Source organism: Paenibacillus sp. P3E (assembly GCF_001909045.1).
GTDB classification, from domain to species: Bacteria; Bacillota; Bacilli; order Paenibacillales; family Paenibacillaceae; genus Paenibacillus_AQ; species Paenibacillus_AQ helianthi.
This window is the reverse complement of sequence record NZ_LVWH01000115.1, coordinates 1-96,044: the sequence shown is the minus strand read 5'-3', so window position 1 is coordinate 96,044 and position 96,044 is coordinate 1. Positions and strand designations below refer to the sequence as shown.

Below are 96,044 nucleotides of genomic sequence, written 5' to 3'. Positions count from 1 at the left end.
GGCAAGGGCAAGGGCAAGGGCAAGGGCAAGAGCAAGGCAGGAGTAGGAGTAGGGGATGGAAGAAGGAGTAGGAATAGGAAGGGTAGTAGGAAGGGGGCCATCGGAATCCCGGCGAAGTGAAGTGGAATTAGTAAACTTAAATGGGCTAAAAAGCTATCTGTAGAAGGAATAGTTGGAAAAAGGAAACTTAATTCAAGCAAAATGCGCTTTAAGGGTGCGAATCGGTCGGATTAACTCTACTTTTTCCAACTGATGCTTGCGGAGATAGGGGATGGGAAGATTTAAGTTCACTTTTTCCAATTGAGTGTGTACAGCGTGTTCGGCTTTGGTCATGATCCAATATCTGTCCTTGGTTCTATTCATTTGCCGCCGAATGGGCCGGAATTATGGAAACGCTTCAAATTCGGGATTGCCAAACCAAGACTTCTCAACTATACTTAAGTAGAAAATTAGGTTAAGCGCTTACCCTTCCCCCGATGATTGTTGTTTTCAAAATAAGCAGAGATTGTCTCGAATACTTTTTCATTTCATTTTATTTAATTCATTTAAATCGATTCATTTAATTCGATTTCACCAATTTCACTTAATCTCATGAGTCTCATGAATCTCACTCAGTCTCACTCAGCCTCAATCAATCTCAATCAATCTCAATCAATCTCAATTAATCTCATTCAATCTCATTCAGTCTCATTCAATTTCACTCAAACCATCTCAGACTATTCTTCCTAAGTGTTCTTTCCACTGAAAGCTTTTTCAAGGAGGCGCCACTATGAACGGTTTACAGTTCGATCCCGCCCGGCCGCTGGATTTAATCGCCGTCGGCCGGCTATGTATTGACCTTAATGCCAATGAAACCGGAAGACCTATGGAAGAGACGCTGACATTCACCAAATATGTCGGCGGCTCCCCCGCCAATATTGTAATTGGCACGGCGCGGCTGGGCATGCGCACCGGCTTCATCGGCAAGATTGCCGATGATCAGATGGGCCGGTTTATCCGCACCTATCTGCAGAACAACGGTATTGACGACAGTCAGGTGACGGTTGACCGGACCGGTGCGGTGACCGGGCTTGCTTTTACAGAAATCAAGAGCCCGCAAGAATGCAGCATTCTCATGTACCGGGACCATGTAGCAGATTTGCTGCTGACTACGGAGGAGATTTCGGAAGAGTACATCCAGAAGTCCAAAGCGCTGCTGATCTCAGGTACCGCACTGGCACAAAGCCCCTCCCGCGAGGCTGTATTTCTGGCGCTGGAATTTGCCCGTAAGCATAATGTCACTACATTTTTTGATCTGGATTACCGCCCTTACACATGGAAATCTGCCGCAGAAACGGCTGTCTATTATAACCTGGCTGCAGAGAAATGCGACTGCATCATCGGTACCCGTGAGGAATTCGACAGTATGGAGAACCTCTACAACGAGAAAGGCGCAGACGATGAAGCAACGGCCAGCCGCTGGTTCTCGCACCGGGCGAAGCTGGTGGTCATCAAACACGGCGGGAGCGGCTCTATCTCCTACACGGCAGACGGGAAAAAGCACCGGAGCGGTATTTTTCCCGCCAAGGTATTGAAGACTTTTGGAGCCGGAGATTCTTATGCCTCGGCCTTCATCCACAGTCTGATGCGGGGAGACACTGTCAGCGAGGCCATGCGCCGGGGCAGTGCTTCCGCCTCCATCGTCATCTCCCGCCACAGCTGCTCGGACGCCATGCCAACCCTGGACGAATTGGAAGCGTTCTTAAGCACTAATGAAGAAGTGGGTTTAGGCTTGGATTAAGAAGGCTGTAGAAGCGGAGAACACCAATTTAGAGCATCATCTCGAAGCAAACCTACTAGATAAGCTGAACTTAAGAATGATGGAAAGCTGATTGAATTGACTCTTGCTCTTGTGGTCCAAGGATTCCTCCAATACAGCATGCAAGATTCTTAAGTTCATTCCATATAGCAGGAACAGATTACTAGAGTCGAAGGAGTGGAGCAGGATGGAACAGCAAACCGCGAAAGTGCTGAATAATTATATTGACGGGCAATGGGTAGAGGCGGATACGAAGCAGACGGAGACGGTGTATAATCCGGCTTCAGGTGAAGAATTAGCGAGGGTTCCGCTGTCCGGGAGGGCAGACCTGGACCGGGCTGTGGCTGCGGCGAAGACGGCTTTTGAAGGATGGTCCAAGACACCGGTGCCGCGCAGAGCGCGAATATTGTTCAAATACCAGCAGCTTTTAGTAGACCATTGGGATGAACTGGCGAAGACAATCACACTGGAGAATGGAAAAAGCTTCAAAGAAGCGTACGGCGAGGTGCAGCGCGGCATCGAGTGTGTGGAGTTCGCCACCGGTGTGCCGACACTAATGATGGGCCGGCAGCTGCCGGATATTGCAACAGGAATCGAGTCCGGGATGTATCGCTATCCCATCGGTGTGGTTGGCGGCATTACGCCTTTTAATTTCCCAATGATGGTGCCCTGCTGGATGTTCCCGCTCGCTATTGCCTGTGGCAATACCTTTGTACTGAAGCCTTCTGAACGCACACCGCTGCTGGCAGCGCGTCTTGCAGAGCTGCTGGAGGAAGCTGGTCTGCCAAAGGGCGTATTCAACCTGGTTAACGGTGCGCATGATGTCGTGAACGGACTGCTGGAGCATCCCGATGTCAAAGCAATCTCCTTTGTGGGCTCGCAGCCGGTGGCGGAATATGTATTCAAGAAAGGCACTGCGCATTTAAAACGGGTACAGGCGCTAGCAGGTGCAAAGAACCATTCCATCGTACTGGCGGATGCGAATCTTGAGGCTTCGGCTAACCAGATTGTTAATGCAGCCTTCGGCTCTGCCGGAGAACGCTGTATGGCTTGCTCCGTGGTAACGGTGCAGGAAGAGGTGGCGGATGAGCTGATCTCCATCCTGCTGCGAGAATGTGACCTGATGAAGATAGGCAATGGAATGGATGACGGCACGTTTCTTGGGCCGGTTATCCGCCAAGGGCATAAGGAGAGGACCGTCTCTTATATTGAACAAGGCGTGGCTGAGGGTGCAAAGCTGCTCAGGGACGGCCGGGAGGACGCCGCTGTGCAGGAGAAGGGTTATTTTATCGGACCCACGGTGTTTGACGGGGTGACCCGGGACATGAAAATCTGGCAGGAGGAAATCTTCGCGCCTGTATTGTCGGTGATTCGTGTCAAGGATGTGATGGAGGCGGTTGAGATCGCTAACGCGTCACGATTTGCCAACGGAGCCTGTATTTTTACGAATGACGGCGGGAAAGTGCGCTATTTCCGGGAACATATCGAGTCAGGCATGCTTGGTGTCAATGTCGGGGTACCGGCACCGATGGCTTTCTTCCCCTTCTCCGGGTGGAAGGATTCCTTCTATGGTGACCTTCATGCGAACGGAAGCGACGGGGTTGAATTCTATACACGCAAAAAAGTCGTCACTGCCCGCTGGCAGTAAAGGGTACGAGAGGAGGGGATACATGTGGAACGAATCAGATTAACGACAGCGCAGGCACTGGTGAAATTTCTGGACCAGCAATATGTGGATTTTGGCAGCGGGCCGGAGCGCTTCATACATGGGATATTCACCGTCTTCGGTCATGGCAATGTATTAGGCCTGGGGCAAGCGCTGCAGGAAGCACCGGGTGGGTTGACCGTCTACCAGGGGAGAAACGAGCAGGGGATGGTTCATGCGGCAACCGCATTCGCCAAGCAGAGCCGCAGACGGCGGATTATGGCTTGTACCGCTTCCGTGGGACCTGGCTCAGCTAATATGCTGACGGCTGCAGCCACTGCGACGGCTAATCAGATTCCCGTCCTGCTGCTGCCTGGCGATACATTTGCTAGTCGGCAACCCGATCCGGTGCTGCAGCAGATGGAACATACTCATAATCTGTCGATCACGGTCAACGATGCCTTCAAGGCCGTGAGCAAATATTGGGACCGGATCTGCCGGCCGGAGCAGCTGATGACGGCACTGCTGAATGCAATGCGTGTGCTGACGGATCAGGCTGATACCGGAGCAGTTACGATTGCGCTTCCGCAGGATGTGCAGGCCGAGGCTTGGGACTACCCGCTTGATTTCTTCCGCAAGCGCATTCACCGGATCATTCCCCGCCTTCCTCATCCGGAGGAGGTCGCGGCGGCGGCAGATCTGATTGCCGGCAAACAAAGACCTCTCCTGGTCTGCGGGGGCGGGGTACGATATGCGGACGCCGGACCGGAATTGCGTGATTTTGCAGAAAAATTCGCGATCCCGTTCGGTGAAACACAGGCCGGTAAAAGTGCTGTAGAAAGCGGCTGCGCATACAATCTGGGCGGTATAGGCGTTACCGGCAACGGCGGTGCCAATGCCCTGGCTGCAACAGCTGATCTGGTGATCGGCGTAGGAACCCGTTTTACAGATTTCACCACAGGTTCAAAAAGCTTATTCACACATCCCGGGGTGGAGTTTCTGACGCTTAACGCTTCCCCTTATCATGCTGCCAAGCTGGATGCACTCGCTGTGGTCTGTGATGCAGCCGAAGGTCTGACTGCATTGTCTGCAGCCTTGGAGGAGCGCGGCTACCGTTCCGCTTATACGGATGAAATCGTGTCTACCAAGGAGTCGTGGGAAGCAGAAAGAAAACGTCTGGCAGGCATAGAGTATACCGGGAATGAGGATGAAAACAGTCTGGAAAGCCTCTTCGTACCTGAGATTGCCGGACATCTGGATGAGCTGCTCCCGGAGTATGCAGCGAAGCTGAAGACTTCACTGACGCAAACACGGGTGCTTGCGATCATCAATGAGAGTATTCCCAAAGATGCTATCGTCATTGGAGCCGCAGGCAGTCTGCCGGGCGATATGCAGCGCATGTGGAATGCTGCTGTCCCGGATACTTATCATATGGAGTATGGATTCTCTTGTATGGGGTATGAAATCTCCGGTGCGCTCGGTGTGAAACTGGCGGAACCGGGCCGGGAGGTATACGCACTGGTAGGTGACGGCAGCTATCAAATGCTGCATTCGGAGCTGGTGACAAGTCTTCAGGAAAATAAGAAGATCAACATTATTCTGCTCGACAACGCTGGCTTCGGATGCATTAACAATCTGCAGATGGAACAAGGCCTGGACAGTATGGGCACTGAATTCCGCCACCGTGGCCCGGATGGCCGCTTAAGCGGCGAATTGATGCATATTGACTATGCAGCCAGTGCAGCAGGCTATGGGGTCAAGACCTTCCGTGCGGCAACGGCAGAGCAGCTGCGAAGCGCCTTGGAGGAAGCCGGGAAGCAGGATCGGTCCACGCTGATCGACATCAAGGTGCTGCCAAAGACCATGACCCATGGCTACGGCGCCTGGTGGCATGTCGGAGTACCGGAAGTGTCCGGCAGCGAAGCGGTGCAGGCGGCCTACGAGCAGAAGCGCGGACAATTGGATCAAGCACGCAGCTACTGATAGAGTCTGAGCCCGGAATTCCTGATATCACTTGAATAATGAACGAACCATGCGGCGGGCTTGAGAACCCGTCCTACTACGGATAACGGAAGGGATAGACGCGATGATGTTCAAAGAACATGCGGTGAAGCTGGGGATTGCCCCCATTGCCTGGACCAATGACGATATGCCTGAGCTCGGGCGGGACAATACCTTTGAGCAGTGCATCAGTGAAATGGCACTGGCGGGGTTTCAGGGAAGCGAGGTGGGCAACAAATATCCGCGCGACCCGGAGCGGCTTCATCAGGCGCTTGCGCTCCGCGGACTTCAGATTGCCAGTGCCTGGTTCAGCGCATATCTGACAGTACGTCCATATGAGGAGACTGCGGCGGCCTTTTGTGCGCACCGTGACTTTTTGCATGAGATGGGGGCCAAGGTGATCGTTGTTTCAGAACAAGGGCGGAGCATACAGGGGCAAATGGGTACGCCATTGTTCGCCGATAAGCCTGTGTTTACGGAAACGGAGTGGTCTGCACTTGCGGAGGGGCTGGGCCGCCTGGGCCGTCTGGCGGCAGAGAAGGATATGACGCTTGTGTATCACCACCATATGGGGACCGGAGTCCAGACCGCGGCCGAAATTACGCAGCTGATGGAGCTCACGGAGCCGAATGAGGTGTCTCTGCTGTTCGATACCGGACATCTGGCCTTTGCCGGCGAGAATCCGCTAGAGGTACTGCGTGTTCATATACCCCGGATCAAGCATGTACACTTGAAGGATATCCGGCCGGAGGTTGTCGATCGTGTCAAGCGGGAGCAGCTCAGCTTTCTGCAGGCGGTAAAAGCGGGAGCATTCACCGTGCCTGGTGATGGCTGCATCGCGTTTGCAGAGATTTTCACTGAATTGGACCGTAATGAGTATACGGGATGGTTCGTGGTGGAGGCGGAGCAGGACCCGGCGCTTGCTAATCCTTTGGAATATGCGATGAAGGCCCGCCGGTATATCAGAGAAATCAGCGGTTTATAAATCACTAATGGTGACGATTCGCCGCTTGGCAGGTGCTTAACAATGCCTGGGTGGATAGGAATGCGGGGTTGCACGGGTGTGTGCATCCCGCCTTTTTGATTTGTTGTTTAGCCAAGAATACGGCGGCGGGTTCTGGACACAGGAATGCGGTTTCTATAGGCCATTCCTGTATTTTCCATTACGTTTCTGGTTGGCCGGGTATACCCGGCATGTGCTATAATGGCAGAACTTCATACGAAGTCCCGTTCGTGAATGCGCTTCCAATATTTACTACCGTGCGTATATTGGGGACCGAACCGCGGCCTATATTCATACGTTTGTTAGAGGGGGTTGTCCATTGTTCCGTACTTGGTATCGCCGGTTGCTGCTGTCGTACTTTCCTATTTTTTTGCTTACTGTGACGATCCTGATTTTCGCCTCTTTTGTGTTTATTAACGATATTTCACGGACGGAGACTCAGAAAGCGGACCGTATCGCCGCCAAATATCTAGTGGATAATGTAGAGCGGACCATCAAGGAAGTCGAGCTGGCGGTGCTGGAATCCGCTGAACGAAGCGATGCCTATAAGCGTTATTTCAACAGTGAAGGCCAGAGGGATACCGGGGCAATCTATGCGGTGGCACAGAACCTGCGCATTCTGACAGACGACTCGTCCTACATTCAGTCCATTTATGTATATGACAAGAAAAATGAAAGCGTTATTACAGAAACTGGATTAAAGAATCTGAACGGATTCATAGACGAAGATTGGATTCGCCACATTACCTCCGGCACGGTGAAGGAGGGGTGGCAGCCCGTCAGAGAATACAAGGATGAGTTCATTCAGCGCACGCCTGTACGTGTGCTTACCATAGATAAAGGAATGCCGCTGCCCTTCGGCTCAGAGGGTGTGCTTGTAATCAATATCAAAATGAGCGGAATTGAACAGATTGTGGACAGTATGGTTAACGAGCAATTGTCTTTCCTTACGATCTATGGAAGCGATGGACAGACATTGTACCAGGCCCATTCGGACAGCGAAGGTGCCGAGAAGGGCAAGCTGCTGAACACAGTTTATCTGGAGAAGCTTGGCTGGAAGTTCGCCAGCGGGATCAAGGCCGGCAACCTGTTCAGCTGGGTTTCTGTGATCTCCTATCTCTGGGTGGCGATTGCGTTCGGAACCGTGGTATGCGCGGTTCTATACCTGATCTATGTTACCCGGCGCAACTATAAGCCGATTCAGGTGATTATGAACCGGATTGAAGGCCATCAAATCCGGACGATGGATCAATCCGCCTCCAGGCCGGATGAAATGATGCTCATTGATGGAGTGCTGGAAGATCTGATCAACCATATGACGGATTATGATAAAAAAAGCAGGGAGAATCTGCTGCTGCAGCGCAGCAAGCTATTCACCGATCTGCTGCACAGTGAACGGCTGGACAATGCCGTCCAGCGGATGGAGGAGCTGTCGCCGCTCTCCGGAGCCGATCCTTCGTCCCGCTTCACGGTTGTGCTCAGTGAAATTAACAGCTACGAGAAGGTATTTCAGGATCGATACACCAGGGGCGATCAGAATACGCTTAAGTTTGCCCTGATGAATGTCTTTCAGGAATTGGCGCGGGGGGCGGATCTGCAGGGCTGGGCGGAGTGGATCAGCACCGACCGGGCGGCGATTCTCTTCCTGGCCACCGGCAATGATGAAGAGATGACGGAGAAAATCCGTCTATTTGCCGGGCAATGCCGTTCCTGGGTTGAGCAGAATTTGCGTATTTCTCTCAGCTTCGGCATTGGTCCGGCGGTATCCGGTCCGGGTTCAATTCGGGACTCTTATGTTGCAGCGGAGAATGTCATGCAGCACAAGCTTCTGATGCACGAAGATATCGTTCTGGCGGAAGGCGGGGACTCACGCCAGCCGCTGCTGGAAACGTATAAGTATCTACAGATGATTGCGGAGTTCGTTAAGCAGTTCCGGATGTCGAGCGGCCAGTGGCGGCAGCGGCTGGAGGGGATTTTTGAAGCGTTTGAACAGGACTTTCTGCAGGATGCCGATATTCGTTCTCTAATCCAGGCCATGCTGCAGATGCTGAACCGGGAAGTAGCCGTAATGTCAGAGCAGCTGCAGGATGAGCTGTCGGCGGAGAATGCGGCGGAGCAGTTGAAGCTGCTGGAAAAGGCGGAATCCATTCATGAGGTGAAGGACATTCTGTTCGAGTACCTGACCGATGTATTCCGTACCTATGTTTCGGTAAGCGAAACCAAAAGTTACAAGGCAATGGTAAATGAGATGAAGAAGTATATTGAAGAGAACTTTGCCAATCCGGATCTTTCCCTGAAGCATTTAAGCGACCGGTTTCAGATATCCGGCAAATATGGCAGTTATCTTTTTAAGATGGAGTTTAATATGAAGTTTGTTGATTTCCTTACGCAGCTGAGGATGGAGGAAGCCGAAAAGCTGCTGCTGGAGACGGAAGGTTCATTGCAGGATATAGCGCTTAAGGTGGGTTATGCGAATGCCATCACTTTCGGGAGGGTATTCAAACGGGTGACCGGAATTACGCCGGGCGATTACCGCTCTTTGAAGCGCGGGCACAAAGCCTCCACAACATGAAATATAAATCATATCTTTGCACCGGATGAAAGGTGAACGGCCCGGACCGGAATATTGCTCGCCAGCCTCCGCCGGGAGGACGCAAGCAGTGTTCCGGTCTTTATTTCAGAAACCTTGAAAGCGCTTTATTTTACGAAAACAGTGGTTTGGATAAACAGGAAGGCCGAATTTATGGCAAGGTGCATTTCCGAAACAGGTTTATTGTCAAATGATCGGATGCTATGAAATACTGTGGGCATCCCAAACGACAAGCGGCAGGGCAGAGCACAGGATGATGCGATGTGGATACGCTTACAGGGGATATTTAGGATTAAGGCTTGGGGGAACATAAAGTCACCATTACGGCCTGTACAGGCGAAGGAGATGGAAAGATGACAGTGAACACAAACCAAGGATTTTGGAAGAAGGCAACGGGGATCACATTGACTGCGGTAATGGGGGTTTCCCTGTTGGCGGGATGTTCGTCCGATTCCAAAGAGAATGCAGCAAACGGAGGGAAGGCGACGGAGGGAAGCAGCGCTAAGCGCGTTACCTTAAAGGTGGAAGTGTTTGACCGCGGCAACAGCCCGGCGCCTCAAACCATTACCAACAACTTTTTATCCAAGCTGGTGCAGAAAAATTTCGGTGATCCGAACAACATTGATGTTCAGTATGTACCTATTCAGCGCTCTGAGGAAGTAACGAAGCTGAACGTGCTGATGGCGAGTGACAGTGATGTACCTGACATCGTGTTCACGTATGATTCAAGCGTATTTTACCGCTATGCGGGACAGGGTGGTCTGACCGATGTCGGCAAACTTCTCGATGAATATGGTCCAAACCTGAAGAAGTTTATCGGTGACGAAACGCTGGCATTCGGTCAGCTGGATGGCAAACAGTTCTCCATTCCGGGTAAACGTGCTATCACGGGCCGTTACAGCTCTTACATCCGTCAGGATTGGCTGGATAAACTGAGTTTGCCTGTTCCAAAGACGACGGATGAGCTGTATACAACTTTGAAAGCGTTTAAAGAGAAGGACCCGGGCAAGCTCGGCAGCAAAAACATCCCGATGGGTATGGCACTTGCGCCGGCTCAGTTCGAAACACTGATCTACTCCTTCATTAAGCCGATCAGCGGCGATCTGACTTACAGCCAGCGGTACGAGCTGCCGCTCCATGAGGGCTTCAAGGATGCAATGCAGTTTATGAACAAGCTCTATAACGAAGGACTGATCAGCAAGGACTTCGGTCTGGATAAAGATAAAACGCAATTGGCCAAGGACATCCAGAATGGCAATACCGGCTATTGGTCAGAAGATGTGGATGCCCAGTTCTACAAAGACGGCACCATGGATAATCTCTACAAAAACGTGCCGGGAAGCAAGGTTACTCCGGTAGACGTGTATACCAACGCCAAAGTTGATAACAAGTACATTAAATCCCGCTATGCCTCTAACGGTATGTACATCATGATTCCAAAGAGCAGCAAGCGCGCCGTAGAAGCAATTAAATACCTGGATTGGATGTCCACAGGCAACAACCTGATTGATATTTACAATGGGGTTGAAGGTGAGAACTATGATATGGTGGACGGAATTCCGGTGGTCAAGGAAAATGTCTCTCAAGAATTTGCCGATCGCCTGTTCAATGGCGGCGACATGGCCATCATCTCTAACGGTAAGAACCTCGGCGATCAGGCAACCAACGAAAAAGCATGGGTGATGGGCTTCCCGAAAAACAATCAGGAAATGCTGAAGCAGTCGATCGCTATCGCCAACACGGACACCGTAGGCCCAATTGTCTTCGGCAAGCCGATTGAAGGGGAAGCGCAATATGGCACCACACTTACAGATAAGCTCGATGTGATCATTGTAAAAACAACGATGGCTAAACCGGATCAATTTGAAGCGGTGTACGAGCAGGAAATGAAAGACTTCATGTCTTTGGGCGGAACCAAACTGAAAGAAGAACTAGAGCAGGCGGTTAAGGAACTTCCGGCTAAATAAACAAATATAAAAAGTGAAAGCTGGGGGGAAGTGAAGGCCGCTTCACCCCGGTTTTTCTCCATAGGAGGAAACCCCATTGAGCAAAGCGTCATATTTAAGACGGTATTGGCAACTGTACGCGCTGCTTGCACTGCCGATTGCCTATTTTGTGATCTTTCGCTACGGTCCGATGTATGGTGTGCAGATTGCGTTCAAAGATTTCAACCTGTTTCAGGGAATCGGGGGCAGTGCATGGATAGGATTTGACGCCTTCCGCGAGGTTTTTGGCATGAGGGAGTTCTATACTACCCTGCGAAATACGTTTATGCTGAATTTTCTTGATTTGATTGTCTCTTTCCCGGCCCCGATCATACTCGCGATTATGCTGTATGAGATCCGGTCGGTATGGTTCAAAAAAATATCACAGACCCTTTTGTACATCCCCCACTTTATTTCCTGGGTGATCATCGGGGGAATCGTATACCAATTGTTCGGCAACCAGTCCGGTATGGTGAACGAAGTTCTGGTAGGTCTGGGACTGGACCCCGTACCGTTTCTGACGGAAAAAAATCCGTGGCTGATCACCTATCTCTTCACAGGTGTCTGGCAAAGCGCCGGTTGGGGAACCATCCTGTATCTGGCAGCCCTAACGGGTGTCAACAGGGAGCTGTTTGAAGCTGCTGAAGTAGATGGGGCGACAAGACTCAAGAAAATCCGTTACATTACGCTTCCAAGCATCAAACCAACCATCATCACATTGCTGATTCTCAACCTCGGAAAAATGGTCAGCATCGGATTTGACCGTCCTTACGTAATCGGTAATACAACGGTCCGCGAATACTCCGATGTGCTTAGCACCTTTGTATACCGGATTGGTCTGGAATCCGGGCAATATACGCAGGCTACCGTCATCGGGCTGTTCCAGGCCGTGGTGGGGCTGGTGTTCATTCTGGGTTCTAACTATATTTCGAAAAAAACGACCGGTGACGGCATTATATGACAAGGAAGGAAGGAGGCGGAGTGCTATGAGTGAACGTACCTCAAACCGTATTTTTGATATCGTTAATATTACATTGGTTACGTTGTTCGTTTTGTTCTGTCTGGCTCCGTTTTTACACATCATTGCGGTATCCCTAAGTTCCAACCGGGCGATTACCTCCGGCGAAGTGACCCTTTTCCCTATTGAAGTGAACTGGGATGCATACATTCAGGTGTTTTCGAATGATTCCATGATCCACTCTTTGATCTTCACCATTATTCTGACGGTAGCCACAACTGTGCTATGCATGCTCTTCACCGTCGCAGCAGCCTATCCGTTGACCAAAAAGAATCTGAAGGGCCGTAAAGTCTTCATGTATCTTATCGTCGTTACGATGTTTTTCAGCGGCGGAATTATTCCCGAATATTTGCTGATCCGCGATTTAAAAATGATCGATTCGGTCTGGGCGCTTATTCTTCCCGGTCTGGTCAGCCCTTTTAATCTTATTATTCTGATTTCCTTTTTCAATAACATTCCTCCCAGTCTGGAGGAGTCGGCCGAAATTGATGGCAGCTCCCATTTTCACACACTGATGCGTATTGTGCTGCCGCTATCCATGCCTGTCATGGCTACGCTCGCTCTCTTCTATGCAGTGGGACGGTGGAACGGCTTCCAGGATTCCCTGATGTATATCAACAGCCCGGAACTGTATCCGCTTCAGCTGAAGCTGTTCCAGATGGTACAGAACAATATGGTCTCTGAGCTGACACAGCTGGAAGGTTCGAACAGGACTGCACTGACACCGGAGAGCCTCAAGGCGGCCACCGTCATTTTCGCCACAGTCCCTATCTTAGTTGTTTACCCGTGGCTGCAGAAATATTTTGTTAGCGGTGTTATGCTGGGTGCTGTCAAAGGCTGAACCGTTAACGGTCAAGAAAGGAGAACACTGTTATGGAGGATAAAGGAGTCTTTTCCTTCTCAACATGCTGGAACATTAAACGCCATACCATAGGCAGTGAAATGGTCCGGGAAATCCGTGAGCTTGGCTTTCGCCGCGTAGAGCTGAATTATAATGTGACCCAGGAAATGCTCACTACCATCGAGCCAATGATCGAACGGGGAGAGATCGGCATCTCCAGTGTCCACAACACCTTCCCTCACGTTCCGGACCCTGATTATGGTACGGATTCCGTACTGCTCGGCTTTGGGGAGGAGGATAAACGGCTGCGTGCGATCGAGCTGCTGGTCCGTTCAGCCGAATACACCCAGCGCTATGGGGGCGAAGCGGTTGTTGTGCATCCCGGCGAAGTGCCCTTTCCGAATGATATCAGCAAAGAGCTGGAGCAGATCTATAACGGACAGGGCAGAGATTCAGAGGCTTACCGCAGCAAATGGGCGGAGCTGATGGAGCGGCGAGAGGCTTATAGCGCCGGTTATGTGCAGAAGATTATCGAAAGTCTGGATGAGGTATGCAACCGGGCGTTGTCGAAGGGACTGAGTGTCCGGTTTGGCATTGAGACCCGCTCCAGACCTCAGCAGATTCCGACGCTCGCGGAAGCCAAGACGATTATAAAGGCGCTAAAAGGAGCACCTGTAGGCATCTGGTATGATACCGGTCATGCCATAATGATGGATCGCTTGGGATTGTACGATAGTGTGCGGGAAATGGAAGGCCTGATGGAGGATATTGTGGGTGTCCATATTCATGAAACCCTTGGTCTTTCCGATCATTGGTGCCCCTATGTGAACAGCAAGGATATGGAGTTCTACGATGCCTATTTGCCGATGATCGAGCGGGCACAGGTCAAGGTGTATGAGCTGAAGGCAGCCTGCCGGCCGGAAGAGATCGATGAAAGCCATTCGCTGCTTGCAGGTAAGCTTGCGGCCAGAGGTCAGGCCTGATGCTGAGCGATGCCGACCGGTTACTCGCTGCCAGATATGCCCCGTGCTTATTGTTCGATCCGTGCGAACCGTTCTTTCCTGTTCGCATCGGTATAACGGTACTGCGGCAGGAGGGGAACTCTCCTTCCTTCCGGCGGCGTCTGATTGTTAATCACCCCGATGTGGAGGCTGTTGTAGAATACGCCATTTATTACGATTATGATATTCAGCATCTGTATGATCTGGAGCATGTGTGGGTGTACATCGGCAGGGACGGAGAGGTGGCGGATGTTGAAGCCAGCTTTCATGGTAAATACCTGAAAGGGCTGCTGCACGGACGGACTAATCTGAGCGGAACGCGGGCTGCTCTGTATGTCCAGCCCGGCAAACATGCGCTCTCTCCGCTTCCTGAGCTATTTGAGCTGCTGCCGGGATTTGTGTCCTGCACGCAGGAGGAGGCGGGCGCAGACGGCCTGATCTATGGCGACTTCTATAGCGGAGTTCTGGCGACGGACGAAGACATTGACAGCCGGGTCCGCCGTTACCTGCAAACCTTCCGGTTCACTCCCTCTCTGACTTACCAGAGCTGGGACTATGCAGACCGGGAGGACCTGTTCGTTTCCTGGAGTCAGTTATTTGCCGAGATTCCTGAGCGTATTGGGAGAGAGCTGGAACGGATATAGGAACCTGGCATTACCCAGGCATGAAGCAGAATGTGTATTGGAGGGAATTACAATGTATAAGCAACTGGTGGAGAGTAATGACAGAGCGGTGAAGGAAGGGTTATCCCGGCAGATGCTGGATCCGCAGAGCCGCTATTACGGCGGGACGATAGATCCGGGCACGGGTATTGCCTGGGTCAATCACACGACTGGCACGCCGACGGACATGTGTTACTGGGGAGCGGCTCTGGTCAATCCCGATTCTGCGTACTATCTGGATGAAGCGCTGCTGGCGCGGCTGCTGCTGGCCACGGAGTTCGTGCTGCGCTTTCAGCATGAGGACGGCTCTATATCTCCGGGCTGGACGAATTTTCATTCTCCGCCGGATACGGCTTTTGTCATTGTCGGTTACGCTCAGCTGTACCAATTGCTGGCCCGCAAGGAATGGTTGCCGCTGCAGCCGGTGCTGGACAATATGCGGCTGTTTCTTGAACGGACCGTGCCTGTCATGATTACGGGCGGATGCCATACACCGAATCACCGCTGGGTACTCTGTGCAGCACTTGGATATCTGCATGAGCTGTTTGGACTCGAAGAGGCTGTTCAGCGGGCGGATCATTGGCTGGCGGAAGGGATGGACATTACGCCGGACGGGGAATGGACGGAGAGAAGCAATGGGATTTACAGCGCAGTCAGCGACATCATGCTGATTCATGCCGCCCGTCTGCTGAATCGCCCGAAGCTGCTGGACCCGGTTCGTCAGAATCTGCGCATGATGGTATATCTGGTCCATCCTTCGGGCGAGGTCGTTACCGATTATTCCGGCCGGCAGGACCTGGGGAGTGTTCACGATCTGTCTCCCTATTATTTACCTTATGCGATTCTGGCCCGCTCCGATAAGGATGAGTTATTTGCGGGCATGGCTGAATGGGCTGGACGTTCGCTTGCAGATCCGGGTGTCTGCTCGGTTAACGCGCTCGTGCGGATGCTGCTGGAGCCTGAGCTACAGCAGCCGCTTCAGGCAGCGGCGCCCCTTCCTGTGAAATATGAGGAAATGCTGAACGGCGATTTCCTTCGCCATAGTTATTTGGAGCAGATGGATGATGCCGGCCATGGGGGACGAATCTACCACAGCCGGCTGCATACTGATTTCGGTGCACCCGTTGCCCGCTACAGGGATGGCAGTACCAGTGTGACGCTGATTACGGAGACGCCGTCTTTCTTTGCGCTGCGCCATGGTGCCGTAAGGCTGCTTGCCGTTCAGGTGGCATCGTACTTTTATCCGGGATATGTGCCGATGCAGGAAATGACCAAGCTGCCCGAAGGATACCGCCTGGCGGGAGAACAGAAGAAAGGCTATTACGGCCCCATCGAGGAGGCACTGCTTCCGCCAACATCCCGAACGCCGGTCAGTCCTTGGTATTTGCTCCCGCATCAGAGCCGACCGCTTACGCATGAACAGACATTCCGGGTACAGGCGGAGGTGCAGCGGACTGACGAGGGCTGGACTATCCGGCTGCACTGCGATGAGCCGGCGGAGGTCATGACACAGGTGTCTTTCATTTTCGGGAGCGAAGGAAGCTTCACCTCTGGAGATCTGCAGGCTGCAGATGAGGACTGCTATCTCTGGAGCGGCGGGAATCTCCGTTATGCCTGCGGGGAGGACTGGATTGAATTGACGGGGGGCGGGAGAGAACATCTGGCGACCGGGGTACGGGAGGCCAAGTTGCAGAATAACTGCAAGGCGGTGCTGGTTAACGCAGTGACCCCGTTCGATAAGACATTCTCGATTACATTATCTCCTTCCCTGCACGGGGAGTAATGCCGGTCACATAGGCAGACCGCCTTGACTTATGCAGCTCATATGTTAGAATAGCGAGGCCCTAATTCTAATATAAAGAAGTGAACTTATGCTAGAGCCCAAGGTGAATGTGAAGCAGGGCCGCCTGTTTCTCGACAAGTATTTTTCTGGAGAATCCATTGACTACCGTCAAATCATATCGTTATTTCTTCCTATATTGGTAGACCAGGCCTTTGTGGTAGGGCTGAACGTCGTGAACACAGCGATGATCAGCTCTTCCGGTGTGGCGGCGATCAGTGCGGTGAATATGATAGATTCGCTGAATATTTTTCTGATCAGTGTATTCATCGCGGTATCCACTGGCGGAACCGTTGTTGTTGCGCAATATAAAGGCAGCGGGAACGACCTAATGGTCTCCAAAGCTGCCGCCGGAGCGGTCTCCTCTGTTTCGCTGATGGCATTTGCCATCGGCTTATTTGGCATTGCGTTCCATGGACCTCTGCTGCATCTGCTGTTCGGTGCGGCTTCGCCGGAGGTCATGTCGAACGCCCGTACGTATCTGATTGGCAGCAGCCTGTCCTATCTGGGGATTGCTGTGATGGAAGCGGTGTGCGGCGCGCTGCGCGGCATCGGGAGGACCCGTGTGTCCCTCGTACTCTCGCTGATTATGAACTTTTCTTACGTGCTGTTGAACTTCGTGTTCATTAACGGGCTGCATATGGGTGTGTTCGGCATGACCATCGCGATTAATACCTCCCGGTATCTGGCTGCGGTCTGCTCGCTGATCTATCTGTTCCGGCTCGACAGCAGCCTCCGGGTGAAGATCCGGGACTTATTGGTTCTCAACTGGACCATGCTCCGGAGAATTATGTTCATCGGCCTGCCGTTTGCGGCGGAGCAGATGTTCTTCAATGGCGGTAAGATTCTGACGCAGATTTTTATTGTCAGTCTTGGCACCTATGCCATTGCGACCAATGCAATCACTTCCTCGATCGCCGGGGTCATGCAGATTCCAGCCAATGCATTGTCGCTGACGTTGATCACTGTCGTTGGACAATGCATGGGAAGCCGGAATACCCGGGATGCGCGTAAATTCGTCAAGTCGTTTCTGTGGCTGTCCTCAGCCTCTTTTGCCTTGATGGCGCTGCTGATCTTCCCGTTATTCCACCCGCTGGTGTCGCTGTTCCATCCGCCGCAGGAGATTGTCCGGGATATCTTTATTGTTTTTCTGATGAATTCGATTGCCCAGATCCCGCTGTGGTCGATCAGCTTCATTACCCCTTCCGCGCTCCGGGCGGCTGGCGATTCCAAGTTCACATCCATCGTGTCCATGCTGTCCATGTGGCTGTTCCGCGTAGTGCTCGGCTATATCCTCGGCATCGTGCTGCATATGGGGATTATCGGGGTTTGGCTGGCCATGAACTGCGAGTGGGGCATACGCGGCTTCATTTTCCTCCGGCGTTTTCTCGGGGATAAGTGGGTTCAGCATAAGGTGATTTAACCCCTAAGGTATATACGATAAAAAAAGAACCCATTGTCCACGATAAGTGGAGATGGGTTCTTTAAGTCCGTTGAAAGTACCAATAAACGATTCAACGGTATTTGAAAATGTTTATTTAGCGATATTAAACCAACCTGGCATGGCTTGAAATACATTCCAAAGTTTTTCCGGAATATTAAGCTGGTCGAGTTTCGAAACGTTCAATTCAGAATCCACCTCGGCTTCACGTCCATTTGCGACCTTCTCAACCCAATTAGGATCCATAATTAACGCATGTCCAATGGCGACTAGCGGCAAGCCTAATTCCATAGCATTAAGGGCATCATCTGGTGTTATTATGGAACCGGCAGCCATCACAGGTATCTTCCCGTTTGCTCTTTCAAGAATGAATTCAAGCCGTGTTTTTTCATTATCCTGTTTTATTTTCTATTTCAGTGTAATTGGTTGCTGTTACGGTAAGTAAAGGGTTTATTTTTATATGGTTACATAAAGGGTTTTTATGTTATCGTTATCTTTGTGATAGATATTTAGTTACAGTAACTGTAACTGGAGGTGGGACGAGTAGATGCTGTATTCAATGACATATGTAGTGGAGAATGTAGATGTATCTGCAAAGACACTTAGATTTTATGAAGAGCAAGGGATATTACCAAACATATCTCGTGACGAAAAAGGCCGTAGAGTGTATACCCAACAACAAATAGACTGGATTTCTTTTATTCGTTGTCTCAAAGAGACAGGAATGCCTCTTTCGAAAATAAAGGATTACAAGGAGCTTTATGAACTGGGGAATAACACCTTTTTGCAAAGAGAAGAAATGTTAATGCAGCATAAATTGGAAGTGCAGAAGAAAATTGATGAAAGTTTTAAACACTTGGAGGAAATAAATTATAAAATTGCCATGTATGAACTTCAGAAAGAAGAGGTTATGAACAATCCCAACTATGACTTTAAATGTCACGGTTACTTAAGCTCCCAGGACAAGATCGTCCAATAAAACAGCAAATATAACGGATATAAGAGGTGCGATGAATGAGATTTAATGAATTTTTTGTCGGGCAAGTCTTCAGAACCAAGTCCATCAGAATGACTAAAGAGAGTATTACGAGATTTGCAGCGGAGTTTGACCCTCAATATATGCATTTGGATGAAGAGAAGGCGAAGCAAGGAAGATTTAATGGAATTATTGCTTCAGGTATACAAACCATGGCGGTCTCATTCAAACTTTGGGTGGAAACGGGGAGTTATGGTGATGATGTTATTGCTGGAACCGCTATGAACAATCTTAAATTTACTAAGCCGGTGTATCCGGAGGATGAGTTGTATACCCTTGTTGAAGTGACCGAAGTGAAAGAGAAGAAGAATGACACGGGGAGCGTTACTGTATCGCTGTCCACGTTCAACCACAACGATGAGAAGGTTTTTGAGGGTGATTTAACCGTGCTGATTAAGCAGTAACCTACACCCCAACAAAAGATATCCCTGACTCCTGCAACGGATAAGGGATATCCTCTAGCCTGAATATCTTTACAGAAGAATCCTATTGGAGTGTCTTGGTCATTATCAGATCGATTTGTTCTTCATCACCCATATAGAAAGAGTGGGCTCCGGTTTGAACAAACCCTATTTTTTGATAAAAGGTAATGGCGCGCTCATTTTTTTCCCATACCCCGAGCCAAATCTTCTCTTTATTCTGTTCTTTTGCTATGGCTATAGCTGTATTCATCAGATAGCTGCCAAGTCCCTGCTTATGGAATTTTTTGCGGATATAAATCCTCTCAATCTCAAGCGAAAGATTATCCATGATTTCAGATTGAGCCTCATTAGTGTTGACCTTTAAATACCCGGCAAGCTCCCCGTTAGAATGAATAAAATAGAATTCCGAAGAGATAGTTAATAACTCCTTCTCTAATTGCACTGCGTTAAACGCTTTTTCCAAGTAGGCCTTCATATGCTCAGGTGAATTTTGATCCTCAAATGTCTCCTTAAATGTTTCAACACTAAGATCTTGAAGCAATCCCAGATCTTCTAATGTGCACTTTTTTATAGTTATAGTCATTTTAGGTGCCTCCTTTTAAGCAATCAATAAGTTCTCTGGTTCCCCTTTTTTACAAACTCCCAGTCTTTTTCTACATTTTTTCTGACTCTTTGCAGCAGGTCGAAAACCGTTTCCACTTCACTTTCAGAGAATCCGGATAGTGCGACCTTATTGGAATAATCGTTTTCCCTTTTAATAAAAGGGTACACAGTCATCCCTTTCTCTGTAGGAAATAGTTTTTTAATTTTTTGATTAACGGGATCATCATTCTTCTTAATAAATCCGTTAATCTCCAGTTTCTTTATGGCACGAGCCGCTGTTGTCCGGTCTACCTTTATCATTTCCGCTAGCTTCTCTTGAATCATTCCCGGATTTTCACATATTCGTACGAGATATAAGTACTGCCCTTTTGTAAGGTCATACTTTTTGAATTCTATATTACTTACAGAATCCAATGCCCTGGCAATCATTCCAACCTCACGTAAAATTTCTTTCATAATTGCCACTCCGCTACTCATGTATTTTTCAAACGATGTAAAAAATAATACATTATTATTGTTGTATTTACAACAAAAAAAGAGACTGCCCCTTCTTGAAAGGCAGTCTCTTTTTGATATCCCGTTTATTGTACCGGTGTCCCGGCAGTCTCTTTGGCAAAAAAGTTCGGCAAGTATGCCTTGTTCGCTTCCAGCATTTCGTCCAGCATGGCAATGGCCACCTCTACGGAAGGCACAAGCGGATGATGTGCGAGCGCCTGAATCGCCAGGCTGCGGTCCCCGGTGACAGCGGCATCAATGGCCAGCTGCTCGTAGGTTTTGACGGCATGGATCAGTCCCTTGGCCATCGGAGGGATCTTGGTCAGCGGCAGCGGCAGGGGGCCGGTCTTGGTTACCACGCAGTTGACCTCAATGCTCGCATCCTCCGGCAGGAAGTCCAGGACGCCGCGGTTCGCCACATTCAGTGTCTGGATGTCGTTCGTGCCATTGTGCAGGGAACGCATCAGATTGACCGCAGCCTCGGAATAAAAGGCTCCGCCGCGCTGCTCCAGCTGCTTCGGCTTCTCGCTCAGCTCCGGATTGGCGTAGATGGCGAACAGTTCCTCTTCTACGTGTTTGACAACCTCGGCGCGGTTGCCGCCTTGCTTGAAGGATTCCTGCTGTTCTGCGAGCATGGCATCGGTCATATAGAAATATTTCAGATAGTAAGAGGGCAGTGCATGCAAAGATTGCAGGAACTCGGGATTCCACTCCCTCGCTGGAACATTCTTCGCGCTGTAGCCAGCGGTGTCGGCCAGCATGTCATCCAGCTTGTCTTCGCCTTCAACATCAATGCGGGTAATCCAGTGCAGATGATTCAGGCCGACGAACTCGGCATAGATCCGGTCAGGGGCGGCATTGTATTTGGCCGATACCTGCTTGATCAAGCCGATGGGTGCATTACACAGCCCCACACTCTTGACGTTCGAATACCGCAGCACTGCTTCGGTAACCATTCCGGCCGGATTGGTGAAATTCAGCAGCCAGGCGTTCGGCGCCAGCTCCTCGATATCCCGGCAGATGTCCAGGATGACCGGGATGGTACGCAGTGCCTTCAGCATTCCGCCCGGGCCCGTCGTTTCTTGGCCGATTACTCCATACTTCAGCGGGATGGACTCGTCACGGGCGCGGGCATCCAGCATGCCGACACGAATCTGTGTACTGACGAAATCGGCGCCTTCAATCGCTTTGCGGCGGTCGGTGGTGAGGTGGACCTCGATGGGAAGCCCGGATTTCTCTACCATCCGTTTGGCCAGACTGCCGACGATATTCAGCTTGTGCAGGCCGGGGTCAATGTCCACAAGCCATAGCTCGCGGACCGGAAGTTCCTTGTAATGAAGAATGAAGCCTTCGACGAGTTCCGGGGTATAGGAAGACCCTCCGCCGATGACGGCGATCTTAAGGCCTTGGTTAGTTGCCAAGATTAATCACTCCTGTCTGGTTGTGATGGGGATTGCTTCGAACTCTTGAAATACACGCATTTTCTCATAAATATCGTTGTTTACAGGAATACCGTCTTCTTCGAGTGCTGACCATACAGCACCGACGACAGGTTCTGTGGTTAAGGTGACCACGGAAGCGTTCGGAGCTGCGCTGTGCACCGCATGCTCAATCGGGCCAGTGATCCAGCCCCGGTCACCCCGGGTAAGGAGGCTTCCGGCGAGCACTACGTCAAAGGCCTCGTTCTCCATGCCCAGCCTGTGAATCACGGCCGCAGCCGCTTTGCCCAGCTCCACGCCCTGGCGGTGCAGGATCGCAAGCGCTGCGTCATCGCCTTCGGCCGCAGCCGGGAACAGCAGGCGGGCGGCGTCCAGGGGCACAGACTTTCCATGATCGAGGAAGTCATCGAACATCTCTCCGACATGCGTATAGCCGAGCAGCTGAAGCAGCGGCTCTGTGAGAAGTGTAGGTGCTTCCCTCCCGTCCCAGGCCCGGAGTACGGTGCGGAATACTTCGATATTCAGCGCTCCGCCGCCGCCGAAATCGCCGTACATATAATCAAAGCCGCCGCATTGATAGTGCCGGCCCTCACGGCTGTGCCCGGCGGCATTCGTGCCGGTTCCACAGATGAGAGCAACGCCATAAGGGCGTTTCGTACCGGCACGCAGGCCGATCATCGGGTCGCCGCTGATCGTATAATTCGTAAATCCGATGCTGCGGATCATCGGATGGAGGATGTCGTAATCCGTCTTGCGGTCAGCACCGGCCAGACCCAGATAAGCATGCTTAACCTCGCCAAGCCGGAGTCCTGCTTCCGCAAGCGCCGCGAAGGCTGCCTCATGGATACTGGCCGCGGCCTGACGGGCTCCCATCTGATGGTTCCCATTGCCGCTCCTGCCCTTCCCAAGCACATTGCCATGCTCATCGCAGAGCAGAGCGTAGGTTTTGCTTCCTCCGCCATCGATGCCCAAATAGTAAGCCAATGGTCGTCACTCCTAAAGTTTTGTAGCCACGCATCCTTGATATATACTCCGCAAAACTCGCCTCGAAAGCATAGTCTAAGTTTTGTGAGCTTTCACATCCTGAGTTACTTCGTCATCCTATACTTAACTGCCGGACAGTACGGCTCTACTTGGATAAAGTAGATTCACGTACAATTAATTCCGGATCAATCCTTACGTTGGCCCCGCGTTTCATCGTTCCATTCATGCGTTTCAGCAGCATGTCGGCTGCGGCTATCCCGATCTTGTCTGCCGGCTGGCGCAGGGTTGTCAGATGCGGGCGAAGCTGGGAAGCAATGTAGTGGTCGTCATAGCCGACAACAGCTACCTCTTGCGGCACGCGCACCCCGGCTTCCATCAGGGCATTGATCACGCCAAGGGCGATATTATCATCTCCCGTAAATACGGCGGTGGGCAGCTTGCCCTCGGACAGCCAGCGTTTTGCAGTATCGTAGCCTTTGGTAATTTCAAAATCGCCGTGAACAATCTCAAAGGGTTCCAGCCCTTGTTCCTTCAGTGCCTTCAGGAAGCCGGCGCGCCGTTCCTTGGTACTACGGAACATCTCATGCCCGCAGAGATGGGCGATAGAGGTATGTCCCAGCTCCAGCAGGTGGCGGGCGGCGGCATAGCCGCCTTTTACGTTATCAATAGTAATCGAATAGCTGTCATTCTCCGGCTGCTGATTATCAATCAGCACATAGGGGATGCCGCGCCGCTTCAGCTCCACAATATAGTTGTCCTCCTCCATCGGCGAGAGCAGAATCAAGCCGTCCACCCGGTCCTCCTGGATCAGATAGTGGTTCTCGTCCGAGGCGATACCCGTAGAGATGGAGATGGCCAGAAAATAGCCGTGCAGCGCCAGCACCTCATTCAGCTCTTTGACCACCGCATCGAAGAAGGAATCCTGCAGGGTCGTTACAATCAGACCGATGATGCCGGTCTTGCCGCTGGCCAGGCTGCGGGCCGCCGCATTGGGGCGGTAATCCAGCTCTTTGATCGCGTCCAGCACTTTTTGGCGGTTCTTCTCGCGCACCGAGCCTGCCCCGTTAATGACCCGGGAGACCGTTACCACGGATAACCCGGATTTTTTGGCTACATCAAAAATACTCACTTTCATCTCAAACGCTCCTTGCGGCGGATTTTCCGAATCTATTCCCTGCCTACAGTATACAGGGCTTGCCGCATATCCGCTAAAGGCAGGAATTTATCTCTTAATAATCTCAGTCACTTTCTTCTGAATCACCGGCATAACCTCCTCGAGTGTCTGATGTCCGGTCTCGACCGGCTGCATCTCGTTGATGAACATGTCGTTGATCTGCGAGTAGTTGGTGATCAGATGGTTGTAGGATTCGAAGCCGTATTTGACTGCACCCTCGTAGACCTTCTTCACATCCGCCGGATCAATGCCGTCAAAATGCTTATAATATTCTTCCGCAGCTTCCGTATTGACCGGAGGATTGCCGCCGCTCAGCTCGATGGATTTCTCCTGGACTTCGGTGGTCATCAGATACTTGATCCATTCAAAAGCTTCCTTCGGATGCTTGGAGCCCTTCAGAATCAGCAGCGGATCGACGAACAGCGTGCTGCGCACCTTCTCGTTGCCTCCCCAAGGGACGGCGGCTACGCCGATTTTGAATGGAAAATCATTCGCTCCCGCCAGGTTCCAGGAGCCGCCGATGGACATGCCGATTTTACCTGCAACGAAGGGGTCACCGTTCTGCCCGGCCACGCTTTTGCTCCACTCGGAGGTGGGAGAGACTTTGTCCTTGAATATCAGATCGAACAGCTTTTGGTAAGCGGCAATCACCTTGGGGGAGTCAAAATGGGTCTCGGATGGCACGCCGCCGTTCGTCCAGGTATCTTCAGAATAGGGTTCAGCTCCGAAATACAGCGGCCGCATATCGCGCTCGGACCAGGTGAAGTCCACGCCGTACTGCGTTTTGGCAATGTCGTCAGAGACGACGGTCATTTGCTTGGCCTTTTCAACCATTTTGTCAAAGGTCCAGCTTTTGTCCTCATAGTCACTTGGAGGGTAGGAGAGCTTCGCGGCATCGAACATATCTTTGTTGTACAGCATCAGGGTGACATACATGTTGACCGGGATGCCGTAGGTGCGGTCCTTGACGGTGTAGATTTTCATGAGATTGTCAGGAATGTGATAATCCTCCGGCTTGAATCCCACTTCCTTAATCAGATCGGTCAGATCCAGCAGCATGCCCTTGTTGTAATATTCCGCAAAACCGCCATAACCGTAATGGCTTGTGACATCAGGCGATTTGCCCCCGGCGATCAGGGTCTGCAGCTTGCTGTCGAACTGCTCGTAAGGCGCTTTTTCCACCTTGACCCGGATATTCGGATGCTCCTTCTCAAAATCGGGAATCAGCTTCTCGATAAACGTGCGGTCCTCGGAATCAATGGTGTAGTGGGTGATGGTTACTTGTTCTTCTGTGGTGCCGCCACTTGCTGCGCCATTATTTCCTGCAGCCACATCGCCCGCCGATTTGCCTCCGCTGCAGCCGGATAAGGCCGCCATTACAGTTAGTCCTGCTGCAAGCAGCAGCGAGGATGTTTTTCGGTTACGTGAGTTCATCCGTTAATCCCTCCATCATTTCAAGTCGTATTGGACCGCCGGATAGGGCGGGGATTACTTGATGCCGGTCAGAACAATGCCTTCCACGAACTGCTTCTGGGCGACCGCGAACAAGGTCACAATGGGAAGCATCGCCAGTACGGAAGCGACCATCAAGAGGTGCCACGGCGGGATGCGGAAGCGCGACGAGGTGAGTGAGGCCATGCCGACCGGCAGGGTGAATTTCTCCGATGAGCTTAAGTAGAGCACAGGTGTAAGCAGGTCGTTCCAGCTGTAGATAAAAGCAAAGATTGCAACGGTTGCCAGTGCCGGAGCGGACAGCGGCAGGGCAATCGTCCACCACATCCGCAGCTCACCGCAGCCGTCGATCCGGCCGGCATCGAACAATTCCTCGGGCAGCGTGGAGAAGAATTGCCGCAGCAGGAAGATGTTGTAGGCCGAACCGAAGAATGCGGGTACGATCAGCGGCAGGAAGGTATCAATCCAGTTCATATGGGAGAACAGCACGAACTGCGGGATCATAATCGCCGGATAGGGCAGCATCATGGTGCTGAGCAGCAGGATGAACAGGAATTGGTTGCCTCTGCCCCTGAACCGGGCGAACCCGTAGGCGACCAGCGCCGAAGAGATCAGGGTGCCGATGACAGTCAGCACAGCGATGGTCAGACTGTTCTTGTACAGGGTACCGAAATGCAGCGTGTCGAAAATCTCACGGTAGTTGCTCCACGCCCAGCTCTCCGGCAGAAAGGTCGGCGGGAACTTCAGCATCTCCCGCTTCGATTTCAGTGAGGTGGAGACCATGAAGAACAGCGGCAGCAGCATAAGAAAGGTGGTAATCAGCAAAGTGATGAAGCTGGCTGCCTTCACGGGATCGACCCTCCGGCGGTGCGCAGAAGCGGGTACACGGTGGTTGGCTGTTTTGACGATGCTCATCGGCGTCCGCCTCCTTCATAGTGCACATAACGGTTCGACAGCTTCATAATGATAGCGGTGAACACCATAACAACGATCAGCAGCACCCACGCCAGCGCGGAGGAGTAGCCGGCACGGTATTCCTTGAAGGCGCTGGTGTACAGATTGTAGACATAGAACCAGGTAGAGTAGTTAGGACCGCCCTGTGTCATGACGAAGGCCTGGGTGAACACCTGGAATGAATCAATCAGACCCATGATGAGCTGGAACAGCAGTACCGGTGAGATCATCGGCAGGGTGATATTCAGGAAAATCCTGAAACGCCCGGCCCCATCCAGGTTGGCGGCTTCGATCAGGCTGGCAGGGACGCCCTGCAGCCCGGCGAGGAAGAGGATCATGCCTGAACCGGCGGTCCATAAGGACATGATAATTAGTGCATACAGCGCCGTGTCGGGACTCATCAGCCAGGCCGGGCCATGGATGCCGAACCAGGAGAGCATGTAGTTGAAAAGGCCGATCTGCGGGTTAAAGATCCAGTACCACAGGAGTGACATCGCCACCCCGGACACCATGCTGGGAAAATACATCGCGGTGCGGAAGAATCCGCGCAGCGGGATCGTCTGGTGCAGCAGGAGGGCGAAGCCAAGACCGAGCAGCAGCTGTATTGGCACACTGATGAAGGTGTACCTCAGGGTGACCGTGACCGATTTCCAGAACAGCTCGTTGTGAAACATCTCTGTGTAGTTGGCAAGTCCGATGAATCTCGGCGGGTGGATGATGTCATAATCCGTGAAGCTGTAATACAGCGACGAAAGAATAGGGTACAAAGCAAACACCAGAAAACCGATTAACCACGGGGAAATGAACATATACATGTAGAAGGTCTGCCGCCGGCTTTCACTCTTAATCACTAACACACCAGCCTTTCTTGTTTGAAAGTTTAAGCGCTTTAACTTTTATAATAAATAAACGTTGTAATATGGAGTTAATAAAGGAAATATAATTTATAAAGTTTAATCGCTTAAACTTTATAAATAACCTGATGAGATTATCATAGAGGATGGGCTGGAAATAATCAACCCCCAATTCATCAGATAAAGCGCTACCAGTGAAGAAAGATAACGCTAAATAGAATTTTCGGTTGGATTTTCGGTTTGATCTGCTGGGGTTATGAGTATTTGTGTGAGGTAATATGACATTTAGAAAAGGGCGATGCGGGTATCTAGAGGGGAGATTTGGCTTGCGGAAAACAAAAGCCCCTCCGCCGATTGGCGGAAAGGGGCCGGGCTCGAGAATATCCTTTACATCACTTTATCATCTATTATTGGTTATGACCCCGGTTAGTTACTAACACTAGCAATTTCTTTGAATTCGTCAGCATTGTTAAGCGGACAGGATATTTCGTTGCAGCGAAGAATCTTGTGGCCTTCCAATTCAAAGATAGCAATTAATTCAACTTGTCCGCTATTTCCATTTTTCTTTGTAACATCTACTGTATAGCGTAATGTCATTGTTTGTAGCTCCTCATCAAACAATGTATCATAGAAAGGCGAAACTTTAATTTTTTCTACCATTTCTTTTAGTGTAGCGATATGTTTCGTGAACTCCTCTTTGTTCGTTTTTACCCCATCCGTCACCTGATAATATTCTTCGCTAAAATAGACAGGGATCTTTTCTAAATTCAAACCAACCACAATATCGTTGTACATATCTGTTAAAAATTGAAGCGCTTCTGTTTTATTCATTTCAAATCACTCCTAGGTTATATGAGTTTTGACCAACCATCAAGAAACCGAATGACAACATCGAGTTCTTCCTCAGAGAAGGTGCGAAATAAGTCATAATATTTCCCCTCAATGATTTTATGAAGCTTATCATGCTCGACTGCTAGTTCTCTTCCCGGGTGTGTGATGTCATAATAAACTTCTTTGTTATTTTCAGCCTTTTTAGTGGATAGAAGTAGATCATTTTCAATGAGCGCATTCACAGCTTTTGTCACGGCAGGCTTAGACACGTTTAGCTCGGTGGACAGTAGTGTATTATTCCATCCATTTGGGTTCTCATTTACTAGAGAAAGAATATGGAGTTGAGTAATTGTCCATTTCCGGGTTGAGGGTTGTACTTCTTTCGTCTTATCGTTTTCAGTAGTTCTTCGTGTAATATTTCTTTCCTTCTTCAGAATAAAACCTTGGATTGCGTTAAAAGCTTCTTGATATTTTTTAGATGTGATAGGAGCACCTCCCTGTTTTTGTTAACCAGTTAATAATAATAGTTTACCGGTTAACAATTTTTTGTCAAGTTTTTATCCCTCCGCAATTTACACAATTAGCTTGAGCCCTCAGATTCCAGCATCTGGTTTGATCGCTGAATCAATTCTGGAAATCTTGTTCAAAAGTATTTACCATTCACCAAAAGCTATGGAATGTCCCTAAAAGTTTAAATAATTCACTATACGCACGCCTGGGAAAGGGCTTACAATTCACGGAGAACACGTGTCATTACCTAATTCCGGGGAGGAGGAGGATGTAGCCGCAGGAGGTATTTTGAAGTGCCTTGTTATTTTAACAGCAGTAGAAAAAAGGAGATGAGCTGTAGAAATGAACAAGAAACACATTGGAATGAAGCGTATTCTGGCAGGTTTCTTTGGCCTAATCCTTATTATTGGAATGATTCCTGCAATGTCCGCTACTGTAAGCGCTACCACTTCCGGAACGGCAAGTGAACTGACCGTCAACGGTACACCACCTGCGGGTCCCTATACAAGTGTTCCGGTTGGTGCGGCGTGGAATGACACTGCCGGAAATTCTATTCAGGCCCACGGCGGAGGCTTCGTGCAGCAGGGCGGCTGGTATTATTGGGTCGGAGAGAATAAATCCAGCAATTCCCACAATACTACAGGCATTAATCTGTACAGATCGAAGGATCTTCTTAACTGGGAATTTGTGTCTACGATCCTGTCCAATACGACAAACCCTGGATATACCACAGCTACAACACCCGGGCTCATTAGCCCCCAGACCCAGCAGTTCAATATGGAGCGTCCGAAGCTGATTTATGATCAGGCCAGCGGGAAGTTCGTTCTGTTCGCCCACTGGGAAAACGGGACCAGCTATGGGAATTCCCATATTCTGATTGCTTCCGCAGGTTCAGTGGACGGACATTACACCGTACTTCATAATTTCCGTCCGGGTGTGGGCTATGTAGGGGACCCTAATGAAAAAGACGAGTCCTATACGGGAACGGACGGCAAATGGGGTTATGGCTCCCGCGACTTCACCGTCTACCAGGATCCCGGCACCGGCGAAGCTTACCTGATCAGCACTCAGGATTGGCAGAACATGCGCGTGTACAAGCTTACGGAGAACAGCACGAATGTTGGCTGGCAAAACTCCTATCTGCTGTTTAGCGGCGGCAGAAGGGAAGCGCCTGCCATGATCAAGGCTAATGGCGTCTACTATATCATTACCTCCAGTCAGTCAGGCTGGTATCCGAATCAGGCCATGTATTCCTTCACCACCGATATCCGTAATCCAAGCGGATGGTCGGCTCTCCAGCCCGTGGGCAACAACACCATCTTCTACAGCCAGCCCACCAACATTATGGAGATTGCTGCGGCAGATGGCAGCAGGCAATATGTATACATGGGCGACCGCTGGAATCCCGAAGCTCTAGGCACTTCCGCTTATGTGTGGCTGCCCTTGAACATCGACAGTACCACACACACCATGACCATGAGCTATACACCGGGGTGGTCCCTCGACCCTGTGACCGGAGCATTTCACTTCCCGGATGTATCCAATGTTTCGCAAGGCAAACCGGTAGAAGGTGAAGACAATGTCGTTTCCGGCAAATTACTGAAGTACATTAACGATGGTTCCTACGATGAGGCAGATACATGGTCGGCAGGTACACTATACTATCAGCAAAATAAGGTCCCGTACGCAGTAACGATTGATTTGCAGGAGATATTCGATCTTTCCCGCGTGGATATCAGCTTCAAGCAATTCAATGGTTCCGAAGCCTATTACGACTATACGGTACAAGGCAGCAATGACAACAAGAACTGGATAGTCCTGGCGGATGAGACCCAAAATAAAATGACGGGCTTCAAAAGCAATACACTGGGGGGGAAATACCGGTATGTGCGGCTCTATGTCACCTCCGTCATTAATGCACACAATGGCAATTCCACAGCCAGTTGGGAGAACGGCATGCTTGAGGTCCAGGTGTATGCGAGCAACCTCACGAGGCCGATTGCCCCGCTGCCGGCAGCAAGTGAAGAGGGCGGCAGGTACACTTCAGATCAGACCCTAACACTTTCTAGTAAGGCCGACGGAGCCAAGATCTATTACACGACTGATGGTACAGAACCTACAAATCACAGTACGCTCTATACCACTCCGGTCACTTTGACGCTGGGCCACACGATTCTCAAGGCGGTCGCCTACGCAGAGGGCATGGAATCAAGCGGTGTGATGACCCAAGACTTCAATATCATCGACCCGAACATCATTGTCTCCGTGAGTAGTCCTACGGAATATGCGGTGACCACGGGGGAAGGGGCCTCTGGCCTTCCGGCAACACTTCAGGCGGTGAATGCTGCAGGGAATACGGTTACGGTGCCGGTCATCTGGAATACGGCTGGTGTGACCTTTAGTCCTTATACATCTGTGAAGATTACGGGCACATTGCCCGGATATCAGGTGAGTGCCACGGTCGATGTGGTAAATGCAGGTTTAACCTACTTCATCAGCGGGGGTTCCCAGGGCAATTCCGCTTTTTATAACGCGGCTAAGGCTAAACTGGGCGGACAGCTGGTAAACGCAGTGTCTGATCAGGCATACAACGGACAATGGGGCTACACTGGTAAAATCGGTACTGACATTGGGTATCACACCAGTACCAGCAGCATTTATGAGAGCGGCTGGTGGGCCTATTCCAATAAGAGCATCAATTACACCGTTCATTTGGACCCTGGAACCTACACATTGATTTCCGGCTATAAGGAATGGTGGGGAGCCACCCGCGGCATGACCTTCTCAGCCAAGGATGCCAACGGCAGCGTACTTGCTTCTAAGAGTTTTACCATCAACAAATCAACCCTGGCCGATCAGGAGAAGATAGAATTTACGCTGGATAAAGCCCAGAATATACAAATCAGCGTAAGTAAGGTCAGCGGCAGTGATCCTGTACTGGCGTGGCTGGCTGTGGAAAAGAAAACACCGGTCACGACGGCTTCATTCTCGCCGGCATTACCGGATGGGGAGCAGGGCTGGTATATTAGCCCGGTATCGTTGACTCTTACTGCCGCTGAAGCAGGAGGAACTGTAACCGGCGCAGTGTACAGCGTTGATAACGGAACGACGTGGAGCAACTACACCGGTCCGGTTACATTTCATGAGGATGGGCAATATTCCTTAGCCTATTATTCAACGGATGCGGCCGGAGGAGCCGAATATCCAAAGACCCGGACGTTTAAGCTGGATCATACTGCGCCGGTCACCACGGCTAGCTTGGGCTCCGCGAGCCCTGCAGAATCCGGATGGTATACATCGGAGGTTAATGTAAGTTTAGCTGCAAGCGACAATGTATCCGGTGTAGCGAAAACGGAGTACCAGATCAATAACGGGGAATGGACCCCGTATACCGGATCTATTCCCGCCTTTGATGAAGGAATTTATACCGTAGGCTATCGCAGCACGGATCAGGCAGGCAATGTAGAACCCATCAAAACCCTCGAATTGAAGATAGACAAAACGGCACCAGCGCTAACCGTCCAATTGGATACAACAACCCTATGGCCGGCCAATCATAAAATGGTGACGATTCACGCTGCATTGAACCCGAGTGATGCTACATCAGGGGTTGAATCGGTAATATTAACCTCCATTACGATCAATGAACCGGACAGTGGTCAAGGTGATATTCAAGCCAGTGTAGGAACAGCAGCTACATCCTTTAGTTTACGCGCCGAAAAAGGGAAGGATAAGGCAGTGGGCCGTATCTACACAATTACGTATACAATAACCGACAAGGCAGGGAATAAAGAGACTTCTTCCGTAACCGTCAGAGTACCTCATGATCAATCTGTAAAAAATAACAATCAGCAAGCTGAATAACCAATAAGAAATTCTGCACCCGGTTCAATATGGAAAAAGCAGGGCTGTCCGTAACCAATGTAAGGTGAAATCTCGTTCTACACAAAAAGGCCGCCGGGAGCTCCCGGCGGCCTGTACAATCTTCAACTTTTACTTCATGGTCCACTGATGGTCGCCTGACAGATACTTCTCTGTAAGTACGGACAGCAGCTGGATGCCTACTTCATTCTGCCCGCCTTCGGGGATGATCAGGTCGGCGTATTTCTTGGACGGCTCGATAAAGGCTTCATGCATCGGTTTGACCGTGGTCAGATACTGGGAATGAATGGAACGGATTGTCCGTCCGCGTTCTTCGATATCCCGCAGCACACGGCGGAGGATGCGCACATCCGGGTCGGTATCGACAAAAACCTTAATATTCAGCTGCCCGCGGAGCTTCTCATCGGAGAGCACATGCAGACCCTCTACGATAACGATGTTGTTCGGCAGCAGTTCAACGGTCTTGTCGGTAGAGCGGGCGTGAATCGTAAAATCATACACCGGGGCATAAGCAGCCTGTCCGGATTGGAGGCATTCCAAATGCTCAATCAGCAGCTCGGTATCAAAAGCAAGCGGGTGATCATAATTGATCGCACCGCGTTCCTCGAAGCTGAGGTAAGAATGGTCTTTATAGTAGTTATCCTGAGATATGAACGTCACTTTGTCTGTTCCCAAACGGTCAATGACGGAGCGTGCTACCGTCGTTTTGCCGGAGCCGGTCCCGCCGGCGATACCAATAATGAGCATGGTGTTGTAATAAACCTCCCTAAGCGATTGCCTTTGCAATTCCAATATTGTAGCACAGCGATGCAGTAATTTCACCTGAACAGCGGGGAACAAACCGTGAACTTTTGAAAAAAAGGGGGTTTCCGGCGGGAAATGGTATAATTTTGTCGGATGGGCTAGACCCAAGCAGGCGGAGAGGGAGTTATGAGTATGGATATTAGCAAAACCATGAGCGATAACAGCCAAACCTTATTGGAAGCTTTTAATGCGGCTCCATTACAGCTGGCAGGCCACGGCAAACGGGAGGTCCGGGTGCTGAAGGAAGCTTTTGCCGGGGTAGAGGATAGTGTGGTCAGTGACATGTACGGTACAGGTGGGCTGATTGAGGGGTTTCAGGCGGAAATGGCAGGGGTGCTGGGTAAGGAAGCGGCTGTATTTTTCCCGAGCGGTACGATGGCACAGCAGATTGCACTTCGGATCTGGAGCGACCGTAAGGGCAGCAGGTCTGTAGCGTACCACCCGCTCTGCCACTTGGAGATACATGAGCAGGATGGGCTAAAAGAGCTGCATCATCTGGAGCCGCTGCTGCTCGCTGACAAGGACCGCCTGATTACACTTGAAGATGTGATGAACATGGGTCAGGGAGTAGCCTGCCTCCTGCTGGAACTGCCGCAGCGCGAGATTGGCGGACAGCTTCCGGAGTATGCAGAGCTTGAAGCAATATCCGTCTATTGCCGTGAGCAGGGGATTATGCTGCATCTGGACGGCGCGCGTTTGTTTGAGGTGCTGCCGTATTACGGCAAAACTGCCGCTGAAGTCAGCAGCCTGTTCGACAGCGTATATATCTCCTTTTATAAAGGCATTGGCGGAATTGCCGGGGCCATTCTTGCAGGAAGTGCGGACTTTACCGAAGAATCGAAAATTTGGAAACGGCGGCATGGCGGCGATCTGATCAGCCTGTATCCATACATTATCTCCTCCCGGCATTATTACCGGCAGAGAGTGGACAAGATGGCTCAATATTATGCGGAGGCCAAGGAGCTTGCGGCTCTGTTCAACGGCTGTCATAACGTAAGTACTCTGCCGGAAGTACCGGTGTCGAACATGTTCCATGTGCATTTTGCCCTGTCCAAGGTGAAGGTAGAGCTGATTCTGACCCGGGTCAGCGAAGCAACTGGTGTGGGGTTTACTCCGCGTTTGAGGGAGAGCGACGAGTCGTCGTGTTTTTATGAATTGAGCATTGGAGATTTGTACAGCGGCATTCCCAAGGCGAACCTGGAAGCGGCATTCGGGATGCTGGATCGGTTGCTGGCGGAGGCTTAAGGATCACACTGATCAGGGCTGCCCCACCCCAAAAGGATGGTAGTCTGTGCCCATGCACACTATCATCCTTTTTTATCATCATCGCAGGAAAGTCTACCGGTTCAGCAAAGCCCGGACAAACGACACGCGCAGCAGCTGCTTTTTCATCAGCTTGGTGCGGAACTGGCGCTTTAATTGGCTGTAGGCCTTGGGACAATGTTCGCTGGCCCAGCTGTACATTGACTTGAAATCGGTGTGGCTTTTGGCGGAATTCATCAGGTAATACGAGATGGTGTCATACACATTATGGTTGAACCATTCGTTCATTTCCGTCTTGCTGTAGCCGTAGCGTTCGATGGCCATATTGCGGATCAGCCGTTTTTCCTCCAAATTCTCGATCAGAAAGGACTGGCTGAGGTTAAAAGTAATATTGTTGCCATGAATCCGGTACACTCCGGCAAGGGTGTCGATAAACCCGGCATCCCCGATCAGCAGGGCACGCAGGTATATCGAAGCGTCGTTGACCATGTTCATGTTCAGAATATCCATTTTCATCAGCGTTTCCCTCTTGAAGACCGCTGTCAGGGTTGAGGCTGGTTTGGGGTACCCCTTTTGTTCGAAATTCTTGAAGTAGGCTTCCTTCGGGGTAATCCGGTTTAGCTGCAAGCTGGAAGGCTTCAGCTGTTCGGTCTTGGAATACTCCAGGAACACATTTGCAGCCACAAAAGCAATCTCCGGTTGCTCCTGATGAAAATGGACAGCGCGGCTGAAATAGCTCCGGTCAATTAGATAGTCGTCGTCATCCAGGAACAGAATATACTCACCGTCACCATGAGCGGCAAGCGCTTTGCGCCGGTTATTCCCCGGGCCTTGATTGGTCTCATTCTGCATGAAGATTACACGCGGATCATCGCCATAATTCCGGCCCATGAGTTCTGTCGTACCGTCGCTGGAGCAGTCGTCAATCACCGTAATCTCCTTATGCGGGTAATCCTGACGCAGGATGCTCTGAATGGCCTGGTCCAGGAAGTCTTTTCTATTATAAGTAGTAATAATTACACTGACTTTGGGAAGGTTGTAGGGGTCAGCAGATGAAGGAAAAAGGATCTCCTGCTCTCCGCCGTCTGCTCTTAACCCGGCGAGACCTTTCATCCATTCCAGGATATTCACGGCTTGAATGTTGAATTGCTGGGACAAGTAGAAATCCAGCGCATCCGCTGAGGCGCGCTGCGACAGATAGGCCTCGATCACCCCGACCAGATTCTCAAGGTTCCCCCGTATGCCTGCGTCGGCTTCGTTGCCAATGCTGTCTCTGCATCTTCGTATAAGCTCTTCGCTGGACAGCGCCCCGGCAGGCAGATGCTGTCTAGCTTCGTTGAGCTGGTTTAGCAGGCGGTATCCGGCCTGGTGCAATTCCTCGCTGTGAGCCATAGTTGGACCTCCTCAAAAGTTTTTTGAATAATTTCCCCCGATTCAGTTGCGAAAAAAACGGCCTCGGAAGCCTATCTTCAAAAGTTTGTTAGCCTCTGCTTCGTTTTGTGGAGCTAGGCCCCCCAAAATTGCTGCTTCAGGCAGCTATGCCGTGGACAAACGCTAATTCAGGTGAGCCATCCGTCAGCCCCGTATATATTTAGTGGGAATTTCTACACTTATTTCCATCGGGCGAAAGTTTCCGGTAGCGGTAGTGGGAAAAAGTAGACTTAAATCAGCGTAAATAAGCGAAATTCGGCCGAATGAGGAGGATTAGGTTTACTTTTTCCACTTAAATGCTCAAAACAAGCCAAATCGAACGAATTAGGTTACTTTTTTCCACTTAGCGCAGGGTCGGGACGGTGCCGGTTCAATGCCGGGATAGCGAGTGAGCTCTGTAGGGGAATGCAGCCCCGGTGCCGCTCTTACGCCGCCTGAATCCACGCAATGCAGCCCCGGTGCCACTCTTACGCCGCCTGAATGCCACGCAATGCAGCCCGCGCAGTATTTCCGTCAACACAGCTGAAGAGCTGCCGCCTTACGTCTGGCTGGCCGTGACCTTGCTGCGCTTCAGCTTGATCTTGGTTCTGAAACGTCTGGCGTAGCCCCAGGCGTAGAGGAACACCTCGCGTTCCATCAGGGAACCGGCGATGTAGTAGATGGGCAGGATGACCAGACCGAGTACTACACCCCATAGGATTACGCTGGTATAGGAGGTCATGCTGAGGTCGAGCTTGGTGGTGATGAAGACAATAGCCACGAACACGCCGACATTGATCAGCCATCTGCGGAAGGTGACCCAAGGGCTGCGCTCCAGAAGTACCCGGTTGGCGTACACTACGATATCGATAGAACGGTACAGCAGTGCGGCGATGGTTCCCATCAGCACACCGTAGATCCCGAAGAACAGGACGCAGATGATCGAAGCGCCCAGGTTGATGGCCGACTCCATAATCGAACGGAACTGGGTGTTGCGGAAATGTCCGGCGATTGTGATCAGATTGTTGGATGAGGTGCGGGCATTGGTCAACAGCTTGATCACCACGAACAGGACCGGCAGCCAGAAGTTGATATAGTTCACATCGTTGACACCAGCCGTATAGAGCCGCATGAACGGCAGAATGAGAATATATACGACGGTCAGGATCGAGAAGATCAGGCCCATGAAGTAGACCTCATACGCATCATAGAATTTGACAAAAGCCTCTTTGCCCTCATGATAGCTCTGTCCCAGCGCCGACTTCACACTTCCGTTGACGGTCTGGACGATGTTGTCGACAATCGTGAAGATCATATTGTACATGACGTAGATGCTGACCACCTTCAGGTTAGTGAAAATCGTCAGGATCAGCACATCGGTGTTGCGGAAGATCATATAGGAAATCTCATGCACCATCACTGAATTTTTCTGCCCGATGGCTTCAAAGTCCGGCTTCTGTCCAAGATCAATCCACTTGTAATAACGCTTGGAATAGATATAGAAGGCAATCATCTGCAGAACGGTCAGCGCGAAGAAAGACGCCTGTACGGCGATAATATCCACACCCTGCAGCAGCAGGATGATCCGCACTACATTGTTCAGAATGTTCGCAATCGTGACGATGGAGGTTTCAATATAGCTTTTGCCCTCGGCGATCAGCAGAACTCTGAATTTCCCCTGGTAGTAATAATTGATTGCTCCGCCCAGTCCCGAGAACAGGATAATCGCCATAATGCTCAGCTTGCTGATCTCCGAATGGATCACCAGCGGGTAGATGACCGCCAGCAGCACGACCGAGATGAAATAATAAATCCCGGTTTTTTTGTAGTAGCTGGAGGTGGCGGCGAGAATGGAATTAATATAGTTGTAGTCATTTTTGGCAACGGGCTTATATAGCGCCTGCAGCGAAGCTGCGCCGACACCGGCTTCGAGCAGGGCGAAATAGCTGATGATCTGCACGATGGACGCGATCAGACCGTTGGCTTCCGATCCATAATTGACCATGATCAGCCGGGGGATGAAGAAGCCGAGAATAATGGTGATGACCTGGCTCGTGAGCCCGAAGCCGAGGTTCAGCATGCTGCGTTTAGCTTTCATAACTTCTTCTCCCTTCCACAAGCGGTGCCGGTGAGAGGTAAGCGTCGAGCTGCTCGAAATGCTTCTCTGCCTGGTTCGCCTGGAGCGTCACATTCAGACTGTTCACAGCCATGCTCTCGAATACCTGCTGCGGAGTCACCTCGGCCAGATGCGCGAAATCCGTGTACAGCCCGCCGAAATGAGCGTCATTCATGACATTGATCATTTTGCCGCTGTACGCTATTGGATACACCGGTTTGCCGAATACCCAGCCGAGAATCATCGCGTGGAAGCGGGAAGCAACGATGAAGCGGGCACCCGCCAGCGCCGCGAGAATCTCATCCATATCTGTTTTGTAAAAGTGAACCTGTGTCTCACGCTGCAGTTCTGCGGGAATGAGGCCCAAAATCTGTCCGATCGCTTCCTGGTCGCCTTCATGCTGGCAGAACGACAGAAAATGCACGGCATAGCCCTGCTGAATGAAATGGATTGCAACATCTTTCATTTTTTCATAATAGAGGTTGTCAAAACCGCTCAGGGCTTTGGAGGAAGGCTTAATCACCGAAATGGCGATATACCGCCCTTCCGGGGCTTTTCCTGCAGCCTGATCATACTGGAGCTGAAAAATAATATCCGGTGCCATTCTGACATTGCCCAAATCCTTGAACAAATCATAGGAGTACTGTTCTCTGAATGAGACGTCGGCATATTCCTGGAAGATCCGCCGGTGCTCCGCATAATAGGCGTTATCGGTAAAAGGACCAAAGTTGGCGCCCATCAGATAATACGGTTTGTTTTTATTGCGGAGGCTCTCGTTATTCGCCACGTATTCGGTCCAGTGTTCGCCCTGCATGAAAATAGACCCGCCGATATGGACTGTGCCGTCCCCCTGATCCACCAGCATCTTCTGCATGAAGTTGGGATGCAGCTTCAGCTTGCGGAAGAAGTAGTTGATTCCCCGAAACAGGACAGAGTCCGATGCATAGACCTTGAGATTGTTCAGATCCTTGAACACCACTTTGTACAGCCGCGGGGCAATAAGCATGAACTGGGTGTCGGGATAGCGTTCGCACAGCACCTTGATAAACAGATCATCGCCGAGATTGAATTCCGTGTATGCGTAGATCATCATTTTCTTCTTCATATCTTAATGTCCTTTCTGCTAATCACGGCTTTGAGCTTCTGTTTGAACTGCAGCCAGCTGCGGTCCAGATGAACCAACCGCCCGTACAGGGACGGGGAAATTAAGAAGACCTTGATTTGAAAAGCTAGCTTACGGTCATCCCCCTGATATTTGCGCATGATCGCAAGCATCTCCTGATTCACGCCGGGGTAGGCGAGGTCAATATCATGAAGCAGCTTGCGGGTGCTGATGCCGCTTGTGCCGTTCAGGCAGGTCTTGAGATTGTAAAAGTAATTCTCGGTCATCTCGCGGTTCAGCAAGAGGCCGGATATCGTGTGGACCTCACTAAAAGGATGATCGCTGAAATATTCATCCACCCGTTTGAAGGCGGCGACCACATCGAATTTGTTCACATTATACGTCCCCGTGATCGAAGATGTCCGCTGCAGATAATAGGACAGCACGTCGGGGATCGAGATGACCCGTGAGGCCCTGGACAACGCTTTATAGATGAACTCCTGATCCTCTCCGTTCACACAGCGCTCGGTATACGAGATGCCGTTCTCCAGCAGAAAGCTGCGTTTGAAGGCGATGCTGCCGGTCCAGATTCTCAAGGATTTATGCACAAAAATATTCTTCAGCGCTTCGCTTCCCGTAGTGTCCCCAGCGTCTGAAGTGAAGCTCACGATCGTTGACCTGTCCTCGCGGACCAGGTTATAGCCCCAGCAGAGAATATCCGTCTTCCCGTCCGTCGTGCAGGACTCTACACGCTGTACCAGACTGCTGTCCGCATAATCATCGCCGTCCAGGAACAGCACATAGTCTCCGCTTGCTGCGGCCAGCCCTGTATTTCTGGCGGCACTGACCCCGCCATTAGGCGTGCGGATCAGCTTAGCCTGCAGAATGGGACGGCTTGCGAGCATCTCCTGGGCAACCTGAGCCGTACGGTCCTTGGAGCCGTCATCCACCAAAATCAGTTCGAACCGCTTCTCGCTCTGATCCAGGAGTGAGTTCAGCAGGGGCTCAACATAATGTTCTAAATTGTACATGGGAACTACAATGCTTAGGCTCATGCGGCCACTCCCTTCCTGAAGCAGTGATTTTACCTCGCGGTCTGCCTGGAGAAGATTTCCTTCAGCCCTTTTTTGTAGCCGTTAATGGCGGCGACATTCTTCTTAGGTTGCTCCCGGAGAATGAGGTAGAGCGTGGTCCAGACGAGAGCGAGATATCCGACAGGACCTGATTTCTTATCCTTCAGCAGATATACATGGTTCAGTACCCGGGTATAGGCCACATCTTCGAGGTTATCTCTGGAGGCTGGTGACTCATGATGCAGGAGCTTCAGTTCGGGATTGATATATAGGGGGCCGGATTTGCGGGCGATGCGTGACATGAGAATGTCCTCACCGACGCTGTAGCTTTTGAGCCAGGGCACAGGTCCCAGATCCTTGATGGCCTCCTTCTTGAACGACATGTTGCAGCCGTGCTGGAATTCGGTCTTGAAGATCTTCCTCGCCTTATGCCAATTGTACATGGAGCCTGCCTGGCCGCTTAGGGAGAGCTTGCCGCTTGATAAAGATTGCTGAAAAGACAGCAGGCAACGGATCGTGCCAAGGAAGCTGTTGTGCATCCCGATGGCAATGCCGCCAACCCCTGCGCAGTTGGGATAGTCGAGGTAGGTTTGGTTCAGCGTGGACAAGTAATGAGCGGGGATTTCGACGTCATCATCAAGGAACAGGATTTTATCCATAGTGGACAGCTCCACTGCCTTGATCCGGGACAGCCATAGCCCCCGGTCCGTCTTGCTGTGATAGATAAAGGGATAACCGCACGCGGTAAGTAACGTTTCGAATTCGCCCAGGACTTTTTCAGGTATGGCACCGTCATCTATAACGATAACCTCTATGGGGCAGGTCCGGCCTATGTCCTGATTAGTTATAGAATGAATGCACCGTGTCAGGTCCTGTACCCGATTCCTCGTGCAGATAACCACTGACAATCCTTGCATATACTCCACTCCCTTATCCAATTCTCCCATTCTATGTTTGATAATATAACTTGGGATTATAAGCTAACTTAAGCTTACTATTGGCAGAGAAAGGTTGTATATACTACTTTAGTTTACTTATTGAATATCACGGAGCAGGGAATGAAGGGCAAAAAAATGCCCTGATTTCATGTGGTGGTGCTGAATATTTTTGTCAGAGTAATTAGCGGAAATGGACCAGACGCGAGGCATAATGAAGGCGGAGAAACGCTTAGTCAATAAAATCATATCAACAGAAAAAGGCCGTAGCACCTGAAAGGTGACCTACGGCCTTTTTTTGGCTTTTTTAATTGATTTCGATCGTTAATGAGCTGGCGAAAGTTGCTCCTGGTTCCAGGGCGATTACGCCTTCTTTGTCCTGCAGTTCGCCGTCGAACGTATCCCTGTCCGCAAATCCATGCCAAGGTTCAATGCAGAGAAAAGGTGCATTCAGCTTCTGCCAGATGCCGAGATCCGGGAAGCCTTCGAAGGAGACGGCCACGCTTTTTGCGGTAAGCTTGCTCTTCAGCGTGATCTGCCGGGAGGCTACATTCTGGAAGACCAGCGCGTCGTCCTTGAACATCTCATGGGTTAATGGAAGGATGCGCCCGCCCTTCAGCACTGGCTCCGATTGGCCGCTGATCCGCAGGCCCGCACTATTCAGAAATTCCCGCTCCAGCGTCTCGGTCTCGGAGAACTCAAGTACATAGTCGCTGAAGCTTCCATTCTCATCCAGCGGGCAATTGAAAGCAGGGTGGGTGCCAAGCTGGAAGAAGATATCCTGCTGATCAATGTTTTCTACCCGGTAGTCCAGCTTAAGCGTGTTTTCATTCAGCGTGTATGTAATATACAGGTTGAATTGGAACGGATAGCTGGCTAGGGTATGCTCGCTGCTGGTGAGCCGGAATACCGCGCGGGACTCACTTGCTTCAACAACTGTGAACTCGCTGCGTCTGGCGAAGCCGTGATTGGCAAGCTTGTACACCTGTCCTTGTACCTTGATCTCTCCGCTGCGGACGGCGCCGATGATAGGGAACAGGACCGGAGAACGGCCTGTCCAATAGGCGGCATCTCCACTCCAGATATATTCAGTGCCTGTATCCTTTCGGGTGAAGCTGACAAGCTCCGCCCCCAGGGTACTGATCTCAGCCTGTGCTGAGCTGCTGCGCAAAATGGTGTTCAAATGATTACGCCCCTTTCACAATGGTTGGCCAGCCCTGTCTGCTGCTGACTGCTGTTCATATTCTATCAAACTTCTGCTGAACCGATGTAACACATCGTGAACAATTCCAAAAAATAATTATTACAGTGTGTAAAATGACAATCAGGCGGAATGGTATAACATATATAGAAAGCAAAGATTCTGTATAAAACGGCCTTATAAAAACGACAAGGTGAAAGTTACGGAGGGGAAGTTTGGAACTGGAGGAGCGGTAGCGTCCGCCTTTGTCTACGGATTTCCACCGCTAATAGCGGTATAAATCAAGAAATCTGTAGACAACAGCGGCTGGAAGTCCAAACATTCACCGTAGTGACGAATAACACCGATCGAACATCTTAAGCTCGTTTTATATAACTAAGCGTTCGAAGCGGAGGGATAGGGCCATGCAGCTGAAGCAAATATTCGTGAACGGTGAGAGATTGAAGAATACGATTGAGGCCTTTGCCGATTATGGGCGTACGGAGAATAATGGAGTGACCCGGCTGTCGCTGTCGGAGCAGGATGTGAAGGTGCGGAATTACTTCGCTGCGTGTTGTGAAGAACTGGGGATGACGGTCAAAGTAGATGATATGGGAACGATGTACGCGACGCTTGAAGGGACGGAAGCAGGCCCGCCTGTAGTGATCGGCTCCCATCTGGATACGGTCAAGAAAGGCGGACGCTTCGATGGCGTGCTTGGGGTCATCGCCGGTCTGGAAGTGGTGCGCACCTTGGTGGACCATGGGATCAAGCCGCGCCTTCCAGTGACGGTAATGAATTTCACCAATGAGGAGGGTGCGCGCTTCGAGCCTTCCATGATGACTTCCGGCGTGCTCTCCGGCAAGTTCGATAAGGCAGAGATGCTGAAGAAGAAGGACCCGGAAGGGACGACCTTTGCGGAAGCGCTGGAAGCGAGCGGATATGCGGGGGATGCTGCGAACCGGATCAAGGAAGCAACTGCCTATCTGGAGCTGCATATCGAACAAGGACCCGTGCTGGAAAAAGAAAACCTCACCATCGGCCTGGTTGACTGCGTCGTCGGTATGGCCTGTTATGAGATTGAAGTGACGGGCGAATCCGACCATGCTGGGACCACACCGATGGATATGCGCAAGGATGCGCTGTTCGCTGCCACCGACCTGATTACCGAGCTGCGCCGTAAGCTGGGGGTGCTCGATTCCGGGTTGGTCTTCACCATGGGCCGGATGAATGTGCTGCCTAATATCCATACGGTGATCCCGAACCAGGTGATCTTCACCGTTGAAGCCAGACACAAGGACATGGACATTGTCCGCACGGTAGAGGATATCATTGACGGCCTGCCTGAAGTGCTGCTGGGTTGTACGGTCTCGAAGACCAAGCTGTGGGGCCGTGATACCGTGTGGTTCGACCCTGAAATCTGCGCTTTGGTGGAGCAGGCGGCATCGACCCTAGGCTACTCCAGCAAAAAAATGGCCAGTGGTGCAGGGCATGATGCCCAATTCGTGGCCGGTTTCCTTCCGTCAGCCATGATCTTTGTGCCGAGCGTAAACGGAAAAAGTCACTGTGAGGAAGAACTCACCTCCTATGAGGAGTGCGAGCAAGGTGTAAATGTCGTACTGGAAACGGTGCTTTCTGTATTGGCTAAGTAATGAATGTGATGAAACATGACGCGGATATGAAGACGGAATGGAAACCTTATGTGAATAGCGGCACCTGGTTTCTTACCTGCTATATTTAGTTCAGTTCCAAAAGACACCGGCGACGGTGTCTTTTGTTGTCTGTTTGATGATGGTTTTGTCAGTTATACCAATGGTTACGGTGTTCAGGTATAGGGTTTTTACCCCCTGCATTGTGTTAAAACACAATCATGGCAGATAATGTTTTTCTTTTTACTCAAATTGCAAAAAGAATTACTATGTTATCATTCTTTACATAAGAGGAATCACAACAGACGGGAGCGATGAACAATGATTATTGGAGTGCCTAAGGAAATTAAAAATAACGAAAATCGTGTCGCTATTACCCCTGCAGGAGTCGTAAGTCTGGTAGGTGACGGGCATCAAGTGCTGGTGGAGGCCGGAGCCGGATTAGGCAGCGGATTCCCGAATGAAGAGTATGCCGCAGCCGGTGCTGAACTGATCGCTGAAGCTGCTGCGGTATGGGCGGCTGCGGAAATGGTCATGAAGGTTAAAGAGCCGCTGGAAAGCGAATATGGCTACTTCCGTCCTGGACTCATCCTCTTCACCTACTTGCACCTGGCTCCAGAGCCAGCTCTGGCTACCGCCCTGAAGGACAAAGGCGTGTTCGCTATCGGATACGAAACGGTTGTCGACGGACGCACATTGCCGCTGCTGACGCCGATGAGTGAGGTAGCCGGGCGGATGTCCGTGCAGCTCGGCGCACAGTTCCTGCAGAAGAACTACGGCGGACAAGGCATTCTGCTCTCCGGGGTTCCCGGTGTCAGCAGAGGCAAGGTCAGTATTATCGGCGGGGGTGTAGTGGGTACCAACGCAGCCAAGATGGCCATCGGCCTCGGCGCCGAAGTGACGATAGTTGACCTCAGCGCAGACAGACTGCGCCAGCTGGATGACATTTTTGGCGCACAGATTCATACGCTGATCTCTAATCCTTACAACATTGCCAAGGCTGTAGCCGAAGCGGACCTGCTGGTAGGTGCAGTGCTGATCCCGGGTGCGAAAGCGCCGAAGCTGGTTACTGAAGAAATGGTCAAGGCGATGAAGCCCGGCTCTGTCATTGTAGACGTAGCGATTGACCAGGGCGGGATCGTAGAAACGATTGACAGGGTAACTACTCATGATAACCCGGTATTTGAGAAATACGGCGTACTACACTACTCGGTAGCCAATATGCCGGGCGCTGTAGCCAAAACTTCGACCATGGCTTTAACCAATGTTACGGTTCCTTATGCGCTGCAAATTGCTAATAAAGGTGTGTTCAAGGCGATTGAAGACAATGCAGGCTTGAAGAGCGGCGTCAATGTAGCCAATGGCAAAATCACCTGCCAGGCCGTCGCAGAGGCTCTTGGGGAAGAGTACTACACGGTAGAGAAAGCAGTAGAGCAAGAGTTCACTCTGATCTAAAGCAAGAGAAGTAGCTATAGACAGAAATCGAGGGGTAACAACCATTCAGCAGTCCGGAGAGCAATCGCCGGGCTGTTTTTTTGCTCTTTTATTCGCGGGCCAGAAGACGCTTGGGGACCACCTCCCCAAAGCGTTTTTAATTTTGACCCTATTTTCAATATGCTATAATAGCTTCTGTTATTCGAGTTTATTTGCGGGAGGAAAAAGGATGTTAAAGTATGACTGTTTAATCGTTGATGATGAAGAAGCGCTATCAAAAAGCACCTGCAAATACTTTAATATGCTTGGCGTGAAAACCTTCTGGGTAGCTGATGAACAGGCATGCTTTGAGTTTTTTACGCAAAATAAAGCTGATTTGATCCTGCTGGATATTAATTTAGGGCAACAATCATCCGGATTTGAAATATGTAAAAAACTGAGAAGTACTACCAATATCCCGATATTGTTTATAAGTGCACGAACAAGTGATGACGATGTGCTGCTTGCACTGAATATCGGTGGTGACGACTATATCCAAAAACCGTATGCACTCAGTATTATTTTGGCCAAGGTAAAAACGGTATTAAAAAGGTACAGGGGCGATGTTGATGTTTTAAGCTTTGGGAGTTTTACAATGGATCTAATCACGGAAAAGCTTATGAATGATGGTTGCGAAATTAAATTAAAGGCCATGGAATATAAGCTGCTAGCCTATTTAATCCAAAACAAAAATCGCCCGCTTACTAAAGAAGAATTGTTCTCAAACGTTTGGAACGATGCGATTACGAGTGACGGAACTTTAAATGTCCACATTCGCAAACTGCGTGAAAAAATTGAAAAGAACCCTAATGAGCCGCATTACATCAAGACGATATGGGGGACCGGCTATGCATTTGAAGCCGACTAGGGGTGGGAGATGAGCATCAAAAAGGTAACGTTTTTGGCTGTAGCCATTCTATTCATGGGCATTGGTGTCATTCTTTTTATTTTTCGCAGCTTAAATGAAGCAGGAATCGATGTTGTTGCTGTGAATGATATTACACAATCGCTTGCTGAACATTGGGGTAGTCAGGAGCAGTCAGAATTACCAAGCCGGCAATACGGACTGGAATATACTGTACTGGATAGCCGCGGCGATCTGGTTGGGGCCACAAGGCGTGGATTAAGTGAGGATATTGACTCTGCAATTCATAACCGGGATACGATTGTGGATATTACGCGAAATGGCACGGTTTTGGGGAAAGTAATTATTTTTAATAATACAAGCGAGCTATGGGAGAAATACAGGAACAACCTGCTTGTTTTTTTTGGAGTGATTATCATGTTTATCACTTTATTTTGTTTGATCTATGCAGTATATATCGACAGATCGATTTTTCGTCCGTTTCGTAAACTGCAGGCCTTTGCGCGTCATGTGGCAGAGGGCAAGCTGGACATGCCGCTCGAAATGGAAAAGGGCAATGGGTTCGGTGCATTCGCAGAAAGCTTTGACCTGATGAGAGAGGAACTTGCGAAAGCGCGTGAGAATGAAAGAATGGCGAATCAGAGCAAAAAGGAGCTGGTAGCGTCACTTAGCCATGATATAAAAACACCAGTCGCCTCGATTAAGGCTGTCTCCGAGGTTATGATTCTGAATTCGGTTATTGAGGATGACATCAATCAGCTGGAAGTGATTAATTCAAAAGCTGACCAGATCAATACACTGATCACGAATTTGTTCAATGCTACATTAGAAGAGTTACAGGAGCTGAATGTTACATTAACGGAGGAGTCGAGTACAGTACTGGGGGATTTGATCCAAAATGTTGACTATTATAACAGAGCTGTTGTATCGTCTATCCCTGAATGCATTGTGCTTGTAGATCTGCTTCGTCTTCTGCAGGTCGTTGACAATGTGATAAGCAACTCCTATAAATACGCGGGTACATCCATAAGTGTATCGGCAAGCATCAAAGGACAATATCTGGAGATCGAGTTCAAAGACTATGGCCATGGGGTCTCCCCGGAGGAAATCCCACTTTTATTAAATAAATTCTATCGCGCCAAAAATGCGGTGGGCAAAAGCGGAACAGGGCTTGGCTTGTACATTGCAAAATACCTGATGAACAAAATGTCCGGAGATATCAATTGCAGGAATACGGATGGCGGTTTTGTGGTGATCTTAAGATTACATATCGCGTAAAAAGATTTTAGAATTGGTTAAGAACTGTCTAAAGACCCGTTAAGAATTTATACGCTAAGATAAGACTGTAAATAAAACTTTAACTGCTCCACATGCAGTAAGTTTTAACAGTCTTATTTTTATTAGGGGGCCCAATAATGAGTCAAGTAATTATAACGACCGACAAGCTTAGCAAATCGTTCTCCAGCGGAGGCATGCAGCAGCATGTTCTTAAAAATCTTGATTTGGAGATACTATCCGGGGATTTCACTGTCATCATGGGTTCATCCGGCGCGGGGAAATCCACGCTTATGTATGCCTTATCAGGTATGGATAAGCCGACGCTCGGCTCCATCACATACTTTGATCAGGAAATCGCAAAGCTGTCCAATGATAAGCTGGCGGTGTTCCGCAGATTAAATTGCGGATTTGTGTTTCAGCAAATGTTCCTGCTCGATAATATGAGTATATTGGACAATATTCTTGCCGCAGGACTGCTTGTCAGTAATGACAGAAAGGCCATTACAGCAAGGGCAAAAGAACTGCTTGCACAGGTGGGATTAACAGAAACGATTTGGAGTAAATTTCCTACCCAATTGTCCGGCGGAGAAGCGCAGCGTGCTGCGATTGTGCGTGCATTAATCAACCAGCCAAAGGTTGTTTTTGCCGATGAACCCACAGGTGCCCTTAACTCCGCGTCTGGTAAGGCAGTACTTGATGTGCTGACCGATCTTAACAGCAGGGGGCAAAGCATTATCATGGTTACCCATGATTTGAAATCCGCAAGAAGAGGAAACCGGATTTTATATATGCGTGACGGTGTTATTCATGGCATTTGCAACTTAGGCAAATACGTAAGCGGCGACAGGGAGCGGCACGGCAAGCTCCAGGCCTTCCTCACTGAAATGGGGTGGTAACGTTGCGGAAATTAGCTATGCTCAGCTTTGCGAATATACGAAAAACCAAAGGACACACGGTTTCACTATTGCTAATGTTCCTCATTGCCGGATTGCTGTTAAATGCGGGCTCGCTCGTGTTTGTGAATTTTGGCAGTTTTTTTGAAAAAGTCACCAAAGAGCTTAAGACCACTGATGTGTATTATATCATGCCAAGTCATTTATATAACGGAGAGGTAGATAAGTACATCAGAAATAATAAAAATGTATCAAACATGCAAAAAGAGGAAGTAATATGGGCTCAGGCATCCATTCCTTATAATGATGATACACGCGAGATTAGTTTTATTCTAAATGATGCAGATAAAGAACGTGATTTCTCTAAATGGAAATTTGTTGGCGAGCATTTACCACCTGATTCAATGTCGATTTATGTGCCGTATCTATTGAATATTGACGGTGGATACAAGCTGAATGACAAAGTTGAAATGAAATTTGATGATGCAGCCCTTACATTTACAATAAAAGGTTTTACAGAAGATGCCTTCTTCAGTTCTCTTGATACTATAAATTTAGGAACTTATTTGCCCCATGAAACCTATGAAAAAGTTGTACAAAAGCTGGGTGACAAATATAGTGCAACACTTATTTTTGCTGATCTTGATAAAGTAAATAATGAAGTTGAAACAGGGATAAGAGAATTAGTACAAACGGATCAAAAGGCGACTCTTGCTATGGTAGAAGATACCAGCACATTGTCCAGCTCGGATATAGAACTGTTGAGAACGTCCCGTACTTTTATGTCAAGTATGGTGTCGGTAATGGCGATGGCTTTCGCTTTTATTATCGCAATCGTATGCCTTATTGTGGTCCGGTTCAGAATTGGGAACAGCATAGAGGAAGATATGAGCAAAATCGGGTCTCTAAGGGCGATCGGGTATACCAGCAGACAAATTATATTGTCAATTGTAATGCAGTACATGCTTATTGCCTTGGTTGGCAGTATAGCAGGCATATCGTTATCCTATTTAACAACGCCAGTACTTTCTGATATTTTTGCACATCAATCCGGGCTCATGTGGGTGCAAGGCTTCGATGGAGCAATCAGCAGTATTATTCTAAGTGCAATTTTATTCGTTGTTATCATTGTCTCTTTCATTTCTTCGGGACGAATTCGTAAGCTTAATCCGATTGTAGCCTTAAGAGGCGGAATCACAACCCATAACTTCAGGAAAAATTATTTGCCGCTTCATAAGTCAATAGGCAGTCTGCCGGTTGTTCTCGGGTTTAAATCCATGCTGCAAAGCAGGAAGCACAGCTTCATGATTGGAGTTATCCTTGCTGCTGTATCTTTTGCCAGTACATTTGGTGCTGTGATGTTTTATAACACCGTCATTGATACACAGGCATTTGCAAAGACTCCCGGAATCGAACTTTCAAATGCGGTGGCTATTTTGAATTCGGATGCGGAACAACCAAAGCTTGTGGATAACATTAAAAACATGAAGAATGTAAGAAAAGTCCAGTATATAGATGAGTCCAAAGTTAAAATAGAGAACTATGATGTAACTGCTTATGTGATGGAGGATTTTTCTACAAAAGAAACAAATACCGTCTTTAAGGGCAGATATCCGCTCCACAGCAATGAAGTTGTACTTGCCGGTATCTTAGCGGATAAGATGGACAAAAAGATCGGTGACCGTGTAATGATAAAAGTCGGCGCTAAGCAGGCCGAATATATGATCACAGGCCTATCTCAAGGTGCGAATATGGGCGGAATGAATGCGTCTATAAGATGGGACGGCATCCTTAAGGTGAATCCGGACTTTAAACAGCAGAGCCTGCAAATCTATTTGAACAAAAATAGTAAAGCTGATGAATTTGTAAACAAGCTTGAAAGCGACTATGGAGATTCAATCGTAACATCAGTAGATATGGATAAAATTATGGACGATGGCATGGGCATGTACATATCGATTGTCTCGAAGCTTGGTATGGGTATGATGGTTATAACCATAGTTGTTGTGATTCTTGTTCTTTATTTTGTTATTATTTCATCGGTTATTCGTAAGAAACGTGAACTGGGTATACAAAAAGCGATTGGTTTTACAACCTTCCAGCTAATGAATCAGCTCTCGCTTGGGTTTTTGCCGCCTATCATTATAGGCGTATTGTTCGGAAGCGCAGCTGGAATTACCCTAACCAACCCACTCATGTCAGTGGCGATGCGTGCTATGGGGATTATGAAGGCACAATTTATTATCGCGACGTCGTGGATTAGTTTGTTTGGAGTGGCACTTGTCGTTGTCTCTTACTGTACTTCGATGCTGATTACTTACCGCATTCGTAAAATATCCGCGTATGCTCTGGTAAGTGAGTAAGATACCCCTGAATATAGCAGTTTGAAATAGACGAGTAATACAAAGTTGGAAATACGATTTATGTCAGAAACGGGTGCCGTCCTTTAACGACGGTACCCGTTTCTACTTGACCACCAGGCAACCATCCCCTATAGTCAGCCGCAAAGCTGCGGGATATAATGAAATCACTTATCGTACAAGATTTCGGCTATTCTTCAGGTTGGGGTGGGGACATTGACAGATTCAGAGCCATCATTTGATCGTTTTTTTGACAGTATGGAATCCCTGGCGGATACCCTCAGCGAATCGCTTCAGTCGCAGGTGACGATTGAGGACAGCAATCATCACGTGATCGGATACAGCTCCCACCAGTTCGAGAGCGATCCCGCGCGCATCTCCACTATTATCGGTAAGCGGGTGCCGAATACGGTCATCATCGGCTTGCGCAAAAAAGGCGTGATGCATCAGCTTGAACACACCGCGCATCCGATCCGCATTCCGGCAGTCATGGAGGTGGGGCTTGGGCCAAGGCTGGCGATGTGCATCCGGCATCAACAGGAGATTCTCGGCTATATCTGGGTGGTGGACAGAGGCAATCTGGCCGAGGGGCATGCGGAACGCATTGTGGAGAAGGCTGCCGGGATTGCCGGGCGTTATCTGCTGAAGCAGCGCGGCTGGAAGACCAGGCAGGAGAAGGCGCATGAGGATTTCTTCTGGAAGCTGCTGACCTCGCATTACGAAACGGAATCGCGTATCCGCCAGGAGGCTGAAGGTTCTTCAATCCTGTTGCCGGAGAGCTATTATATCGGGGTGCTGGAGAGTGACAAGACGATCGACGACCGCTTTGTTCAGCGTTTCCGCCAACGGATGGAGGCGGGTGCCAATCAGCGCCTGCTGTTTCTGACTGCCGAGCATAACCGGCTAATTATTCTGTTTTCCTTTCTGTTTCCGGTAGAAGGAACAGAACTGTTATCTTCGTTCGTGCAGCACCTGCTGCAGGAGCTGAGCCGCAGCGAAAGCTGCGTTCTGACAGCAGGCTGCAGTCCGGGCTACCGGGAATATACTTCGGCTGCGGCTGCATACCGGGAAGCACTCACCATCCTGGAGATCAAAAAACTGCTGCCTTATCATGCCCATCACCTGCTGCTGTATGAAGATCTCGGCTTCTGGGCGTATATTCCGGCCATTCTGGAGCAGAAGCGCAGCCGGACGCGCAAGAGCTCGCTGCTCTCTCCACTGAAGGCGCATGACCGTGAACACAAAAGTGATTTGGTCAAAACCATTGCCGTCTATTTGACGCTGAACGGGAATCTTAAGGAATCTGCATCCTTTCTGCATATCCACACCAACACCCTGATGTACCGGCTGAACCGGATTGCTGAAATTACAGGCCGAAGCCTCAAGGAAACGGATTACCGCACTTCAATCTATCTGGATCTTCTGACGGAGGAGACCGCTCAGGTTAACGCCTGGTTTCAGGAGAGTTAAACTGCCGTGCACCAACCAAAGGCCCGACACGTACAATAACCTATCTATTGTGACAGGAAAGGGGAAATGGATAGTGGCCTTTGGATATGATAATCCAGGTTCGGGATTCGAACAGAAGATGAGGGAACGCATTATTGAAACAGCCATAGAGATGAATACTGGCGGTACAGACTTTTCCACATTTAAGAATTCCCGCTGCAACCCAAAATATTGGATACGTACGGAGAATGGAGGATTCCAGCTTCGCAGCGATGTCACCCCGTCGGCGGCAATCCAGGATATTTTTAGTAACGGACAGTTGTACGCTTTCGAATGTGCCATGGCGATGGTTATGATTCTCTACAAGGCGACCATTGATATGATCGGGGAAAATGCGTTTAATCAGCATTTTACGGACCTGTTCCTGTGGGATTGGAACTATGACAGCAATCTGCGGATGATCACTACCTTTGATCCGTCAGAAATGCAGCCGGGGGATGTCGTGTATTTCAAGAACCCGGACCATGACCCGGATAAGCCGGAATGGCAGGGGGAAAATACAGTGCTGCTCGGTAATGACAGCTACTATGGACACGGGCTGGGGATTAAAAGTGCGGAAGGCATCATTAGGTCCCTGAACCGCGAAAGAGTCCCGGGCAGCCGGACCTCGGCTTATCTCACGGATGAAGGACTTCACCCGGATTTTGCTTATCTGCAGACCTTGTCCAGCCGGTCGGTGCGGGGTTCGAAGGGCAGCGGCGATGCGCATCAGAGGATTTTCTCCAGAATTGGGGTCAAATCGTACATCACTAAATAGAAAAGGACGGGGCATCTGCCCCGCCTCAAAGGTATTTGCAACAGGCAGGCGGGCAGCAGCACCGGTGGCTATGCAATGGACATAACCAGCTTAGTCCCATGAAGGATTACTTGTTCTGCTGCTCCGTATTCGCCAGCTGTTCCTGGGCAAGACGGATCATTTCCCGAACCATGGACCCGCCAATTTTGCCGCCGATCTGACCGGCCGATTCTGTAGTCAGTGCTCCGTTGTTACCGTGCTGCAGAGGGACGCCCAGCTCTTTAGCCACTTCGTACTTCACGTCATCCGGCCGGTCCGGATTCACGGTATAGCCTTCCTGCTTCATCACATTGGCTTTTAAAGTCTGCATTCCCTGTTCCACTCCGGGCACCGCATATCTTCGGTTCCTTCTTGCCATCCTGACTCACTCCCCTGATGTCTTTGCCCTTAATTTGCCCGGAAGGACAACTGTTCATTCTGGCTACTTGTCGGAGCGGTATTTAAGCGGATGTTTTCCGACAATCTTTTTGAATACTGTACTAAAATAATGGGGATTCTCGTAGCCGACCCGTTCAGCAATTTCCATGACCTTGAGATCTGTGGAATGCAGCAGCTCCTTGGCCTTATCGATTCGGATTCTGGTAATGTAGTCCGTAAGGGTCTCGCCGGTTTCTTTTTTGAAGATCAGGCTGATGTAGTTGGGGGTCAGGTAGACCTCCTCGGCAATTCGTGCAATGGACAGCTCATGAGCGTACCCCTCCTGAACAATGGCTCTGATCCGGTTGATGGTTTTGCTGTTTCTGGAGGTGTTTTTCCCTGCCACATAAGTGCTGAGATCATAAAATAGCGAGAGCATATAGGCTTTTAGCCCGGATATATTCTTCTGCTTGTAGAGTGTGTCCATGATGGTCAGCCGGTCCTGCAGCACCTGCTCGATGTCCTCATCCAGCTCATAAAGGGCGCTTGCAGACGTAAAAATCATCTCGGCGCAGATGCTCTGCACATAATCGATTTGCAGCTTGGGGGCGGCCACCCGGTCGAAGAGCTTCTCCAGCAGTTCCATGACTTCTTCGGTATGGCCCGCCTTCAGCTCATTCATCAGCCTCGCATGGAATTTATAAAAAAAGGTACTCTGCAAAGTCTCCGTAGCGGACTGAATATCCTTGATATCCAGAATGGAACCATGGCCAGTATAAAAGGTATGCACCAGCGCGGCCATCGCATCCTTATAGGAGTCCTCAAGCTCACTTGCGGTGGGGCAAGCCCGGCCTATGCCTATGGACGCGTCCAGCCGCAGATATTGCTGAATGCTGCCCATGATTTTTTCACAGAGGCTTGCGATGCCGCCAGTGTGGGAAGAAGTAGACGTATCCGGGCAGAAGATGATGATGAATTCATTTTCGCTGGCGACAAAAGAGATTCCGCCGGGCGGACTCTCCAGACATTCGGTGATGATGTTCTGGATCGCAAAATACAGCAGCTGCTTATTTTCCTCCGAGAATTTGCCGACCGCGGTCTCATAATCATCCAGCTGGAGCACGCCTGCCGTCAGGACATCCCCCTGTTCAAAGGGAAGCCGGAAATCACTGATCTTCTCCCAGAGCTCCCGTTCATCCCGGTATAGTCCCCCCACCCAGTTCCGGAGGAATTTCTCGCGGATCAGCGGCATGTGGTTCTCTACTTGCTTCTTCAACTGCTCGACATTCATCTGGTGGTCTTTCTCCTGACGCAGCCGGTTGACGACTTCATGAAAGACCTCCCGCAGCTCGGGCAATTTGACTGGCTTCAGAATATACCCCTCGGCATTGACCTTCAGGGCAGTTTGGGCATAGGAGAAATCCTGGGCGCCGCTGATAATAATGATTCGGGTCCGGCAATTCCCGGCCTTCAGCTTCTCTGCCACCTCCAGGCCCCCCAGCATGGGCATCATAATATCCGTGAATAAAATATCAGGCTGAAGCTCCATACATAACTCATAAGCCTCCTGCCCGTCTGAGGCCTCACCGATGATCTCGATGCCGAACTCCTCCTGCCAGTTGAATACATGGATCAGACTTCTGCGGATAAAGGGCTCATCATCCGCTACGATCATCGTCAACATCTTCCATCACCTCGTTCCATGTAGTCACAACCGGAAACCGGACTAGAGCCAGGAGGCCGCTCTGGTCTTCGGTATTGGCATAATACCGGATGCCGTAAGATTCGCCGAAAAACTGCTGGATTCGGGTATGCACATTACGGATGCCGTAGGATTGATTCCCCGGATGCTGATCCGTCAGCAGCTGATTCAGCCGCTCTGGATCTGCACCTGCCCCATCGTCAAAGACGGACACACAGAGAAGGTCCCCGGACCGCTCCACCCGGATGCGGATTTTGCCTTTTCCCCGCCGTTTCTGGATTCCATGGATAATGGAGTTCTCTACGAGCGGCTGAAGACTGAGCTTGACTACCAGACATTCCTCCAGCACCCGGGGGTCGGTCTCCTCCAGCTCATACTCCAGCTTATCCTGGAAGCGGAACTGCTGAATCTGCAGGTAGCTGTCCACCTGCCGCAGCTCATCGCGCAGCGGGATAATATTCCGGCCTTTGCTCAGGCTGTAGCGGAAGAAGTCGGACAGCGAGGTTACCATATTGCTGATCTCGGGAATGCCATGATTGATGGCAATCCAGTTGATTGAATCCAGCGTGTTATATAGGAAATGCGGATTGATCTGAGCCTGAAGGGTTTTAAGCTCGGCTTCTTTTTTGCGTAATTCGGTCACATAGAGCTTATCGATCAGCGCTTTGATCTGCTGCAGCAGCTTATTGTAGCGGTTGAACAAATAGGAAAATTCGTCTTTGCGCCGGTAGCGGATAATGATATTGAAGTTGCCGCTCTCGGCATGGGACATGGACTGAATGAATTTGCGGATGGGAGCGGAGATATTCTCCGACAACAGCAGAGCCATCATGAGTGAGATCAGCATACAGATACCGATGACGATGTACATGACACGCTGAAAGGAGGCTAGCTCTCCATTAAGCTCGCTCACGGGTGAGAAGGAAAGGATCGTCCAGCCGGTTTCCGGGATTTGGGTATAGGAGACCAGCATCTTCTCCCCCTGGATTACCTGACGGAAGGAATGGAAGGTGCCGCTGCTGCCTTCAGGGAACTTCATGTAGCGGTAATAGTCTTGGGTACTGATGTTCTGTCCAAGGAGTGACGTGTCCGGGCTGACTGCAATTGTTCCGGTCTGGTCGGCGATGTAAATCCGGCTGCCTGCCGTAGGTTTGTAGTGTTCCAGCAGATTATCGAATTCTGTCACGGGAATATCAATGGTAAGGAGGCCTACATAGGGCAGTTGGGCATGCCGGATGCCAAACAGGCGCTTTGCAAATTTAAGGGTGAACTTGGAATCCAGGGAGCTGAGCCCAACCACCGTGAAGTCGGATTTGGCCGGAATGCCCAAATACCACGGCTTCAGTGAAATCTGGTCGATATTAAACACCCGTCTTGAGAAATTATACTGCGTATATTCCGGACGGTTCAGCATATATAGCATAGGGACGAAGCTGCTTCCGGAGGTTCCGCTGCCGGGAAAGCTCTCCAGGATTCTGCTCAGCGCAGCCAGCTCATTAATAATTCCTGTGCTGTCTGTCGGTCGGTTGGCGGAGATCAGGTCGGCGAACTCCGTATTGAGGTATAGAGAAATCATGGATTGATCCGCAGCGGCGAAACGCTGAGCGAGATTATCCTGAACCAGATTCAGGTTGTTTTCGATCGATGTATTGACATTGCGGGTGATAATATCCGCTGATTTGTTATATACCGTAACGGAGATAATGGTGGTCGGTAGAAGGACGAGAAAGAGGAAGTAGAGGATAAGTCTGCTGCGGATGCTGAAGTTGTATAAGAAGAGGGTTTTGGACAGAGTATCGAATAATTTCTTCATCTGAGCCCCCTTCACACTGCGGATAATCTTCGCTTGCCATTTAACGGGTATTAATGGAAAATACCATTCAATAGATGGTATACATTGTAAAACGGGCGCGTTACGCTGTCAACGCAGGAGGTGAGGGATGAAACGGCTGTTATTCTATATCTTCGGCCTGTTGCTATGCGGGCTTATCGTATATGCCATCGCCTATGACCGTCCGCTGCTGGTGGAGTTTAATTCAGAGCCGGTACCTGAGGCGGCTCCCCCGGTTCAAGTACGGATTGCGCTGTACGACTGGACAGAGAATCTGGAGGTGAAGAATGCGATCCGGAAATTTAATCAGAGCAATCCGGACCATATTGAAATTGTAATGATGAATCTGTCCACGGATGCCTACGATGACACGCTCAACATGCTGATGACTTCGGGTCAGGGGCCGGATGTGTTCAGCGTGGATAACAGCTGGCTGGCTACCTATGTGAACAAGGGGTATCTGGCCAACCTGAACTCTTATCTGGACCCTGCGGATCTGAACAGATTTCCAAAGTGGGCTAGAGATTACGCACGCAGCTCTCTGTTTAAGGGAGGGATCTATTTCCTGCCCTCCAGTATTGAGACCGTGCGCCTGATCTATAATAAGCAGCTATTCCAGAGCGCCGGACTGGATGCGGAGCATCCGCCTGTCACTTTCGCTGAAGTGAAGCAGGCTGCGGCCAGGATTAGCCGCGCCGGGGTCGGCGTGAACAAATACGGCTTCGCGCTGGCCGCCGGAGACAGCCAGGACAGTCTGCAGACGGGGCTGGAAATGTCCAATACCTACAGCGGGGTGTATCTCTATAATTACCGGACCGGACGTTATGATCTGAGTGTATATGCTCCCTGGCTGCAAATGCTGCTGGATATGAAAGCAGAGGGCAGCCTCTATCCCGGAGAGACTTTGCTGAAGCGGAACGGTGCGCTCAGGCAGTTCGCCGACGGCAACATCGGCATGATGTATGCAACCAGCAAAGATTATGTGAAATTGCAGGAATATATGCCTAAGGATGATTGGGGGGTGGCTCTGCCGCCTGTAATGACTTCGGCGAAGAAGGGCAGCGGCGCGCTTATGATGATTCCGCATTCGCCGCTGGCGGTAAACAGCAGCGCACCTGACTTGGAAGCGGCGGTGAAGGTATGGAAGTTTCTCCAGTCTGAAGCTTTTCTGACCATTCTGTTCCAGCAGGCCTTGGCCCTGCCGGTGGTAGACGGGATCGCAGATCTTCCGGGCCTGGTTCCGGGGCTGGGCCATTTCAAGGAGTTTTACCCGACGGCTGAGGAGTCCATTTATCCGCTGGCTCCGCAGATTATGGACCAGTACGATCCGAATACCGTCTCGGTGGAACCCCGGGACTCGGGCGACCGGCCCCGTATGCAGCTCTATCTACAGATCCTTTCCGGCGGCATTAGCGTGGGCGAAGGCCTGCGCGCGGAAAGTGACCGGCTGAATCAGATGTTGGATATTGCGGCGACCGGTTATTCTTTTAAACGTGAGGAGTACATGTATCCGAATTTCAATCCCCGCACTCCTTTGCAGGGGGAGAGCCAGTTGAGCGCCGGGAAGGAGTAGGAGGGGAACAACTATTAGTTCTGCTACAGGAAAGGACTGCTTCTAGAGGCCGTATTGATATGGCCCGGAGACAGTCCTCTTTGCTTCGTCCCTAAGAAAATCCGCACCGCCCGATTATTGATACTTGGCCACTTGGAGCCCGTGCTGCTGTCTCTGGTCGCCTAGTGGGATAGACAGGTTGTGCATAAGCTTGCAGTTCTTACGTCCACACCGCATGTAAGCCGTTCGAATATTACTATATAAATCACTTTTTGTGCTGCTAGAGTTCCTGGGAGAATTATTGGAAGCCATTAAGCAGTGCCAGCAGAGATGTGAAATCCAAGGAAAAGGAAAAGGAGAATGAAGAAATGACCTTTTTATCAACGGGCCCCATTGAAAACAATGCGGTCAGTGGTGCAAGACCCACGCAGTCAGTGACAGTCCGGATTGACAACCGGAGTGATTCAGAAGCCTCTATAGTCTCGATTCAAGGCTACTATATGAGTGGTGGTGTACGGAATTTGTATGTCAGCCAATCCTTGAATCTGGCTGCTAATCAAGTAGTAACAAACAGCTATTTTGCTGATTTGGATGCATTTGAGTTTCTCTTCACAACATCAAGTCCAAGCCCGGCAGATGATCCTGTACAGATCTCATTCTGGGGAAAGAGCAGCACGGGGCAATTAGTGGCTGCGCATCGTCTGGTATCCTCTGAATTGCTGGGAGAAGTCACGGGGATCACCGGTGCTACCGGTGCCACTGGAGCGACAGGTGAAACTGGAGCAACTGGGGTTGCAGGAGTAACAGGAGCGACCGGGGTAACGGGAGCCACTGGAGCTACGGGTGTGACAGGAGCGACAGGTGAAACTGGAGCAACTGGGGTTGCAGGTGTGACGGGAGCAACTGGTGTAACGGGAGCCACTGGAGCTACGGGTGCGACAGGATCGACTGGTGAAACCGGAGCCACTGGAGCTACAGGTGTGACAGGAGCGACCGGGGTAACGGGAGCTACAGGCGTGACAGGAGTGACTGGTGAAACCGGAGCAACTGGGGTTGCAGGTGTGACAGGAGCGACAGGTGAAACTGGAGTCACTGGAGCTACGGGTGTGACAGGAGCGACTGGTGAAACTGGAGCGACTGGGGTTGCAGGTGTGACAGGAGCGACCGGAGAAACGGGAGCCACTGGAGCCACAGGTGTGACAGGAGCGACTGGTGAAACCGGAGCAACTGGGGTTGCAGGTGTGACAGGAGCGACTGGAGAAACGGGAGCCACTGGAGCTGCGGGCGTGACAGGGGCGACTGGAGAAACGGGAGCCACTGGAGTTACGGGCGTGACAGGAGCGACTGGTGAAACCGGACTGGCTGGAGCTACGGGTGTGACAGGAGCGACTGGTGAAACCGGAGCCACTGGGGTTGCAGGCGTGACAGGAGCGACCGGGGTAACGGGAGCCACTGGAGCTGCGGGCGTGACAGGAGCGACTGGTGAAACCGGAGCAACTGGGGTTGCAGGTGTGACAGGAGCGACCGGGGTAACGGGAGCTACAGGCGTGACAGGAGCGACTGGTGAAACCGGAGCAACTGGGGTTGCAGGTGTGACAGGAGCGACAGGTGAAACCGGAGCCACTGGGGTTGCAGGTGTGACAGGAGCGACAGGTGAAACGGGAGCCGCTGGAGCAACCGGAGCTACAGGAGCGACTGGTGAAACCGGAGCCGCTGGAGCAACAGGCGAGACAGGAGCGACCGGGGTAACGGGAGCAATTGGAGCTACAGGTGTGACAGGAGCGACTGGGGTAACGGGAGCCACTGGAGCTACAGGTGTGACGGGAGCGACAGGAGAAACCGGAGCCACTGGGGTTGCAGGAGTAACAGGAGCGACCGGGGTAACCGGAGCCACTGGAGCTACAGGAGCGACTGGTGAAACCGGAGCCACTGGGGTTGCAGGAGTGACAGGAGCGACCGGAGAAACCGGAGCAACTGGGGTTGCAGGCGTGACAGGAGCGACAGGTGAAACTGGAGCAACTGGAGCTACGGGTGTGACAGGAGCGACTGGTGAAACGGGAGCCACTGGAGCTGCGGGCGTGACAGGAGCGACAGGTGAAACCGGAGCCACTGGGGTTGCAGGTGTGACAGGAGCGACAGGTGAAACCGGAGCCACTGGAGCTGCGGGCGTGACAGGAGCGACAGGAGAAACCGGAGCCACTGGAGCTACGGGCGTGACAGGAGCGACCGGAGAAACCGGAGCAACTGGGGTTGCAGGCGTGACAGGAGCGACCGGGGTAACGGGAGCCACTGGAGCTACGGGTGTGACAGGAGCGACCGGAGAAACCGGAGCAACTGGGGTTGCAGGCGTGACAGGAGCGACCGGGGTAACGGGAGCCACTGGAGCTACGGGTTTGACAGGAGCGACAGGTGAAACCGGAGCAACTGGGGTTGCAGGTGTGATAGGAGCGACAGGTGAAACTGGAGCCACTGGAGCTACGGGTGTGACAGGAGCGACAGGTGAAACCGGAGCCACTGGAGCTACGGGTGTGACAGGAGCGACCGGGGTAACGGGAGCCACTGGAGCTACGGGTGTGACAGGTGCGACAGGTGAAACCGGAGCCACTGGAGCTACGGGTGTGACAGGAGCGACCGGAGAAACCGGAGCAACTGGGGTTGCAGGCGTGACAGGAGCGACCGGGGTAACGGGAGCCACTGGAGCTACAGGCGTGACAGGAGCGACCGGAGAAACCGGAGCCACTGGAGCTACAGGCGTGACAGGAGTGACCGGGGTAACGGGAGCCACTGGAGCTACAGGCGTGACAGGAGCGACCGGGGTAACGGGAGCCACTGGAGCCACTGGGCCAAATGTTGCAGCGGAAGGGTTCTCTGGGCTTCTGCCAACATTTTCAACCAGTGCAAGTACTCAGCTTGCCGGCTGGACGGTGACGTCACCGTATTACGACAGCGCCTCGTTTAACGAAACAACGGGGAACTACACGGTCCCGGTTACGGGCCGGTACTCTTTTGAAGCTACCATTAACTACTCTACCACTGCAGCCATTTCGGTTGCGTTAGGGGCGGGGATCAACCCGGCATTTGTGATCCGGAGAACTTCTCCTGTGACTACAGATTTGGTAACCGGACTGTTCCCTCTGCTGAATGTGAACATTGCCCTGCTGTTGACCCTGAGAACGATCTTGGGCAATGGGACAGTCACCTTGACGGGTGAGTTTGATCTGACAGCAGGAGATGTGATCGGCCTCTTCTATGAGGCGGATGGTTTAACGGTTCCGCTTAATCTGGGAGGCGCCTCCTCGGGCGTGATCTGGTCCGTCCACAGATTTATCTAATGCTGTCATAAGAAGAACTGAGTTATTAGCTGCAGCCAAAAGGGGCCGACATCCATGGGGTGAAGGCCTCTTTTTTGAAAGATAAGAATGTATATGTTTCTCGCTATAAATTATCCTTCTCTTTCTCGCTGAAACGGATGCCGTCCTTATAAGGACAGCGTAGCCGTCGTTTCCACTTGCCTGGAAGCAGCTATCACCAAACTCTGTAGATTATCGAACTTTTATTATAGATGACCTTATTTAGCATCTGCCGCTCTCCGGGTACACTTGAAACATGGAAGAGAGAGACTGCTGAAGGAATCAGGAGGCGTAAGCGATGATCACTCATGAGAAAAGAAACGCGCTGGACACCGGGCAGCGGTTGCCAGTGCGGATACATGCGAAAAGAAGCTCCATGCTGGGGCATTTGCTGAAGCACAAGGTGCTGCTGCTGATGCTGCTGCCGGGTGTGATTTTCCTGCTCATTAACAACTACCTGCCGATGTTCGGGATCATCATAGCCTTCAAAAATATTAACTACGTAGACGGGATACTCGGAAGCCCATGGGTGGGGATGGATAATTTCAAGTTTCTGTTCGCCACATCGGATGCCTGGATCATCACCCGCAATACGGTGCTGTACAATTTCGTGTTCATCATTCTCAACCTGGTGATAGCGGTATCCATTGCGATTGCCCTGAATGAGCTGAAGAATAAGCTGGCCGCCAAATTTTATCAGAGCATTATGTTCTTTCCGTATTTCCTGTCGATGGTGGTGGTGAGCTACCTCGTGTTCGCTTTTCTGAATGTTGAATACGGTTTCATGAACAAAGGCATTCTGGCGATGTTTGGGCTGAATGAGCTGAACTGGTATTCCGAGCCAAAGTATTGGCCGTTTATTCTGCCGCTGATCAACCTCTGGAAAGGCGTTGGGTATGGCTGCGTCATTTACCTTGCGGCGATTATCGGCATTGACAACGAATATTATGAAGCAGCGCTGATCGACGGGGCCAGCAAATGGAAGCAGATCCTCCATATTACGATCCCGCTCATCCGCCCGGTCATCATCATCACCACTATTCTGGCCATCGGCGGGATTTTCCGCTCCGACTTCGGGCTCTTCTACCAGACCACACTGAACTCCGGGGCGCTGTATCCGACGACACTCGTCATTGATACCTACGTCTATAACGCATTGATCAATATGGGCAACCTGGGCATGTCCGCCGCAGCGGGTCTATACCAATCCATCGTCGGCTTCTTCCTGGTCCTGGGCTCGAACTGGATCGTACGCAAGGTCGACAAGGACCAGGCTGTTTTTTAGTAACTAATAAAAGGTGCTATATAAGTTGAACTTGAAAATGAATAAAAATGGCAGAAGTGGCCGAGGGGAAGTTTGGAACTGAAGGAGCGGTAGCGACCGCCTTTGTCTGCGGATTTCCACCGCGAACAGCGGTACAAATTGAAGAAATCTGCAGACAACAGCGGCCGGAAGTCCAAACATTCCCCGTAGTTACGACTAGGCCAAAATATGAAAATCTAAAGTTCAGCTTATATAGTAAAGGCCGGAAGTCCATACATTCACCGCAGTTACGAACAACACCTTTGGAGAGGGATTTTGAAGAAAAGGGGGATGGAACCGGTGACCAATAATGAAATATCCCGGCCGACGAATGTGATACTCCATATAATTTTTATCATCCTGTCGATCACCTGTCTGCTGCCGATTGTGCTGGTGTTCATGATCTCAATTACCGACTACGATTCCATTGTGCTGAACGGGTATCAATTTTTCCCCGAGAAGTTCAGTCTGGAGGCATATGCTTATATCTTTAAGGACTATACCGTCATTGTAAAAGCCTACGGCGTGTCGTTCTTCGTAACCATTGCCGGCACGCTGCTCAGCGTATTTATCTCTTCGTTGTATGCCTATCCGCTCTCGCGGACGGACTTCCGGTACAGAGGGTTCTTCGCCTTCCTGATCTTCTTCACCATGCTGTTCGGCGGCGGGCTGGTGCCCTGGTATATGGTCTACACCCAGGTGCTGGATCTGAAGAACTCCATTTGGTCCCTGGTTATTCCGATGCTGCTGTCCCCGTTCAATGTGCTGATTATGAAGACCTATTTCCAGATGAGTGTCCCGCCCGCGCTGATTGAGGCCTCCAAGATTGACGGTGCCGGTGAGCTGCGGACGTTCTTCCAGATTGTGTTCCCGCTGTCACTGCCGGTGTTCGCTACGATCGGTCTGTTCAACACCCTGCATTACTGGAATGACTGGTTCAACAGCATGATCTTCATTACGGACACAGACCTCTATTCCCTGCAGTACCTGATGTACAAAATGATCTCCCAGGCGGACTACCTGAGCCGTAACGGGGCTTTGATTCAAGGCTCGGCGACGGAGCTGGCGAAACTGCCGGGTGAAACCATCCGGATGGCTATGGCACTGATCGGCATTGGCCCGATTGTGCTGGCCTATCCATTCTTCCAGCGGTATTTTATCAAAGGGTTGACGCTGGGCTCCATTAAAGGCTAACCTCGGATTCATCCGATTAGCATATATTGACCATCAAGGGGAGGAAACAAGCTATGGTAGGAAAAAAGGGCACGGGTCTACTGCTTTCACTTGTACTGCTGATAGGACTTTCACTAAGCGGATGCGGAGGCAATAACAGCAACAGCGGAGCTGAGCCGACCGGGACAAAGGTGGATAGCACCACCGCACCAGCCGCCTCGGATACAGCTACAGCCACAGCCACTGAAAAGACAAATGGGCTGGAGCAAGTAGAGCTGTCGCTCTATCTGCCTGGCGGGCCCGATAAGGATGTAGCCTCCGTAGAACAGGCGATCAATGATTATCTGAAGGATAAGATTAACGCCACGATCAAGATCAATCAGCTTAGCTGGGATAAACCGGCAGACAAGGTGAATCTGATGATCCAGTCCGGCGAAGTGTTCGACATGGTCTACACCTGGAACTTCATGACCAATGCCGCCAAGGGCGCTTATCTGCCGCTAGAAGAGCTGCTGGATACCTACGCTAAGGAGACCAAAGCACAGATTAATCCGGCTTACCTGCAGGCCGCTACCGTCAACGGACATTTGTATGCGGTTCCAACCGAGAAGGAACTGGGCCAGTCGGTAGGCTTTGCTTTTGACAAGGCGATTGTCGACAAGTACGGGTTCGATGTGAACAGCATCGCGAAGCTTGAGGATATTGAACCGATGCTGAAGACGATTAAGGAGAAAGAACCGGGCATCACACCTTTGTTCATGAACCATACCGACAGTCTGAACTGGTTCACCGTGTACCCCGAAAGCGAGGACCTCGATGGCAGTAATGAAATTCCGACGCTGCTCGATTACAAGACGATGAAGGTTTTTAACGAATATGATACTCCAGAGATACTCGCACGGCTAAAGCTGATCCGGGAATGGTACAAAGCGGGCTATATCAACAAGAATGGCGCTACGGACAAAACAGAGCTGAAGGATGCCGTGAAAAGCGGCAAGGCCTGGTTCACCTACGGCAATATGAATCCAACGTCCACCAATGACTGGACCCGTCTCGCGGAGAAACCGATGATCATCAAAACCCTTCTGCCGGTACAGGTCAGCACGAAAAGCCTGCAGGGCTCCATGCTCGCCATCTCCAGAACCTCCAAAAACCCGGAGCGGGCCATGATGTTCATGAACCTGATTCATACCGATCCCGTCCTGTATAACCTGTTAACCTTCGGGATTGAAGGCAAGCATTATAAGAAGGTAGGCGACAACACGGTTGAATTTATTCCGGACAGCGGCTACAACTCTGTATCCTCGTGGATGATCGGGAATGTGCTGCTGAACTACCTGAACAAGGATGAAGATCCCAAACGCGTACAGCTCTATACCGACTGGAATAAAAACTCCAAGGTATCCCCGGTGATCGGATTTGTCTTTGACTCAACCAAGGTACAGTCGCAGATCGGAGCGCTGATCAACATTACGAAGCAATATAAGAATACCCTGTATTCCGGGGAAAAAGATCCTGAGCCGATCCTGAAGGAAATGAACAGCAAGCTGAAGGCCGCTGGACTGGATGCCGTGATAAGCGAAATTCAGTCGCAAATGGATGCATTTTTGGCCGCCAAATAAGATGTTGAATGATTAGCAGACCCGATATCCGGTAAAGTTCGGCCGCCTCCCTGATTCTTACTGTCAGCTTGCAGCGGCCGCTTACCAGGATGTCGGGTATTCCTATTCGCAAAAGTTAGCAGTTGGGGGCCCTGTTTCTATTCTGAATAGAAGAGGGTGTTAATGTGCGAATGTATAAAAATATAGCGTTACTGTCTCTTGTGTTCTGTGTGCTGACGACGGTTTTGATGCCAAATGATCATAGCGTTTCCGCTGATCCTCCAGGGATAGCAGCGATAGAACAGCAAATTTCGGGTCCTGTAGTGAAAGTAAAACAAGAGTCTGGCTCAAGTAGAGCCTCCAAGGCTTCGCTGCCGGTGACCGCCACAACCGCCACCTATAATCCATCGGGCTTGCTGTGGCAGGTAGGCGAGCCGGACGACAGCTCTGCCGAATTTACAGTTTACAATAATGTGTATAACGATTTTGCCCTGCCTCTTCCAGCTTGCAGCTATAATACGATCCCCGAAGGAATGAAGGCCGATGTCAATGGAACGATGAATTTTACGTTTGAATTGGCGGCGGTTCCCCAGTATGGAGCCGAGCTCAGCTTCAAGGTGATTGATGCAAGCACCGCGATTCCCCAGCTTGCCGTATTCACAAATGGCCTCATGAGCGGATTGATTCAAATCACAGGTCTGAATAACGGCGAAACCTCTCTGGAGCATACCTGGAAACAAACCTACAGACTGTATATTCCCAAAGAGCAGCTTCATATTGGCTCAAACGTGCTTAAGCTGGTGGTCGACCGCGGACTGTATGCGGACCCCCAGGCTCCCGGTTATAACGGAGACTCCTATTTATGGTTCGAATGGGATTATATCAAGCTGAAATCCCGGCCTCAGCAGGCGGATGAACCGATACATGGGCGGTATGTACATCTGGGGACTACGCTTGCCGCAAATACCTTCAAATATGATGAGAACGCGATCCGCCATCTGGCGCCCATGACCAAATGGATGGGCATCGCCTACAGCGGCAATTGGATGCGCGCCTCCTTCTGGTCGGATACGAGCGCAGGCTGGGACCCGCAGGGGCGGAACTATCTGGCGACGATGCGTGATCTGAACCTTACGCCAATGGTCAATATTATCGGAGGCAACTGGAAGAACAACGCGGATCTGGCGGGCGGTACGATCAGCACGGCTTTGAGGAGTTATTATGCCGCTTTTGTCAGTAAATTCGGGGATTTGTACCAATACGCAGAGACGGGCAATGAACCCGGATTGTTCGGCTGGTCCCGGGCATCGATATTGGCCATTCATGAGCTAATGGATGAGGAGCGCCAGACTAACAGCCAGCCCTATCTGAAAATCGTGGCGCCCGGCTGGGCCTATTGGCCATATAACGGAATTCCTGACGGGTGGGAGCGGGACGCTGCCCAACGCGAAGAAATTGAAGCGCTTTCAGATGTGACGAACGGCCACAGCTATGGCGGAACCGGTGTCCAGCCGCTGCCGGGCGGCAGCTTGTATGAGAATCTGCAGGTGTATCATGAAGCAGATGAGGGCTTCGGCAAAGAGATGGCCATGAGTGAAACCGGCAGCAATGACAATCATTCCGACAGTACGAAATACGGCACCTATGCGTACAGGTTCGCTTCCGCCTTTGACCGGGAGCTTCGCGGAGATATCGGCTATGTCGATCATATCATGCAGCATGCGGCCTTCTTCAATGACGGGACCGAGTTCGGATTATTTGATTCCGCGATCAACTGGAATACACACCGCTTCGAGGATACGGTAGCTGTAGCCGCGAACAGTAATGAGCTTGGTGAAACGCGGCTGAAGACGTTCCGCAGGCTGGCCGCTGCGTATGCCACCCACGGGCGCCCGCTCAGCTACGAGATCCTGAATCCATCTGAACTGAATGAGAAAAAAGCGTATTTCCGCGCGGTTGATACCTCAGCGCTGGGCACCTCGGCCATAGGGGCTTCTGCAGACAAAATTCTGCTGAATTTCGTGAACTTTGAGACGCAGCCCGTGACGATGCAGGTGAGGGTCACCATGCCCGGCAGCGGGCAGTATGCCGGAGAGCGGTTTGGACCGGGCGATACCTATGCCGCCGCCCACTCCAATGTCCAGCTTACGGCAGCGCCGGACCTTACGCTCTCGGTTACCCTGGGCGCTGGTGAAACCGTCCAGTATATTCTCGATGAGATGGAGACCACTTCGCCAACGGCTCCAACCAGTCCGGCCGCGGTGGCAGTAAGCCATGAGCAGGTGAAGGTGACCTGGAATGCCTCGACCGACAACGACAGGGTTGTCAGCTACAATGTGTACCGGGATGATAGAGCAGAACCGGTGATGACCGTTCCGGGCCGGATTACGTTTTACAATGACTACACGGTAGCTCCTGAGACCGTATATAGCTACAGGGTTCAGGCCGTGGATGATTTCGGCAACGTCTCGCCGTTGACCACAGCCGTATCCGCAACCACACTGCCGATGCCGATTACGCCGCATGTGGCTGGAGATCCAACCAAATTCGAGGCCGAAGCCACGTCCTTTGCCCCGCCGCTCAAAATCGGCTACTACAGCAGCGCTTCTGGAGGAAGGGTTGTGGAGCAGACCCATGCCGGCGGATTGACGGTTCAGGGATTCTATTCCGAGAGCGGCGGAAGCTACACTTTAACTATTGCATACGCTTCCAATCAGGAGTCGAAGAAAAATATCCTCATCAACGGACAAAAACAAACGACCGTGACGCTGCCGTCCACCGGAAGCTGGAACAGCAACTTTACCGTGAGGCAATATGGCATTACGCTCCAGCCGGGGTATAACATGATCAGCTTTACCTCCGCTGGAAACGGCGCTAACCTCGATTATTTCAAGCTTGAGGAAGGCGCATATGTTCCGGTCTCGGCCTGGTATACCGCAGAGCATAATCATCCTTATATCGACTATACCGGATTTACGACCGCTTCCAACGGTGTCTCTCACGTGACCTATGCACCTGACGCCACAGCAACGTTCAATTTCAGGGGCATCGGGGTCCGCTGGAGATCGGATATCAAAAGCGATATGGGCAGCGCTGATGTCTATGTCGATGGGCAATATATGCAGACCGTAGTTATTCCTCAGGCTGGCATTGAGGGAGAGAACCGAATCGTCTATGAGCTTGCCGGTCTGGAGTACGGGCTGCACCGGATCGAGATCAAGGGGACTAGCGGGCTGGTGATGGTCCATGGGTTCGAGTTCGAGAGCTACGAGTCCACCCTTCCGGCACCGCTTGCGGACCTGATCGTTACAGATATCGGCTGGAATATCGTGAACAGTGATGGCACTCCATCCTCCCATACCACGCCGCAACTCGGGGATTCCTTAATCTTCTGGGCCAAGGTGAAAAATATCGGAGTGCGCCCGACCCCGCTGAACACCTCCACGGGATTGGGTCAAATTACGGGCGGTGCCTTCTCCGTCAACGGCGGTGTCGTATCCTGGTCGGACACGAACAATACAGTGATCCAGCCTGGAGAAGAGGTTACCCTGACCGCCAACAGCAGCGCCCAAGGCACGCCCAAATGGACCGTTCCGACCATAGGCGGCTTCACCATCACCTTCTTCGTGAATGATATCTGGAGGTATGAGGAGATGAACAAGGAGAATAACAAATTGAGCGAGACACTAAGTATTAGTCTGGATTGAAAGCTGATGAAGACGCTGTAGAGCTATTAATCTGGACTGAAATCTGATGAGATGCTGTGAAGCTGGTCTGATATTTGATGAGACGCTGTAAAGCTTAGCTTCTGCCTCCCTGCAGAAGCTAAGCTGGTTCAAATAGAAGTTAGCGGGTTGAGCGGAAGTTACGCGAGTTGAGGCGGATGTTAACCTGGTTGAGCGGGAGGGCGGAAGATAAGCTGGTTTAAGCCTAATGTACCTGAATGTACTCGCTAGTGGAGGCAGCTCCCGGGGGAAAATGAATTTAGGTGGAAATAGGAAAACTAGTTTATGGAAACTTGTGCTGCTGCGAGTTCTAGGTGGAATTAGTATAACTAATTATGCCGAAAACGCCTCAGTGTGCTATTAGAACCATTATTAAGTAAACAAATTCCAACTAAACCTCGACTATAGACTAGAAATCGAGAATTAGTGATACTTTTTCCACCTTGTTGAGGTGCTGCTCTAGCATTGAGATGGTTGAGTATTGCATTTATTAGATGTTATTCCCTTTGAGACTCTGTAGGATTTCGAACTTTTTTTATAGATGACCTTATTTAGTCTCCTCCGTTCCCCGGCTACACTTAAGGTAGTAATGAAATTATACAGGGTTAGAACGATCTGACGGTTTGGGGGGAGCGTAGCGTCCCCTTGCAGTTACGGTTTGGGGGGGAGCGGAGCGTCCTCTTGCAGTTACGGTTTGGGGGGAGCGGAGCGTCCCCTTGCACTTACGCAGGTGAAATGCAGCCAAAGCGTCCCCGCAGGGGGAAAGCGATCTCCGCACATTGCAGCCCGGGAGCACAATCCCTCCGCCCACGCCAGCCATCCGGGTGTCCAGAGGGCCGGGGCCCTTGGGGTCCCCCTTGGCTAAGGGGGATTTAGGGGGATCGAAATCAGTTAGGAGGAAGTGCAACCATGCCAAGGCCTCTAACAAGGGAGGAGCAGGAATGGGTAGAGCGGATGCTCGCGTCCATGAGCCTGCGGGAAAAGATTGGGCAAACGATGCAGGATCATGCAGGGCGGCTGCCGTTTAAGGGAAACGATACTGAGGCACTTGCGGCCTATTTGAAGACGTATCCGGTGGGCAGTTTTTTTATCGGCGGTGAGGTGATTCAGAAGGCGTCGGGCAAGGCGGCGGAGTACCGGGAGTGGACGGAGCAGCTGCAGCGGATCAGCAAATATCCGCTGCTGTTCTCCGGTGATTTGGAATTCGGCGCGGGATCGGCAGTCAAAAGCTTAACCGCGTTCCCGCCGCTCCTCGCGCTGGCCGCAGTGGACGATGAGGCCTTGGCCTATGAATACGGCAAATTTACGGCACTGGAAGGGCGGGCGGCGGGCTTTACCTGGGCGCTGGCACCTGGCACAGATCTTTTGTTGAACTGGATGAATCCGGTCATTACCACGCGCTGCCTGGGGGATGACCCCAAGCGGGCGGCAAGGCTGGCGGGTGCAGTCATGCGGGGGATGCAGGACCATGGCCTGGCAGCATGTGCGAAGCATTTTCCGGGAGACGGGGTGGATTACCGCGATCAGCATATTGTGACCACCATTAACGGCTTGACCGAGGAAAAGTGGGTTGCCACCTACGGGCAGGTGTCCCAATCTATGATTGATCAGGGCGTACTGTCGTACATGACCGGGCATATTGCTCTTCCATGGATGGAGGGGGAGCAGGGGGAGAAGCCAGTACCGGCAACGGTATCGGAGCGGATCACAACGGAACTGCTGCGGGATCGTATGGGGTTTGAAGGTGTGGTGCTGTCGGATGCGCTGGATATGGGCGGATTTCTGGCCTGGGGCAGTTATGAGAAACGGATGATCGACTGCTTCAACTGTGGAACGGATGTGCTGCTGTGGCCGGGGGTGGATTATTTCGGGGTGATGGAGCGGGCCGTCAGGGAGGGTACCGTCCGCATGGAACGGCTGGATGCGAGTGTCCGCCGCATTCTGCAGCTTAAGGCCAGGCTGGGTATGTATGGTATAGATGAAGAAGGCCGGGACCCGCGGGCACTTCCGCTGCTGAACGACAAGTTGCCGCCGGAGCTGGATCTGGAAGCAAGGGGCCTGAGCCAGTCCCTCGCGGAGCGTTGTATTACACTTGTCCGCAACCGTGGCCATATTCTGCCGCTTGATCCGCAGACTACCCGCCGGGTGCTAGTGATCTTGCTGAACAAAGTGACGGAAGGCCGCAAGTATGAGCGGATGAATGTTTTTGTAGATCTTTTACGGGCGAGGGGGCTTCAGGTAGATATACTGGATGAATTTGAGCCGCTGGGCACGATCCGGAAATGGGAGTTGTCGGGGATTCGCTGGGATGCTGCTTTTGCACCTTACTTTCTGCCCTTGCACGGCATGATGAATACGGCCCGTCCGGTAGGCGAGGCGGCCAAAGCGATATGGGCAATGCAGCATGCAGAGACCATCCGGCCCATCGGGATTTCTTTTGCCACCCCATATTTGTTGCAGGATATGCCGTTTCTGGATGCGCTGGTCAATGCCTATTCGCTGCATGAGGAGACCGTGGAGCTTACGGTCAAAGCGCTGTTCGGGGAGCTGCCTTTTCAGGGACGGTCTCCGGTGAAGACAGACCCGCAGGGTGGTTCACTTGATCTAAGGGGGATGCATCATTTTGAGCACTGAGCGGAAGCCTGCGGAGGCGCTGGACCGTTTGTTTCAATACATGATCTCGGAGGCGCACCGGGGTGACTGGGGAATGGACATTGACCACTGGGATTGGGTGCCGGGGGTGGGTGTGATTTCGCTCATGGAGTACGCCACAGTAGGCGGGCAGGAAAAGGTAATAGAGTATCTGCTGCAGTGGGTGAACCGGAACAAGCACAAGGCCGATGGGGTCAAAGTCATTAATGCTCTCGCTCCGTTCGCGATTTTTCCTGAGCTGTACCGCCAGACCGGTGACCCGTGGTTTCTGCAAAAAGCGATGTCCACCGCGGATTGGATGCTCAACACTGCGCCGGTCACGCGGGAAGGGGCACTGGAGCATACCGTCACGGAAAATGTGGATTTCCCGGAACAGGTATGGGCAGATACGGTATTTATGGCTGTCTTGTTCCTGGCGCGTATGGGCGGGCTAACGGGAGAATCCCGGCTGGCCGATGCCGCACTGCGGCAGACGCTGCTTCATCTGCAGCTGCTGCAGGACCCGGCTACGGGACTGCTCTATCACGGCTGGAACAGCCGTGAGGGCAATCATATGTCTGCGGTCCGCTGGGCGCGGGCCAATGCATGGATTACCCTGGCGGTTCCGCAGATTGTGATGGAGGTTCAAGGCGTGGCTGACATTCCGGAAGAGCTGTACAGCCGGTACTCATCGCTTGCGGCAGCCTTGCGGTCCTGTCAAGCCGGAAACGGACTATGGCATACGGTGCTGAACAGACCGGATTACGTTCAGGAGACTTCAGGCAGTGCGGGCATTGCCTGCGGATTCTTCAAGGGGGTGAAGAATGGCCTGCTGGATTCCTCTTTTCTGGACTCTGCCAGGCTTGCGGTGAGCGGCATTCTTCCGCTAATCGCGGAGAATGGTCAAGTGCAGGGAGTCTCAGGCGGCACGCCCGTCATGCCTTCGGAAGAAGCTTACAATACAATTGAAGTATACCCTTCGCTCTACGGGCAGGGGCTGGTGATGCAGTTGCTTGCGCAGGAACTGGAGCTGGAAGATCGCCAACTGTAGACCGGAACCGTGGCTGCATAATGAGCCCTCCCCAGAGGGAGCGGTTAACAGGAAAGTGTGGTTAGGATTCTCCTACCTAAAGGAAAGGAAGATCATTGTGAAGAAAACCGCAGAGGGAAGCAAGTCTCCTGAAACACCGGGTAGGGAGGAAACGGCCTATAGGCATGAGGGCATCGATCATCAGCGGATGCTGATCCGTAAAATGCAAATGCTGGAGCCCCGGTATGACCCGGAGCTTCACTTGCTCTGGTCCCCGTTCAGCAGTCCGGGCTATCATACCACGCTGCGTGAGGCTGAGTTCATCCATTCTACGCGGGATTCGCTGTCTTATGCGCTGGGGCTGCTGGATACCGAGCTGCCAGCGTATGAGCAGCGGGCCTTTGATATTATCGCTCAGGTAGTGTCCCTCCAGGACACCGACCGCAGCCATGATACCTTCGGCATCTGGTCCTGGTTCTACGAAGAACCGCTGGCACAGATGGCGCCGCCGGACTGGAACTGGGCTGATTTCTGCGGCAGCCGGCTGGTCCAGGCTCTCTCGCGCCACGGCCGCAGGTTGCCCGAGTCGCTGCGGATGGCGGTTGCCCAATCCATTGAGTATGCCTGTGAGGCAATTATCAAACGGAATGTCGGGTTGGACTATACGAACATCGCGATACTGGGCGCCTTCGTCACCAGAATCGCGGGGGAACAGCTGGGCCGCAGAGATTACGCGGAATATGGACTGAAGCGTCTGCAGCAGCTGTACGACTATACGATGGAACGCGGTGCTTTTCAGGAATACAACAGCCCGGTCTATACGTACATTGCCATCCTGGAGCTGTCCAAGCTTCATGCCGAAACCATAGATGACAAGGTGCGGATGCTCAGCCGCGGGCTGATTGATCTGAGCTGGAGGACGGTGGCCGGGTATTATCACCCTGCTACTGCGCAGTGGTCCGGGCCGCATTCCCGTTGTTATCAGACGCTGATCAATGATCAGAGCAAGGCGTTTTTGCAACTGGCAACTAAGGGGAGGGTGATGTTTTTTGACTGGGAAGAGCTGCCGTACGAAGAGGAATGGTATAAGAGCGGCTTCGAGTGTCCGGCTGCTTTTCTGAAGGCCTTCAGCGTTCCGCGCACACAGGAAATCAGACAGCTCTATGAAGGGAATGCAGAGGACGGCAGCGGCAGATGGGCGGTTACCTATATGACCCCGCAGGTGAGTGTAGGATCTTTTACCGCCAGTGATTTATGGAATCAGAGAAGACCGCTGCTGGCGTACGTGGATAATAACGGCTTGCCGGCCTATATTCAGCTTCGCTGTCTGCATGACGGGTATGATTACTGCTCGGCCCGCTTCAAATCGAAGCAGGATCAAGGTCAGGTGCTGTTCGGCATTGATTTTATCACCGATGGCGGGGACACCCATCCCAATCTGGACCCTACCGGGGGCGTCATCGAGGCTGATGATTTACGGCTGCGGCTGGAGATTGGCGGCCATTTGGATGGGGTCTCTGCCGTGTCCACCAGGGAAGGGGCGATCCTCCGAATCGGAGAGACCGAGTGTATGCTGACGACATGGTTTGCAGCATTTACAGGACATTCAGGGGCACAGCGCGACTGGACATGGGAGATTCAAAAGACTGCGGATTTACTCCTGGTGGAGCTGATCCTCTATTCGGGACCACGGCGGAGCATTGATTTTACGGCATTGCAGCAAGCGGCCATGGTATTCTCACTGGACATCCAGCAGGTACCGGAGGGTGAATCCGGGCCGGAGCTGGAGCTGACAGATGACGGAAACCTGTGGGTAAGCTGCAGCGGAGAGGAGACGGAAGCGTTCACGCTCCATCTGCGTCCTGGTCCGGCGGAGTAGAGCTTGCAGGGAACGGCCCGTTAAGCTGCTCAAAAGCACAAAGAAGAAGACAGGAGCCTTCCTGTCTTCTTCTTTGTGTCCATGATAAAGCGAAATCAATAGAATTCCATTTGAAGTCTTTGGATGAACCTTTTTGATACCTGGGAAGGATGTTTTCCCTTATGGAGAACCCATCCATATTGTACAGGGGTTAAGCTTGGCATATCAAACGCTATAGGGACAATCTCAGGCAGGATATCTGTGAAGGAGTACTCCAGTCCGATGGTAATAGCGAGCCCGCGATTCACTGCATTTTGAATGGCCTTCGTATTATTTGTTGTAAAAAGAATGTTTGCTTGGCCAAACCTGGAGATTAATGCTTTGGTATGGTCCCATAGATCCTCATCATCATACAAGACCAACGGTTGTCCAACTAATTGCTCGGGCGTTATTTTCTTTTCAAATGCCAGCGGCGAATCTTTACTTACACCTACAACCATTCTCCCTTCTAACAGCTTCTCAAAGGTCAAATGCTCGCTTCTTTCGATAAAATCCTCCGCCAACACGATTAATCCAATATCAATGTTGCTGTGTTCCAGATCATTTAATATCTCCCTCGGCCCCTTTTCAAAAATTTCTATTTTGACCTGGGGGTAGTCTTCCTTGAATGAGGAAACAACATCTACGAGTAAATGCATAGGACCTGGTATGGTAGCTATCTTCAATTCCCCACTTAAAGTATTGCTGCAGCTTTTAGCCTCTTCTTTTAGCTCGTTCACTTTTAGCAGGACTTCACTTGCCTTTTGGATGATTTGATTTCCTTCAATCGTGGGTACAGCGCCTAAACCACGGGAACGGGTGAATAAGGTCATGCCTAATTCGGTTTCCAGTAACGAGATGGATTGGCTGATTGCCGATAAAGTGACATGCAGATCCTGAGCAGCTTTTGTAAAAGACCCCTTTTTCGCAACCTCTACAATGTATTCAATCTGTTCAAGATTCATCGTCAGCTCTCCTTATTAAGCTTTGATTAACTATAAGTAAATATAATTAAATTTTATTTAAATTTAGGGAGAGTTACACTGTATATGAAAGTACTTTCAATGGAAGATAACTCTTATGGTTCCCATTACTATTTTAGTCTATTACATCACCGTAGAGGAGGAGAAGTTGATGAGCAGTACAAGAGTAGCAGTGATCACAGGTGGTGCAAGCGGAATAGGGAGAGCCACAGCCTTGAAATTTGCAAGTAAAGGCGATCGGGTGGTTGTCGCTGATTTTAATGAAGCGGGCGGCGAGAAGACGGTTGAATTCATTAAGCAAGCGGGCGGCGAAGCTATTTTTGTCCGGACGGATGTGTCAAAATATGAAGAGGTCGAGGCGCTTATTGGACAAGCAGTTGCTGCTTTTGGCAGAATCGATGTGATGTTTAACAATGCGGGCATCGGGCGTAATACGCCTGTTCTGGATCAGAACCTGAATGACTATCACAGTGTAATCAATGTCAATCAGCATGGTGTTGCCTATGGCATCATTGCCGCTGGCAAAAAAATGAGAGAGCTCGGAATTAAAGGTGTGATTATCAATGCAGCCTCTGTTTTCGGTTTTCTGGCATCCCCCGGTACCTTTGCCTATCATGCTTCCAAAGGCGCTGTCATTATGATGACTAAATCAGCTGCATTAGAATTGTCCCCATATGGAATACGAGTAGTTGCGGTTGCGCCGGGTGCGGTGGATACACCTATTATTCAGGGATATAAAGATCAGGGCTTGGTCGAATCCATGAAAGCCAAGGTCATCGGAAATAAATTGACAACACCCGAACAGGTAGCCGATTCCGTCTATTTGCTTACCTTGGATGATGCCAGTGCAATCAACGGCAGCGTTGTTATGGCTGATGAAGGATATGCTTCGTTTAAATAAATGATGGATCTGCTAAAACTAAAATAAAAAGACTCCGCAGTAGCCAAGTGAGGCTGGTGCGGAGTCTTTGGTCTGCTTAATCTGTCATTTGAGAGCTATATCTGCTTCTACTGCGGAATTGCAATAAAATCGTTCTTAAACCGCTCGTAATCGGCAATCCGGCATTCCAGCTTCAGGCGTGTGCCCTCTTCCTCATAGCTGACCGACTGCACATCGGCATGCTCATTGAAGTAGGAAACCACGCTGCCGCGGTCGAACGGAACGAGAATTTCACACTGGATATAATCATTGAACACATGCCCGCGGATCAGCCCGATCAGCTCGGCGATTCCGCTTTGTTGCTTAGCGGAAAGGGTAACGGAATTCTCAGCCACCACGGGGTAAGGCAGATCCGTCAGGTCGGCTTTGTTATAAGCGATAACGACCGGGATTCCATCTGCACCCAGCGCCTTCAGGGTCTCCTCCGTTACGGTCATATGCTGGCTGACCTGCGGATCGGAAATGTCGGCTACATGAATCAGCAGGTCAGCTTCGGTCACTTCTTCGAGCGTGGAGCGGAAGGCCTTGACCAGATGATGGGGCAGCTGGCTGACAAAACCGACTGTGTCGGTCAGCAGGAAGGTCTTGTGGTCCGGCAGCTCAATACTGCGTACCGAGGTCTCCAGTGTGGCGAACAGCATATCCTTGGCCAAGACCCCTTTTTCCGAACCGGGGTGGAAGGTATCTACCAGGGTATTCATCAGACTGGATTTACCGGTATTGGTATAACCGACAAGACAGACCACGGGCACCTCGTTTTTGCGCCGCTGCTTCCGCTGGATCTGCCGCCGCGCTACCTGAGTCTGCAGCTCCAGCTGCAGCGCCGTGATTCGCTCCTCAATTCTGCGCCGGTCCAGCTCAAGCTTGGTTTCCCCGGCACCGCGGTTCTTCAGTCCTGCGCCGCCGCCTTGTCTGCCGAGGGACTCACGCATCCCGGTCAGCCGGGGAAGCATATACTGCAGCTGTGCCACCTCCACCTGGAGCTGGGCTTCCTTTGTCTTGGCACGCTCGGCAAAAATATTCAGGATCAGCACGGTCCGGTCGATGACCTGGCGATCCAGCGCCGACTCCAGATTACGGATCTGGGAAGGCGACAACTCATCATTAAAGATAACCACCGGAGCATCGTGCGCCTCCATAAGGGCACTCAGTTCGGTGATTTTACCTGTCCCGATATAATGCGACGGGTTAATCCGGCTGGATTTCTGGCTCAGCTCGCCAACCACCTCCAGCTCACAGGCAGCGGCCAGATTGCGCAGCTCCTCCATGGAATATGCGAAATCCTTGTCATTCTGCAGCTGAACACCGACGATCACTGCCTTTTGCTGTACAGTTTCAGTTTCCATATATTATTACAACCTCCACGAGTAAATGTGATGAATTATTCTTCTAATCCATAAAAAAAGCACAGGCAGCCGTCTGCCTGTGCTTAACAGTATTCATAGAGGACAACAGAATAGGATGGAGGAGAGGGATTCGCTCCCAGTCTCTTCTGTCAGCATCTTCCCACAGCAAACAATGAATGTACTGAAAATGCTGCCGCCAGGCGGAACAGCAAGCTGCTCCACCCGAATGCCGCGGCGGTTCATTGATATGGTGTATGGAGATGCAAGGATTCCTAAAGGCATATGCCGGCTTCCGTTCCTGTCTGCCGGACAAAAGTTCAAGCTGCGGGTTGCCTTCAAAAATGGATAGACCTATCCTGAGTCCTCTGCACGGGGCAGAGCTTTCGCGCTATACAATTAGCTTAGCCGCGTAAAGTACGAATCCGGATATAGTCTATCACACGCAACCCTCCGTTCTAAAAAGTTACGTTGATTTTAGCACATTTGCCGGGGACTGGCAACTTGCACCAATTCAGGAAGTGCCCGAATATGCGATCAGCATGCACGTCTGCCGTTTTATCTAGAAACTTCCAAATTCTACTGCATACCCTATAAGAACGACGTTACTAGAAGGAGGATGACCTGTGCCTTATCTAATTACCAACACATTAACGAGCAGACCTACCATTGGGCTTGGAACCATCAGCCAGGTAGTAGTAAAAGTGGTCAACAACGGATCATCCAAAGCTGTGGTGTATATAACAGGTCTCAATAATGATGTAACCCCGGAAACGTTGTTTGCCCAGGAGTTATTTGAGGTGAATGACCGGGAGGTGGTGACCAAAACCTATAACATCACCCATATTTATTTTCAATTCAATGCAGTCTATTCCCAGGAACAGATGCAGATCCAGATTTTCCTTGTAGACAGTTCAGGTATCTTGGCGCCTGTTCCGCTGGAACAGCTGGAAGTCAGCCGGATCACCTCGGAATTCCGGGAAAATATCGCTGTGACTACATCCGACTTCGCGCTGATCAGCTTCCGCAGAAATACAGCGGTTGTGATTCCGGAGGCTGTTGCCGCTGAAATCAAACCGGACAGTCTGGACATTCTGGCCTCTACACCTGTCCGGTACAAAATCGTGGCCGGCGGCACCGTGAACGGCACCTTCGTCAGCTACCCTACACCCACTACGGCAATACCGGTCACGGAAACAGCGCTGCAGGTGAATTATACCTGTACGACGGTGACAGGCGGAAGAGTCATCACCCAGGGTATCGGCTCAGGGATAGCCGGGGCCTATCAGAATGTAGCAGTGGAGCTGGCGGATCAGCAGCTCCAATATGATCTGACGGACGAGATCATTACACTTGTAGCCAGTTCGCTTGCCGGTTCAGACAACCTGGCAGCAGTGTTCAGAATGTCCGAACAGTGGTAAGTCCAAGGCGCATCAGGCCTAGTCTGGTCAGCCGACCCATTCCCGGCGCAGCGTGAACAGATCCTTCAGCGCATCGGTGGACAGCTCGGTAATCCAGCCTTCGGAGCTTGCGATTACATCATCGCTGAGCTGCTGCTTACTCTCCAGCATTTCATCTATTTTCTCTTCCAATGTTCCCAGCGAGATGAATTTATGCACTTGCACATCCTTGGTCTGGCCCATGCGGTATGCACGGTCCGTGGCCTGATTCTCGACAGCCGGATTCCACCAGCGGTCGAAATGGAAGACATGATTGGCTGCGGTCAGGTTCAGGCCCACGCCTCCCGCCTTCAGCGAGAGGATGAATATATTCGGCTGGTCAGACTGCTGCCCCCCTGCTTCTGAGGCTTCCCCCTCTTGCGGCGCGGGTGCCTGAAACCGTTCAATCATGCGGTCGCGGGCGCTTTTGGGCGTACTCCCGTTCAGATACAGCACGGGCTCCTGCAGCTCCTGCGACAGCACAGCCTGCAGCATTTTGCCCATGCCTACATACTGGGTGAAGATCAGACAGCGCTCATTCTCCTCGCGCAGTTCCCGCACCATGGCCAGCAGCCGCTCCAGCTTCGCTGACCGCTCAATCAAGGGAGCCGTTTCGATGCGGCCCTCTGGATTTGCCTCAGGCAAGGCCTCTTTGCTCAGCAGCATCGGATGATCGCATAGCTGCTTGAGGCTGGTCAGTGCTGACAGAATAGCCCCTTTGCGCTCAATGCCTTCCAGCTTTTGCATCCGTTCCAGGAGCCCATTGACGTTCTGGTCATACAGGGCTGCCTGTTCGGCAGTGAGGTGAACATAGGTTTTCATCTCGTTCTTGTCAGGAAGATCAAGCTGGATGGCCGGATCTTTTTTCTTGCGGCGCAGCATGAACGGCTTGACCATCCGCTGCAGATCCGCTGTCCGCTTCGGATCGCGTTCCTTTTCTATAGCGTTTGCGAACCGGTCCTGGAAGGATTTTGCGCTGCCCAGGTATCCCGGTGTGATGAAGTCGTAGATCGACCACAGCTCGGAGAGCCTGTTCTCGATCGGTGTTCCCGTCAGCGCGATCCGGTGCAGCGCCGGAAAGCTGCGGACGGCTGAGGACTGCTTGGTCCCTGCATTTTTGATGTTCTGCGCTTCATCCAGGCAGACGGCAGCCCAGGTGAATTGCTTCAGCAGCTCCTGGTCGAGTGCAGCCGTGGCATAAGAGGTCAGCACCACATCGGCCTGCGAAGCGGCGCCGTAGAAGTAGCCTGCATCCAGGCGTTTGCCTCCATAATGCAGCATTACGTTCAGGGAAGGGGCGAAGCGCTGCAGCTCCTTCTGCCAGTTGCCGAGCACGGATGTCGGGCAGATAATCAGGGCGGGCCAGCCGGGCGGGTCGGTCTGCCGCAGCCGTCCCGCAGCAGGGTCCGCTTCAGCCGCTTCCTGCTGATCCTTCAGATGGAGCAGATAGGCAATCAGCTGCACGGTTTTGCCGAGGCCCATGTCATCCGCCAGAACGGCTCCGAGGCCAAAGCGGCGCAGGAAAGCCAGCCAGGCATACCCCTCCTGCTGGTAGCTTCGAAGCTCCGCGTGAAGTCCGGCAGGCACCGCGGGCTGCGGCCACTGTTCGCGCTGCCCGAGCTGACCGATCAGCTGTACCAGATGCGCGTTCAGCTCGACCTCCAGCCGGAAGCGTGCAGCCTCCTCCTCGGCCTGTTCAGCAGCGGCCTCGGCCGCCTCCTCTTCGCTGCTGCCGAGCAGATGCAGCTGCAATACATCCTGGAAGGACAAGCCCTGCGACTTGTCCATTCCAGCCATGGCCCGCTGAATCTGGGCCAGCAGGGCCGGGTCCAGGGGAATCCACTGGCCCCTGAACTTCACGAGCCGCTCGCCGCGCGCGACCAGCTCTGCGAACTCCGCCTCGGAGAGGTCGGCGTCGCCGATGGAGATGCGCCAGTCGAAGTCGACCAGCGCATCCAGCCCAAAGAGCGACCCGCCGCCGCGGCTGCCCTCGCCGGAGTTGATCTTGGCGCGCAGGCGCGGCTTCTTCCGGCTGGCGGCCTCCCACCACGCCGGCAGCAGCACCTGCCAGCCGGCCTCCAGCAGGCGCCGGCTGTCTACCGTCAGGAACCGCCACGCGACCTCGTCGCTAAGCGGTTCTCCCAGCACATCGCGCCCGCGGCCGATGTGCTCACCGGGCAGGCTGTCCCGCAGGCGCGACAGCCACCCGGCCGCCCGCTCGTGGACGTGCTCCGTCCACGGCGCGGGCCAGCGGCCATGCGGCTCTCCGTCATCGGAGAGCCGCAGCGGCACAAGCGCGGATTCGTCGCGCTTGTCCTGGAGCAGCAGCTGCAGCCGCCAAGAGGACGAGTCCTCGTCCGGCTCCAGCAGCTGCAGCGCAGGGCGGAACGGCGCGCTGTCCGCCTTCCAGCCGATGGACATCAGCCAGCTGTCCGCGTCCATCCCGGCGGCCTGGGGCCCGCTGCGGCTGAACAGCAGCGGGAATTCGCTCCGCAGGTCGCCGGCTTCGGCTTCCGTGCGGTAATACCGCTGAAAGACCGCCGCCGAGAAGGCGGCCTGCAGCCCTTCCGCAAGAGCGCTGCGCTCCTGCAGCCCGCGCAGCGCTTCCGCAGCGGCGGGACTGCCGGCGGCCGAGCGCGCAAGCGCCTGGCCGTCCCAGTCCCAGCGCAGCTGGCCTTCGCGGAAGGCGGAGAAGCTGGGGACGTACTGCTTGTCGTCCAGCAGTGCAGCCAGAACCGGGGCTAGTTCGGTCAGCAGCGCAGCGTTGCCTTCCCAGCTCCAGCCGATATGCCGGAGCACCTGAAGTTCCGCGAAGAACGGGACCACCTGCTCGGCGGGAAGGATGACAAGCTCGACGCCGTCGGCGCTCTGGGTTGTCAATTCCGTTCCATAGAAGGAGTCCTCGTGCCAGGCGAACAATTGCTGTTTGAGCAGCAGACCGGGAACATAGTCATCCCTCTCATTAATGCCGTAGATCAGGGCATCGCCATACTGGCTCAAGGCCAGCTGAACGGAAATATTTCGCGTGTGCATACTCATGGGATCAGCTTTCCTTTCCGCAGCTCCTCCTGCAGTGCGCGCAGCCGGCTGTGCCTGGCGGTGAAGGCATCCAGGAATTCCTCCCACCGTGCCTCGCGCTTCATCTTCTTGTACAGCTTGGCGAGCCGCTTCAATAGCTTCACGGCAGCCTTATAACTGTGCCGGTTCTTCTCCAGCACGAACCGTTCCGCCGCCTGATGGTAGAACGGCAGCAGCAGCTCCGGCGCGTTCTTCTCCACCGGCTGCAGGTCGCTGACCCGGAAATCGGAAGGCTCTTTGCCGGCGGCCAGCTGATAGTCCATCCATTCCCGCCATTTGCCGGCAGCCAGCAGCTTCTCTTCGTAGATATCCTGTGAGAGCGGCAGCATCCCGGATAGAGTGTTCCACATTTGGGGCTCTGCTTCCGGCAGATGACGCACGGCGTCCTCCCAGTAAGCGGCATAGCCTTGCAGATTATAGAGGCGGCTGTTCAACAGCAGGCCTGTAGCTTCAAGCCAGGCCGCAAGGCGGGACCAGTGCCCGGCTTCGGCGAGTGGCGGGAGGAAGCCCATCAGCTCGTCCGGATGAAGGCCGGGACGCTCCGATGCGGCAGCCAGCCGTTCCCAGGCCGCTTTATCGTCGTTTAGGTAGAAGTACATCCGGCTCTCCGCCAGCAGCAGTGCGGAGCGGTTCGCTGCGGCGCCGAGCCCGCTTGCGCGTTCCCGCAGCGCATCAAGCTCCTCCAGATACAGCTCCGAGCCGCTGGTGTTCGGGGCAATCCAGTGATTCCAGAGCCGGTCGTAGCAGAAAGAGAAATAGGGCTGCTCCCGCAGTCGGTCGCGTGATTCCGTCAGCATTTCAAGCTGGACGTAGTCCAGGGTTTCTCTAACCCGGGGCCATTCCTCCGGCTCTGAAGCCAGCGGCAGGCCCGACTTCATAAGGCGCGTAACCGCCTCTTTAAGCTCAGAGACCGCAATAGACGTGTAATATCCGAGCGAATAGCTTGAAGAAGAGAGGGTTCCTGCATGATTCGGAGGGAGGGGCTGAATCAGGCTCTCCAGAATGAACAGGTGGGCATTAAGCTGGAACAGCAGCGCAGCAGCCGGGGCCAGATCTGCTTGTACCTCCATGATGGCGGACAGCGCTCTGCCGGAATACTGCGGATTGCGCACGGACTGTGCCAGCGGTGCGGTAAGTAGTGCCATGTATTCGCGCCACTGCGCAACCGTTGCTCCTGGGATTAGCCCGGCAAGTTTCTGCGCCTGTTCCCGCCGGCTGCCGGAGACACCGGCAGCGGCGGAAGCCTCTAAGACTTCTGTCTTCTTCCGGTCAATGACGGCCTTGGCATTGGCGAGCATGTTCACAGACCGCTCCTGTGACTCGGCGACATTCATCAGCACCGCCGCCATATGCTTGCAGGGCCCCTGAACCGGGCAATCACAATGACTTTCCGTCAAGTGGTCCAGCTCGAGGCTGACGGCATAATCCTCTCTGCCCTCGACTACCGCCATAATTCTCCGCGATGAGATCATCCGGAGAGACTTTACGCGTTTTTGCTTATAATATTGAAATCCCCGCTTGAGAGTCAGATCCTCAAAATAAAAAGCCACATCCGAGATGAGCTTGTCCCATTCGGCATCGTTGATCATCAAATTAGGCTGCATTTGGGTTAATCTCCTGTACAAAAGTCTGTGTGAATCCGGTTGCTTCATACGGATATCTGTGAGCGGTACGTAGCCTCGCTGCTTCATAAGCTTGTAAAAGGATGGCGAAGCCGTTTCCGCTTGCTTCTACTATTATATCATTTATCATGTTCTTCACTCCAAACGTTTAAAATCTTAAAGAATATGATATGCTCCATATTGAATTACAGAAAAAACATGCTACTCTATGGTCTCGACTATGAGACCCGCGGAAGGATGAAGCAACGCCAATGCTGCGATTTAAGTTAAAATATTTGCTGAACAACAAACAAAACCGGCTGATCCTGATGTTGACCGTCAGTGTGTCGCTGCTGATTATACTAATCGGCCTGTTCTCCTACAGGGAATACCGGAACGCACTGGATACGGAGCTGAACACGCCGAATATCGAGTTGCTGCAGATCAATCTGGATGTCACCAACCGGGCGTTCCGGGAGTCGGACAATAAGGCGGTAGATCTGTCGTTTCATCCGGTTATACTGAAATACATTAACTCAGCCTCAGCAGAGAATGCAGGCATCGCTGCCGAGCCGCAGGATTATCTGACAACGCTCGCAACAGAGCCGGACATTCACGCGATCAGCGTCATCAAATTCAAGGATCATTCCGTGATTTCCAGCGGCTACGGCTATAAGAGCTCCTGGGATGAGGCGCCGGAGCATGCCTGGACCTCGTGGATTGAGGAGATTAAGGAGAAACCGCTGCTGATCAAGAGAAGAGTATACACCGGTACCGATCCCCAGCTCAGCCACACGGAGCTGCTGTCCTTAGCCCGTCCGATTGTCCAGGAGGGTGAAGTTACAGGAGCTGTGCTGATTGATCTGGATTACGACATGCTGTTCTCCAAAATGTACAGTCATCTGTCGAGCTATCAATTGGTGTATGACCTTGAAGGCGACCTGATCTATCCGAAGCTGAACCTGCCGTTCCCCCTTGCGGAAATGAACGAGATGCTGAAAGACATCGATGTAAGCCCGTTCGCCCATGTGAAGATCGAGGGCAAGGCCTATATGGCGAACCAGACCTTCTCTAATGTGACCGGCTGGCGGCTGATTTCACTCGTTCCTATGGAGCAGCTGCTCAAAAATGTGACAACCGCACGCAATATGATGATCATGCTGTCACTGATCTCCATCGCTGTAGGCTGCTGCGCGATCTACTATTATAATTTCGCAGCCTTCCGGCCTTTGAAACGGATCAATAAGCTGCTGGCTCCGGATACAGCAGCAGCCGGACATGGCAATCTGTACGACCTGGAGCCGGTAATCGGCAAGCTGGTCGGTGATTTTCAGAGCAAATCGCTCGTAGCGGAGTGGAGCCTGCCGGAGCTGCGGTCCAAATATGTGAATGATCTGATTACCCGCAGTATCGGCACGCAGGAAATACAGACGAAATGGGAGCACTATTTTGCAGATTGGCAGGAGGGGCCTTTTGAGCTGCTGCTGATATCGGTCGACCGCCATGCACAATGGGCAGCGGCATTTATGGAAGAGGACCAGATGCTGTTGAAATACGCCATGAATAACATTGTCCTGGAATACTTCGAACCCTCCTGGAGAGCAGTAACCACAGCTCCGCAGAAGGATAGTCTAGCTGTGCTGCTTCAGGCCCGGACGCCGGAAGAACGCGATCTTCAGGCGGAAGCGGTCAGACTGGTTAGCCTTCTGGAGGAAGTCCTGAAAATATCCGTATCCATCGGGATCGGCAGCACTTCTGCCGGTATTGCCCAGGTGGCCCACTCTTACAACGAATCCATGTTGGCCTTGTCCTGCCGGCTATATGAAGGCTATGGACTTGTCCACACTTACACGGAAACAGAGAACCAATATACAGAAGGCGTTGGTCCATCCGATGATGCCTGGAGGCAGCAGGTCCTGCAGGCGCTGAAGTCATCGGATGCCGAGACGGGACTGGAGTGGGTTCGCAGAGGAGCAGCCGACACCCGCAAAAAAGGTATTCAGCCGCAAAAGGTGTTCCGTTCCATCAATGATCTGTTAGAGGAAATGATGAGTATTGCCGCAGCCGGGAGCCATCCGCTTCCTGCAGAGCTTGCGGATTACACGTGGCTTCAGGTGACGACCATGGATCTTACCGAGCTGGAAGACATGCTGTGCCGTATTGTCGTCCATATGGCCAATGTGCTGGGCGCACACCGGCAATCGAAGGAATATCTGCAGGTACAGAACCTGATAGCGTATATGGAGAGTCATTTGCAGGAGAATATCGGACTTCAGGACATCGCAGCCCATATCAATATGGGGGTATCTTCGGTCAGCACCCTCTTCAAGGAAGAGACCGGAACGACCGTTTATGATTACCTTACCAACCTGAGAATAGATAAAGCCTGTGAGCTTTTGCTGGACAGCGGTCTGAAAATTGCCGATATTGCCCTCCAGGTGGGCTACCAGAATGAGAACAGCTTCATCCGGGCCTTCCGTAAAATCAAATCGACGACACCCGGCAAGTTCCGGGAGAGCAACAAATATGCCAGCGAGTATGCAGATCGGCCAAAACCGCGCCATTCCGGCGTTTCTGAGGATTCAGAATAAGATAATATGATTGTGGGACACCCCCGAATACGATAAAGTTCTATTTGAGAAAACTTTCACAGCTATGATGCTTGAGAATTCGGGGGTGGGGCGATAGAGCATACGGCAGGATTTCACGTTCCCGCCAGCAGCTCGATATCCTTTAATAAGAGAAGAGGGATGCTTTTGAAACGGGGAATGCAAATAGGAATCTGGGCGGCATCGCTGCTGGCTGTAGTAATCCTCCTTCTTATTGGAAACCGCGTTACGGACGATCGCAGCAACAAGGGAGATCAGGCTGGTTTTCCCAAAAAGCCGATCACATTAATTGTGCCGTACGCTGCAGGCGGAGGAACCGATACAACAGCAAGGGCATTAGCCAAAGCGACAGAGAAGTTTCTGGGGCAGCCGGTTATCGTTGTCAACCGCACAGGCGGCGGAGGTTCCGTCGGACTGATGGAAGGCGCGGGTGCCAAGGGGGACGGGTATACGGTGACTTTTTTGCCGGCCGAACTAACCATCCTTCCACATCTGGGACTGTTGCCGATTACCTATGAGAAGTTCAAACCCATCGCTCAAACAAATTTTGATCCTTCCGCCATAACCGTAAGGCAAGGCGCGTCGTGGCAAACCGTAAATGAATTTCTCGACTTTGCGAAAGCGCATCCAGGTGAGTTGAAAATGGGAAACGCAGGAACGGGAAGCATTTGGCATTTAGCTGCCATAACGTTAGAACGGGAAACAGGTGTGAAGTTTGCACATATTCCCTTTGAAGGTGCTGGGCCCGCCGTCTCCGCTTTAATGGACGGATTTGTGGATGCGGTGCCTGTGAGTCCCGCCGAAGTGAAAAAATATGTGGATGAAGGAAAGCTGCGGACACTGGCGATTAACGCCGACAAGCGCTCTGAAGCGCTGCCGGGCGTTCCGACTCTGGAAGAGCAGACCGGAATTCATGTGAACTTCACCAGTACATGGAGGGGACTTGCTGTACCCAAGGACACACCGGACGCCATTGCGGATATACTCGCCGGGGCATTTATCAAAGGAACCGAAGACAAGGCATTCCGCGAGTATATGAGTGTAAATGGACTGGGACTGATGGTTAAGGACGGCAAAGACTTTTCCCTGCAATTAAAAGAAAGCGACGATTTATTCGCCAAAATGATCCCGGAGCTCGGACTTAGCCGTAAGTGATGTGAAAGCGTAGTCAAGCGAATTTTCTCTCAGGGACAGCGGTTTGCAGGTTTGCGTACTGTAACAGCTTGTAAGGCCCGGGGGGCTGATTTGCTGCGCCTATGGAAGACAAAATAATCAATTTCTGCAAAAAATTTAAAGCCTATTAAAAGAAGGGTATGATCAATCACATGAAAATCAAACAGACGATCGACAAGATTCCCGGCGGCATGATGCTGATTCCTTTGTTCCTTGGTGCCATTATCCACACGGCTTTCCCGAATGCAGGCGAATACTTCGGAGGCTTCACCAAAGGTCTGATGACAGGTACGGTACCTATTCTGGCCGTCTGGTTCTTCTGTATGGGTGCTGCTATTGATGTTAGAGCAACCGGAACCGTAATCCGCAAATCCGGAACACTTGTATTGACCAAAATAGCGGTAGCTTGGGTTGTAGCCTTGATTGCCATTCAGTTCCTGCCTGAGGGCGGCGTTCAAACCGGATTTTTTGCCGGATTATCCGTTCTGGCGATCATTTCCGCAATGGATATGACCAATGGCGGCTTGTACGCTTCCATTATGCAGCAGTATGGCACAAAAGAAGAATCTGGCGCCTTTGTACTGATGTCGCTGGAATCCGGCCCGCTTGTAACCATGCTGATCCTGGGCAGCACCGGGGTAGCCGTATTCGAACCGCATGTATTTGTTGGCGCTGTGCTTCCTTTCCTGGCCGGATTCCTGCTGGGGAACCTGGATCATGATCTGCGTGCTTACTTCGGCAAAGCTACACAAACACTGATTCCGTTCTTTGGTTTCGCACTGGGCAGCTCCATTGACCTGGGTGTCATTGTAGATACAGGCCTGCTGGGTATTCTGCTGGGTGTTGTTGTTATCATTATTACAGGTGTTCCGCTGATTCTGGCTGACAAGTACATTGGCCGTGGTGACGGGACTGCCGGACTTGCCGCTTCCAGTACTGCCGGAGCCGCTGTAGCGAACCCTATGCTGGTAGCCAACATGAAACCTGAATTTCTGCCAGCCGCCCAGACAGCAACCGCACTCGTGGCAGCATCGGTTATCGTGACTTCCATCCTCGTTCCAATCATTACCGCTTACTATTCTGGTTACATGAAGAAGAAGAACCCGCCGGTTGCGGACGGCCCTGTGGATCTTCAGACTTCAAAAGCAGTCATATAATATATTCTTATAACAACGTAAATTATACAGTTTATAGAAGAGTGTCCTCATACATTTAGCCCCTCGAACTACGCCGTTATTATGGCGGAAGTTGGAGGGGCTTTTTTTGAATAACCGATGAAATTAGTTGATCAGCTTGTTGAACGCGGCGTTGTCAAACCGGTCGCCTTGCACCAGCCATTGCCCATCCACATTAAACATAGTCAATATGCCCTCCATAGGCACCCGCTTGTTTTCCTTACCCTTCTGATTGAGCAGTACCAGGTCTACGTTGTACTTCAGTTCGATGATATCTTTTTTCGTTCCATCCGTTAGGGTGAACTTCAGATTTTCCGGCTTCACAGACATCTGCTGCTTCTGGACGACCATTAAGGGTAGAGCAGTATAACGGTTGTTGATGGCTTTTTGATAAAAATCTTCTGTCAGATAGGATCTCATCGCATCGTTTCTCTGCTCAATGCTCTCCTCAGACAGGACATCTGCGTAATCCTTGACGGTGTACTCGGAATTCTTATATTCTGTGGCGGCTTGAACGGCTGCCGTTTCGGCTGTGCTGTCCTGCGGAGAAGTACTGCTCTCAGGTGCAGGAGCTGCACTCTCAGCAGGAGGCGAAGTGCTCTCAGAAGAGGGTGCTGCAATTTCAGAGGCCGGAGGGCTGGGTTCAGGTGCATTGCTTGAGGCGGATGAGCTGCAGCCTGTAAATAACGCAAGGGAAAGAAAAAGTGTGCTTAATAGCCATAAGTGCTTTTGCATAGTGATCCTCCTGAATGTTCGATAATGGAAATATTTATAATATTACCATATTATGTTCTTCCTGAAGCGTCGTTTTTCTGATGAATAACTTATTGTACCTCCCCGGGCGAGTGGAGTACAGAGCAAAGTACGGCCTATAGCAGCGCTGTCGTAATCTTGCTCTCCTGTTTCAAAGGGCTGCATAAGGCAAATTGAATCGTATATACTGGCGGTAAGAGGTGATTTCCGATGGAACAGGCGTTATTCGAGCAGATTTACGAATCCGTTGTGCGGCGTGAGCCAAAGTATGATGGTGTGTATTATACAGCGGTGCTGACAACACATATTGTATGCCGCCCCTCCTGCCGGGCAAGAACGCCAAAGGCAGGCAATGTCGTTTTTTATGATTCGCTGGAGCAGGCGGTAGCGGCGGGGTTCCGGCCCTGCAAAAGATGCCGCCCAGAGGAAGGCGGTGTGCTGCGCCCGGACGCGGTGCTTGCATCCGAGACGGATAAGCTGATGGAGGCACAATTTGGGCAGAAGGTTACACTCCAATCCCTTGCCACACAGCTGAAGGTTAGCCCGTTTCATCTCCAGCGCACCTATAAGCGGGTCACCGGGCGGTCGCCTGCGGAGAGGCTGGATCAGCTGCGCGTGGAGAAAGCGTGCGCGCTGCTGGCGGATACAGAGCTTGCGGTTGCTGAGGTGGGACAAGCGGTCAGCTTTCGCGGGCCGTCACACTTTGCCGCGTGGTTCATACGAAAAACCGGCCTGGCGCCGACCGAATACCGCAGCCAAATCCAAGGAGGGATTCATCATGAATGAAATCACGATTTACCATCATACCCTGAACCTGGGGAATAGAGATTGGACCCTATGGGCCAGTGACAAAGGCTTAATCCGCCTGTCCTTTGGGAGAGAGGAGAAGCTGCCTGAGGGGGCATGGCTGAAAACCTATGCTCCGCTGCACCGTTATCAGGAGCATCAGGCTGTGTTCGCGCAGCTCGGGATTACCCGGGAGCTGGAGAATTATTTTGCGGGGGTACCGGTCAGCTTCAAGGATATCCCTCTGGATATCTGGGGAACTCCGTTTCAGCAGGAGGTCTGGAAAGGACTTGCGACCATTCCGCATGGTGAGGTCATTACCTACCGGGAGCTTGCCGGGAGGATCGGCAGGCCGCAGGCGATGCGCGCAGTAGGGACGGCGAACGGGCAGAATCCGCTTCCGGTCATTCTGCCCTGTCACCGGGTTATTGGCACGAACGGAACATTAACCGGCTACCGGGGCGGTCTTAAGCTGAAGCAGGAGCTGCTGGCGCTGGAAGGTATTCTGCATGTGGGGGAGGCGGGCCATGAACGATTTGCTTTTTGAGCTGCCGCTGCCGGAGTTCTTCGATTTCGGCGTCTGCCTGGATTACCTGAACCGTTCTCCGCTTGAATGCCTGTACCGGACGGATCAGGTGGGAGTGACCCGTTACTTCAATCTGGATAACCACCCGGTTCTTGTCCGGCTGACGGTCCCGGAGGGGGGCCAGCTGCGGGTAGCCTTGCTGTACGGCGAAACTCCTGGTCCTGAAGCGGTAGCGTGGCTGGCCCGCTATATTCGGGAATGGTTCGATCTGGACCGTGATCTGGCACCGTTCTACCGTCTGGCAGAAGCCGACCCGCTGCTTGGGCCGCTTACGGAGCAGCATAGGGGACTGCGGATTGTGGGCATTCCCGATCTGTTCGAAGCGCTGTGCTGGGCCATTCTGGGCCAGCAGGTGAATCTGGCGTTTGCTTACAGGCTGAAGCAGCAGCTGACGGCTGCCTACGGAGAATCGCTGGAATATGAAGGACATATGTATTATGAATTCCCAAGGCCGGAGGTATTCGCGGATGTGCAGCAGGAGGAGCTATGCGCCCTGCAGCTGACCCGCAGCAAAGCGCGGACGGTGCTGGATGTGGCGGCACTAATTGCCAGCGGCGGCTTAAGCCGTGAAGAACTGCTGGCGCTGCCATCCCCGGACGCTGCCGAGCAGCGGCTGCTCCAGATTCGCGGCATCGGTCCGTGGACCTCGCAGTATGTCCGGATGCGCTGTCTGGATGATACCACGGCTCTCCCGGTGGGGGATGTAGGCCTGCAGAATGCGGTCAAATTCCTGACCGGCATGGACCGGAAGCCTACCCCCGGAGAGCTTTTGAAGCTGGCGGAGCCCTGGCGCGGCTGGGAGGCCTATGCCACCTTTTATTTGTGGCGGGCGCTGTACTAATCAGCTCATGGTTCTACCTCGGTGTAACTCCCCGAACCAGGAAAGCCATCCTTCAGCGGAAATACCTCTGATCCCGCCATAATCGGGCTAGCGGATGGAATGAGAGGTATAAATACCTCTGATCTCGCCATAATCGGGCTGGCAGATGGAATGAGAGGTATAAATACCTCTGATCTCGCCATAATCGGGCTGGCGGGTAGAATGAGAGGTATAAATACCTCTGATCTCGCCATACCCGGGCTGGCGGGCAGATTGAGAGGTATAAATACCTCTGATCTCGCCATAATCGGGCTGGCGGACGGAATGAGAGGTATAAATACCTCTGATCTCGCCGTGAACGGGCTGGCGGACGGAATGAGAGGTATAAATACCCTTGATTGGGGAGCGATGCCGTTACCTGCGGCAATGAGATGTTGGATTCCCTATTAGGGTAAGTTTGTTCATTCTTTTGCCGGAGCCCAAGCGTTCACTGTGTACTTAACCATTCACTCAAGGAAATCCTGGACACAATATCATAACCATGACCCTCACCTTTGGGTTTCAAGACCACAGTCCCTAAGTAGGGGATCTCTCCCAACCCTAGACCCCTGGGAAAGCTGTGGGCAATGATCACTTGATTAGTTCCCTCAGCTGGAGTCTTCTCCAATACAGATCTCAGGGCCGTTAATGTGCTTTCTTGTTCGTCTGAGGTAACATTACCACTCAAATTGTAAATGTTGACCCAGAAGGGATCGGTCTGAACATTGTCTGCTCCAAAAGCTAAGGCTGCCGTTTCCCTGGTCCGGCAAAAGGGGCTGGCCACAATCGGGGTTTGAACCGGGATGTGCAGGCGCCTGATGGCTTTTCCCAAAAGAACGGCCTGCCTTCTAGCTTCATTGGAAAGATTCCTCTGGGTTGTGCAGTCTCTGAGGTCGAGGTTTGGTTGATCTTGTCCCGTTGTTGCTTCACCGTGTCTGACGAACAGGATGTACCCGCCCTGGCGGAGCGAAGCCAATAGCGCTGGGTCCACTGGTTTGGCTCCTACTGTATATCCGGCCGCTTCAATCATAGGTGCTGAAACTGAAACCATTAGGAGCAGAGTAATCATGTATGCATAAACCAGTTTTTTCACTATCAGCGCCCCCCGCTTAGAATAAGCTAATGAGGCATAGTATACGTAGGAGGGCTGATGCTATTCGAATAATTGTCAGGGTACGCACAAATCTGCACGACAGGGGGCTTCTTCATTCATTGCCCGCGCTTTGTGAACACCTGGAAAGTCACACCGAACTTGTCGGTGACCATGCCGAATGCAGGACTGAAGTAGGCGGGGGCGAGCTCTATATCAACTTGTCCGCCTTCTTTTAATAAGTGATAAAGCTGCTCTGCCTCTGCGGCGTTGTCTACCGTAATGCAAATGTTGATGCCATTGCCCGGGATCAGCGCCTGTCCTTCCTCCAGATCGGCTACGTAAAAATCCGTCTCTCCCACGCGCAGTACGGAATGGGCAATGCGTGCTTTGGCTTCCTCTGACAACGGTGTATCGGGGTTCTGCGGCCCTTCTCCTACCGTTTGCTTGAAGAGCAGCTTCGCTCCCAGCGTCTCCTGATAAAATTCAATCGCCTTCTGCGCATTTCCGTCGAGCAGGATAAAAGGATTCAGCTGTATAGTCATGTTCAAATCTCTCCCTACAGTTGGATTTGCCCGCCACCAGCGGCTGGGCTATATATTCATTGTAGGGTATAATAGTGACAAGTATTGTCACAAATAAAAAGATATTGGAGCTGTGCTATGTCTAAATCCAAACGCTTGCTGGACCTGATGATGACCGTCAACCGCAAGCGAAAGTTCACCGTCAAAGAGCTGGCAGTGGAATTCGGCGTGTCCACGCGCACCATCCTTAGGGATTTGCAGGAGTTGGGTGAGCTGGGTGTCCCGCTCTATTCCGAAGTGGGGCCCCACGGCGGATACCAGGTGCTGAACGAGAGAATCCTCCCGCCCATTGCCTTTACGGAGGAGGAAGCGGTAGCGATTTTTTTTGCCAGCCATTCTCTGCGCCATTACAACTATCTGCCGTTCAAGGAAGAATCCTTGTCCGCTTTGCACAAGTTCTATCATTATATGTCCGGGGATGTCCGCGACCGAATAGATCAGATGAAGGACCGGATAGATTTCGTAATCCCGTCAAGACAAGCCGAGTTTCCATATCTCGCTATTCTGCTGGAAGCGGCAACGGGGCAAAAAGTGCTGCGGATTGTTTATGAAACCAGGGGTGAACGTATGGAAAGAGCCATTCAGCCGATCGGCATCTATGCGAGCAGCGGGTTGTGGTATTGTCCGGCCTACTGTTTCCTGCGGGGCGGCATTCGTGTGTTCCGCTGTGACCGGATACATGCAGCGGTGTATGACACCTCTGACCTCGCACCGCTGGATCTGCGGGATGTGCATCTGGGGAATAAAGATGCTTTCAGCCATATGCAGCAGGGGAACCGGGCGGAGAGGCAGAAGGATTCAGAGGCAGGAGCAGACGGGAAACGGGGAAGGGCGTCAGCCCAGAACCCTCAACAAGTCCGGTTGTACGTTGAACTAACCCATGAAGGCGTCCAGGCATGCGAGGGTGAGCTATGGTCGGCATCCCTGCTCCATATCCGCGAAGGCGGCACCGGCTACTTGGAAGGAGAGATCCCGCACAAGGATCTGGGTTTTTTCACACGGTTCGTGATTGGCCTATGCACTGAGGCTGCGGTACAGGAACCGCCAGAACTAGTCGCGGGGGTTAAGGGCCTGCTCGCGGAAATGCTGGCGAAATATAGTTAGTGCAGCAGTGAAGAATAATTGAGAAGCCTGTTAAGACTAATCCGATTGCGGAGGTTTATAGATGAAAACAAAAGATGTCATTTACATGATCTATAACGAAAATGAACAGTCAACAACTTCAATGGGGATTGAATTTATTGACTTTATCCATTGTCTTACAGTTGAACCGAACAATATTTTGCTCCTTGCATCGAGATATACAGGTGAAGATTTCCATTATGGACTAAGGTTAGAATTTGTAAGAAAAGAAAATCTAAAGGACCTATACGAAGAAAATGTGTATTCTTATGGTGATTTTTGTTGGGTGGATTTTGATGAAATGATTACCCTTGATGATCTCACACCTCAGGAGAAAGCGGAGTTGTTGTATTTAGGTCATTATCAACAGCCGTTCGGAAGCCCGTTTTTTGAAAAACTCAATAATAAGTTTGTATATTTGGCACATGATGATGGTTGGTTCAACAAAATTTTCTATAAAGATAAAAATCAATATATTGATGTTTTAGGACGTCTAATTTCAAATAAATTGAAGTCTTACCGAAAGAATGTACCCCCATTAGGTCAAGACATTGGAGAACTATTAACGTTATTCGCTAAAGATGGAATACTGATTGATTTATAT

Annotated in this window: 75 protein-coding genes; 45 read left to right on the top strand and 30 right to left on the bottom strand. The window is 51.5% G+C overall.

Annotated elements, in window-relative coordinates; genetic code table 11:
• Positions 1 to 192: 192 nt before the first annotated feature.
• On the bottom strand, positions 193 to 333 hold the full coding sequence (locus tag A3842_RS32460) for a hypothetical protein (protein WP_178382333.1): 141 nt from the start codon (positions 331 to 333) through the stop codon (positions 193 to 195).
• Between the two features lie 436 nt (positions 334 to 769).
• Here A3842_RS32460 and iolC point away from each other — a divergent pair, with 436 nt between their 5' ends.
• From iolC to A3842_RS11280, 12 genes are all read left to right on the top strand, one after another.
• Complete coding sequence (gene iolC / locus A3842_RS11335) at positions 770 to 1,780, top strand: 5-dehydro-2-deoxygluconokinase (protein WP_074101478.1); 1,011 nt, start codon at positions 770 to 772, stop codon at positions 1,778 to 1,780.
• A 205-nt stretch (positions 1,781 to 1,985) separates the two neighbouring features.
• The gene (locus A3842_RS11330) at positions 1,986 to 3,446 is read left to right on the top strand and encodes a CoA-acylating methylmalonate-semialdehyde dehydrogenase (RefSeq protein ID WP_074101477.1); all 1,461 of its coding nucleotides are present in this window, start codon (positions 1,986 to 1,988) and stop codon (positions 3,444 to 3,446) included.
• Positions 3,447 to 3,470: 24 nt separating this feature from the next.
• A complete protein-coding gene (gene iolD / locus A3842_RS11325; RefSeq protein ID WP_074101476.1) occupies positions 3,471 to 5,426 on the top strand; it encodes a 3D-(3,5/4)-trihydroxycyclohexane-1,2-dione acylhydrolase (decyclizing) in 1,956 nt (651 codons plus the stop codon).
• 106 nt (positions 5,427 to 5,532) lie between these two features.
• Positions 5,533 to 6,429, top strand: a complete 897-nt coding sequence (gene iolE, locus A3842_RS11320) for a myo-inosose-2 dehydratase (protein WP_074101485.1) — start codon at positions 5,533 to 5,535, stop codon at positions 6,427 to 6,429.
• Between the two features lie 397 nt (positions 6,430 to 6,826).
• A complete protein-coding gene (locus A3842_RS11315; RefSeq protein WP_256701661.1) occupies positions 6,827 to 9,019 on the top strand; it encodes a helix-turn-helix domain-containing protein in 2,193 nt (730 codons plus the stop codon).
• Between the two features lie 371 nt (positions 9,020 to 9,390).
• Positions 9,391 to 11,004, top strand: a complete 1,614-nt coding sequence (locus tag A3842_RS11310; protein WP_074088788.1) for an extracellular solute-binding protein — start codon at positions 9,391 to 9,393, stop codon at positions 11,002 to 11,004.
• A gap of 76 nt (positions 11,005 to 11,080) precedes the next feature.
• Positions 11,081 to 11,983, top strand: a complete 903-nt coding sequence (locus A3842_RS11305; protein ID WP_074088789.1) for an ABC transporter permease — start codon at positions 11,081 to 11,083, stop codon at positions 11,981 to 11,983.
• 25 nt (positions 11,984 to 12,008) lie between these two features.
• Positions 12,009 to 12,881, top strand: a complete 873-nt coding sequence (locus A3842_RS11300) for a carbohydrate ABC transporter permease (protein WP_074088790.1) — start codon at positions 12,009 to 12,011, stop codon at positions 12,879 to 12,881.
• A gap of 32 nt (positions 12,882 to 12,913) precedes the next feature.
• Entirely contained in the window at positions 12,914 to 13,864 is a 951-nt protein-coding gene (locus A3842_RS11295; protein WP_074101474.1) for a sugar phosphate isomerase/epimerase family protein, read from the top strand.
• The gene (locus A3842_RS11290; protein ID WP_074101473.1) at positions 13,864 to 14,526 is read left to right on the top strand and encodes a hypothetical protein; all 663 of its coding nucleotides are present in this window, start codon (positions 13,864 to 13,866) and stop codon (positions 14,524 to 14,526) included. The genes A3842_RS11295 and A3842_RS11290 overlap by 1 nt, the downstream gene beginning before the upstream one ends.
• Before the next feature lie 52 nt (positions 14,527 to 14,578).
• A complete protein-coding gene (locus A3842_RS11285; protein WP_074101472.1) occupies positions 14,579 to 16,327 on the top strand; it encodes a hypothetical protein in 1,749 nt (582 codons plus the stop codon).
• An 88-nt stretch (positions 16,328 to 16,415) separates the two neighbouring features.
• Entirely contained in the window at positions 16,416 to 17,807 is a 1,392-nt protein-coding gene (locus A3842_RS11280; protein WP_074088794.1) for an MATE family efflux transporter, read from the top strand.
• 111 nt (positions 17,808 to 17,918) lie between these two features.
• Here the strand turns inward: A3842_RS11280 and A3842_RS11275 are convergent, their stop codons facing one another.
• Entirely contained in the window at positions 17,919 to 18,194 is a 276-nt protein-coding gene (locus A3842_RS11275; protein WP_256701663.1) for a beta/alpha barrel domain-containing protein, read from the bottom strand.
• 178 nt (positions 18,195 to 18,372) lie between these two features.
• On the opposite strand from A3842_RS11275, the gene A3842_RS11270 reads away from it, so the two are divergent.
• Together A3842_RS11270 and A3842_RS11265 are read left to right on the top strand one after the other, a co-directional pair.
• A complete protein-coding gene (locus A3842_RS11270) occupies positions 18,373 to 18,804 on the top strand; it encodes a MerR family transcriptional regulator (RefSeq protein ID WP_074088796.1) in 432 nt (143 codons plus the stop codon).
• Positions 18,805 to 18,839: 35 nt separating this feature from the next.
• Positions 18,840 to 19,265, top strand: coding sequence for a MaoC family dehydratase (locus A3842_RS11265; protein WP_074101471.1), 426 nt, complete (start codon positions 18,840 to 18,842; stop codon positions 19,263 to 19,265).
• A gap of 82 nt (positions 19,266 to 19,347) precedes the next feature.
• Here A3842_RS11265 and paiA read toward each other — a convergent pair whose 3' ends face one another.
• The 10 genes from paiA to A3842_RS11215 all read right to left on the bottom strand — a co-directional run bounded on the left by paiA (position 19,348) and on the right by A3842_RS11215 (position 28,419).
• Positions 19,348 to 19,866 carry a spermidine/spermine N(1)-acetyltransferase gene (gene paiA, locus A3842_RS11260; protein ID WP_074088798.1) on the bottom strand — a complete coding sequence of 173 codons (519 nt, stop codon included), beginning with the start codon at positions 19,864 to 19,866 and terminating at the stop codon, positions 19,348 to 19,350.
• 23 nt (positions 19,867 to 19,889) lie between these two features.
• Positions 19,890 to 20,342 carry a MarR family winged helix-turn-helix transcriptional regulator gene (locus tag A3842_RS11255; RefSeq protein ID WP_074101470.1) on the bottom strand — a complete coding sequence of 151 codons (453 nt, stop codon included), beginning with the start codon at positions 20,340 to 20,342 and terminating at the stop codon, positions 19,890 to 19,892.
• A gap of 125 nt (positions 20,343 to 20,467) precedes the next feature.
• Positions 20,468 to 21,802, bottom strand: a complete 1,335-nt coding sequence (locus A3842_RS11250) for a 6-phospho-beta-glucosidase (protein ID WP_074088800.1) — start codon at positions 21,800 to 21,802, stop codon at positions 20,468 to 20,470.
• 6 nt (positions 21,803 to 21,808) lie between these two features.
• Positions 21,809 to 22,804 (bottom strand): N-acetylglucosamine kinase, encoded by a 996-nt coding sequence (locus A3842_RS11245; RefSeq protein WP_074101469.1) that lies wholly within the window; start codon positions 22,802 to 22,804, stop codon positions 21,809 to 21,811.
• 145 nt (positions 22,805 to 22,949) lie between these two features.
• Complete coding sequence (locus tag A3842_RS11240) at positions 22,950 to 23,939, bottom strand: LacI family DNA-binding transcriptional regulator (RefSeq protein WP_074088802.1); 990 nt, start codon at positions 23,937 to 23,939, stop codon at positions 22,950 to 22,952.
• 87 nt (positions 23,940 to 24,026) lie between these two features.
• Positions 24,027 to 25,412: an ABC transporter substrate-binding protein gene (locus A3842_RS11235; RefSeq protein ID WP_074101468.1), complete on the bottom strand. Its 1,386-nt coding sequence runs from the start codon at positions 25,410 to 25,412 to the stop codon at positions 24,027 to 24,029.
• A gap of 54 nt (positions 25,413 to 25,466) precedes the next feature.
• A complete protein-coding gene (locus A3842_RS11230) occupies positions 25,467 to 26,345 on the bottom strand; it encodes a carbohydrate ABC transporter permease (protein WP_074088804.1) in 879 nt (292 codons plus the stop codon).
• On the bottom strand, positions 26,342 to 27,199 hold the full coding sequence (locus A3842_RS11225; RefSeq protein ID WP_074101484.1) for a carbohydrate ABC transporter permease: 858 nt from the start codon (positions 27,197 to 27,199) through the stop codon (positions 26,342 to 26,344). The genes A3842_RS11230 and A3842_RS11225 overlap by 4 nt, the downstream gene beginning before the upstream one ends.
• Before the next feature lie 465 nt (positions 27,200 to 27,664).
• Positions 27,665 to 28,069, bottom strand: a complete 405-nt coding sequence (locus A3842_RS11220; RefSeq protein ID WP_074101467.1) for a metallopeptidase — start codon at positions 28,067 to 28,069, stop codon at positions 27,665 to 27,667.
• A gap of 17 nt (positions 28,070 to 28,086) precedes the next feature.
• Complete coding sequence (locus A3842_RS11215; RefSeq protein ID WP_256701662.1) at positions 28,087 to 28,419, bottom strand: MarR family transcriptional regulator; 333 nt, start codon at positions 28,417 to 28,419, stop codon at positions 28,087 to 28,089.
• A gap of 502 nt (positions 28,420 to 28,921) precedes the next feature.
• Here A3842_RS11215 and A3842_RS11210 point away from each other — a divergent pair.
• Positions 28,922 to 32,443 carry an OmpL47-type beta-barrel domain-containing protein gene (locus A3842_RS11210; RefSeq protein WP_074101465.1) on the top strand — a complete coding sequence of 1,174 codons (3,522 nt, stop codon included), beginning with the start codon at positions 28,922 to 28,924 and terminating at the stop codon, positions 32,441 to 32,443.
• 129 nt (positions 32,444 to 32,572) lie between these two features.
• On the opposite strand, the gene udk is transcribed toward A3842_RS11210, so the two are convergent.
• A complete protein-coding gene (gene udk, locus A3842_RS11205; RefSeq protein WP_074088808.1) occupies positions 32,573 to 33,208 on the bottom strand; it encodes a uridine kinase in 636 nt (211 codons plus the stop codon).
• 207 nt (positions 33,209 to 33,415) lie between these two features.
• Here udk and A3842_RS11200 point away from each other — a divergent pair, with 207 nt between their 5' ends.
• A complete protein-coding gene (locus tag A3842_RS11200) occupies positions 33,416 to 34,510 on the top strand; it encodes a threonine aldolase family protein (RefSeq protein ID WP_074101483.1) in 1,095 nt (364 codons plus the stop codon).
• A gap of 93 nt (positions 34,511 to 34,603) precedes the next feature.
• Here the strand turns inward: A3842_RS11200 and A3842_RS11195 are convergent, their stop codons facing one another.
• The 6 genes from A3842_RS11195 to A3842_RS11170 form a co-directional block, all read right to left on the bottom strand.
• Entirely contained in the window at positions 34,604 to 35,920 is a 1,317-nt protein-coding gene (locus A3842_RS11195) for a glycosyltransferase family 2 protein (RefSeq protein ID WP_074101464.1), read from the bottom strand.
• A gap of 577 nt (positions 35,921 to 36,497) precedes the next feature.
• Positions 36,498 to 38,036: a lipopolysaccharide biosynthesis protein gene (locus A3842_RS11190; protein ID WP_074101463.1), complete on the bottom strand. Its 1,539-nt coding sequence runs from the start codon at positions 38,034 to 38,036 to the stop codon at positions 36,498 to 36,500.
• Positions 38,026 to 39,159: a polysaccharide pyruvyl transferase family protein gene (locus A3842_RS11185; RefSeq protein ID WP_074088811.1), complete on the bottom strand. Its 1,134-nt coding sequence runs from the start codon at positions 39,157 to 39,159 to the stop codon at positions 38,026 to 38,028. The genes A3842_RS11190 and A3842_RS11185 overlap by 11 nt, the downstream gene beginning before the upstream one ends.
• The gene (locus tag A3842_RS11180) at positions 39,156 to 40,211 is read right to left on the bottom strand and encodes a glycosyltransferase family 2 protein (protein ID WP_074101462.1); all 1,056 of its coding nucleotides are present in this window, start codon (positions 40,209 to 40,211) and stop codon (positions 39,156 to 39,158) included. The genes A3842_RS11185 and A3842_RS11180 overlap by 4 nt, the downstream gene beginning before the upstream one ends.
• A 29-nt stretch (positions 40,212 to 40,240) precedes the next feature.
• On the bottom strand, positions 40,241 to 41,146 hold the full coding sequence (locus A3842_RS11175) for a glycosyltransferase family A protein (protein WP_074101461.1): 906 nt from the start codon (positions 41,144 to 41,146) through the stop codon (positions 40,241 to 40,243).
• Positions 41,147 to 41,471: 325 nt separating this feature from the next.
• Positions 41,472 to 42,347, bottom strand: a complete 876-nt coding sequence (locus A3842_RS11170) for an aldose 1-epimerase family protein (RefSeq protein WP_074101460.1) — start codon at positions 42,345 to 42,347, stop codon at positions 41,472 to 41,474.
• 422 nt (positions 42,348 to 42,769) lie between these two features.
• Here A3842_RS11170 and A3842_RS11165 point away from each other — a divergent pair, with 422 nt between their 5' ends.
• The 8 genes from A3842_RS11165 (at position 42,770) to A3842_RS11130 (ending at position 53,128) form a co-directional block, all read left to right on the top strand.
• A complete protein-coding gene (locus A3842_RS11165) occupies positions 42,770 to 43,996 on the top strand; it encodes a Zn-dependent hydrolase (RefSeq protein ID WP_074101459.1) in 1,227 nt (408 codons plus the stop codon).
• Between the two features lie 318 nt (positions 43,997 to 44,314).
• Positions 44,315 to 45,448, top strand: a complete 1,134-nt coding sequence (gene ald, locus A3842_RS11160; protein ID WP_074101458.1) for an alanine dehydrogenase — start codon at positions 44,315 to 44,317, stop codon at positions 45,446 to 45,448.
• A 208-nt stretch (positions 45,449 to 45,656) separates the two neighbouring features.
• Positions 45,657 to 46,334 carry a response regulator transcription factor gene (locus tag A3842_RS11155; protein ID WP_074101457.1) on the top strand — a complete coding sequence of 226 codons (678 nt, stop codon included), beginning with the start codon at positions 45,657 to 45,659 and terminating at the stop codon, positions 46,332 to 46,334.
• A 9-nt stretch (positions 46,335 to 46,343) separates the two neighbouring features.
• Positions 46,344 to 47,609, top strand: a complete 1,266-nt coding sequence (locus tag A3842_RS11150) for a HAMP domain-containing sensor histidine kinase (protein WP_083609562.1) — start codon at positions 46,344 to 46,346, stop codon at positions 47,607 to 47,609.
• 137 nt (positions 47,610 to 47,746) lie between these two features.
• Entirely contained in the window at positions 47,747 to 48,505 is a 759-nt protein-coding gene (locus tag A3842_RS11145; RefSeq protein WP_074101456.1) for an ABC transporter ATP-binding protein, read from the top strand.
• A 2-nt stretch (positions 48,506 to 48,507) separates the two neighbouring features.
• Complete coding sequence (locus tag A3842_RS11140) at positions 48,508 to 50,865, top strand: ABC transporter permease (protein WP_074101455.1); 2,358 nt, start codon at positions 48,508 to 48,510, stop codon at positions 50,863 to 50,865.
• Positions 50,866 to 51,078: 213 nt separating this feature from the next.
• Complete coding sequence (locus tag A3842_RS11135; protein WP_083606971.1) at positions 51,079 to 52,332, top strand: PucR family transcriptional regulator; 1,254 nt, start codon at positions 51,079 to 51,081, stop codon at positions 52,330 to 52,332.
• Between the two features lie 49 nt (positions 52,333 to 52,381).
• Positions 52,382 to 53,128: a protein-glutamine gamma-glutamyltransferase gene (locus A3842_RS11130; RefSeq protein ID WP_256701660.1), complete on the top strand. Its 747-nt coding sequence runs from the start codon at positions 52,382 to 52,384 to the stop codon at positions 53,126 to 53,128.
• 106 nt (positions 53,129 to 53,234) lie between these two features.
• Here the strand turns inward: A3842_RS11130 and A3842_RS11125 are convergent, their stop codons facing one another.
• From A3842_RS11125 to A3842_RS11115, 3 genes are all read right to left on the bottom strand, one after another.
• On the bottom strand, positions 53,235 to 53,525 hold the full coding sequence (locus A3842_RS11125; protein WP_074088821.1) for an alpha/beta-type small acid-soluble spore protein: 291 nt from the start codon (positions 53,523 to 53,525) through the stop codon (positions 53,235 to 53,237).
• 63 nt (positions 53,526 to 53,588) lie between these two features.
• The gene (locus tag A3842_RS11120) at positions 53,589 to 55,208 is read right to left on the bottom strand and encodes a response regulator (RefSeq protein ID WP_083606970.1); all 1,620 of its coding nucleotides are present in this window, start codon (positions 55,206 to 55,208) and stop codon (positions 53,589 to 53,591) included.
• Positions 55,183 to 57,039 (bottom strand): cache domain-containing sensor histidine kinase, encoded by a 1,857-nt coding sequence (locus tag A3842_RS11115; RefSeq protein ID WP_074101453.1) that lies wholly within the window; start codon positions 57,037 to 57,039, stop codon positions 55,183 to 55,185. The genes A3842_RS11120 and A3842_RS11115 overlap by 26 nt, the downstream gene beginning before the upstream one ends.
• A gap of 127 nt (positions 57,040 to 57,166) precedes the next feature.
• Here A3842_RS11115 and A3842_RS11110 point away from each other — a divergent pair, with 127 nt between their 5' ends.
• From A3842_RS11110 to A3842_RS11070, 9 genes are all read left to right on the top strand, one after another.
• Entirely contained in the window at positions 57,167 to 58,630 is a 1,464-nt protein-coding gene (locus tag A3842_RS11110; protein WP_074101452.1) for an ABC transporter substrate-binding protein, read from the top strand.
• Between the two features lie 347 nt (positions 58,631 to 58,977).
• Entirely contained in the window at positions 58,978 to 61,941 is a 2,964-nt protein-coding gene (locus A3842_RS11105; protein WP_083609561.1) for a beta strand repeat-containing protein, read from the top strand.
• Positions 61,942 to 62,257: 316 nt separating this feature from the next.
• The gene (locus A3842_RS11100) at positions 62,258 to 63,244 is read left to right on the top strand and encodes an ABC transporter permease (RefSeq protein WP_178382116.1); all 987 of its coding nucleotides are present in this window, start codon (positions 62,258 to 62,260) and stop codon (positions 63,242 to 63,244) included.
• Between the two features lie 309 nt (positions 63,245 to 63,553).
• Positions 63,554 to 64,456 carry a carbohydrate ABC transporter permease gene (locus A3842_RS11095; RefSeq protein ID WP_074088825.1) on the top strand — a complete coding sequence of 301 codons (903 nt, stop codon included), beginning with the start codon at positions 63,554 to 63,556 and terminating at the stop codon, positions 64,454 to 64,456.
• Positions 64,457 to 64,509: 53 nt separating this feature from the next.
• Positions 64,510 to 66,057, top strand: a complete 1,548-nt coding sequence (locus A3842_RS11090) for an ABC transporter substrate-binding protein (protein WP_074101451.1) — start codon at positions 64,510 to 64,512, stop codon at positions 66,055 to 66,057.
• A 302-nt stretch (positions 66,058 to 66,359) separates the two neighbouring features.
• A complete protein-coding gene (locus A3842_RS11085) occupies positions 66,360 to 69,743 on the top strand; it encodes a carbohydrate-binding domain-containing protein (protein WP_218618676.1) in 3,384 nt (1,127 codons plus the stop codon).
• Between the two features lie 927 nt (positions 69,744 to 70,670).
• Positions 70,671 to 72,395 carry a glycoside hydrolase family 3 protein gene (locus A3842_RS11080; RefSeq protein ID WP_074101449.1) on the top strand — a complete coding sequence of 575 codons (1,725 nt, stop codon included), beginning with the start codon at positions 70,671 to 70,673 and terminating at the stop codon, positions 72,393 to 72,395.
• Positions 72,385 to 73,443, top strand: a complete 1,059-nt coding sequence (locus A3842_RS11075; RefSeq protein WP_256701659.1) for a glycoside hydrolase family 88/105 protein — start codon at positions 72,385 to 72,387, stop codon at positions 73,441 to 73,443. The genes A3842_RS11080 and A3842_RS11075 overlap by 11 nt, the downstream gene beginning before the upstream one ends.
• A 97-nt stretch (positions 73,444 to 73,540) precedes the next feature.
• Positions 73,541 to 75,301, top strand: coding sequence for a hypothetical protein (locus A3842_RS11070; protein ID WP_074101448.1), 1,761 nt, complete (start codon positions 73,541 to 73,543; stop codon positions 75,299 to 75,301).
• Between the two features lie 95 nt (positions 75,302 to 75,396).
• On the opposite strand, the gene A3842_RS11065 is transcribed toward A3842_RS11070, so the two are convergent.
• Positions 75,397 to 76,284 (bottom strand): LysR family transcriptional regulator, encoded by an 888-nt coding sequence (locus A3842_RS11065; protein WP_074101447.1) that lies wholly within the window; start codon positions 76,282 to 76,284, stop codon positions 75,397 to 75,399.
• A gap of 169 nt (positions 76,285 to 76,453) precedes the next feature.
• On the opposite strand from A3842_RS11065, the gene A3842_RS11060 reads away from it, so the two are divergent.
• Positions 76,454 to 77,203: an SDR family NAD(P)-dependent oxidoreductase gene (locus A3842_RS11060; RefSeq protein WP_074101446.1), complete on the top strand. Its 750-nt coding sequence runs from the start codon at positions 76,454 to 76,456 to the stop codon at positions 77,201 to 77,203.
• Positions 77,204 to 77,310: 107 nt separating this feature from the next.
• Here A3842_RS11060 and hflX read toward each other — a convergent pair whose 3' ends face one another.
• On the bottom strand, positions 77,311 to 78,588 hold the full coding sequence (gene hflX / locus A3842_RS11055; RefSeq protein ID WP_074101445.1) for a GTPase HflX: 1,278 nt from the start codon (positions 78,586 to 78,588) through the stop codon (positions 77,311 to 77,313).
• 172 nt (positions 78,589 to 78,760) lie between these two features.
• On the opposite strand from hflX, the gene A3842_RS32455 reads away from it, so the two are divergent.
• Together A3842_RS32455 and A3842_RS11045 are read left to right on the top strand one after the other, a co-directional pair.
• Positions 78,761 to 78,937, top strand: a complete 177-nt coding sequence (locus A3842_RS32455) for a hypothetical protein (protein ID WP_167374722.1) — start codon at positions 78,761 to 78,763, stop codon at positions 78,935 to 78,937.
• Between the two features lie 274 nt (positions 78,938 to 79,211).
• Positions 79,212 to 80,006 (top strand): hypothetical protein, encoded by a 795-nt coding sequence (locus A3842_RS11045; protein WP_074101444.1) that lies wholly within the window; start codon positions 79,212 to 79,214, stop codon positions 80,004 to 80,006.
• A 27-nt stretch (positions 80,007 to 80,033) separates the two neighbouring features.
• Here the strand turns inward: A3842_RS11045 and A3842_RS11040 are convergent, their stop codons facing one another.
• The 3 genes from A3842_RS11040 to A3842_RS32450 are packed head-to-tail and all read right to left on the bottom strand — an operon-like array spanning position 80,034 to position 84,854.
• Positions 80,034 to 83,063, bottom strand: coding sequence for a DEAD/DEAH box helicase (locus tag A3842_RS11040; protein WP_074101443.1), 3,030 nt, complete (start codon positions 83,061 to 83,063; stop codon positions 80,034 to 80,036).
• Entirely contained in the window at positions 83,060 to 84,706 is a 1,647-nt protein-coding gene (locus A3842_RS11035; protein WP_074101442.1) for an SWIM zinc finger family protein, read from the bottom strand. The genes A3842_RS11040 and A3842_RS11035 overlap by 4 nt, the downstream gene beginning before the upstream one ends.
• A complete protein-coding gene (locus A3842_RS32450) occupies positions 84,696 to 84,854 on the bottom strand; it encodes a hypothetical protein (protein WP_178382118.1) in 159 nt (52 codons plus the stop codon). The genes A3842_RS11035 and A3842_RS32450 overlap by 11 nt, the downstream gene beginning before the upstream one ends.
• A gap of 121 nt (positions 84,855 to 84,975) precedes the next feature.
• Here A3842_RS32450 and A3842_RS11030 point away from each other — a divergent pair, with 121 nt between their 5' ends.
• The 3 genes from A3842_RS11030 (at position 84,976) to kdgT (ending at position 89,642) form a co-directional block, all read left to right on the top strand.
• Positions 84,976 to 87,294 carry a helix-turn-helix domain-containing protein gene (locus A3842_RS11030; protein WP_074101441.1) on the top strand — a complete coding sequence of 773 codons (2,319 nt, stop codon included), beginning with the start codon at positions 84,976 to 84,978 and terminating at the stop codon, positions 87,292 to 87,294.
• Between the two features lie 159 nt (positions 87,295 to 87,453).
• A complete protein-coding gene (locus tag A3842_RS11025) occupies positions 87,454 to 88,467 on the top strand; it encodes a tripartite tricarboxylate transporter substrate binding protein (RefSeq protein WP_074101440.1) in 1,014 nt (337 codons plus the stop codon).
• Between the two features lie 170 nt (positions 88,468 to 88,637).
• Positions 88,638 to 89,642 carry a 2-keto-3-deoxygluconate transporter gene (kdgT, locus tag A3842_RS11020; RefSeq protein WP_074101479.1) on the top strand — a complete coding sequence of 335 codons (1,005 nt, stop codon included), beginning with the start codon at positions 88,638 to 88,640 and terminating at the stop codon, positions 89,640 to 89,642.
• A 123-nt stretch (positions 89,643 to 89,765) separates the two neighbouring features.
• Here the strand turns inward: kdgT and A3842_RS11015 are convergent, their stop codons facing one another.
• The gene (locus A3842_RS11015; RefSeq protein WP_074101439.1) at positions 89,766 to 90,395 is read right to left on the bottom strand and encodes a hypothetical protein; all 630 of its coding nucleotides are present in this window, start codon (positions 90,393 to 90,395) and stop codon (positions 89,766 to 89,768) included.
• Between the two features lie 228 nt (positions 90,396 to 90,623).
• Between A3842_RS11015 and A3842_RS11010 the strand changes: the two genes are divergently transcribed.
• The 4 genes from A3842_RS11010 to A3842_RS10995 all read left to right on the top strand — a co-directional run bounded on the left by A3842_RS11010 (position 90,624) and on the right by A3842_RS10995 (position 93,055).
• On the top strand, positions 90,624 to 91,199 hold the full coding sequence (locus A3842_RS11010; protein ID WP_074101438.1) for a bifunctional transcriptional activator/DNA repair enzyme AdaA: 576 nt from the start codon (positions 90,624 to 90,626) through the stop codon (positions 91,197 to 91,199).
• Entirely contained in the window at positions 91,192 to 91,746 is a 555-nt protein-coding gene (locus A3842_RS11005; protein ID WP_074101437.1) for a methylated-DNA--[protein]-cysteine S-methyltransferase, read from the top strand. The genes A3842_RS11010 and A3842_RS11005 overlap by 8 nt, the downstream gene beginning before the upstream one ends.
• Entirely contained in the window at positions 91,727 to 92,626 is a 900-nt protein-coding gene (locus A3842_RS11000) for a DNA-3-methyladenine glycosylase family protein (protein ID WP_074101436.1), read from the top strand. Before A3842_RS11005 ends, A3842_RS11000 begins: the two co-directional genes overlap by 20 nt.
• 99 nt (positions 92,627 to 92,725) lie before the next feature.
• A complete protein-coding gene (locus A3842_RS10995) occupies positions 92,726 to 93,055 on the top strand; it encodes a hypothetical protein (protein WP_074101435.1) in 330 nt (109 codons plus the stop codon).
• A gap of 37 nt (positions 93,056 to 93,092) precedes the next feature.
• On the opposite strand, the gene A3842_RS10990 is transcribed toward A3842_RS10995, so the two are convergent.
• Both A3842_RS10990 and A3842_RS10985 read right to left on the bottom strand, forming a co-directional pair.
• Entirely contained in the window at positions 93,093 to 93,737 is a 645-nt protein-coding gene (locus tag A3842_RS10990) for a histidine phosphatase family protein (protein ID WP_305953385.1), read from the bottom strand.
• A gap of 116 nt (positions 93,738 to 93,853) precedes the next feature.
• A complete protein-coding gene (locus A3842_RS10985; RefSeq protein ID WP_074101433.1) occupies positions 93,854 to 94,279 on the bottom strand; it encodes a VOC family protein in 426 nt (141 codons plus the stop codon).
• A 117-nt stretch (positions 94,280 to 94,396) separates the two neighbouring features.
• Between A3842_RS10985 and A3842_RS10980 the strand changes: the two genes are divergently transcribed.
• Both A3842_RS10980 and A3842_RS10975 read left to right on the top strand, forming a co-directional pair.
• Complete coding sequence (locus A3842_RS10980) at positions 94,397 to 95,422, top strand: helix-turn-helix transcriptional regulator (RefSeq protein WP_074101432.1); 1,026 nt, start codon at positions 94,397 to 94,399, stop codon at positions 95,420 to 95,422.
• A 61-nt stretch (positions 95,423 to 95,483) separates the two neighbouring features.
• Positions 95,484 to 96,044 (top strand): hypothetical protein (locus A3842_RS10975; protein ID WP_074101431.1); only part of this gene is annotated, 561 nt, incomplete at its 3' end.

Excerpts from the sequence above, each read along its gene's own strand:
- A3842_RS11095 (WP_074088825.1), top strand. The coding sequence starts at position 63,554 with ATGGAACCGGTGACCAATAATGAAATATCCCGGCCGACGAATGTGATA.
- A3842_RS11195 (WP_074101464.1), bottom strand. The coding sequence starts at position 35,920 with ATGGCTCACAGCGAGGAATTGCACCAGGCCGGATACCGCCTGCTAAAC.
- A3842_RS11090 (WP_074101451.1), top strand. The coding sequence starts at position 64,510 with ATGGTAGGAAAAAAGGGCACGGGTCTACTGCTTTCACTTGTACTGCTG.
- A3842_RS11300 (WP_074088790.1), top strand. The coding sequence starts at position 12,009 with ATGAGTGAACGTACCTCAAACCGTATTTTTGATATCGTTAATATTACA.
- A3842_RS11030 (WP_074101441.1), top strand. The coding sequence starts at position 84,976 with ATGCTGCGATTTAAGTTAAAATATTTGCTGAACAACAAACAAAACCGG.
- A3842_RS11285 (WP_074101472.1), top strand. The coding sequence starts at position 14,579 with ATGTATAAGCAACTGGTGGAGAGTAATGACAGAGCGGTGAAGGAAGGG.
- A3842_RS11230 (WP_074088804.1), bottom strand. The coding sequence starts at position 26,345 with ATGAGCATCGTCAAAACAGCCAACCACCGTGTACCCGCTTCTGCGCAC.
- A3842_RS11175 (WP_074101461.1), bottom strand. The coding sequence starts at position 41,146 with ATGCAAGGATTGTCAGTGGTTATCTGCACGAGGAATCGGGTACAGGAC.
- A3842_RS11080 (WP_074101449.1), top strand. The coding sequence starts at position 70,671 with ATGCCAAGGCCTCTAACAAGGGAGGAGCAGGAATGGGTAGAGCGGATG.
- A3842_RS11235 (WP_074101468.1), bottom strand. The coding sequence starts at position 25,412 with ATGAACTCACGTAACCGAAAAACATCCTCGCTGCTGCTTGCAGCAGGA.
- A3842_RS11265 (WP_074101471.1), top strand. The coding sequence starts at position 18,840 with ATGAGATTTAATGAATTTTTTGTCGGGCAAGTCTTCAGAACCAAGTCC.
- A3842_RS11255 (WP_074101470.1), bottom strand. The coding sequence starts at position 20,342 with ATGAAAGAAATTTTACGTGAGGTTGGAATGATTGCCAGGGCATTGGAT.
- A3842_RS11220 (WP_074101467.1), bottom strand. The coding sequence starts at position 28,069 with ATGAATAAAACAGAAGCGCTTCAATTTTTAACAGATATGTACAACGAT.
- A3842_RS11015 (WP_074101439.1), bottom strand. The coding sequence starts at position 90,395 with ATGCAAAAGCACTTATGGCTATTAAGCACACTTTTTCTTTCCCTTGCG.
- A3842_RS32450 (WP_178382118.1), bottom strand. The coding sequence starts at position 84,854 with ATGATAAATGATATAATAGTAGAAGCAAGCGGAAACGGCTTCGCCATC.
- A3842_RS11295 (WP_074101474.1), top strand. The coding sequence starts at position 12,914 with ATGGAGGATAAAGGAGTCTTTTCCTTCTCAACATGCTGGAACATTAAA.
- iolC (WP_074101478.1), top strand. The coding sequence starts at position 770 with ATGAACGGTTTACAGTTCGATCCCGCCCGGCCGCTGGATTTAATCGCC.
- A3842_RS11145 (WP_074101456.1), top strand. The coding sequence starts at position 47,747 with ATGAGTCAAGTAATTATAACGACCGACAAGCTTAGCAAATCGTTCTCC.
- A3842_RS11040 (WP_074101443.1), bottom strand. The coding sequence starts at position 83,063 with ATGAGTATGCACACGCGAAATATTTCCGTTCAGCTGGCCTTGAGCCAG.
- A3842_RS11165 (WP_074101459.1), top strand. The coding sequence starts at position 42,770 with ATGCAGCTGAAGCAAATATTCGTGAACGGTGAGAGATTGAAGAATACG.
- A3842_RS11120 (WP_083606970.1), bottom strand. The coding sequence starts at position 55,208 with ATGTTGACGATGATCGTAGCGGATGATGAGCCCTTTATCCGCAGAAGT.
- A3842_RS11330 (WP_074101477.1), top strand. The coding sequence starts at position 1,986 with ATGGAACAGCAAACCGCGAAAGTGCTGAATAATTATATTGACGGGCAA.
- iolE (WP_074101485.1), top strand. The coding sequence starts at position 5,533 with ATGTTCAAAGAACATGCGGTGAAGCTGGGGATTGCCCCCATTGCCTGG.
- A3842_RS11310 (WP_074088788.1), top strand. The coding sequence starts at position 9,391 with ATGACAGTGAACACAAACCAAGGATTTTGGAAGAAGGCAACGGGGATC.
- A3842_RS32460 (WP_178382333.1), bottom strand. The coding sequence starts at position 333 with ATGACCAAAGCCGAACACGCTGTACACACTCAATTGGAAAAAGTGAAC.
- A3842_RS11185 (WP_074088811.1), bottom strand. The coding sequence starts at position 39,159 with ATGAAGAAGAAAATGATGATCTACGCATACACGGAATTCAATCTCGGC.
- A3842_RS11155 (WP_074101457.1), top strand. The coding sequence starts at position 45,657 with ATGTTAAAGTATGACTGTTTAATCGTTGATGATGAAGAAGCGCTATCA.
- A3842_RS11190 (WP_074101463.1), bottom strand. The coding sequence starts at position 38,036 with ATGAAAGCTAAACGCAGCATGCTGAACCTCGGCTTCGGGCTCACGAGC.
- A3842_RS11105 (WP_083609561.1), top strand. The coding sequence starts at position 58,978 with ATGACCTTTTTATCAACGGGCCCCATTGAAAACAATGCGGTCAGTGGT.
- A3842_RS11100 (WP_178382116.1), top strand. The coding sequence starts at position 62,258 with ATGATCACTCATGAGAAAAGAAACGCGCTGGACACCGGGCAGCGGTTG.
- A3842_RS32455 (WP_167374722.1), top strand. The coding sequence starts at position 78,761 with ATGAATGTACTGAAAATGCTGCCGCCAGGCGGAACAGCAAGCTGCTCC.
- A3842_RS11280 (WP_074088794.1), top strand. The coding sequence starts at position 16,416 with ATGCTAGAGCCCAAGGTGAATGTGAAGCAGGGCCGCCTGTTTCTCGAC.
- ald (WP_074101458.1), top strand. The coding sequence starts at position 44,315 with ATGATTATTGGAGTGCCTAAGGAAATTAAAAATAACGAAAATCGTGTC.
- A3842_RS11225 (WP_074101484.1), bottom strand. The coding sequence starts at position 27,199 with ATGTATATGTTCATTTCCCCGTGGTTAATCGGTTTTCTGGTGTTTGCT.
- A3842_RS11150 (WP_083609562.1), top strand. The coding sequence starts at position 46,344 with ATGAGCATCAAAAAGGTAACGTTTTTGGCTGTAGCCATTCTATTCATG.
- A3842_RS11125 (WP_074088821.1), bottom strand. The coding sequence starts at position 53,525 with ATGGCAAGAAGGAACCGAAGATATGCGGTGCCCGGAGTGGAACAGGGA.
- hflX (WP_074101445.1), bottom strand. The coding sequence starts at position 78,588 with ATGGAAACTGAAACTGTACAGCAAAAGGCAGTGATCGTCGGTGTTCAG.
- A3842_RS11180 (WP_074101462.1), bottom strand. The coding sequence starts at position 40,211 with ATGAGCCTAAGCATTGTAGTTCCCATGTACAATTTAGAACATTATGTT.
- A3842_RS11110 (WP_074101452.1), top strand. The coding sequence starts at position 57,167 with ATGAAACGGCTGTTATTCTATATCTTCGGCCTGTTGCTATGCGGGCTT.
- A3842_RS10985 (WP_074101433.1), bottom strand. The coding sequence starts at position 94,279 with ATGACTATACAGCTGAATCCTTTTATCCTGCTCGACGGAAATGCGCAG.
- A3842_RS11005 (WP_074101437.1), top strand. The coding sequence starts at position 91,192 with ATGAATGAAATCACGATTTACCATCATACCCTGAACCTGGGGAATAGA.
- A3842_RS11200 (WP_074101483.1), top strand. The coding sequence starts at position 33,416 with ATGAGCGATAACAGCCAAACCTTATTGGAAGCTTTTAATGCGGCTCCA.
- A3842_RS11065 (WP_074101447.1), bottom strand. The coding sequence starts at position 76,284 with ATGAATCTTGAACAGATTGAATACATTGTAGAGGTTGCGAAAAAGGGG.
- A3842_RS11270 (WP_074088796.1), top strand. The coding sequence starts at position 18,373 with ATGCTGTATTCAATGACATATGTAGTGGAGAATGTAGATGTATCTGCA.
- A3842_RS10980 (WP_074101432.1), top strand. The coding sequence starts at position 94,397 with ATGTCTAAATCCAAACGCTTGCTGGACCTGATGATGACCGTCAACCGC.
- A3842_RS11010 (WP_074101438.1), top strand. The coding sequence starts at position 90,624 with ATGGAACAGGCGTTATTCGAGCAGATTTACGAATCCGTTGTGCGGCGT.
- A3842_RS11000 (WP_074101436.1), top strand. The coding sequence starts at position 91,727 with ATGAACGATTTGCTTTTTGAGCTGCCGCTGCCGGAGTTCTTCGATTTC.
- udk (WP_074088808.1), bottom strand. The coding sequence starts at position 33,208 with ATGCTCATTATTGGTATCGCCGGCGGGACCGGCTCCGGCAAAACGACG.
- paiA (WP_074088798.1), bottom strand. The coding sequence starts at position 19,866 with ATGACTATAACTATAAAAAAGTGCACATTAGAAGATCTGGGATTGCTT.
- A3842_RS11240 (WP_074088802.1), bottom strand. The coding sequence starts at position 23,939 with ATGAAAGTGAGTATTTTTGATGTAGCCAAAAAATCCGGGTTATCCGTG.
- A3842_RS11210 (WP_074101465.1), top strand. The coding sequence starts at position 28,922 with ATGAACAAGAAACACATTGGAATGAAGCGTATTCTGGCAGGTTTCTTT.
- A3842_RS11115 (WP_074101453.1), bottom strand. The coding sequence starts at position 57,039 with ATGAAGAAATTATTCGATACTCTGTCCAAAACCCTCTTCTTATACAAC.
- A3842_RS11290 (WP_074101473.1), top strand. The coding sequence starts at position 13,864 with ATGCTGAGCGATGCCGACCGGTTACTCGCTGCCAGATATGCCCCGTGC.
- A3842_RS11060 (WP_074101446.1), top strand. The coding sequence starts at position 76,454 with ATGAGCAGTACAAGAGTAGCAGTGATCACAGGTGGTGCAAGCGGAATA.
- A3842_RS11025 (WP_074101440.1), top strand. The coding sequence starts at position 87,454 with ATGCTTTTGAAACGGGGAATGCAAATAGGAATCTGGGCGGCATCGCTG.
- A3842_RS11035 (WP_074101442.1), bottom strand. The coding sequence starts at position 84,706 with ATGCAGCCTAATTTGATGATCAACGATGCCGAATGGGACAAGCTCATC.
- kdgT (WP_074101479.1), top strand. The coding sequence starts at position 88,638 with ATGAAAATCAAACAGACGATCGACAAGATTCCCGGCGGCATGATGCTG.
- A3842_RS10995 (WP_074101435.1), top strand. The coding sequence starts at position 92,726 with ATGAGAGGTATAAATACCTCTGATCTCGCCATAATCGGGCTGGCAGAT.